General features: G+C 36.1%; 102 protein-coding genes, 1 riboswitch and 1 other annotated feature (1 of these 104 running past the window's edge). Of the genes, 80 read left to right on the top strand and 22 right to left on the bottom strand.

Translation table 11 applies throughout. The features are described from left to right. The 8 genes from SM124_RS17915 to SM124_RS17955 form a co-directional block, all read left to right on the top strand. Positions 1-226, top strand: a 226-nt coding sequence (locus tag SM124_RS17915; RefSeq protein ID WP_322447899.1) for a hypothetical protein, incomplete at its 5' end; no start/stop codon positions are given. A gap of 284 nt (positions 227-510) precedes the next feature. Further along, positions 511-1,794: an isocitrate lyase gene (gene aceA / locus SM124_RS17920; protein ID WP_322447900.1), complete on the top strand. Its 1,284-nt coding sequence runs from the start codon at positions 511-513 to the stop codon at positions 1,792-1,794. A gap of 203 nt (positions 1,795-1,997) precedes the next feature. Further along, positions 1,998-2,435, top strand: a complete 438-nt coding sequence (locus SM124_RS17925; protein WP_322447901.1) for a YueI family protein — start codon at positions 1,998-2,000, stop codon at positions 2,433-2,435. Positions 2,436-2,621: 186 nt separating this feature from the next. Then, positions 2,622-3,173 carry a GNAT family N-acetyltransferase gene (locus SM124_RS17930; protein WP_322447902.1) on the top strand — a complete coding sequence of 184 codons (552 nt, stop codon included), beginning with the start codon at positions 2,622-2,624 and terminating at the stop codon, positions 3,171-3,173. A gap of 173 nt (positions 3,174-3,346) precedes the next feature. After that, positions 3,347-3,637, top strand: coding sequence for an Asp-tRNA(Asn)/Glu-tRNA(Gln) amidotransferase subunit GatC (gatC, locus tag SM124_RS17935; RefSeq protein ID WP_322447903.1), 291 nt, complete (start codon positions 3,347-3,349; stop codon positions 3,635-3,637). Between the two features lie 12 nt (positions 3,638-3,649). Next, on the top strand, positions 3,650-5,107 hold the full coding sequence (gene gatA / locus SM124_RS17940) for an Asp-tRNA(Asn)/Glu-tRNA(Gln) amidotransferase subunit GatA (protein ID WP_322447904.1): 1,458 nt from the start codon (positions 3,650-3,652) through the stop codon (positions 5,105-5,107). A 12-nt stretch (positions 5,108-5,119) separates the two neighbouring features. Then, positions 5,120-6,547 (top strand): Asp-tRNA(Asn)/Glu-tRNA(Gln) amidotransferase subunit GatB, encoded by a 1,428-nt coding sequence (gatB, locus tag SM124_RS17945; RefSeq protein ID WP_322447905.1) that lies wholly within the window; start codon positions 5,120-5,122, stop codon positions 6,545-6,547. Positions 6,548-7,262: 715 nt separating this feature from the next. Then, entirely contained in the window at positions 7,263-7,844 is a 582-nt protein-coding gene (locus SM124_RS17955; RefSeq protein ID WP_322447906.1) for a hypothetical protein, read from the top strand. 30 nt (positions 7,845-7,874) lie between these two features. On the opposite strand, the gene putP is transcribed toward SM124_RS17955, so the two are convergent. Next, positions 7,875-9,350, bottom strand: coding sequence for a sodium/proline symporter PutP (gene putP, locus SM124_RS17960; RefSeq protein WP_322447907.1), 1,476 nt, complete (start codon positions 9,348-9,350; stop codon positions 7,875-7,877). 364 nt (positions 9,351-9,714) lie between these two features. Here putP and SM124_RS17965 point away from each other — a divergent pair, with 364 nt between their 5' ends. After that, complete coding sequence (locus SM124_RS17965; RefSeq protein ID WP_322447908.1) at positions 9,715-10,278, top strand: thioredoxin family protein; 564 nt, start codon at positions 9,715-9,717, stop codon at positions 10,276-10,278. Positions 10,279-10,289: 11 nt separating this feature from the next. Continuing rightward, positions 10,290-11,144, top strand: a complete 855-nt coding sequence (locus SM124_RS17970; protein WP_322447909.1) for a phosphotransferase family protein — start codon at positions 10,290-10,292, stop codon at positions 11,142-11,144. 57 nt (positions 11,145-11,201) lie between these two features. Here the strand turns inward: SM124_RS17970 and plsY are convergent, their stop codons facing one another. Beyond that, positions 11,202-11,807, bottom strand: coding sequence for a glycerol-3-phosphate 1-O-acyltransferase PlsY (gene plsY, locus SM124_RS17975; protein ID WP_322447910.1), 606 nt, complete (start codon positions 11,805-11,807; stop codon positions 11,202-11,204). A 249-nt stretch (positions 11,808-12,056) separates the two neighbouring features. On the opposite strand from plsY, the gene SM124_RS17980 reads away from it, so the two are divergent. After that, positions 12,057-12,854, top strand: a complete 798-nt coding sequence (locus tag SM124_RS17980; protein ID WP_322447911.1) for a class I SAM-dependent methyltransferase — start codon at positions 12,057-12,059, stop codon at positions 12,852-12,854. Between the two features lie 239 nt (positions 12,855-13,093). On the opposite strand, the gene SM124_RS17985 is transcribed toward SM124_RS17980, so the two are convergent. Next, on the bottom strand, positions 13,094-13,537 hold the full coding sequence (locus SM124_RS17985; RefSeq protein WP_322447912.1) for an Lrp/AsnC family transcriptional regulator: 444 nt from the start codon (positions 13,535-13,537) through the stop codon (positions 13,094-13,096). A 125-nt stretch (positions 13,538-13,662) separates the two neighbouring features. On the opposite strand from SM124_RS17985, the gene SM124_RS17990 reads away from it, so the two are divergent. From SM124_RS17990 to SM124_RS18060, 15 genes are all read left to right on the top strand, one after another. Beyond that, positions 13,663-14,130 (top strand): carboxymuconolactone decarboxylase family protein, encoded by a 468-nt coding sequence (locus SM124_RS17990; protein WP_322447913.1) that lies wholly within the window; start codon positions 13,663-13,665, stop codon positions 14,128-14,130. A gap of 15 nt (positions 14,131-14,145) precedes the next feature. Continuing rightward, complete coding sequence (locus SM124_RS17995; RefSeq protein ID WP_322447914.1) at positions 14,146-14,700, top strand: cysteine hydrolase family protein; 555 nt, start codon at positions 14,146-14,148, stop codon at positions 14,698-14,700. Between the two features lie 176 nt (positions 14,701-14,876). Further along, positions 14,877-15,422 carry a sigma-70 family RNA polymerase sigma factor gene (locus SM124_RS18000; RefSeq protein WP_322448004.1) on the top strand — a complete coding sequence of 182 codons (546 nt, stop codon included), beginning with the start codon at positions 14,877-14,879 and terminating at the stop codon, positions 15,420-15,422. Then, positions 15,419-15,886: an anti-sigma factor gene (locus SM124_RS18005; protein WP_322447915.1), complete on the top strand. Its 468-nt coding sequence runs from the start codon at positions 15,419-15,421 to the stop codon at positions 15,884-15,886. Before SM124_RS18000 ends, SM124_RS18005 begins: the two co-directional genes overlap by 4 nt. Beyond that, positions 15,886-16,956 carry a hypothetical protein gene (locus SM124_RS18010; protein ID WP_322447916.1) on the top strand — a complete coding sequence of 357 codons (1,071 nt, stop codon included), beginning with the start codon at positions 15,886-15,888 and terminating at the stop codon, positions 16,954-16,956. The genes SM124_RS18005 and SM124_RS18010 overlap by 1 nt, the downstream gene beginning before the upstream one ends. Before the next feature lie 34 nt (positions 16,957-16,990). Beyond that, positions 16,991-17,935 carry a LiaI-LiaF-like domain-containing protein gene (locus tag SM124_RS18015; RefSeq protein ID WP_322447917.1) on the top strand — a complete coding sequence of 315 codons (945 nt, stop codon included), beginning with the start codon at positions 16,991-16,993 and terminating at the stop codon, positions 17,933-17,935. 252 nt (positions 17,936-18,187) lie between these two features. Beyond that, positions 18,188-19,138 carry a diacylglycerol kinase gene (locus SM124_RS18020; protein WP_322447918.1) on the top strand — a complete coding sequence of 317 codons (951 nt, stop codon included), beginning with the start codon at positions 18,188-18,190 and terminating at the stop codon, positions 19,136-19,138. Positions 19,139-19,292: 154 nt separating this feature from the next. Further along, the gene (gene rlmD, locus SM124_RS18025; protein ID WP_322447919.1) at positions 19,293-20,663 is read left to right on the top strand and encodes a 23S rRNA (uracil(1939)-C(5))-methyltransferase RlmD; all 1,371 of its coding nucleotides are present in this window, start codon (positions 19,293-19,295) and stop codon (positions 20,661-20,663) included. A 119-nt stretch (positions 20,664-20,782) separates the two neighbouring features. Next, positions 20,783-21,019 carry a spore coat associated protein CotJA gene (locus tag SM124_RS18030; RefSeq protein WP_407691421.1) on the top strand — a complete coding sequence of 79 codons (237 nt, stop codon included), beginning with the start codon at positions 20,783-20,785 and terminating at the stop codon, positions 21,017-21,019. Positions 21,020-21,060: 41 nt separating this feature from the next. After that, positions 21,061-21,285, top strand: a complete 225-nt coding sequence (locus SM124_RS18035; protein ID WP_322448006.1) for a spore coat protein CotJB — start codon at positions 21,061-21,063, stop codon at positions 21,283-21,285. 22 nt (positions 21,286-21,307) lie between these two features. After that, entirely contained in the window at positions 21,308-21,877 is a 570-nt protein-coding gene (gene cotJC, locus SM124_RS18040; RefSeq protein WP_322447920.1) for a spore coat protein CotJC, read from the top strand. A gap of 190 nt (positions 21,878-22,067) precedes the next feature. Then, on the top strand, positions 22,068-22,775 hold the full coding sequence (locus SM124_RS18045; protein ID WP_322447921.1) for a M48 family metallopeptidase: 708 nt from the start codon (positions 22,068-22,070) through the stop codon (positions 22,773-22,775). Positions 22,776-23,314: 539 nt separating this feature from the next. Beyond that, positions 23,315-25,231 carry a ribosomal protection-like ABC-F family protein gene (gene abc-f / locus SM124_RS18050; protein WP_322447922.1) on the top strand — a complete coding sequence of 639 codons (1,917 nt, stop codon included), beginning with the start codon at positions 23,315-23,317 and terminating at the stop codon, positions 25,229-25,231. A 155-nt stretch (positions 25,232-25,386) separates the two neighbouring features. Continuing rightward, positions 25,387-27,444 carry a catalase gene (locus SM124_RS18055; RefSeq protein WP_322447923.1) on the top strand — a complete coding sequence of 686 codons (2,058 nt, stop codon included), beginning with the start codon at positions 25,387-25,389 and terminating at the stop codon, positions 27,442-27,444. Between the two features lie 161 nt (positions 27,445-27,605). After that, the gene (locus tag SM124_RS18060; protein WP_322447924.1) at positions 27,606-28,901 is read left to right on the top strand and encodes an NCS2 family permease; all 1,296 of its coding nucleotides are present in this window, start codon (positions 27,606-27,608) and stop codon (positions 28,899-28,901) included. A gap of 111 nt (positions 28,902-29,012) precedes the next feature. Here SM124_RS18060 and SM124_RS18065 read toward each other — a convergent pair whose 3' ends face one another. After that, positions 29,013-30,488: a methyl-accepting chemotaxis protein gene (locus tag SM124_RS18065; protein WP_322447925.1), complete on the bottom strand. Its 1,476-nt coding sequence runs from the start codon at positions 30,486-30,488 to the stop codon at positions 29,013-29,015. 503 nt (positions 30,489-30,991) lie between these two features. Between SM124_RS18065 and SM124_RS18070 the strand changes: the two genes are divergently transcribed. The 12 genes from SM124_RS18070 (at position 30,992) to SM124_RS18125 (ending at position 48,367) form a co-directional block, all read left to right on the top strand. Further along, entirely contained in the window at positions 30,992-33,049 is a 2,058-nt protein-coding gene (locus tag SM124_RS18070) for an efflux RND transporter permease subunit (RefSeq protein ID WP_322447926.1), read from the top strand. Between the two features lie 2 nt (positions 33,050-33,051). Continuing rightward, a complete protein-coding gene (locus SM124_RS18075; protein ID WP_322447927.1) occupies positions 33,052-34,860 on the top strand; it encodes a YhgE/Pip domain-containing protein in 1,809 nt (602 codons plus the stop codon). A 518-nt stretch (positions 34,861-35,378) separates the two neighbouring features. After that, positions 35,379-36,458, top strand: a complete 1,080-nt coding sequence (locus SM124_RS18080) for a sugar ABC transporter substrate-binding protein (protein WP_407691423.1) — start codon at positions 35,379-35,381, stop codon at positions 36,456-36,458. 86 nt (positions 36,459-36,544) lie between these two features. After that, entirely contained in the window at positions 36,545-38,065 is a 1,521-nt protein-coding gene (locus tag SM124_RS18085; protein WP_322447929.1) for an ATP-binding cassette domain-containing protein, read from the top strand. Between the two features lie 12 nt (positions 38,066-38,077). Then, entirely contained in the window at positions 38,078-39,253 is a 1,176-nt protein-coding gene (locus SM124_RS18090; RefSeq protein WP_322447930.1) for a sugar ABC transporter permease, read from the top strand. A gap of 166 nt (positions 39,254-39,419) precedes the next feature. Continuing rightward, positions 39,420-40,394, top strand: a complete 975-nt coding sequence (locus SM124_RS18095) for a sugar ABC transporter substrate-binding protein (protein WP_322447931.1) — start codon at positions 39,420-39,422, stop codon at positions 40,392-40,394. After that, complete coding sequence (locus SM124_RS18100; protein WP_322447932.1) at positions 40,391-41,848, top strand: sensor histidine kinase; 1,458 nt, start codon at positions 40,391-40,393, stop codon at positions 41,846-41,848. Before SM124_RS18095 ends, SM124_RS18100 begins: the two co-directional genes overlap by 4 nt. Further along, complete coding sequence (locus tag SM124_RS18105) at positions 41,823-43,367, top strand: response regulator (protein WP_322447933.1); 1,545 nt, start codon at positions 41,823-41,825, stop codon at positions 43,365-43,367. The genes SM124_RS18100 and SM124_RS18105 overlap by 26 nt, the downstream gene beginning before the upstream one ends. Positions 43,368-43,397: 30 nt before the next feature. Beyond that, positions 43,398-44,477, top strand: coding sequence for a D-xylose ABC transporter substrate-binding protein (gene xylF / locus SM124_RS18110; protein ID WP_322447934.1), 1,080 nt, complete (start codon positions 43,398-43,400; stop codon positions 44,475-44,477). Between the two features lie 57 nt (positions 44,478-44,534). Continuing rightward, entirely contained in the window at positions 44,535-45,551 is a 1,017-nt protein-coding gene (locus tag SM124_RS18115) for a Gfo/Idh/MocA family protein (protein WP_322447935.1), read from the top strand. A gap of 110 nt (positions 45,552-45,661) precedes the next feature. After that, positions 45,662-46,588: a DMT family transporter gene (locus tag SM124_RS18120; protein ID WP_322447936.1), complete on the top strand. Its 927-nt coding sequence runs from the start codon at positions 45,662-45,664 to the stop codon at positions 46,586-46,588. 231 nt (positions 46,589-46,819) lie between these two features. After that, positions 46,820-48,367 carry a histidine kinase N-terminal 7TM domain-containing diguanylate cyclase gene (locus SM124_RS18125; RefSeq protein WP_322447937.1) on the top strand — a complete coding sequence of 516 codons (1,548 nt, stop codon included), beginning with the start codon at positions 46,820-46,822 and terminating at the stop codon, positions 48,365-48,367. An 85-nt stretch (positions 48,368-48,452) separates the two neighbouring features. Here the strand turns inward: SM124_RS18125 and brnQ are convergent, their stop codons facing one another. Next, entirely contained in the window at positions 48,453-49,778 is a 1,326-nt protein-coding gene (gene brnQ / locus SM124_RS18130) for a branched-chain amino acid transport system II carrier protein (RefSeq protein ID WP_322447938.1), read from the bottom strand. Positions 49,779-49,830: 52 nt separating this feature from the next. Beyond that, positions 49,831-50,075 (bottom strand) — a binding site (T-box leader). Positions 50,076-50,213: 138 nt separating this feature from the next. After that, a complete protein-coding gene (locus tag SM124_RS18135; RefSeq protein WP_322447939.1) occupies positions 50,214-50,507 on the bottom strand; it encodes a hypothetical protein in 294 nt (97 codons plus the stop codon). 163 nt (positions 50,508-50,670) lie between these two features. Next, positions 50,671-50,772, top strand: a riboswitch (purine riboswitch). Positions 50,773-50,857: 85 nt separating this feature from the next. Between SM124_RS18135 and SM124_RS18140 the strand changes: the two genes are divergently transcribed. From SM124_RS18140 to SM124_RS18150, 3 genes are all read left to right on the top strand, one after another. Then, positions 50,858-52,153 (top strand): NCS2 family permease, encoded by a 1,296-nt coding sequence (locus SM124_RS18140; RefSeq protein ID WP_322447940.1) that lies wholly within the window; start codon positions 50,858-50,860, stop codon positions 52,151-52,153. A 294-nt stretch (positions 52,154-52,447) separates the two neighbouring features. After that, complete coding sequence (locus SM124_RS18145) at positions 52,448-53,275, top strand: alpha/beta fold hydrolase (protein WP_322447941.1); 828 nt, start codon at positions 52,448-52,450, stop codon at positions 53,273-53,275. After that, the gene (locus SM124_RS18150) at positions 53,276-54,475 is read left to right on the top strand and encodes a SpoIIE family protein phosphatase (RefSeq protein WP_322447942.1); all 1,200 of its coding nucleotides are present in this window, start codon (positions 53,276-53,278) and stop codon (positions 54,473-54,475) included. A 119-nt stretch (positions 54,476-54,594) separates the two neighbouring features. Here SM124_RS18150 and SM124_RS18155 read toward each other — a convergent pair whose 3' ends face one another. Continuing rightward, complete coding sequence (locus SM124_RS18155; protein ID WP_322447943.1) at positions 54,595-54,900, bottom strand: hypothetical protein; 306 nt, start codon at positions 54,898-54,900, stop codon at positions 54,595-54,597. A gap of 228 nt (positions 54,901-55,128) precedes the next feature. Here SM124_RS18155 and SM124_RS18160 point away from each other — a divergent pair, with 228 nt between their 5' ends. From SM124_RS18160 to SM124_RS18170, 3 genes are all read left to right on the top strand, one after another. Further along, a complete protein-coding gene (locus SM124_RS18160; RefSeq protein ID WP_407691422.1) occupies positions 55,129-56,586 on the top strand; it encodes a protein adenylyltransferase SelO in 1,458 nt (485 codons plus the stop codon). A 224-nt stretch (positions 56,587-56,810) separates the two neighbouring features. Next, positions 56,811-57,119, top strand: coding sequence for a hypothetical protein (locus SM124_RS18165; protein WP_322447944.1), 309 nt, complete (start codon positions 56,811-56,813; stop codon positions 57,117-57,119). Positions 57,120-57,181: 62 nt separating this feature from the next. Further along, complete coding sequence (locus SM124_RS18170; RefSeq protein ID WP_322447945.1) at positions 57,182-58,225, top strand: sensor histidine kinase; 1,044 nt, start codon at positions 57,182-57,184, stop codon at positions 58,223-58,225. Positions 58,226-58,298: 73 nt separating this feature from the next. Here SM124_RS18170 and SM124_RS18175 read toward each other — a convergent pair whose 3' ends face one another. Both SM124_RS18175 and SM124_RS18180 read right to left on the bottom strand, forming a co-directional pair. After that, positions 58,299-59,864 carry a sodium/solute symporter gene (locus SM124_RS18175; protein WP_322447946.1) on the bottom strand — a complete coding sequence of 522 codons (1,566 nt, stop codon included), beginning with the start codon at positions 59,862-59,864 and terminating at the stop codon, positions 58,299-58,301. Next, positions 59,864-60,229, bottom strand: a complete 366-nt coding sequence (locus tag SM124_RS18180; protein WP_322447947.1) for a hypothetical protein — start codon at positions 60,227-60,229, stop codon at positions 59,864-59,866. The genes SM124_RS18175 and SM124_RS18180 overlap by 1 nt, the downstream gene beginning before the upstream one ends. 230 nt (positions 60,230-60,459) lie before the next feature. Here SM124_RS18180 and SM124_RS18185 point away from each other — a divergent pair, with 230 nt between their 5' ends. Continuing rightward, positions 60,460-61,704, top strand: coding sequence for a helix-turn-helix domain-containing protein (locus SM124_RS18185; RefSeq protein WP_322447948.1), 1,245 nt, complete (start codon positions 60,460-60,462; stop codon positions 61,702-61,704). Positions 61,705-62,239: 535 nt separating this feature from the next. Here the strand turns inward: SM124_RS18185 and SM124_RS18190 are convergent. Then, a complete protein-coding gene (locus tag SM124_RS18190; protein WP_322447949.1) occupies positions 62,240-63,217 on the bottom strand; it encodes a sensor histidine kinase in 978 nt (325 codons plus the stop codon). A gap of 14 nt (positions 63,218-63,231) precedes the next feature. Then, positions 63,232-63,930, bottom strand: coding sequence for a LytR/AlgR family response regulator transcription factor (locus tag SM124_RS18195; RefSeq protein WP_322447950.1), 699 nt, complete (start codon positions 63,928-63,930; stop codon positions 63,232-63,234). Positions 63,931-64,110: 180 nt separating this feature from the next. On the opposite strand from SM124_RS18195, the gene SM124_RS18200 reads away from it, so the two are divergent. The 3 genes from SM124_RS18200 to SM124_RS18210 all read left to right on the top strand — a co-directional run bounded on the left by SM124_RS18200 (position 64,111) and on the right by SM124_RS18210 (position 67,195). Next, the gene (locus tag SM124_RS18200; RefSeq protein ID WP_322447951.1) at positions 64,111-64,863 is read left to right on the top strand and encodes an ABC transporter ATP-binding protein; all 753 of its coding nucleotides are present in this window, start codon (positions 64,111-64,113) and stop codon (positions 64,861-64,863) included. Next, entirely contained in the window at positions 64,853-66,010 is a 1,158-nt protein-coding gene (locus SM124_RS18205; RefSeq protein WP_322447952.1) for an ABC transporter permease, read from the top strand. The genes SM124_RS18200 and SM124_RS18205 overlap by 11 nt, the downstream gene beginning before the upstream one ends. Before the next feature lie 201 nt (positions 66,011-66,211). Then, positions 66,212-67,195, top strand: coding sequence for an NHL repeat-containing protein (locus SM124_RS18210; RefSeq protein WP_322447953.1), 984 nt, complete (start codon positions 66,212-66,214; stop codon positions 67,193-67,195). 74 nt (positions 67,196-67,269) lie between these two features. On the opposite strand, the gene SM124_RS18215 is transcribed toward SM124_RS18210, so the two are convergent. Beyond that, the gene (locus tag SM124_RS18215) at positions 67,270-68,157 is read right to left on the bottom strand and encodes a TetR/AcrR family transcriptional regulator (protein ID WP_322447954.1); all 888 of its coding nucleotides are present in this window, start codon (positions 68,155-68,157) and stop codon (positions 67,270-67,272) included. A gap of 188 nt (positions 68,158-68,345) precedes the next feature. On the opposite strand from SM124_RS18215, the gene SM124_RS18220 reads away from it, so the two are divergent. The 3 genes from SM124_RS18220 to SM124_RS18230 all read left to right on the top strand — a co-directional run bounded on the left by SM124_RS18220 (position 68,346) and on the right by SM124_RS18230 (position 71,758). Next, positions 68,346-69,875: a DHA2 family efflux MFS transporter permease subunit gene (locus tag SM124_RS18220; protein ID WP_322447955.1), complete on the top strand. Its 1,530-nt coding sequence runs from the start codon at positions 68,346-68,348 to the stop codon at positions 69,873-69,875. 255 nt (positions 69,876-70,130) lie between these two features. Further along, positions 70,131-70,748, top strand: coding sequence for a DUF47 domain-containing protein (locus tag SM124_RS18225; protein WP_322447956.1), 618 nt, complete (start codon positions 70,131-70,133; stop codon positions 70,746-70,748). Between the two features lie 11 nt (positions 70,749-70,759). After that, a complete protein-coding gene (locus SM124_RS18230; RefSeq protein WP_322447957.1) occupies positions 70,760-71,758 on the top strand; it encodes an inorganic phosphate transporter in 999 nt (332 codons plus the stop codon). 48 nt (positions 71,759-71,806) lie between these two features. Here SM124_RS18230 and SM124_RS18235 read toward each other — a convergent pair whose 3' ends face one another. Then, positions 71,807-72,340 carry a GNAT family N-acetyltransferase gene (locus tag SM124_RS18235; protein ID WP_322447958.1) on the bottom strand — a complete coding sequence of 178 codons (534 nt, stop codon included), beginning with the start codon at positions 72,338-72,340 and terminating at the stop codon, positions 71,807-71,809. Positions 72,341-72,540: 200 nt separating this feature from the next. On the opposite strand from SM124_RS18235, the gene SM124_RS18240 reads away from it, so the two are divergent. Together SM124_RS18240 and SM124_RS18245 are read left to right on the top strand one after the other, a co-directional pair. Then, complete coding sequence (locus SM124_RS18240) at positions 72,541-74,460, top strand: DUF2334 domain-containing protein (RefSeq protein ID WP_322447959.1); 1,920 nt, start codon at positions 72,541-72,543, stop codon at positions 74,458-74,460. Positions 74,461-74,462: 2 nt separating this feature from the next. Beyond that, positions 74,463-75,704, top strand: coding sequence for a glycosyltransferase family 2 protein (locus SM124_RS18245; RefSeq protein ID WP_322447960.1), 1,242 nt, complete (start codon positions 74,463-74,465; stop codon positions 75,702-75,704). A gap of 55 nt (positions 75,705-75,759) precedes the next feature. On the opposite strand, the gene SM124_RS18250 is transcribed toward SM124_RS18245, so the two are convergent. Then, positions 75,760-76,620, bottom strand: coding sequence for a DMT family transporter (locus tag SM124_RS18250; protein ID WP_322447961.1), 861 nt, complete (start codon positions 76,618-76,620; stop codon positions 75,760-75,762). 561 nt (positions 76,621-77,181) lie between these two features. On the opposite strand from SM124_RS18250, the gene SM124_RS18255 reads away from it, so the two are divergent. Beyond that, positions 77,182-77,799 (top strand): DUF3298 and DUF4163 domain-containing protein, encoded by a 618-nt coding sequence (locus SM124_RS18255; RefSeq protein ID WP_322447962.1) that lies wholly within the window; start codon positions 77,182-77,184, stop codon positions 77,797-77,799. A 124-nt stretch (positions 77,800-77,923) separates the two neighbouring features. Beyond that, on the top strand, positions 77,924-78,385 hold the full coding sequence (locus SM124_RS18260) for an SRPBCC family protein (RefSeq protein ID WP_322447963.1): 462 nt from the start codon (positions 77,924-77,926) through the stop codon (positions 78,383-78,385). 56 nt (positions 78,386-78,441) lie between these two features. On the opposite strand, the gene SM124_RS18265 is transcribed toward SM124_RS18260, so the two are convergent. Then, the gene (locus tag SM124_RS18265) at positions 78,442-78,981 is read right to left on the bottom strand and encodes a helix-turn-helix domain-containing protein (RefSeq protein WP_322447964.1); all 540 of its coding nucleotides are present in this window, start codon (positions 78,979-78,981) and stop codon (positions 78,442-78,444) included. A 204-nt stretch (positions 78,982-79,185) separates the two neighbouring features. On the opposite strand from SM124_RS18265, the gene SM124_RS18270 reads away from it, so the two are divergent. The 3 genes from SM124_RS18270 (at position 79,186) to ribD (ending at position 81,882) form a co-directional block, all read left to right on the top strand. Next, positions 79,186-79,974, top strand: a complete 789-nt coding sequence (locus tag SM124_RS18270; protein WP_322447965.1) for a DODA-type extradiol aromatic ring-opening family dioxygenase — start codon at positions 79,186-79,188, stop codon at positions 79,972-79,974. Between the two features lie 68 nt (positions 79,975-80,042). Then, positions 80,043-80,798 (top strand): GTP cyclohydrolase II, encoded by a 756-nt coding sequence (locus tag SM124_RS18275; protein ID WP_322447966.1) that lies wholly within the window; start codon positions 80,043-80,045, stop codon positions 80,796-80,798. After that, on the top strand, positions 80,791-81,882 hold the full coding sequence (ribD, locus tag SM124_RS18280) for a bifunctional diaminohydroxyphosphoribosylaminopyrimidine deaminase/5-amino-6-(5-phosphoribosylamino)uracil reductase RibD (protein WP_322447967.1): 1,092 nt from the start codon (positions 80,791-80,793) through the stop codon (positions 81,880-81,882). The genes SM124_RS18275 and ribD overlap by 8 nt, the downstream gene beginning before the upstream one ends. Positions 81,883-82,287: 405 nt before the next feature. On the opposite strand, the gene SM124_RS18285 is transcribed toward ribD, so the two are convergent. Both SM124_RS18285 and SM124_RS18290 read right to left on the bottom strand, forming a co-directional pair. Beyond that, positions 82,288-83,553 carry a hypothetical protein gene (locus SM124_RS18285; protein WP_322447968.1) on the bottom strand — a complete coding sequence of 422 codons (1,266 nt, stop codon included), beginning with the start codon at positions 83,551-83,553 and terminating at the stop codon, positions 82,288-82,290. Then, on the bottom strand, positions 83,550-84,614 hold the full coding sequence (locus SM124_RS18290; RefSeq protein ID WP_322447969.1) for a glycosyltransferase: 1,065 nt from the start codon (positions 84,612-84,614) through the stop codon (positions 83,550-83,552). The genes SM124_RS18285 and SM124_RS18290 overlap by 4 nt, the downstream gene beginning before the upstream one ends. 345 nt (positions 84,615-84,959) lie before the next feature. Between SM124_RS18290 and SM124_RS18295 the strand changes: the two genes are divergently transcribed. The 7 genes from SM124_RS18295 (at position 84,960) to SM124_RS18325 (ending at position 93,608) form a co-directional block, all read left to right on the top strand. After that, positions 84,960-87,209 (top strand): MASE3 domain-containing protein, encoded by a 2,250-nt coding sequence (locus tag SM124_RS18295; RefSeq protein WP_322447970.1) that lies wholly within the window; start codon positions 84,960-84,962, stop codon positions 87,207-87,209. A gap of 293 nt (positions 87,210-87,502) precedes the next feature. After that, complete coding sequence (locus SM124_RS18300; protein ID WP_322447971.1) at positions 87,503-88,786, top strand: ATP-binding protein; 1,284 nt, start codon at positions 87,503-87,505, stop codon at positions 88,784-88,786. A gap of 295 nt (positions 88,787-89,081) precedes the next feature. Next, the gene (locus SM124_RS18305; protein WP_322447972.1) at positions 89,082-89,780 is read left to right on the top strand and encodes a Na-translocating system protein MpsC family protein; all 699 of its coding nucleotides are present in this window, start codon (positions 89,082-89,084) and stop codon (positions 89,778-89,780) included. A gap of 329 nt (positions 89,781-90,109) precedes the next feature. Then, positions 90,110-90,793, top strand: coding sequence for a Na-translocating system protein MpsC family protein (locus tag SM124_RS18310; protein ID WP_322447973.1), 684 nt, complete (start codon positions 90,110-90,112; stop codon positions 90,791-90,793). Between the two features lie 46 nt (positions 90,794-90,839). Continuing rightward, on the top strand, positions 90,840-91,265 hold the full coding sequence (locus SM124_RS18315) for an ASCH domain-containing protein (RefSeq protein ID WP_322447974.1): 426 nt from the start codon (positions 90,840-90,842) through the stop codon (positions 91,263-91,265). A gap of 94 nt (positions 91,266-91,359) precedes the next feature. Further along, positions 91,360-91,977: an acetate uptake transporter gene (locus SM124_RS18320; protein ID WP_322447975.1), complete on the top strand. Its 618-nt coding sequence runs from the start codon at positions 91,360-91,362 to the stop codon at positions 91,975-91,977. A gap of 152 nt (positions 91,978-92,129) precedes the next feature. After that, complete coding sequence (locus SM124_RS18325) at positions 92,130-93,608, top strand: phytoene desaturase family protein (protein WP_322447976.1); 1,479 nt, start codon at positions 92,130-92,132, stop codon at positions 93,606-93,608. A 121-nt stretch (positions 93,609-93,729) separates the two neighbouring features. Here the strand turns inward: SM124_RS18325 and SM124_RS18330 are convergent, their stop codons facing one another. Continuing rightward, positions 93,730-94,518, bottom strand: coding sequence for a YheC/YheD family protein (locus tag SM124_RS18330; protein ID WP_322447977.1), 789 nt, complete (start codon positions 94,516-94,518; stop codon positions 93,730-93,732). Positions 94,519-94,731: 213 nt separating this feature from the next. Here SM124_RS18330 and SM124_RS18335 point away from each other — a divergent pair, with 213 nt between their 5' ends. Continuing rightward, complete coding sequence (locus tag SM124_RS18335) at positions 94,732-95,721, top strand: DUF3231 family protein (protein ID WP_322447978.1); 990 nt, start codon at positions 94,732-94,734, stop codon at positions 95,719-95,721. Between the two features lie 53 nt (positions 95,722-95,774). Here the strand turns inward: SM124_RS18335 and SM124_RS18340 are convergent, their stop codons facing one another. After that, positions 95,775-96,692, bottom strand: coding sequence for a YncE family protein (locus tag SM124_RS18340; protein WP_322447979.1), 918 nt, complete (start codon positions 96,690-96,692; stop codon positions 95,775-95,777). A 159-nt stretch (positions 96,693-96,851) separates the two neighbouring features. On the opposite strand from SM124_RS18340, the gene SM124_RS18345 reads away from it, so the two are divergent. The 3 genes from SM124_RS18345 to SM124_RS18355 all read left to right on the top strand — a co-directional run bounded on the left by SM124_RS18345 (position 96,852) and on the right by SM124_RS18355 (position 99,566). Next, on the top strand, positions 96,852-97,196 hold the full coding sequence (locus SM124_RS18345) for a rhodanese-like domain-containing protein (protein WP_322447980.1): 345 nt from the start codon (positions 96,852-96,854) through the stop codon (positions 97,194-97,196). A gap of 219 nt (positions 97,197-97,415) precedes the next feature. Next, a complete protein-coding gene (cyoE, locus tag SM124_RS18350; RefSeq protein ID WP_322447981.1) occupies positions 97,416-98,348 on the top strand; it encodes a heme o synthase in 933 nt (310 codons plus the stop codon). A gap of 156 nt (positions 98,349-98,504) precedes the next feature. Continuing rightward, positions 98,505-99,566, top strand: a complete 1,062-nt coding sequence (locus tag SM124_RS18355; protein ID WP_322447982.1) for a M42 family metallopeptidase — start codon at positions 98,505-98,507, stop codon at positions 99,564-99,566. A 51-nt stretch (positions 99,567-99,617) separates the two neighbouring features. Here SM124_RS18355 and SM124_RS18360 read toward each other — a convergent pair whose 3' ends face one another. The 3 genes from SM124_RS18360 to SM124_RS18370 all read right to left on the bottom strand — a co-directional run bounded on the left by SM124_RS18360 (position 99,618) and on the right by SM124_RS18370 (position 103,231). After that, complete coding sequence (locus SM124_RS18360) at positions 99,618-101,204, bottom strand: glycosyltransferase family 4 protein (protein ID WP_322447983.1); 1,587 nt, start codon at positions 101,202-101,204, stop codon at positions 99,618-99,620. 2 nt (positions 101,205-101,206) lie between these two features. Further along, positions 101,207-102,304, bottom strand: coding sequence for a CotS family spore coat protein (locus tag SM124_RS18365; RefSeq protein WP_322447984.1), 1,098 nt, complete (start codon positions 102,302-102,304; stop codon positions 101,207-101,209). A gap of 102 nt (positions 102,305-102,406) precedes the next feature. Continuing rightward, complete coding sequence (locus SM124_RS18370) at positions 102,407-103,231, bottom strand: UTP--glucose-1-phosphate uridylyltransferase (protein WP_322447985.1); 825 nt, start codon at positions 103,229-103,231, stop codon at positions 102,407-102,409. A gap of 187 nt (positions 103,232-103,418) precedes the next feature. On the opposite strand from SM124_RS18370, the gene SM124_RS18375 reads away from it, so the two are divergent. From SM124_RS18375 to SM124_RS18425, 11 genes are all read left to right on the top strand, one after another. Further along, positions 103,419-104,708, top strand: a complete 1,290-nt coding sequence (locus SM124_RS18375) for a UDP-glucose dehydrogenase family protein (protein WP_322447986.1) — start codon at positions 103,419-103,421, stop codon at positions 104,706-104,708. Continuing rightward, positions 104,705-105,655: an NAD-dependent epimerase/dehydratase family protein gene (locus SM124_RS18380; protein ID WP_322447987.1), complete on the top strand. Its 951-nt coding sequence runs from the start codon at positions 104,705-104,707 to the stop codon at positions 105,653-105,655. Before SM124_RS18375 ends, SM124_RS18380 begins: the two co-directional genes overlap by 4 nt. Positions 105,656-105,875: 220 nt before the next feature. Further along, positions 105,876-106,973, top strand: coding sequence for a GGDEF domain-containing protein (locus SM124_RS18385; RefSeq protein ID WP_322447988.1), 1,098 nt, complete (start codon positions 105,876-105,878; stop codon positions 106,971-106,973). 169 nt (positions 106,974-107,142) lie between these two features. Then, on the top strand, positions 107,143-107,547 hold the full coding sequence (locus tag SM124_RS18390) for a hypothetical protein (RefSeq protein ID WP_322447989.1): 405 nt from the start codon (positions 107,143-107,145) through the stop codon (positions 107,545-107,547). 162 nt (positions 107,548-107,709) lie between these two features. Further along, positions 107,710-108,687 carry an N-acetylglucosamine kinase gene (locus SM124_RS18395; RefSeq protein WP_322447990.1) on the top strand — a complete coding sequence of 326 codons (978 nt, stop codon included), beginning with the start codon at positions 107,710-107,712 and terminating at the stop codon, positions 108,685-108,687. A gap of 129 nt (positions 108,688-108,816) precedes the next feature. Next, positions 108,817-109,761 carry a GNAT family N-acetyltransferase gene (locus tag SM124_RS18400; protein ID WP_322447991.1) on the top strand — a complete coding sequence of 315 codons (945 nt, stop codon included), beginning with the start codon at positions 108,817-108,819 and terminating at the stop codon, positions 109,759-109,761. A gap of 39 nt (positions 109,762-109,800) precedes the next feature. After that, a complete protein-coding gene (gene murQ, locus SM124_RS18405; RefSeq protein WP_322447992.1) occupies positions 109,801-110,730 on the top strand; it encodes an N-acetylmuramic acid 6-phosphate etherase in 930 nt (309 codons plus the stop codon). After that, positions 110,720-111,769: a serine hydrolase domain-containing protein gene (locus tag SM124_RS18410; protein WP_322447993.1), complete on the top strand. Its 1,050-nt coding sequence runs from the start codon at positions 110,720-110,722 to the stop codon at positions 111,767-111,769. The genes murQ and SM124_RS18410 overlap by 11 nt, the downstream gene beginning before the upstream one ends. Before the next feature lie 24 nt (positions 111,770-111,793). Next, a complete protein-coding gene (locus SM124_RS18415; protein WP_322447994.1) occupies positions 111,794-112,507 on the top strand; it encodes a PIG-L deacetylase family protein in 714 nt (237 codons plus the stop codon). Positions 112,508-112,550: 43 nt separating this feature from the next. After that, the gene (nagZ, locus tag SM124_RS18420; RefSeq protein WP_322447995.1) at positions 112,551-114,152 is read left to right on the top strand and encodes a beta-N-acetylhexosaminidase; all 1,602 of its coding nucleotides are present in this window, start codon (positions 112,551-112,553) and stop codon (positions 114,150-114,152) included. 31 nt (positions 114,153-114,183) lie between these two features. Continuing rightward, positions 114,184-115,343, top strand: partial view of an anhydro-N-acetylmuramic acid kinase gene (locus SM124_RS18425; RefSeq protein ID WP_322447996.1) — the 5' portion only. 1 nt of this gene lie beyond the right edge of the window; the window shows 1,160 of its 1,161 coding nt (coding positions 1-1,160); the start codon lies at positions 114,184-114,186; the stop codon is cut by the window's right edge — 2 of its three bases fall inside, at positions 115,342-115,343.

The raw sequence follows: 115,343 nt of genomic DNA on the forward strand, positions 1-115,343 counted from the left end.
ACAAAAAAAGGGAACAAATATCAATCTTATTTGTAGATTGTCTTTTTTGCTCCCACAGCAAAATATAGATGTAAAATTTTTACTTAAATTCAAATTGATTTACAACTTTGCAAAGCCAGTGGGTCTCGCCTGTCCCGCTGCTCCCGCAGGAGTCTTCGCGCCTTCCACTCCAATCATCAGAGTGCTCAATATAAAGATGGAACTTTCAAGGTTTATTTTTAAATAAGGATACGGACTTATCGGACAGCTCCATTTTTTGTCTGTTATATAACTGTTTTACAGACTTGCACATATAAAAGTAATTGGTGCATGTCTGTAATAGTTGGATTTCATTTTAGAAAGCTTGATATTAAGCCGTTTTTTAAGTTTAAAGAATTTTGTCGAATGAATTTTCTAAAAATTTTTAAAAAACAGGTTACATTATCCAGTTTTCTGTTATATAATACACTACATAGAAAGTTTGTTGTATTATAACAAGTAAATTTTGAGAGGTCGAAGGGAGAATACAAAATGACAAATGAAAGAGTAGAAAAATTAAAAGAGAGCTGGGAAATGGATGCACGTTGGAATGGTATTACAAGACCGTATACAGCGGAGGATGTAATTAAATTACGTGGATCTATTGATATCGAATATACATTAGCTAGACGTGGGGCAGAAAAACTCTGGAAGCTAGTTAATGAAGAAGACTTTGTCAATGCATTAGGTGCATTAACTGGTAACCAAGCGGTACAGCAAGTTAAAGCTGGATTGAAAGCTATATACTTAAGTGGTTGGCAAGTAGCAGCAGATGCAAACCTTTCTGGAAATATGTATCCTGACCAAAGTTTGTATCCTGCAAATAGTGTTCCAAATGTGGTTGAACGTATTAATCAAGCTTTACAACGTGCAGATCAAATTGCCCATCTAGAAGGGGATGATTCAATTGACTATTTCGCACCAATTGTTGCAGATGCGGAAGCTGGATTTGGTGGACAATTAAATGTATTCGAACTAATGAAAGGTATGATTAAATCTGGTGCAGCAGGTGTACACTTTGAAGACCAATTATCTTCTGAGAAAAAATGTGGACACTTAGGTGGAAAAGTTCTTCTACCAACACAAGTAGCGGTTAAGAATTTAATTTCAGCTCGCCTAGCTGCTGACGTGATGGGGGTACCAACTTTAGTTATTGCTCGTACGGATGCAGATGCTGCTGACCTAATTACTAGTGATGTTGATCCAGAAGATCACAAGTTTATTACGGGTGAACGTACACCTGAAGGCTTCTTCCGTACTCGTGCGGGTCTTGATCAAGCGATCGCTCGAGGCTTAGCTTATGCGCCATATGCAGATTTAGTTTGGTGTGAAACATCTGAGCCGAACTTAGAGGAAGCTCGTCGCTTTGCGGAAGCAATCCATGAGAAGTTCCCTGGTAAATTACTTGCTTATAACTGTTCTCCTTCATTCAACTGGAAAGCAAAATTAGATGATGAAACAATCGAGAAGTTCCAAGTGGAGCTTGGTAAAATGGGTTACAAGTTCCAGTTCGTCACACTTGCTGGATTCCATTCATTAAACTACAGCATGTTTACACTTGCTAAAGGATATAAATCTCGTGGTATGGGAGCTTACTCTGAGCTTCAACAAGCTGAGTTTGATGCTGAAAAAGATGGCTACACAGCTACTAGACACCAAAGAGAAGTAGGTACAGGTTACTTTGACCAAGTTTCTATGGTTATCACTGGTGGTACATCTTCTACAACAGCTTTAAAAGGCTCTACAGAAGAAGAGCAGTTTACTTCTTCTAAGTAGAAGATTTCACATATCGTGCCTAATGTGCACAATGAATTGTAATTTTTTCACCATATTTCTCCTTATTGTCCTTCTCTTCTTATGAAGAGGAGGAAATTTTTTGGACTGTACGTAAGCGATAAGGTCATAATATTAGAAAGGGTATTGCACCTTTTGATATAAACGTACATACATAATAGTAGCTAATAGAAGGAGGGTTATACATGTCCTATCCAGATATAGATGATTATTTGCAACAAGGGATTCATGGTCAAAAGGAGACAAAACCAGATGAGCGGCGGAAGTTTCTTGGGACGATTCGTGAAAGAGTGGTCATTGCACTGACTCAACCTCAGGTTAGAAAAGAGGGAGTATTTAAGGAAGTAGAAGAGGCACTTAAAGCGAATCCAAAAGCTCACCTATACTTAAACGGAAACATTAGTTATGAGTACTTATCAAAATATACAAAGCTTTGTAATCAATATGGAGTAGAGTACACTTTGGTAACCAATAAAGACTATAACTCTGAACTGGGTCTCGTTCTTGCACATGATTATGCCATAGATAAAGAGGATATCTATATATCAACGAACAAACCTCCTAAAATAGAGACAAAGCAAACAGAAAAGAAAGGTTTTTTTGCAAAGTTATTTAATAAATAGTCATTGGAAAACCAATAAGTAAACGGAGTGGCAGAATGTTGTCGCTCTTTTTTTGTGGATTTCCTATTGTTGGATTTTTATAAAAGATTTAAAATATATCTAACTAAGGGGGATGAGCCATTGCGTACGGATATTAGTGTTTTAGAGGAATATAAAAAACTACTAATATAATAGAGGAGATTTAACATGACTACCATTAATAAAAAACTTTTTCACGGTGATAAGGTAAAATTAACAGGAATTAGAGAAGAAGACGCATCAATCATGGTGAAATGGGGAGAAGATGCAGAATATCTTCGCAATGTTGATACAGATATGGCACTTCCTAAAAGTAAGGAAGACTTTGAGGGCGAAGGAAAGCCTAGTCATAATTCAGTTTATTTTCGAATGAGAACGATTGAAGAGGATGAGTTAATCGGTTTTGCGGCCATCCATGGTATAGAGTGGAACAATCGTACCGGAAATTTAGCTATTGGGATAGGAGAAGCATCTAATCGCAATAAAGGCTATGGTTCTGATGCCTTAAAGGTAATTCTTCGCTATGCATTCCATGAGTTAAATTTAGATCGAGTCAGCTTAGATGTGATCGATTATAACAAAGGTGGAATTAGGGCTTACGAGAAAGTTGGATTCCAGCTAGAGGGTAGAAAAAGATCCTTTGTGTACCGAGATGGAAAAAGATACGATTTAATTATCATGGGTATATTAAGACATGAATGGGAAGAATTAAATCAGTAAAATAAATGAAAAGAAATAGAGCTATCTGAAAAAGGTAGTTCTATTTTTATTTTTAGAAAAGGAAATGGCTTGAGTTAAAGTAGAAATTGTGAAGAAGATTGCTTTAAAGCGGTAAATTTTGATATGATTATCCTTATTATTGTGTGATTGTTCGAACTTTTGGAGGTGACGTTATGTCAAGGATTTCAATTGAAGAAGTGAAGCATGTTGCTCACTTGGCTAGACTTGGTATTACAGAAGAAGAGGCAGAGAAGTTTCAAAAACAGTTAGATGCTATTATCACATTCGTTGAACAACTAAATGAGCTAGATACGGATAACGTAGAGCCTATGTCCCATGTATTGGAAATTAAAAATGTACTACGTGATGATATTCCGCAAAAAGGATTACCTAAAGAAGATGTTCTTAAAAATGCACCAGAACATCAAGATGGACAAATAAAAGTTCCATCTATTATTGAGTAAGGAGGGGAAGAAATGAGTTTATTTGAGCATAAGTTATCAGACATTCATTTACTTTTACATAAAAAAGAATTAACCGTTTCGGACTTAGTAGAAGAATCATATAAGCGTATAAGTGAAGTAGAAGATCAAGTACAAGCTTTTTTAACATTAGATGAAGAAAGAGCTCGTAGCACAGCAAAAAAATTAGACGAAAAATTAGGTACAGATGAGTCTAAAGGATTGCTGTTTGGTATGCCTATCGGGGTTAAGGACAATATCGTTACAAAAAATCTTCGAACAACGGCAGCTAGTAAAATTCTAGGAAACTTTGATCCTATTTATGACGCAACTGTCGTTCAAAAATTACATAATGCGGAAACCATAACGATCGGAAAGTTAAATATGGACGAGTTTGCAATGGGATCCTCTACAGAAAATTCAGGGTTCGTAAAAACAAAAAATCCTTGGAATCTTGATACGGTACCTGGTGGATCTTCAGGTGGATCCGCTGCATCTGTTGCTGCTGGAGAAGTACCATTCTCTCTTGGTTCAGATACAGGTGGATCTATCCGTCAACCAGCTAGCTTTTGTGGAGTAGTTGGATTAAAGCCAACATATGGACGTGTTTCTCGCTTTGGATTAATTGCTTTTGCTTCATCTTTAGATCAAATTGGACCGATTACTCGAAATGTAGAGGATAATGCTTACCTACTTCAAGCCATTTCAGGACTAGATCCAATGGATTCAACTTCTGCAAATGTGGCCGTGCCTAATTTTGCTGAGGCATTAACCGGTGATGTTAAAGGTTTAAAAATTGCTGTACCAAAGGAATATTTAGGCGAAGGAATTAACGAAGAAGTTCGTCAATCGGTTTTAGATGCGCTAAAAATTCTAGAAAAATTAGGTGCATCTTGGGAAGAGGTTTCTTTACCTCATTCTAAATATGCCTTACCAACTTATTATATTTTATCTTCATCTGAAGCTTCAGCTAACCTAGCCCGTTTCGATGGAATTAGATACGGATACCGCACACCGAATGCTAATAATTTACTTGAGCTATATAAAAAGACGAGAGAAGAAGGTTTCGGTGAAGAAGTAAAACGACGTATTATGCTAGGGACATTCGCGTTAAGTTCGGGATATTATGATGCTCATTATAAAAAAGCACAGAGAGCTCGTACTTTAATCAAAAAAGACTTTGATGATGTATTTGAAAAATATGATGTTATCATTGGGCCGACGAGTCCTACTCCTGCTTTCAAGTTAGGGGAGAAGACAAGCGATCCATTAACGATGTATGCAAATGACTTATTAACGATTCCCGTTAACTTAGCTGGTGTACCTGCTATTTCCATTCCTTGTGGATTTGATAATGGTTTACCACTTGGCTTACAAATTATCGGTAAACATTATGATGAAAGTACAATCTATCGTGTAGCACATGCTTTCGAACAAGCTACAGATTTCCATAAACAAAGACCACAACTGTAAGGGGTGAGAAGAATGAACTTTGAAACGATTATTGGGCTTGAAGTCCACGTAGAATTAAAAACGGATTCTAAAATATTCTCGGCGAGTCCAAACCATTTTGGTGCTGAGCCTAATTCAAATACAAGTGTTATCGACCTAGGTTACCCAGGAGTTTTACCTGTTCTAAACAAAAAAGTGGTTGAGTACGGAATGAAAGCTTGTATGGCATTGAACTGTGAAGTAGCAACAGATACAAAGTTTGATCGAAAAAACTATTTTTATCCGGACAATCCAAAGGCCTATCAGATTTCCCAGTTTGACAAGCCTATTGGAGAAAATGGCTGGATTGAGATTGAAGTGGATGGTTATAAAAAGAGAATCGGAATTACACGTATCCATCTTGAAGAAGACGCTGGGAAATTAAATCATGAGAAGGGCTACTCATTATGTGATTATAACCGTCAAGGAACTCCATTAATTGAGATTGTTTCTGAACCAGATATTCGTACGGCTAACGAGGCTTATGCTTATTTAGAGAAATTAAAATCGATTATTCAGTATACAGGTGTTTCTGATTGTAAAATGGAAGAAGGTTCATTACGTTGTGATGCTAATATCTCTATCCGTCCAATCGGCCAAGAGGAATTCGGAACAAAAACAGAATTAAAAAACTTAAACTCATTTAACTTTGTTCGTAAGGGTATTGAGTTTGAAGAAAAGCGCCAAGAGAAAGTACTATTATCTGGTGGAAAGATTGAGCAAGAAACTAGACGATATGATGAAGCAACGAATACGACCGTTCTGATGCGTGTAAAAGAAGGTTCGGATGATTATCGTTATTTCCCAGAACCAGACCTTCCTGATTTATATATTGATGATGAGTGGAAGGCTAGAATACGTGCTGAGATTCCTGAGCTTCCGGATTCTAGAAAAAAACGCTATGTTGAAGAATTAGGCTTACCTCCATATGATGCAGCTGTATTAACTGTAACGAAAGAAACAGCAGATTTCTTTGAAGCGGTAGTAACTGCTGGTGGAGAGGCAAAGCAAGCTTCAAACTGGATCATGGGAGAAGTGTCTGCATACTTAAATGCTGAACAAAAAGAGTTACATGAAGTAGCGTTAACACCAGAAGGTCTTGCTGGTATGATTAAGTTAATCGAAAACGGAACCATCTCATCTAAGATTGCTAAAAAAGTATTTAAAGAATTAATCGAAAACGGCGGAGAAGCGGAAAAGATTGTAAAAGAAAAAGGTCTTGTTCAAATCTCTGATGAGGGTACTTTATTAAAGGTCATTGCAGAGATACTAGATGCTAATCCACAATCAATAGAGGATTTTAAAGCTGGAAAAGACAAAGCAATTGGCTTCCTTGTTGGGCAAATTATGAAAGCAACAAAAGGACAGGCTAACCCACCAATGGTGAATAAATTATTGCAGCAGGAAATTCAGAAGCGATAATGTAGATAAGCAAATCGAGCCTATCAACTCTTTTTAGTTGATAGGCTCTTATTTTTTGAAACAGTGTAGGTTTTTGTCGAAAAAATGATATTTCCGGATTTTCGATGGTATATGTAACGAAAGCGATGATATCTTAGCCGAATTCGATGATATCTGTGTTCAAATCGATGATATTTGCTTGGGAATGGATGACGGGTGAAGTATGAACTAATTAGAAAGAACAAAAAACCAGCCTCCGAAAGGAAACTGGTTTGGCATTAAAATATTAGAGCCGCCTTTGCCGTATTTGAGAGATAGAAAAGTTTTAAACCACCACTCCTCAAAGTGGGTGTTCGCAAAAGCTGTCCTGCATGTCCTCCTTGTCGTATAGACGAAGGCCTGTCATTCTTGCTTTGATTTAAAACTCCCTATTACAGTTTAAAGGTTAAAACTTTCTATGACTACGAACAACGCAGCTTGTATTAGTATATTACTACATATATTCGAATGAATCAAATGTGTATTTTTTCCAAAACCAAGCATAACTTCGACAATCTCCCCAAACATTTCCCAGGAAAAGATAGTAATAATCAGCATTATACATTTTCTTTTTGTCGAATACGCAAAAAGGAAAGGAAATGGTCAGAAAAAAGTATATACAAAAAATGTAATCCACGAAACTTTTAGAAAAACTCACTCGTATATTTGGTAAATAATGTACTATGGGGGAGTTATTATGGCTGTTATAAAGAGAGAATTTGAGCAAAGTCTAAAAGCAAAAATTTTTAGTTTGTTTCTAATTTATCTACTAGGTGGAGTTCCCTTAAGTATTGTGATTGTCAATGTAGTGCAGCTTTTTTATTTCCAACCGAATTATTTTATTCTCTTTAGTACCTCTAGAATTGCCATTTTTGTTTTTATGCTTGGACTCTTTGGACTCTTTTTAATATTTGCCTGTATACTTTATATGTTGAGTAAAGGAAAGAAAGTGGTGATAGGTTTCCTCTCTATTCCGCTTTTAGGTTTGTCAGGGTTAATGTTATTTTTTTCATTTGATAATTATCAATACGTTGATCAGAACGGGCTTCATGTTAACCCTACTTTTTCTATAAATAGAACTGTAAGTTATTCTTGGGGAGACATGAAGGAGGTTGTACAGGTTAATAAGGGTGGGTCACCAGTTGGTTTGGAATTTATTTTAAAAGAGGGGCAATCCTTTCAGTTTCCTTTAAGCGGTGGTGACTGGGTTACTAAAAGAAGACCGTTTTATGAAACATTAAGCGATCATAATGTTCCGCTGTCTGCTAGAGAAAAATAGCCTCCTAATAGTAGGAGGCTGTTCATCTTATTATTGCTTTAATAATTTCAAGCTTTCATCAAATTCTTTCTCAATTTGCTCGTTACGTCTGTAAGTGATGATACTAACTAGGACTGCAATAATGAAGTTAATAGCAAAACCAGGTACGATTTCGTATAAAGTAGCGCCTAGGCCAACGTTTTTCCAAATGATAACGGTAAGTGCACCAGAAATCATTCCAGTTACAGCTCCCCAAGTAGTCATTTTTCGCCAGAATAAGCTCAGGATAATGACGGGGCCAAATGATGCTCCGAACCCTGCCCATGCATATGCCACAAGGCTTAAAATTGTATTGTCTTGGTCGAATGCTAATGCGCCTGCAAGAACAGCAACAGCTAATACAGCCATACGACCTAAGAATACATATTCCTTATCTGTGCCGTCTTTACGGAAAACAACTTTATATAAGTCTTCAATAAGAGCACTTGAAGTTACGATTAATTGTGATGAAATCGTGCTCATAATCGCAGCAAGTACAGCAGCAAGTAAGAAGCCGGCTACGATTGGGTGGAATAAGATTTGTCCTAATTGTAAAAAGATAGCTTCAGGATTATTTAACGTATACTGAGTATTTTGTTGGAAGAAAGCAATCCCAATTAAAGCTGTAAAAATAGTACCAAGTAGTGTGAAAATCATCCAGCCCATCCCAATGCGACGTGCACTTTTAATTTCTTTTACAGAAGTAATGGCCATAAAACGAACAATGATGTGAGGCTGACCGAAGTAACCAAGTCCCCAAGCCATAGCTGATACAATCCCTACAAATGTAGTTCCTTTAAAGAAGTCTAATAAATTTGGATCCACCATACGAATCGTTTCAAACGTTTCTGCAGGACCACCAGTTTTAAAAATAGCAATAGCAGGAACAAGTAATAGTGCGATGAACATCATTAGACCTTGGATAAAGTCTGTGTAACTAACCGCTAAGAATCCTCCAAATAATGTATAAGCAACAACAACAGCAGCTACAATTAGTAGGCCAGTACGGTAGTCTACATCGAAAGAGTTTTCAAAGAATACAGCACCAGAAACCATCCCAGATGATACGTAAAAAGTAAAGAATACTAGAATAACAATACCTGAAACAATACGGATTAGTTTGGTGTTGTCTTTAAAACGATTCTCTAGATAACTTGGAATTGTGATGGAGTCATTTGCTACTTGAGTGTATGAACGTAAACGTGGAGCAACAAAGATCCAGTTTAAATAGGCACCAATCGTTAAACCGATTGCGATCCAAGCATCTGCTAAACCGCTTACATATATACCCCCAGGTAATCCCATTAGTAGCCAACCACTCATGTCTGATGCTCCAGCACTTAGCGCAGTAACGGCAGGACCTAGAGAACGCCCACCAAGCATATAGTCTGTTAGATTGGTTGTTTTTCTATAGGAGTACCAGCCGATAAATAACATTACGGCCATATATATGCCTATAGCAATTAGTTGATAAACATCGTTTGACATAAATTTCCCCCTCTGTCCGAAGTAATGTAAGACAGCTGTATCTTTTATTATTATTTATGCGATATTTTGAGTTTTTATTAGTTTGAACTAATCGCATAGTATAATATTAGAATAAGTACAGCAATAATATATTAGTATTTTATCATCTATTTTGACAAGACACGACAAAAAGTTTTCGCAAATTTTAAAATATTTAATTACCTTTTTTAGTATCAAAATAGTATTATCTTATCTTTAACATGTGTTTTATGTATAAATATTACTTTGTATTAAGATAGTCTAAATAGAATCAGTTAAAAAATTTTAACAAACTTTATAGTTGAGATAAAATAGTGAATATATAGTAGATGAGGAGTGAGAGAACATGACTTTACTAAATTGGTTTGATAAAGGGTTAACAATTGAAGAATATAGCAATGGCATGCAAGTTAATCAAAAGGAAATGAACACCATTTATGATCGTTTTGAATTACATTCGTCGGAGTTAGAGCAACTTGAGGGGTTGAAAAGTAAAAATTATAAAGTGATTGCGTTAACGGAAGATTGGTGCGGAGATGCCATGGTTAACAATCCTATATTATTGAAAATTGCTGAAGCTTGTAATTTTGATGTGCGCTTTTTACTTAGAGATCAAAATTTAGAGTTGATGGATCAATATCTAACAAATGGTACATCTAGAGCGATCCCAATTTATATTTTTCTAGACAATGAAGGAAAAGAAAAGGCTGTTTGGGGACCGAGAGCGGATAAGATTCAACAATTGGTACAATCATTAAGATCCGAACTCCCTGAAGCGGATGCTCCTGAATTCAAGGAACAACAAATGGCCATGTATAAAAAGCTAACAACAGCCTTCCAAGAAGACGAAAGCTTATGGCATGAAGTGGCCGTTAGTATTATTAATAAGTTGACAACTACAAATAACTAAGGTGTATGATTTTGAATCCATTAATTATTAAAGAATTAACAAGTAGGTATGGAAGTTTTACATCTGTTCGACTAACTGGGGGATATACGAACGAAACTTTTCTTTTGGAAGGGATAGAGCCTCTTCGTGTTGCGAAGGTGGTTTCTAAAAATAATTCTGATTTCACAAATGAAACACGATGCCTTCAAAGATTGGAGGACACTAATATAACACCAAAGTTTTATGATTTGATTGAATGTAGTAATGAATGTATTAGTGTCATGCAATATAGAAAAGGGACGAATGGGCAAGTTTTACTTGATCAAGGTGAAGTAGAGTTAGTAACAAATTTATATCAAACATTAGGAGAAGTGTTAGCTGGTGACATCCATACGATTAAGTATTCCGGGGGATTAGGTATTAAGGAAAGCAACGAACAGAGCCTAAATCTAAATTTAAACTTTGTGCCAGCTGAGCTAATAGAACAATCCCAAAAGATTTTATCAAAAATCTATGACGACAAAAACGAGTGGGTTCTTACTCATGGAGATTTTGGAATACATAATGTGTTATTTTCAAAAGAGGACGGATTAACCGTCTTAGATTGGGAATGGGCTGAGTGGGGAAATCCATTGAATGATATTAGTTGGGTATTCTGGTTTACTCATTTACACTATCCAGACCATGCCCCTGAGTTATGTGAAGTATTTTTAAAGCATTACTTGGAGGTTAGTACTATTTCGTTAGATTTAAGTTTATTAAGAGCTTATAGTGTGTATAAGGTTTGGAAAGTACTTCAAAAGGTGGAGAGTGCTCCTTTTGAAGTACAAAATGAATGGGTAAGAAGATTAGAATGGACGTTAAAATCGAAAATATTTAAGCGCTAAAAAGCTGCATCCTCCTAGAAGGATGCAGCTTTTAGTATGCTATTACGTTAATATTGACTAAAAATTAATCCGGTCATTTTTTAAATTCTTATCATTAATCTTTGGCTCTATTTCTAAAATGAAATTTCGTATGTTCGAACGATGAAGAAAGAGTAAAAACAATATAAAGATCGAAAAGATCATTTCTTCTTCTTTCCCTGAACGGAAAAGGGAATAAATTAATAATGAAACACCAACAGAAATGGATCCAAAGAATACATATTTGGATATGAATATGACAAGAAAAAAAGTGATATAAGCTATTAAAAACATCGATGGATTGGCTACTAGTAAAACTCCTGCAGTAGTAGCAATGGCCTTACCACCTCTAAAGTTTGCGAAAATAGGGAAACAATGACCGATAACGGCTAATAAACCAATATAAAGCGGATTAACATCTATGTTTAAAAAGTAAGGTAGGGAAGAAGCTAATGCTCCTTTACCTACGTCGAAAATCAAGACGACTATAGCGGCTTTTTTCCCGAGTACACGTAAAGTGTTAGTAGCTCCCGGATTCTGACTGCCGTGATCTCGAATGTCTATTCTAAATACTAATTTCCCGACGATGAGAGCAGTCGGAAAAGAGCCAATTAAATAAGAAGCAATTAAGAGCAACCAAACCATTGTATCATCCTTTATCAGAGAATCTTTTGTTCTATTATATGTGCAAATAGAATAATTACGACAAACAAAATGGACAACTTACATAAAATCTATAATAAATAATAAAGTGACAGATGAAAATGGAAAGAAACGATTTAGTAGTTTATTAGAGTAGTATATCCACATTTGTCATCATGATAATTTTACCATATAATAGTGTTGGTTGGGTTCTGTATTCCTAATATTTTGATAATTTGGATGTGAGATGTAATGTTGAAATCTGATTTTGGGAAAGTGGCAGAAAACTATGCAAGGTCACGAGACGATATTCCGGCTATCCTTTTTGAGAGCTTACAAATAAGGAATGTTTCATTTGAAGGAAAAAAGGTAGCGGATTTAGCATGTGGGACAGGTGCACTTACTAGGAAGTTGAAACTTCGAAAGGCCGAAGTGGTTGGAGTAGAGCCATCCCAAGAACTGTTAGAGGAAGCAAAAAAAATAAATGAACGTAAATTCTTATCCGTCCCTTATCAATTAGGAACTGCAGAGAACACTCAATTACCATCTAATGAGTTTGACATGGTTACTGTTATGAGGGCGTGGCATTGGTTTATACGCCAGGAAAGCATAACTGAGATTAAAAGAATTCTGAAAGATAAAGGGAGATTAATAGTAGCCGATTCAGGTTTTGTGCCTGATCATGAAGTGGTATCTACAACGTTTAGTGTTATAAAGCAGTATGTTAGCGAAATAAAGCCTGCTGGGTCAAAAGCAGATTCGAAACAAAGAATGAATGGTTTCCCGGTTGAATGGTTTGAAGAATGGTCTATGAACGGTTTCGACCTTCAAGATTTCTATAAATTAGACTACGAGGTATCTTTTACAAATGAACAATGGGTAGATCGTGTGGCATCACTTTCTTTTATAGCAAGTATGGATGTATCGAAACGAAACCTATTGCTAGCTGAGCTAAGTACCGTGTTGAATAGTCAATATAGTCCACATCACATACATGTCATTCCGCATCTTTGTACTATCGTAATATTAAATATGCAGGTGAAAAAGTAAAACGGCAGTCGATCCTGCCGTTTTTTGTGCTTTAGGAAACTATATAATTTTCGTATTGTGGAAAACTATTACAGTTTATTTTGTCCACGTCTAGCTCCAGCGCCCAGCGACTAGTGGACTTCGCTCCTCTCCCTACGATAAGTCAACATCGAATCGCTCACGCTCTTCGTGTTTCCTTTATCTCAGTCGAGGCGCTCCAGTCCATACGTCGCTAACCGTGGCGCTTGCGCTTTTGTTCCTTACTCTATGTCTATGAAAATACTATTAGTCTTAATCTCCGAAAGGGCAATATGTGTGACGGTTCCAGCGTACGAAGTAATTTCATTAATAAAGCCTTCAATTTGTTGGAAGTTCTTCAATCGGAGCTTTACAATGTAACATGCTTGTCCAGCTATTCGGTAGCAAAATTCAGCGTGAGGGTGATCCGCAATTTTTTTTCGGAACTTTTCATATTCTCCTTGTCTTAAAGTTACTTCTACGAAACACTCAATTCCTAATCCAAGCTTACCGTAGTCAATTTCAACGGAGTATCCTTTTATCACACCCTCACTTTCTAGTTTACGAACTCGTTCTGTGACCGATGGAGCTGAAAGGTTCACTTTTTTAGCTAATTCTCTCATAGATTGTCTTCCATCTTGAATCAATTCCTTCAATATACTCTTATCAATTTCATCAATTATCAAATGAAAACCCTCCTTATAAAAATAAATTTCAAATGAAATGTGAATATGCTTATTTTAGTTTCAAATATCATTCAGTTGTTGGAATGTACATTCTATTATTATATATAGAAAGAGGAGGGAAGAAAATGGCAAGAATTCAATTAACGACAGAGGGAACCACAAATTTTGAAAAGGCCCTCAACTATAATCCCATACTAAAAAAGTATTACGATGAGTTGTATGAACACCTTTGGAATAACACGAGTATTTGTAAGGAAGAAAAAGAGAAAGTTCGTTTATACTTAGCAAATAAAAATGGATGTGCGACTTGCATGAGCCTATCTTACATTGAAAATAGTGAGCTTAATGAAAAAATCACACATTCCATGAAAATGGGGGACTTTACCCTATTTTCAAAGAAGGAACAGCTTTTATTTGCGTTTATTGATAAGTATAAGCATTCTCCCCGTGAGGTGAATTCTCTGGATATTGAAGCATTGAATCAATATTACGATGAAAAGGAATTGGTTGAACTGTTAGCGATAATTAATTTATTTGACGGATTTCAAAAAATAATAGTTAGTCTAGATTTATATGATTTTTGTAGTTTATAAGGAGGACTAAAGAAGATGAAACCAGCCATTATTTTAGTAGATATACAAAAAGCGTTTGAAGATTCTTCTTGGGGTAATAGAAATAACTTGGAGGCTGAGTTGCAAGCGAAGAGATTAATAGAAGTTTGGCGTTTAGCTAAATGGCCCATTATTCATATTCAACACACCTCCTCAAATCCCAACTCTCTATTTTATAAAGGAAGCTACGGTCATGCTTTTAAAGAAGGTTTAGAGCCTATTGAGGATGAGGTAGTTTTTCAAAAAAGTGTAAACAGTTCATTTATTGGAACGTCTTTGAAAGAGTATTTGGATGATAAAGGAATTCACGAGCTGGTCATCATGGGACTCACCACTCAGCATTGTGTTTCAACAACAACGAGAATGGCGGGCAACTATGGTTATGATGTAAAGTTAGTGGCAGATGCTACAGCTGCTTTTGAAACTAAAGGGTTAAATGGGAAAGTGTTCAGTGCACAAGAAGTTCATGATCTAGAATTAGCCTTACTGAACAAAGAATTTGCGACCGTGATAAATGCAGAAGATGTATTAAAATTATATGAATTAGTATGAGAACTCAGTTATTATAGCTGAGTTTTTTGTTTTATTACTAATTTAATATAAGAAAAAATCTACATTAAAGACATCTAAAAAAAATATTTTTTTTAAAATTTTTCAGAAGTGTGTAGGGGTTTTGATGTTGAGTTACGTCTATTAAGTTGAAATCAGAAAGAAAGGGGGAGAGAGTGATTAGTGATCAAGCGTTGATAGAGAAAGTTTTGAGCGGAAATGATCACGCGTTTAGGCTTTTGGTTGAGAAGTATCGCAATGACTTGTTCCGGACCATTTTTGCGGTATTGAGAGATCAAAAGGATGCGGAGGATGCCACTCAGGAAGTGTTTTTAAAGATTTATCACTCTCTCCCTCAGTATGAAAATCAAGGCTTAAAGACTTGGATGACCCGAATTGCGGTTAATCATGCAATTGATATAAAGAGAAAGAAAGACAGACGACAGGAAGATGTGGTAGAAAAGATAGAGTATGATAATTTTATGATGGAGCGAGAAACAGTAGTTTCAGAAGTTTTAACGAAAGAAAGAAGAGCTCTTGTAAGAAACAGGTTAAGGGAGCTTCCTGATCATTATCGCGATGTAATATATGATTTTTACATAGCGGAAAAAAGCTATCAGCAAATTGCTAATGAACAACATGTTCAAGTAAAGACGGTTGAAACAAAACTATATCGGGCAAGAAACTGGATGAAAAAGCATTGGAAGGAGGACGATTTTTCATGAGTCATTATCAATTGGAACAGTGGAAAGCATACGTAAACGATGATTTAGATGAAAAAGTCCGCGAGGTGTATGAAGAGCATTTATACAGTTGTGACCAATGCTTGGACCTATATTTTCAAGTAGTGGCTGAACAAGAGGAATTTCTACCTGTACTTTCTAATGAAGCTGATTTTACAAACACAATTATGGCCCGAATAGAAGAAAGTAATAAATCCGAGAAACTACACCCAAATGTTAAAAAAGTTCCTTTCCACCAAAGGGCCATTTTTCACTATACATTAGCTGCAGCAATGACCATCTTATTAATGATAACAGGTGTGTTCCAATCGATTACAAGTTATGTTGGAACCATACAAAATCCAGTTGCTATAGAAGAAAAAAATTCCGTTACAAAAGGAATTGTAGATAAAACGTTTGCTTGGATGGATACATTCGACACAATGAATAAGGAGGCGGGTAAGTAATGCAGAAAAATCCAATAATAGCCTTTCTATTAGGATTTATTCCTGGGATAGGATTACTTTATTTAAGAAAAACGTTGCGTGGAGTTATATATTTAGGTGCAGAAATAGGATTGGTTTTGCTATCCCTTTTATTAGCAGCAAATTGGGAGCATGATTTAGCATTTTTATGTGTGTTTATAGGAATCCTTTTATATATTGTCAACTTAGTTGATACAGCTATAACAGCCTCTAAGTTGTATGGAGGCCCAGATAAAGAAAATTTACAGCCAAAAAATCCATCTGAAGAATCGGAGCGATTTTTTACGATTATCCTTTCATTCATTCCGGGGGTGGGCCATTTTCAGCTTGGGTTAATGAATAGAGGGATGACCATTTTAGCTTCTTTTTTAGGATTAGGAGTCATGGTTTTCTTTGTGGCTGTTTTAACTCATAGAGAAGAATTCTTAATTTTCCTAGCCATTTTACCGGTAATTTGGTTTTACGGTTTCTTTGACGCCATGCAACAGTTAAATAAAAAGTCGCGTGGAGAAGTGTTAGTGGATCGGAGTTTGCTAGAAGACTTTGAAATGAGAAGAGAAGATGGAAAGAAAAGTAAGTCTATAGCCACTTTTCTATCTATGTTCCCTGGCGCTGGGCATCTTTATTTAGGGTACCAACGACGTGGAATTCAACTTATGGCAGCATTTCTATTTTCTATCTATATTCTAGATATATTACGACTTGGGATTTTCTTATTTCTGATTCCAATTATTTGGTTCTACAGCTTTTTTGATGGGTTACAACGGGCGACTAAGCACGGCGAAGAGTCAATGGAAGACAAACCCATTATTGAGTATCTGATTAATCAACAAAAATGGGTGGGGATTGGCCTTATTTTACTGGGCTTGTATTACATGACAACAAACATCATTATTCCTGCAGTCTCTCCGATGCTATATACAATGATAGATATAGATTTAAGATATTGGTTTGACCGTTATTTCCAAACGGCAATCGTGTCCATATTATTTATTGCAGGTGGGATTAAATTATTAAAAGGGAAGAAAGAGAAGAAAGTTGAACAAGTTTAAAATGACTTAATAGAAATAGAGAGGTGGGAGAGTCATGAGGACATGGCGTGTTGGTACGATTTCCATGGGTGCTTCACTATTATTACTTGGGGTATTTCTTTTATTATCTCAGATGTTCGGTTTAAATCCATTTCACATTATGATGTCTTGGTGGCCAGCGATATTAATTGTTTTAGGTATTGAAATACTAGTTTTCTTGTTTCTATCTAAAGATGAAAAACCTTTTTTGAAATATGACTTTTTAAGTATTATATTTGTAGGAATTTTAGGGACGGCTGGAATTGGTTTTGCTATCCTGAGCTCAATCGGAGTAATGGACCAGGTAAAAACAATGCTAAATCAAGAGGAGCGTACATTTGAACTCCCTGAAATGACTGAAGCCATTAACAAAGATGTAAAGCGATTGGTTTTAAATACGGACCGCTATCCTATTACAATAGAAGGTACAAGCGGGAATGAGGTGTCAATGTTTGGAACATATCGTACACAATCGGTTGGAAAAAAAGGTTTGATAGAAAATACAACTGATTATGTTTCTACTCAAAAAAAGGGAGATACGTTATATGTAAGTGTGAAAGGTTTACCTACAAACGTGGGTCCCTTTAATCACTACACAACGATGTCAGCGACGATTTTAGTTCCTTCAAATTTAAAGGTGGAAGTTATAGGGAACGATAATGCAATCACGATGAAGCCTAGAACATTAATGAGTGACTGGAGCTTAGATCAAGCTTCAAATGTATCTCTTATTTTAGAAAAAGAGAGCCATGTGAACGTTACTGTTAATCGTGTCCAAGAGTTAGTGGGTCAGCAAGATGACTGGAAGGTAACAGAAGAAAAGAATTCTGTTGCTAGTGAAGAAGAGGGCTATGTAGAACACCAATCGGGATTTAAAAAAGCAAGTCTAAAAATGGGAAAAGGGATTCATTATATAAATATTGGGAATGCTTATACAGTTAGTCTAAATAAACTTAATTAAACAAGATAGAAAATTCTTAGTATAAGATGACTAAGAATTTTCGTTGTTTTTATAATTGGAAAAAACAAGGGTATTTACGATATAAAATTGCCAGTTCGCCTCATTTTAATATATGATGTTAAATGATGGTATAGAGATATTATTTTTGGAAAAAGCAAGTTAGATTTTTAATTAATTGTGGTATAGATATTCGAAGTTACCGCATTGATACATAGAATAGAAAAAAGTAATTAATAAAGTAGGATGAGGGATATGAAAAGAGCTAGGATTATTTATAACCCAACTTCCGGTCGTGAAATTTTTAAGAAACATTTGCCGGAAGTATTACAGAAATTAGAGTTGGCAGGCTTTGAAACTTCTTGTCATGCAACTACAGGTGCAGGAGATGCTATTAATGCTGCCCGTATCGCGGTAGAAAGAAGATATGACCTAGTGGTAGCTGCAGGTGGAGATGGAACCATTAATGAAGTGGTCAACGGACTAGCGGAGCAAGAATATCGTCCAAAGCTTGGTGTAATTCCAGTAGGTACAACGAATGACTTTGCAAGAGCCCTTCATATACCAAGAGATATTGAAGCTGCCGCAGATATAATTGTTAAGGGAGATACAATCCCGGTTGATATTGGACGCATAAATGATAAATACTTCATTAATATAGCTGGTGGAGGACGATTAACCGAGTTAACGTATGAGGTGCCTAGTAAGTTAAAGACCATGCTTGGCCAACTTGCATACTATCTAAAAGGGATGGAAATGCTGCCTTCTATTCGTGCAACAGAAGTTAGCATTGAGTACGATGGGAAGCTTTTTGAAGGGGAAGTCATGCTCTTTCTAGTTGGGTTAACTAACTCAGTAGGCGGGTTTGAAAAACTTGCTCCGGATTCTTCCATTAACGATGGTTTATTCTCGTTATTAATTTTGAAAAAGACTAACTTGGCTGAGTTTATTCGTATAGCGACACTTGCTGTTCGAGGAGAACATATTAATGATCCACATTTAATATATACAAAAGCAAATCGTATTAAAGTTCAGTCTAAAGAAAAGGTACAGCTGAATTTAGATGGAGAGTTCGGAGGTTTACTTCCTGCAGAATTCGTTAACCTCTACCATCATCTTGAAGTATTTGTGCCTATTGATGAAATTAGAGATGAAGATCGTCCACCAGATGGATGGAGTCATTCAAAGCAACAAATGGAAAGCTAGAAATTATGGGGTCAGTTCCTTTTAAGTTAATTAAAGAGGAACTGACCCCATAATAATTTAACATTAAATGCCCATTTCGTAATTGCCCAGGAAGTATGATACAATCTTGCTAGTTAAAAAGCTTACGGAATTCTAGAGGAAAAGGAAGAAATAAATGAACAGAACATTACCTGTACAAAAAAATGATTACATAGATGTAGTTTTTGAAGATTTAACTCATGATGGAGCGGGTGTAGCAAAAGTAGAAGGATATCCTATTTTTGTTCCAAATGGATTACCGGGAGAAAAAGCAAAAATTAAGGTCATCAAAGCTAATAAAGGTTATGGCTTTGGGCGCTTAATGGAGTTATATGAAAAGAGCCCAGACAGAGTCGAAGCCAAATGTCCGATTTACAAGGAATGTGGAGGCTGTCAGCTTCAGCATTTAAGCTATGAGGGTCAGTTGAAGGCTAAGGAAAAACAAGTACGTGAAGTGTTAACAAGGATTGGAAAGCTTGAAAAGGTAAAAGTCCATCCTGTACTTGGAATGGATAATCCTTGGCGCTACCGAAATAAAGCTCAAGTTCCTGTGGCTGACCGAGAAGGTGGATTAGTTGCTGGATTCTATCAAAAACGCAGCCATGAAATCATTGATATGAAAGAGTGTTTAATACAACAAGAAATTAATGACCAAGTAGTTCAAACGGTTAGAGAGATTTGTGAACGCTACGGGATCTCAGCTTACAATGAGGAGCGTCATAAAGGGGTCATTAGGCATATTATGGCTCGTCATGGAATGGTAACAGGTGAAGTGATGGTCGTGATCGTAACAAGGACCAATGATCTTCCTCATGAAGAGAAATTAGTTGAAGAGATTTATAACCGCATTCCAGGTGTAAAGTCAATTATACAAAACGTGAATTCGAAAAAGACCAATGTCATCCTAGGAGACGTTACAAAGGTTCTTTGGGGTGAAGAAGTCATCTATGACCTAATTGGGAATGTAAAATTTGCGATTTCATCTCGTTCATTTTACCAAGTGAATCCTGAGCAGACGAAAGTATTGTACGATACAGCATTAGAATACGCGGAATTGACGGGGGAAGAATCGGTAATCGACGCTTATTGCGGAATTGGAACCATTTCGCTATTTTTAGCTCAGAAAGCGAAAAAAGTGTACGGTGTAGAAATAGTACCTGAAGCCATTGAGGATGCGAAAAGAAATGCGGAATTAAACGATATTAACAATGTTGAATTCGAAGTGGGAGAAGCTGAAACGGTTATTCCTAACTGGTATAAACAAGGAATTACGGCTGATGTGTTAGTAGTGGATCCACCTCGTAAAGGCTGTGATGAAGCACTGCTCAATACCATTATTGATATGAAGCCAAAGAAAGTAGTTTATGTTTCATGCAATCCAGCGACACTGGCACGAGACTTGCGAATTTTAGAAGATGGGGGATATCGCACGGTTGAAGTGCAACCGGTTGATATGTTTCCACATACGACGCATTGTGAGGCAGTTGCTAAATTGGAATGGAGATAATCGGGACAGGTACCTTGTCCCGGTTTTTTTATGTATTTAAACATGTCCCTTTATCCTTATGGAATTAGTAAGAATCTATTACATATAATTTAATGATGAAAGTGAGGTGTTAATAACGTATGAATAATATTTCAAAAACTTTTACGAAGATGAAGTCATACAAGCCATTTCACAGCCCGTTTGACCCATGTCCACCGATTGGAAGAAAATATTACAGTACTCCTCCTCATTTATATTTAGGATTTCAACCACCAAATCTCCAGCAATTTACTCCCCGTGAGGCTTTAAAAAGAGGAACTTTATGGCCTGCTTTATATGACTATTATGAAAATCCTTACAAGAAGAAAAGGGGGTAAAAATTGTGTCAAAAACCTTACCTCAAGAATACTACCAATTGATGGAAGAGATACAGACTGTTGATTTTGTATTGGTGGAGTTAACGCTCTATCTTGATACACATCCCAATGATCAACAAGCGATTTATCAATATAATCAATTTGCTCAATATAGCAAACAAGTCAAGCAAAAATTTGAAGAGAAATTTGGACCGCTTCAGCAAGGGAGTCTAAATAATTCAAATCAATGGAGTTGGAATAGTACCCCTTGGCCATGGCAAGTATAACAACAGGAAGGAGTTTGCAAAAATGTGGGTTTATGAAAAGAAACTACAATATCCTGTAAAGGTTAGCACTTGTAATCCTATGTTAGCCAAGTATTTAATTGAACAGTATGGAGGAGCTGACGGGGAATTAGCTGCAGCTCTAAGGTATTTGAATCAGCGTTATACGATACCTGACAAGGTAGTAGGACTGCTAACTGATATTGGTACAGAAGAATTTGCTCATCTTGAGATGATTGCAACGATGATTTATAAACTCACAAAGGATGCCACTCCAGAACAATTAGAAAAAGCAGGTCTCGGAGACCATTATGTTAATCACGACGGTGCATTATTTTATCACAATGCAGCAGGAGCTCCCTTTACAGCTACATATATTCAGGCAAAAGGGGACCCAATTGCTGATTTATATGAGGATATTGCTGCTGAAGAAAAAGCTCGGGCAACATATCAATGGTTAATTGACATTTCGGATGATCCAGATTTAAATGACTCCTTAAGATTTTTAAGAGAAAGAGAGGTCGTTCATTCCCAGCGTTTTAGAGAAGCAGTCGAGTTGTTAAAAGAGGAAAGAGACCGTAAGAAATTCTTTTAGCCAAATGGATAGCGGGATATTTAGACCATTTTATAAAAGTGGTCTTTTTCCTATTCTTAAGGTGGTTTTAGCAATTTAGAAATAGGCTAAACAATATTGGATTTATTGCTTAACTTCTTAGTACCCATTATAATGCTTGGAGATATTATTTAATTTTAGAAAACAATTTGTGATTAAAACAGGTGATTAGATGTTACATTCATACTTAGGTGAAACGATACATTTTGAGATTAGGTATAATAATCGAACCTCAATTAGTATTAAAATAGATGGTTATGGAAATGTTGAAGTTCAGGCTCCTAAAGGGACAACCGAGGGAAAAGTGATTCAATTATTAGAGGAGAAATGGGATCTCATTCTAGAAAAGATAAAGGAACAGAAAGATAGAATGCTCGGGCCGCAGGAAAAGGTTTATGATCATGGCGAGAGCTTCCTTTATCTTGGAAGAGCTTACCCTATAAAAATTCAAGCAGACTCAAGTATTACTCAAGATCGTGTAGTGTTTGAAGGGGACCAGTTACGTATATATGTGAAGCAGTTAGATGATGAAAAAATAAAACAGGCTTTGAAGAGATTTTATTATCAGCAGTGTAAAGGTCTAGTAGAAAAGAGAATTCAAATCTATCAAGGGTACTTTAAAGTTAAGCCACGTTCGATTCGTATAACAGATAATCAAAGTACGTGGGGTACATGCGATTCAAAACAGCAGCTGACCTTCAATTGGAGGCTCGCCATGGCACCGCTTAAAGTTATTGATTATGTGGTTGTTCATGAGATGTGCCACTTAGTACATCTTAATCATGATCGATCTTTCTGGCGCCTAGTTGGAAAAATCATGCCCGATTATAAGGAGCAGGAGGATTGGTTAGCCTTATCTAGCTGGAAAATGACTGTATAGTAGTTGAAATATAAATTTCACCAATTAATATTTACAAAAAAATGAAAAGATGAGATAATAAAGAAAATTTCGAAGGGGGAAAGTAAGTTTATGGAACCAACTAATTGCTAATATATTAATTTATTTAAAAATTAATATGAATTTTGTAATGAGTAATCATTTGCCTATAGATTGTAGGTTTATTTGTTATGCTCTTTATGGAATGATGGCAATTTAGAAGGTAACTTACTTTACTAATATCCTAAGATTATAATTTATATTTTTCACCCAAAAGGTGGGTGATCTATGTATAACTATGTGCTTTTTTAAATTTGCACATTTTTACATAGTTTATCTTATTAAATTATATTCAATGACTATTTAGACTGTAAGAAGAAAACATCTTCTTATGGTCTTTTTTATTTTAAAATTTAATAGTTATAAGCTGTTTCGTACATGAAGTCATATATTAACTCTGCGAAACACATAGTAATGAAGGTCTTCTTTGCCCTGTCCATAAAAAGTGTAACATTCAATTATGGATGAAAGAAGGAATCGTAATGTTAGAACTAAAGTTAAATGGCATTAAAAAATTCATGGAAGCTACCCTGGTGGTTAAAAATATATCTTTTGAAGCTTATGAAGGGGAGAAGGTAGGAATTGTTGGCGCAAACGGAAGTGGAAAGAGTACCGTTCTTAAGTTAATTGCTGGAATTGAACCAATGCATTATTATCCGGGGTATCCGCAAACTTCAAGCTACGGATATGACGAAGGTCTTATTCATTTACCGAGAGGCGCATCGAAGGCATATTTGGAACAAACGCCTGTCTATCCAGAAGGTCTCAAAGTAGTGGATGTTCTCAACCTGGCTTTTGAAGATGTTGATCATATTGAAAATCAAATGCGTGAATTAGAAGAAAAGATGAAAATATTAGAAGATACAGCTCTGGAGAAGGCTTTAAATAAATACAGTGACTTAGTTCAGTTATTTGAAGTAAAAGGTGGATACGAACGTGAAGAGAAACTAAGCAAGGTTTGCACAGGGCTTAATTTTTCAGAGAGTTTTTTAGACAAGGACTTTGATCTACTAAGTGGCGGTGAAAAAACTACAGTTGTCCTTGGAAAACTATTAATTCATAACCCGGACATTCTATTACTAGATGAGCCTACCAACCATTTAGACATGGATGCTATCGAGTGGCTAGAAGGTTACCTAAAAAGTTATAAGGGAATTGTTATAATCGTTTCCCATGACCGTTATTTTCTCGATAAAGTAGTTACTAAGATTGTAGAAATAGAGGATATGGAATCGATTTCTTATAAAGGCAACTATTCAGCATTTGTTAGCCAAAAAGAAGAAAATATGCGCATTCAATTTGAACATTTTCGAGAGCAACAGAAAAAGATAAAAGGTATGGAAGGCACCGTTAAAGAACTGAGAGATTGGGCAATGAGAGCGGACAATAATAAGTTCTTTAAGAGAGCTGCAAGTATACAAAAGAAACTCGAGAAAATGGACCGTATTGATAAGCCGATTTTTGAACGTCGAAATATGAGATTAGAATTAAAAGTAGCAGAACGATCCGGAAAGGAAACAATTAAAGCAATTGGACTATCAAAAAGTTTTAACGATAAGACCATCTTGAAAAATGCTGATTTAATTGTTCAGTATGGGGAGAGAGTGGGACTGATTGGTCCTAACGGCAGTGGAAAGACTACCTTCCTAAAAATGCTTTTAGGTGAGGAAAAGCCAGATAAAGGTGTAGTAGAACTAGGCGCAAATGTAATGGCGGCCTATTTACCACAGAAAATTTTCTTCAAAGATGAGGAATTTACGGTGCTGGAAACATTTAGGGAGGATATTTCCATAGTAGAAGGTAAGGCTCGTGAGTATCTCTCCAAATTCATGTTTTATAAAAGTAGTGTTTTCAAAAAGGTAAAGCATCTGTCAGGGGGAGAGAGAATTAGGTTAAAGCTTGCCATGCTGTTATATCAGGATATTAATTTATTAATTCTCGATGAGCCAACAAACCATCTGGATATTGATTCAATTGAAACTCTGGAGGCAGCATTAGAAGACTTTCAAGGTACGATATTCTTTATTTCACACGATAGATATTTTATCAATAAAGTTGGAGAGCGATTGATTGCACTAGAGGATCATAAGTTGAAAAGCTATCTTGGAAACTATGATTATTATAAAGGGGAAAAAGAGAAGTTAATTCAACAGATAGAGAAAGTACCTGCCCAGAAAGTTGAAAAAGTGAAGAAGCAAAGAAGTGATTCTGAGGAGAAAGAAGCTGCCAAGACACTATCCAAAATTGAAAGGCTAGAAGAAGAAATAGAAAAAATCGATAGGTCAATGGCTTCCGACCAAACAGATTATGAAGAGCTTGATAAATTATATAAAAGGAAACTAGTTTTAACCAATGAACTTGAGTTAGTTACAGATTATTGGTTAAGTTTAAGTAATTAGTTTGAAAATCAACTATAGCTTGTAAGGCCATTTCTGAGGAAGTGGTCTTTTTCTATTATGTAGTGCCTGGCCACATTTAGTGCTCATTTCATAATAAGCGTTCAAGTTACATATATATGAGTGGGTTAAACATAAACGTCAGGGTAGGTGATTACATGGATCAATCATCGAGAGATAAAGGAAAAGATATTAAAAATAAAAAAACGGAGCAGCTAGATCAGTTTCGTGTAAAAAACACTGGCAAGAAATTAACTACTAATGAAGGGTTAAAGGTTGGAAATGCCGAGAATACATTAAAGGCTGGAGATCGTGGTCCTGTATTAATGGAGGACTTTCATTTCTTTCAGAAACAGATGCATTTTGACACGGAACGGATACCGGAAAGGGTTGTTCATGCAAGAGGTTTTGGAGTGCATGGCGTATTTGAGACCTATAAATCCATGGAAAATTATACGAGAGCAGGTTTTCTACAAAACTCTGGAACCCAAACTCCTGTATTTGTTCGTTTTTCTACCGTTCAGGGAGGAAAAGGTTCAATGGATACGGCGAGAGATATACGTGGGTTTGCAGTTAAATTCTATACAGAAGAAGGGAATTACGATTTATTAGGACTTCAATTTCCTATATTCGTGATCCATGATGCCTTCAAGTTTGTTGATTCACAGCATGCACTTAAACCAGAACCCCACAATGATATGCCAACAGCCTCTGCAGCACACGATAATTTTTGGGACTTCGTTGCGAATAACCAAGAGTCCGCTCATTTTGTTATGTGGGCTATGTCAGACAGAGCAGTACCTAGAAGTTGGCGAATGATGGAAGGGTTTGCTATTAACACATTCCGGTTTGTCAATGAACAAGGGAAGTCACACTTTGTAAAGTTTCATTGGAAGCCGGTTCTTGGAGTTCATTCGTTATTAAATGAGGAAGCGTTAATGATTGGTGGATTAGACCCGGATTATCACAGGCGCGATTTACGGGATGCTATTGAGCGTGGGGCTTACCCGGTATTTGAATTAGGTGTACAGATGATACCTGAAGAAAACGAATTTGCCTATGATTTTGATGTTTTAGATCCCACAAAGCTTTGGCCGGAGGAATTAATACCGGTTGAGAAGATTGGAAAAATGACACTGAATAAAAATGTAGATAATTTCTTTGCGGAAACAGAGCAAGTTGCTTTTGATGTAACCAATCTGGTACCGGGAATTAACTTCAGCAATGACCCTATATTGCAAGGTAGGACTTTCACCTATAAAATCACGCAACAGCACCGTCTAGGTGGATCAAACTATCCAGATTTACCAATCAACAGATCTCTTTGTCCTTTTCATAATAATCAACGAGATAGCTTTATGAGATATCGAATCGATGTGGATCAAGTCAATTATTTTAAGAACTCTATAGCCAATAATACTCCTGGACCTACTCGACCCGAGGAAGGTGGCTTTGTCCATTATCCAGAGAAAGTAGAGGGGCGTAAGGTTAAGGCAAGTAGTGAGTCTTTTAAAGATGTCTTTTCACATGCACGGTTATTTTGGAATAGCATGTCCCCAGTTGAGAAACAGCATATTATTGAAGCTTTTACCTTTGAACTAGCAAAAGTAAAAGATGAATCCGTTCGTCAACAAGTGGTTGATATGTATGTAAATGTGGATAAAGAAATGGCGACTACAATTGCCGAAAATGTTGGGGTCAATCCTCCAACTGGAAACCATGTTCCCGTAATGGCTTTCTCCCCGGCCGTCAGTCAAGCAAATACACCACATTATCCACATACCTTAAAAGTAGGAGTTCTCATCGGAAATGATTTTAACGGTTCGGAGGTTAAATTAGTTTTAGACACCCTACAACAAAATGGGGTCTTCGTTGAACTTGTTAGCGAGAAGCTAGGCACTGTTATAGGTAACGATGGTACAAAACTCAAAATTGATCAAACGTTTACCTCTACTCATAATGTCCTTTATGATTCCCTATATGTAGTGGGGGGACGGACGAAGAATCAAGAAGTTTTTGATGCATATGTAGCTGATTTTATCAGTGGAGCATATAAGCATTATAAGCCAATTGGTGTTGCCTCAAATGCTCAGTCTTATATTCAAGCATCTGAGAATAATAATCTAGCTGGGGTGGTGTTTGCTACAAACAATCCAAGCTTCGGAAATGATTTTGTTGCTGCCATAACTACTCGACGTTTTTGGAATCGAACGTAAATAATTACATACGGCTAGTGTTGTCGCGTTAGTCGTTTATATATTAATGTAAACGGAATAGTGTTTTTTTGTTTACCTTTTTCAGTTCCGCATTTATAATACTAGTTTGTGGGTCCTTTGAGGCCGGGTGGGAGAGGGAAACTGAATAAAGGTTTGTTACGATGATTCAATGGCTAAAGGGTTATTTTGATTTATCAGGACATGAGACGACTTTCAAACGAGAGTTGCTTGCTGGACTGATTTCTTTCTTTACCATTGTGTACATTATTGCTGTTAATGCAACGATTCTTGCAGAAGCAGGTATTCCATTAGAAGCAGGTATTATTGGAACAATTATTACATGTATGATCGGCTGTTGGTTGATGGGGATTTGGGCAAATGCACCTATCATTCTCGTTCCCGGTATGGGAATTAACGCGATGTTTACTTATACACTTGTTCATTCAATGGGATTAACCTGGCAAGAAGCATTAGGGGTTGTAGTAGTATCGGGGATTATTGTTACGGCAGTTTCCTTCACGCGTATTTCTCAAATACTACTAGAAGTAATACCTGAGTCTTTAAAGCATGCGATAACAGTAGGGTTAGGGTTGTTTTTAACTCTAATTGGATTGGAAAAAGGCGGGCTTATTATAAAGGGAGAGAACTCACTACTTGCTTTAGGTGATGTTACGAATCCTTTTGTTATAGCCACCATTGTTTCCATCTTACTGGCTGTTTTCTTATTTATGCGTAATGTACCTGCTAATTTCTTAATTAGCATCATGGCTGGTACGCTAATAGCTGCTTTATTAGGTGTTATTAGTTTTCAAGATATGGGAACAAGTTCTCTTTCTCTTGATAGCTATGCTTCTTTATTCGGTGCTATTTCTTTCGAGAGGATTGGCAGCTTTACGTTTTTAGTTGCCGTCTTTTCTTTAACCATGGTTCTTTTATTTGAGAACATTGGATTAATTAATGGTCACCTGAATATGATGAATCGCCCTGAAAAGTTCAAACGTTCCTTCCAAGCCAATGGACTATCCATTTTGACGAGCGGCTTTTTCGGATCTAGTCCGACGGTATCAACTGTTGAAAGTACAGCTGGTATTGCTGCTGGAGGACGTACTGGACTAACAGCAATTGTCACAGGAAGCTTATTTATGCTTTCCATTTTTGCGATTCCTTTCGTGAAAATTATACCTGGAAGTGCGATTGCTCCAATCTTAATTATTATTGGAGTACTCATGCTACAAAGCGTGAAACAAATTGATTTCCAAGATCTTTCCGAAGGTTTTCCAGCTTTCTTAGTGATTGTCATGATTCCGTTTTCGTATAGCATTGCACACGGCATTGCATTCGGATTCATTTTCTACCCGCTAGTAAAGCTTGCATTAGGTAAAGCAAAAGAAGTATCTGTCCCATTATATATAATCGCGGCACTATTCCTGCTCACATTTATAGCAGAGGTACACTAGGGACAGGTACCTTGTCCCAGACTATTTGTTTAACCAGAAAGAACGAGGTGGGGGTTAGCTCCATCTCGTTCTATTGTTTAATAGTATATTAGCTTACTTGTCTATCTTCATTTAATTAGAATGGATTAAATTGTTTAAGCTTTTTGATAATGAGTCAAGTTTAGAAAAGTTTTCTACAATGTGTTCAATTCTACTGTCTTGCTCCTCAATACCTGAAAGAATTTCAACAATAGAAGAATTTGTATTTTCTAAATTGGTTGTAATAAAAGTTATTCCCTCAACTACACGACTAGACGAACTCTTAAGCTTATTACTAGTATTTTCAACTTCATTTGTTTGCTGCTGGATTCTATAGACATTATCTGTAATTTTGATAATGGAATGCTCTACATTTTTTGAGGAAGTAGCACTTCTCGTAACTGCGTCTTTCCCTAAATATACTTTAGAGGTTAATTGGTTAGTCTTCTGTTGAATCGTATTCAATACATTTTCGATTTGTTTAGTTGACTGAAGTGAATTTTCTGCTAAGCTTCTAATTTCTTGCGCTACGACTGAAAAGCTTTTACCATGTTCGCCAGCTCTAGCAGCCTCGATAGCTGCATTTAAAGCTAATAAATTAGTTTGAGTAGAAATATCATTGATTGTCGTTAAAATAAGACCAATTTGTTCCGTTTGCTTTTGAAGTTCATCCATCATAGTAACTGTCTGATCAATTGCAGTGGTTACTTCAGTCATGTCACTTGTCAGTGTGTTTATTCCATTTTTAGCAAAATCGATATTCTCCGTTGTTTCGTTAGAGATTGACTTCATTTTGACTACGGACTCTGTCGAAGAACTAATAATATCGTTAATATCAAGAATTGCTCCATTCATTTCTTTTACATGAGTTGTTTGACCTTCAAAGCCCATTGCAATTTCAGAAAAGGATGTGGTTATCTCTTTTGAAATGGTTCTAGTAGCGGCAACATTTGTTTGTAATGTTGATCCAAACATACCTAGGGTACCCACACTATCTTTAATACTTGGGTACATTTCTTCGAGTTTATTCTTTATTTCTAAAACTTCTCCATGTGCAGAAATCATTTCTTTTCGTTGACGTTCACTGAAAACACTTTGAACAATTAATAAGGTGGAAATCAATATATAGTAAAGATTTAAGTTTACTAAGTTATTTACTTCCATTCCAGTAAAGATTGTTTCATGAAAAATAAAAAAGAATGCATTTGTATATATGAGTCCGATAAGAGCTGAAGCTAGTAAAGGGCGATAGTTTTGATAGAGCGAAGCATAAGCTAAACTTAAAAAGACCATTAAGTAGGTTGTAATAGAAGTTCCGTTCATAAAAAATAAAAATGATAATATCGCCATCTGTAATACAACTAAGTACATAATGCCTCTAGTAAATTTCTTTTTTAATGTCAAAAATGTTACCACAATACATAGTGAAGAACCTGTAACTAACATAATCATTATGGTTTTAAGCGTTTCTTGATTCATTAGGCATACAGCTAGCCCTAGAATGAATGTAAACCATAGAAGTTTGACTAATAGGCGATTTCTTGAATGTAACAACTCAATGTCAGACATTTCTTATCCTCCAGTTAATAGATATTAAAAATATACTTATTTTCTGATGAGCTTTTCTTACGTTCTTGCTGGGTAAAATACGTTTTTAAATCTCCCCACTTTCAGAAAATTCTTATTAACACACAGGACTATTTTACCATCAATTAGCAATTAACAACATGGTAATGTTGAAAATAACAGCAGGAATTGTTGTTTTATAGGGAATTTTGTAAGGAAGGCATGTGTAGCTTAGTCTGTTATGTCATTAAAGAGAGACGAGGAAAGGTTTTAAGCCCTACCTAAATGTAAATTAAGTCGAAAAAAACGAGTTAACTGAAGGTTCTTGCGTTATTCTCTCTATATATTTGTAAAATTTGATAGACTGTTTATTATAAAGCGACTCATTATGGGATGATGTACCTATCCCTTTGACCCGTGTCTAAAAAATGGTAAAGTAAAAATGTATTTAAACAAATTTTGGGCCAATGAACCTGTCCCTGTGTCCCTAAGAGAGAGGATGAAAAATGATCAGCATTGCAGCACGTATATTAAAACATAAAAAAGCTGTTGTCATTGCGTTTGTTTTGTTTACGGTAATCTCAGCAGTGGCACAGTTCTTTGTGTCGGTTAATTATAATATGGTAGATTATTTGCCCGAAGATGCTAGTTCCACTAAAGCGATGAAGATTATGGAAAGTGAATTTACAGCTTCTGTTCCAGATACAAGGGTCATGGTTCAAGACGTATCTCTACAGGAAGCGCTTCATTACAAAGAAAAACTTTCATCAATAGACGGTGTTTCAGATGTCATTTGGTTAGATGATGTAGTCGATTTGAAAACTCCTTTGGAAATGGCTGATGAGGAGACCGTAGAAGCTTATTACAAGGAAGGAAATGCGCTTTTTTCCATTAGTGTACGTTCAGGTGATGAGGTGAAAATAACCGATGCCATTTATGAACTTATTGGTGAGAAAGGTGCCATTGCAGGTGAAGCTATAAATACAGCTTCCTCCCAAAAAATGGCCGGGACTGAGTCCTTATATGCAGCGATATTGTTAGTTCCCATCATTATTTTTATTCTTGTAATCTCGACCAATTCGTGGGTGGAACCGTTGTTTTTCTTAACGGCTATTGGAGTTTCTGTACTGATTAACTTAGGAACGAACATTTTTATAGGGGAAGTCTCGTTTGTTACCCAGTCGGTTGCTCCGATACTACAATTAGCCGTTTCCCTTGATTATGCCGTTTTTCTACTACACAGTTTCTCTGATTATCGTAAGAAAACTAATGATCCGGAAGAAGCCATGCAACTAGCGATGAAAAAATCATTTCCTGCAATTACGGCAAGTGCAGCAACTACTTTCTTTGGATTCATTGCTCTGACGTTTATGAATTTTGAAATTGGCTCTGACCTTGGAATAAATTTAGTTAAAGGAATTGTCCTTAGTTTTATTAGTGTAATGGTATTTTTACCGGCATTAACCTTGTATTTTTATAAATGGATGGATAAAACACAGCACAAAAGTTTTGTCCCAAGTTTTGCTGGGATAGGAAATTTTGTGGTAAAACTAAGATTTCCATCTTTATTGATTGTTCTAGCTCTGCTCTTTCCTAGCTTTTTGGCACAAAGTAATACGGCGTTTACATATGGTCTTGGGGTACAACCGGAAACGACCCGTGCCGGAAGTGATTTTATCTTAATAGAAGAGGCATTTGGAGAAACGACACCTATTGTACTTTTAGTTCCTAAAGGAAATGTAGCAAAAGAGGTAGAACTCGTCCAAGAATTAGAAGACCTTGACTATGTTACAAGCGTTATTGCTTATGTCAATATGGTGGGCTCCGTCATTCCACCTGACTATTTAGATGAATCGATTACGAATGAGTTTTATTCCAAAAACTATAGTCGAATTGTTATTAATACGAATCAAGGTACGGAAGGGGATTTACCTTTTTCCATCGTACAAAGGGTAGATGAAGCGGCTGCAAAGTTTTATGGAGATAAGGCTCTTAGTTTGGGAGAAAGTGTTACTTTGTACGATATTAAAAATACGGTTACAAGGGATAACATAGTTGTTAATGTTTTAACAATCGTGACCATTGCAATTGTGCTACTGGTAACTTTTAAATCTATCTCTATTCCGCTAGTCTTACTCATTACCATTCAATCTTCTGTCTGGATCAATCTATCGATTCCTTATTTTACAAATACTCCCTTAGTATTTGTTGGATATTTAATCATTAGTACCGTACAGCTGGCGGCAACAGTGGATTATGCCATATTGTTCACTGAGGCTTATCAACATCATCGTAAAGACATGTCTCCCTTAAAAGCTATAATAATAACATTGGATGAAAAAACATTCTCCATTTCGATATCTGCAGCGATTTTATCGAGTGTAGGGTTTATTTTATGGATTACATCTTCTAATCCAATCGTTTCATCTATAGGGCTTCTGTTAGGAAGAGGTGCTTTGCTGGCATTTATCATGGTTGTATTTTTACTTCCAGCCATGCTGTTGGTGTTCGATAAACTTATTAAAAAAACAACCTATCAATCAAAATTTTATGAGGGGAAATGATGATGAGGAAAAAACAAATACTCCTAATTGTGTTGTGTATGACAGTAATCTTGCCTTCATTTCTCGTTACTGCTGACACAACAAACCTTGTGGAAGCTCAAAAGGTAGAAGGAAAAGTTACTTCAAAGGATGAAGTGGTGTATGCGACGTTAAAAGCAAACGGTGGCATCGATAAGATTCATGTTGTAAATACGTTAGATGTTAGGCTGGCTGGAGAAATCCTCGATTATGGAGATTACAGTACTATTAAAAATTTATCTGATATGTCTGCACTGGAATTAGACGGGCAAACTGTTCGAATGGATATCCCAGAAGGCAAATTTTATTATCAAGGAAACTTGAAAGAAGACTCTGAACTGCCGTGGGAATTTGCCGTTTCCTATTCACTAGACGGGCGAGAAGTTGACCCATCAGCCCTTGCGGGAAAAACAGGTCATGTTGAAATCAACATTGAAACTTCAGCTAATAAAAATATGGATACAGTATTTTATGAAAACTACCTATTGCAAGTTTCTCTTTTACTTCCGAATAGTTACAGCAACATTGAAGCACCAGGTGGCATGGTTGCGAACGCGGGTAAGGATAAACAAATTACATTTACTGCACTACCTGGGCAAGAAGAGAAGTTCAGTGTAGAGGCAGATGTTGACGACTTTGAATTTCGAGGAATTGAAATAGCTGCTGTTCCTTCAACTCTTCCCATTGATACTTCAGAAATGGATAGTATGACGGAAGATATGTCGACTTTATCAGATGCAATCGGAGAGTTAAATAATGGCGTTGCGGACTTAAAAGACGGTGTAATCAAGTTAAATAATGGTGTCTTGTCTTTAAAAGATGGTTCAGCTCAATATAAAAGCGGAATAAACCAGCTTGATGGTGCATCGGCCGAAATCGTTAGTGCCTCCCGTACTATTGGTGATGCACTTGTAACCATCAATGATTCTTTATCTAGTAATTCTACAGAAATGGAACTAACAGGCTTAAATGAACTACCAAAAGGGCTAACCCAATTAGCGAATGGTCTTACAGAAACAGCTAATGGTCTATCAGCTTTAAGAGAGAATTACTCACTTGCTTATCGTGCACTAGACGAGGCAATAAAAGAAATCCCTACCGCTCAACTTACAGAGGAACAAATATCTGATTTGTATAAGAGCGGTGCTAACTCCACTGTCCTAGATAAACTAGTAGAGTCTTATGCAGCAGCCCAAAAAGTGAAGGGGACTTTTTTAAGTACAAAACCAGCCTTTGACGCAGTAGAGCCTTCTCTAAAGCAAGCTAGTGAAGCAGTTAAAATCATGAGTGGCACACTTACTTCTATTTCAAAAGATCTTTCGGAATCACTAGAGGGAATGGATATGAGTGGGCTTGGTGAATTGCAAAAAGGGATAGCGGAATTAGCTTCTAATTACAGTAAATTCCACTCTGTCTTAGTAAGTTACACAAAAGGGGTTAGCCAATTATCCTCCTCTTATAATCAACTCCATTCTGGAATTGTTGGATTGTCAGATGGAACAGGTGAATTGGACAAAGGAGTAGGCGAACTTCGTAATGGAACGAATGAGTTATATGAAGAAACCAAGGACTTACCAGAACAAATGCAACAAGAAATAAATGAGATGATTCAGGAATATGATAAATCAGACTTCGAACCAGTATCTTTTGTTTCCTCTAAAAACGAAAAAGTTTCTTCTGTTCAATTTGTCATAAAAACGGAAAGTATTCAAATAGAAGAGAAAGAAACAAAGAAAGAGAAACCTGAAAAGGAAAAAGGATTTTGGCAACTCTTTTTAGATTTGTTTAAGTAATTAGCCATCCAGTAATAATTATGTTAAACACAAGGGCTGTCTAATAACTAGCTAAGAAAAGGAAGAAGAGAAAAATGAATTTCTTTCTCCACTTCCTTTTCTATTTAGTATAAAGCACTGAGGTGATTGGAGGGGAAGGCACTTGACTCCAGCGGGATGCAGAGGAAAGGTCGAGACCCCACAGACGGCACGGCGAGGAGGCTCGACTTTCTCCCCGCGGAAAGCAAGTGCCTGGACCGGAAATCAACGGACGAAATTATTAGAACAATTCAATTATCAATAGCCTAATAAAACGAGGGCTGTTCAATAAATCATTTTAATAATGACTTATTGGACAGCCCTTTTTTTTTGCGAATTTTCCAGTAAGGATAAAAAAGTACACTTAATATTAAAAGATTACTATATGTTAGCGCTTTCAAAAGGTATGAAACGCTATAAGATGGAACTGTAGCAAATATTTAATATATTCAAAGGGGGAAACTTTAGTGAAAAAGGTATGGAGATTATTTTCCGTTTTAATGGTAGCGACAGTTTTAGTTGGTATGCTAGCAGCTTGTAGCGGTACAACTGGTGGTAGTAGCAGTAAAGTTAGTGTAGGTATTGTATTACCGACAAAAGATGAGCCTAGATGGGTACAAGATGAAAAACGTTTTATAGATGCATTATCAGACTCAGACTATACAACAGAAATTTTGTTTAGCCAAGGTTCATCTGCAAAGGAAAAAGAAAACGTAGAAACTCTACTTAACAAAGGAATTGAAGTATTAATCATTGCTCCTCATGATGGTGCGGCAGCTGGTTCTGCAGTAGAAGCAGCTAAGAAAGAAGGAGTAACAGTTATCTCATATGACCGATTAATTACAGAAACAGATGCTATAGATTATTATGTAACGTTTGACAGTGTGGCTGTAGGTGCTGCTCAAGGTCAATATTTAATTGACAACGCAAAAGGTACAAATGTTCCTCTATACCTATACGCAGGAGCTTCTTCTGATAACAATGCATTCTTATTCTTCGAAGGTGCTTGGAAAGTACTTCAACCGAAAATCGCAGATGGTACTTTTGTAATCGCTAACTCTAGTGAAGCAGTAGCGTTAAAGGATAAGCAAGAACTAACTCGTGATGAGCTAGGGAAAATTTTAGGTCAGGTAACAACAAACTGGGATCCAAACGAAGCAATCAATAAAGCTCAAACACACTTAACAGCAGCAGCTGATAATTTAAAAGGTGACGTTGCCATTTTAGCACCAAATGATGGAACAGCTCGTTCAATTGCGGATGTTTTCGGATCGGATTCAGATATTTCAAGCTTTATTGTAACAGGGCAAGACGCTGAAAAAGCATCTATCCAATATATCATTGACGGTAAACAATCAATGACAGTATTCAAAGACGTTCGTACATTAGTTTCGGATGCAATTGGTATGGCAATTGATGTTCTCGATGGAAAAACACCTGCTACTACTGGTTCTTACAATAATGGAAAAGTTGATGTAAAAGCAAAACAAACAAATGTAATTGTTGTAGATGACGAGAATGTGAAGAAAGAATTAATCGATTCTGGTTACTATGAAGCTAGTGAGTTCACTGGACTATAAAAATAAAAAATAAACATGCGTGATAGTAATGATACTTGGTTACTATCACGCCATTATTATAGCTGTTTTGTTTGGAGGGAATCGGAATGAGCGAATATATTTTGGAGATGAACCAGATATCAAAAGAGTTTACTGGAGTCAAAGCGCTCGACAATGTCAATTTTAAAGTAAAAAAGGGTGAAATTCACTGTTTAGTAGGGGAGAATGGGGCAGGAAAATCCACATTAATGAAAGTACTTAGCGGTGTATATCCTTATGGAACTTATGAAGGAGATATTGTTTACGAAGGTAGAGTACAACAATTTAATAAGATTAGTGACAGCGTGAATACTGGTATTGTTATTATTTACCAAGAGTTAGCTTTGTTCCCGGATCTCACCGTTTATGAAAATATATTCGCTGGCAATGAAATTAAGCAGGGAGGAGTAATTAACTGGAACGAAACAATCGTCGAAGCAAAAAAGCTACTAGCAAAAGTAAACCTCGATGTAAACCCAGAGACACTCGTGAAAGATTTGGGTGTTGGGAAGCGCCAGTTGATTGAAATTGCTAAAGCTTTAAGTAAAGATGTAAAGCTTCTCATTCTCGATGAACCGACTGCAGCATTAAATGAGGACGACAGTGAAAATTTATTAAGATTACTTGATGGACTCAGAAAACAAGGAATTACCTGTATTATGATTTCTCATAAATTGAAGGAAGTTATATCGATAGCCGATAGTGCAACCGTTATAAGGGACGGGCAAACCATTGGAACATTAGATGCTTCTAAAGGAGAAATAACGGAAAACACGATCATAAAAAATATGGTTGGGCGCGAAATTCAAGATATTTATCCAAAACGGACAAAGAAAGCATTTGGAGATAAGGTGCTAGAGTTAAAGAATTGGTCCGCTTATGATCATAAGCTTGGCAGACATGTTGTGAAGAATGCCAATCTAAACGTTAGAAAAGGTGAAATCATTGGTTTGGCAGGCTTAATGGGCTCTGGCCGAACGGAACTGGCTCTTAGTATCTTCGGTAATGCGAAATCTTATAAATTGCAGGGTGACTTGTTATTGGATGAAGTCCCAAAAGCATGGAAACATCCAAGCGATGCAATTAAGGATGGAATTGCGTACGTTACGGAAGATCGAAAAGGGGATGGGTTGTTTTTATTGCAAGACATTAAAAGCAATATATCCGCCGCAAATTTACATGGGATTGCTTCTAAGGGAGTCATAAATGATAACGAAGAAATTAAAGTAGCTAACGGCTTTAAAACATCGTTACACATTAAAGCGGCCTCTTTGGAACAGCTTGTAGGAAAATTAAGCGGTGGAAACCAACAAAAGGTTTCGTTAGGTAAGTGGCTGTTTGTTGGCCCTAAACTCCTAATACTAGATGAACCTACTCGCGGTATTGATGTAGGGGCAAAATTTGAGATTTATACGGTGATGAACAAGCTGATTGAAGAAGGAATGAGTATCATCATGATCTCGTCTGAGCTTGGAGAAATATTGGGAATGAGTGACCGGGTGTATGTCATGGCCGAAGGAGAAATTAAAGGCGAATTACCAATAGCTGAAGCCGATCAAGAAAAAATTATGCAACTTGCTACACAATAGGAGGCTAAACCAATGACTTTAATAAATGACGTTAAAACGTTGATAAGCAAAAATATTCGTGATTACGGAATGTACATTGCCTTATTTGTCATATTTTTAATCTTTACTATCTTAACAGATGGCTTATTTATTTCCTCTCGAAATATTAGTAACTTACTAGATTCTGCTGGATATATTGCGGTTTTAGCTGTAGGTGTAATGCTAGTTATTGTCATTCGACATATTGACTTATCCATTGGATTCTTAGCAGGATTCCTTGGGGCCATTGCAGCCATTTTACTTATGCAGTATGGTTTACCTGTTTATATCGTTATTCCAATCATTTTAATTCTTGGAACGATTGCAGGTCTATTTACAGGTTTTCTTGTTGCAAAAGTAGGAATCCCAGCCTTTGTTGCCACATTAGCTGGTTGGTTAATTTATCGCGGTGCAATCATTCAAGTAACAGAAAAATCGGGTACGATTATTGTGCAAAATGATGCGTTCAATGCGATTGGGAATGGATATATTCCTTCTTTTATGCAAATAGGTGGATTACATTTATTATCTTTATTAATTGGTGCAATAGGAATTGTATTCTACATTTATAGTTCAATTTCTAATCGTCGCAATAAAATAAAGTACAATTTTGAAGTCGTTTCAAAGCAGATTTTTATGCTGCAGCTTTTGTTTGTATCACTCATCATCGCAGCTATCACATGGATTTTAGCAGGTTATAATGGTTTCTCTTGGACAGTTATCATCATTTTATTAGTTGTCCTAGTCTATCATTTCTTTACAACAAAGACTGTACTTGGAAGACACGTTTATGCAGTAGGAAGTAATCCTGAAGCGGCACATTTAAGTGGTATTAATGTTAATAAGATTACGTATATTGTTTTTGGATCAATGGGACTACTTTCTGCATTATCAGGTATTCTATTTACATCTCGCTTACAAGCAGCAACTACAACGGCAGGAACATTATTTGAGCTAGATGCTATTGCAGCAGCTTATGTAGGTGGTGTATCGGCAGCAGGTGGAGTAGGAAAAGTAACAGGTGCCATCATCGGAGCTATCGTAATGGCATCCTTAACAAGTGGTATGAACCTACTCGGAGTAGGAATTTCGTATCAATATATGATTAAAGGTGGCGTATTAGCCTTAGCCGTTATCTTCGACGTAATGACGAGAAGAAAAGGAAACTAACTATTACTTCATTTATCTATAGCAGCAAGAAGGCTTTCACCATCAAGAATTGGGAAGGCCTTTTTGCTTAATTTCCTATATTAATATAATGCAGTTTTATAGCTAGGCTGATAGAATCAAATTAACTATTAATGAAGTAATAAAGAGAGAAAGGAGAGATACTAACATGCAAAAATATATGTATATTGTACTTGGAATAGTCTTTGTCTCTCTTTGTTATCTGATTTTTGTCACCGCTAACATTGTATTTAGTAATGATTTAGAGTTGCCTAAAGCAAAAAAGGTAACTGACACTGGGTATCGATTAGTTTTTATTACAAGAGATATGGATACAACGTTTTGGAATAAAGTAAGTAAAGGGGCAGCTGAACAAGCAGAAAAAGAGGGAGCAAGCCTTGAAATTTGGGGAAGTTACAGTAATAATCCAGAGGAATTTTTGAAAAAGTTGGAGCTTGCTATTCATTCAAAAATGGATGGGATTATTATTCAAGGGTTTGATACAAATGAATTTAAAGAACTTACGAAAGTGAAAGCTGCGTTTTACGGAATCCCGATTGTAACTGTAGCCAATGATGTGCCAATGAAAGAGAGTCTGAGAAGAACATACGTAGGTTCTAATCAATTCCAAGCTGGAAACTTAATTGCGTCGCAGCTTTTACATGATATGGGAGTAAAAGGGAACGTGGTACTCGTTTATGATAGTCAGCAAGAATATTACCAGCAAGAAAGATTAAATGGTATTAAACATGCTTTGAGTAAGTATCCAGGTATTAAGATGTTACATGCTAAAACATCCGAATCAAGAGATCAAGTCATTGCTACTATGAGAGGCGTATTAAATGAAATGCCAGATGTGGATGCTTTTATTGCTTTAAACGCAAATATGATCGGTCCAATGGTGCAAGAGATAAGCAAACGATCTCAAGTTGATCCTTATTTTATTTATACATTTGATGATGGTCCAGATTCACTACCTCTTTTAGCTGAAGGGAAAATTGACGGTGTCCTTAAGCAGGATCCGGAAAAGATGGGTGAAATTAGTGTACAGCAACTGATTAAGTGGTTAAATGGGGAGACAGTTCCCCTTGATATTAATGGTTACTTCACTAATATTCAAATATTGAAGGACGAAAAGAAATGATTAGTATTCGAAAGAAAATATTAATACTAACAACCGTTGTCATTGTCATTATGTCTATCATTTGGATTACATTAACGTTCTACAATTATAAAACACAAGTAAAATATAATGAAATATTAAACCGTTACTTAATATTGAATGATGTTTCGAGATCTAGTAATCAAGTGATTACAGATTTAAATAACTACATGATTCATCCTACAATAGATAACTTAGAGAAATTAGAGCTTAGCAAAAAAGTATTGGGTTCCGCAAAATATGAGGTATTTAAAGTAAGAAATGTAGAGAACCATTTTACTTTAACGAACTATATTAATCTAATGGATAGTTTAATTGAAACAACCGATAGGCTAATAGGGCTTGAACGAGAATCCGAGGCCGCGGTAAAGGATCTCGCAGAAACAACCCGCATTGGCAATTATATTTCCGAGATGACACTCACGCTAATTGATATGGAGCTAAAAACACATGAGCCTTTTTATCGTGGCATTATGGAGCATTCAATTGAATTAGTGAAGCTTGGTATATGGATGATTCTTTTAACCTCCTTATTACTATTACTGGTTACTTATTGGTTTTCTTTGAGTATCACGAGACCGGTTCAGCAACTAACAGAGGCTGCTAGTGAGTTATCGAAAGGTAGATTTGATAAAGGGATTACGGTTAAGACGAATGATGAAATTGCCTTTCTAGCTAAGACATTTGATCATATGCGTTCAAATATTAATAATTTAATTCAACAGATTAAGGAAACGGCAAAGCTGGAGTACGAGCTGCAGCAGAATAAAATTTTATTACAGGAGAGTCATTTTCGTAGTTTGCAAAGTCAGATTAATCCACACTTTTTGTTCAATACTCTAAACACGCTTTCTAAGAAAGCATATTTAGAAGGGTCGGAAGAAATTAGCGACTTACTTGTTAGTGTCGCAGACCTGTTGCGATACAATTTAAAGCAAATTGACCGGTCTGTTACATTGCGGGATGAATTAATGATTGTAAAGCAATATATGGAAATTCAAAAAGCGAGATTTACGGACCGTCTTCAACTTAAGTTAGAAATTGATTACTCATGTATAGACGTGGAAATTCCCGCTTTGACCCTCCAGCCAATTATCGAGAATGCTGTCATTTATGCAGTGGAGCCAAGAGTGGATGGCGGTGTTATTACTATCCGAGTTAAAAATGAGTCACACTTTGTAATAGTGGAAATTGCAGATGACGGAATAGGCATGCAAGAAGAAAAAATTACGCAAATTTTGAATGAACGTCAGGTGCAATCTGAAGGACACTCAACAGGAATAGGATTTAGTAATGTAGTGAAGCGGTTGCGTCTATTCTATGAAAGGGATGACGTCATTGCCATTGAAAGTGCGCTAGAAATCGGTACAACGGTTCTTTTAAAAATACCTAAAAAAAGAGGTGAGAAATATGATAAAGCTCTTAATAGTGGATGATGAACAAATAGAACGTGAAGGAATGAAGGCTATTCTAAATAGGTCATTTCCGGAACTTATCATTGAACAAGCCAATAATGGGAATAAAGCGGTAGAAATGGCAGCAAGTTTTAGACCAGATTTAGTATTAATGGATATTCAGATGCCTGGTATGAATGGACTGGAAGCGGTTGAGAAAATTCTTGAGGACTTTCCTCGAATGAAATTCATTATGGTAACAGCGTTTGATACGTTTAATTATGTTCAATCTGCTTTAAAACTGGGAGCTAAGGATTATATTTTGAAGCCAAGTAAGGTTAGTGAAATTAGAACTACGGTCGGTAAAGTTCTTAAAGAAATAGAAGACGAGAGGGAACTTTTATTAGAAAGCAACATGCAAAGGGAAATGCTTCAAAAGACGTTAGCACTTGCCGAAACGGATGTTGTAACTCAATTGCTTTTTGATCATGTACATGAAGTGCACCTCAATATGTTGATGGAGATGCTAGATAAACATTCAACTAGTGAAGTGTTTGTCATGAATGTGATTGTACCGGATGGATTGGAGTATCTTTACTCTCAAATTAAAGAGAAAGTGAGAAAAACAAGAAGTGGATGGATGGGTGCCCTTTACGATGGACAGGTACCAATCATCATTTTTCGAGGAGAGGGACATTCCTACCGAACTCAAGCAGTTTCTTTAGCAAGAGAAATTTTATCAGTGGGGAAGTCTGAACAAAAATCTGGTTGGTTTGTCGGAATAGGAAATGTATGTAATTCATTAGAGCAAATTCGACCATCTTATCAAGAAGCGATTATTGCATCCAGTAATACGACACTTTCTGTAAAATATCGTTTTTACCAAGATGTACCGGTATTAAACGAAAAGGACAGCCAACAATTGGCGAAGTTCCTAAAGAAAGATTTCTCTGAACAAGTGCGCCTTGGGCAGTGGGACCAAGTCAAATCGAACATCAGCCAAATTATTCAAGCCTACGAGATAGAAGGGCTTGATATGCAACACGCAGAGTCATTAGTGTTAAAAGGATTATGGACAATTTGGTCAATTTTGAGTGATATGGGGATTGAAACAGCCACTCCAATTTACACTTATAAAATCTCAAATTTCCGTCAGTTACGATCTGAGACAACAAATCTACTGAAAGTGATGAAACATTCTTATGATAAACATTATGAAAACTTGGAAGCGGATACAATACACCGAATTAAGCAATATATAATGGAAAACTCTCAACAAAATATTTCTCTTGAGACACTAAGTAATAAAGTAGGGCTAAGTCCTATTTACATTAGTAAAATGTTCAAAGAGAAACTTGGGATTAATTACATTGATTATCTAACTGTATGCCGTATAGATAAGGCAAAGAAAATGTTAGCAGACCCAGAAAAGAGTATTAAGGAAATTACCATTGAAGTAGGATATCACGAACCAAACTACTTTAGCAAAGTGTTTAAAAAAATGTGTAATGTCACACCGAGAGAGTATCGTAAAAAACTTCTTGGTTTAAAAGATACATAGAAGCTAGTAGACGAAGGGGGACAGAAGGCGGTGGCAAGAAAGCTCAGTAAATTAGGACTCCTACATGTTATTTTTATACTATTATTTTTGACAGCCTGTGAAGGGAAATTCGCCCCAAACCCTATAGAGAGTAGAGAACCCTTACAAGAAGAAGATACGGTGATAGAAGAGAAGATTAAAATTGGTTTTTCGATGGATACACTAGAAGAGGAGCGATGGCCAAAGGATCGAGATTTATTTAAACAGGCGGTGGAGGATTTAGGGACAGAAGTGGTGATACGGGAAGCAAAGGGAGACGATGCACTCCAAATTGTTCAAGCTGAAACGTTAATAAGTGAAGGAATTGACCTTCTTGTTATCGTTCCACATAACGCTGAGGCTGTAGCTACCATTGTTAAAAAGGCTCACTCTGCTGGCATTAAAGTTATTTCTTATGATCGTCTAGTTAAAAACTCTTCTATAGATTTATATATTTCCTTTGACAATGAATTAGTTGGGGAACTGCAAGCAAAGGCCATTACAAAACTAGTGCCTAAAGGGAAGTATGCGTATATTGGTGGGGCAAATACAGACAATAATGCACATCTAATTAAAAAAGGAGTCTTTAACGTTCTTCAGCCATTAATAGATAAGGGGGACATACAAGTTGTCTATGACCAATGGACTGAAAATTGGAGTCCCGAAAACGCACGACTAAATATGGAAGCTGCATTAAAGATTAATAACAATGAAATAGATGCTATTATTGCTGCAAACGATAGTACAGCCGGTGGTGTTATAGAAGCTCTTGCTGCCCAAGGGCTTGCTGGAAAAATTCCAGTTGCAGGCCAAGATGCAGACTTAGCCGCAGCTCAACGGATTGTAGAAGGTATTCAAACATTGACAATCTACAAACCTATTAGAACATTGGCCTATGAAGCAGCAACAGCAGCGGTTCAAATGGCTAAAGGAGAAGTTATTGTAACGGATCGAAAAATAAATAACGGGAAACTGGATATTCCATCTCTCCTCCTTCCACCAATTGCAGTCGATAAGAACAACATGGATGAAACAATTATAGCTGATGGCTTTCATTCTAGGCAGGATGTTTATAAAAATATAGAAAAGTGATAAAGAAATATTGTATTACATTGAATGGGAAGAGTTAATAATAAGGAGGTTTTTTTTGTGATAAAAACAGTACTTGTTGGGTTTGGTTTTGCAGCAAAAGTGTTTCATTTACCTCATTTAGTTCAGTCTACTAAATATGAAGTTGTGGGAATAGTTTCTAGTTCAGGAGCGTCAAAGGAACATCAAGATGTTAGAAATGTACCAGTATATTCAACATTAGATGAGGCACTTTCGCAAAGTAATGCAACCTTATATATTATTACAACTCCATCTGATATGCATTTTAATATGCTAAAACAGTGCATTCAGGCCGGAAAAGATGTACTTGTGGAAAAGCCAGCGTTTTTAACAGTGGAAGAAGGGGGAGAGTTAATAACACTCCTGAAGAATAGCAGATCTGTCGTGTCTGTACATCAAAACCGTCGATGGGATGGTGATTTTTTAACTATCCAAAAACTTTTAAAGGAAAAAACGCTAGGAGATTGGAAGGTTCTTGAATCACGTTTTGATCGTTTCCGACCAGTTATTCGTGATCGTTGGAGAGAGCAACCAGGGCCAGGTTCCGGTGTCCTATACGATTTAGGTTCCCACCTAATTGACCAAGCACTGAATTTATTCGGTGAACCAGATTCATTATATGCTGAAGTATTGACACAACGAGAGAATGCTCAAACAGATGATGGCTTTTTAATCGTGTTCCATTATGGTGAAAAGCGTGTATATTTACGTTCCAGTTCATTCATCAATTCCACATATCCAAGGTTTGAATTACATGGTACCAAAGGCAGTTTTGTAAAGTATGGATTAGATAACCAAGAAGCCCAACTAATAGACGGTACTTTCTATAAAGGAAAAGTAAAAGAGGTTGGAACACTACACATAGAAGAAGCGAAAGAGATTACAATACAGGCTGGAGGATATGACGATTTCTTCTCATTACTTGCCGAAGGATTATCAGCTAGTGAGCCTGTTGTTTCTTTAGAAGAAGCTCTTAAAGTGACTCGAATGATTGAATTGGTACGAACTTCTTCTGAGGAAGGTAGAAGAATAAAAAGGGAAGAGTGGACAGAATAGGATCTTTTTATATATAACTTTAATTATTTAGAGGATTGCAGTATCCCTTGTTTTGAATTAATCTTGATGAGAGAGAGGTAGATACGTACTTTACGAAAGAAGGGTTATGTTTGGGAAAAGGATTATTATACAGCTTGTTAGTATTTCTTATGATGGTATGGGGATTCAATGTTACAGCTATAAAGATTTTGGTCATGAATTTTCCCCCAGTTTTTATACAGGGTATACGTGTTTTGCTAGCAGGTGTAGTAGTGTTAATCCTACTTTTTAAGTTAAAAAAAATGGAACGAGTTTCTCGAAAAAATATAATAGGAATCTTCGTAACTGCTTTATTTGGTGTTTTGGGCCATCACCTTTGTTTAGCAGTCGGTTTAACGACCACAACGGCTTCGAATGCGGGATTAATATTAGGTTTAATTCCGTTGTCTACTTCCATTTTTGCGATGATTTTTCTAAAGGAAGCTTTAACGATTTTGAAGTCTGTAGGGATTTTAATTGCTTTAAGCGGGGTTTATTTTGTTATTTTAAATGGAAATGGACCTGTTTCTGGTTTTTCTATCGGTGACCTATATATATTTGGTGCTGTTATTACACAAGCTATTAGCTTTATTTTAATAAAAAAGCTAACCAATAACCTTGATTCTAGACAAATGACTGGAATCATGTTGATTTTTGGTTCATTAATGATGATAGGAGTAAGTTTCTGGATTGACCCAGTGGAGTCCTATAAATTAAATCAGCCATTTTATGTGTGGATAATCTTATTAGTTTCGGCTATTTTTGCTACTGGGCTAGGGCATATGTTATATAATTACGCAATACAACAATTAGGTGCTGGCTCAACAGCCATTTTTATTAATCTCTCAACGTTTTTCTCCTTGCTCGGATCAGCCTTGTTCCTTGGAGAAATGATTGTGGTTGAACAGTTAATTGGCTTTATACTTATTGTGATTGGGGTTATATTTGGAACAGGGATGTTTGATGAGTTCATCCGAAATCGAACACGCCGAAATACGACTCAATCGATGGATGTTTAGATAATATGTGTATAAAAATGTGGATAAACCCTTTGTTTTAAGGTTATCCACATTTTTTATTTTTTTTATATTTGAAAACTATGCACCTTTCTGTGGAAAAGTGCATAAGTTTCTAATTTGTAACAAATAAAGAAATGTCTATTCAAAAATGATAGCAGTCTATTTAACAACATAATATAATGATAGCAATCAAAGATGCTTTTTATATGACAGGGTTTAAAGGGGCCATAGATGAACACATTTATTTTTAACTATATTGTATTAGTTTCGGTTTCTGGTGTATTAAGTACATTATTAGCGATTTTAGTATTTTTCAACAAACATAGTTTTTCGGGAAGAAAAACCTTCATATGGATTAATATTACCTCCGCTTTTTATATTTTTGGCTACGCTTTTTGTTTATCTAGTACTTCGCTAGAGGAAATTGAATGGATGACAAGAATTCAATACGTAGGACTTCCTTTTATAGGACCACTATACATAGTACTAGTTATGCAATTTACAGGTCTGGATCGCTTTTTTACAAAGAAGTTGCTGACTGGTCTTTTTATTATTCCAGTACTAACTGTTTTAGTTGTTTGGACAAATCAGTTGCATCATCTATTTTATAAGTCTTTAACTGTTAAAGTGGTGGAAGGTTACCTACTTACTGAGTTTTCTATTGGTTTTTTTTATATTATCCATGGAGGATACACTTTTGGTAGTCTATTAGCGGCTTTGGTGCTTCTCATCTGGCATGGTAGGAGAATCCATCGTTCTTATAAGCTTCATGTGATCGCTATGTTTACAGCTTTATTAATCCCTATGACTTCATCTTTTCTTTATTTAATGGGAACGACTCCTCATAATATGGACCCTGTGCCTGTTATTATGTGTATAACATCGACCATCTATTTAATTGCTATTTACAAATCAAAAATGTTTAAAGTTGCACCTATTGCTAAAGATTTAGTATTTAGTCATATGAGGGACCCGGTTATTGTTTTAAATGCGCATGACCAAATAGTAGATTTCAACCTTGCAGCTGAAGGGATATTTCCAAACTTGAATAAAACCTTTATCGGTAAGGACATTCATACATCCTGGAAAGAAGAGTTTAATGATTTTCCACTGCCCGAGTGGAGTGAGGATCGTACCGAAGTTATTGAACAGGAAATTCAGTGGGTATATAAAGGTCGGGCAATTTATGGATTGTTTAGGGTATTTCCCATTCTGAAAAAGGACCATTTAATTGATGGACGAGCTTTGGTCTTTACAGATTTAACTAAGGAAATGATTTTAAGAGAAGAATTAAAGGAACGTGCTAGCAAGGACGGTTTAACTAATGTACTTAATCGTTCTGCTTTTATGGATAAATGCAGTCAATTTGCCGACGAACATAAATCTCTAGCCATCATTCTGTTTGATATCGACCATTTTAAAAAGATAAATGATACCTATGGTCATTTAGTAGGTGATCAGGCTTTAATTCATATTGTTGGTGTATGTAAAAGTTATATGAAAGAGGAATATATTTTTGCTAGATATGGTGGGGAAGAGTTTGTCATTGCTATGCCTGAGAGTTCAATAGAAGAGGCTAGTGAGTATGCTAAAGTACTCTGTGAGGAAATAGCAACTTCTAGGATGAAGCTGGGTGAACAGCCTTTACATATTACCGCTAGCTTTGGGGTAGCAGTCCATCAGAATGTAAAGTTAGGGGATTTATTAAACGAAGCAGACCAGGCACTGTATCAAGCAAAAAGAAACGGAAGAAATAATGTTCAAGTGTTCGGAGTGTAGAAAAAGGCATGGATTAACTATCCATTGCCTTTTTCTGTATAGGAACAAGTGTTATTTATCCTAAAAGATATTGCAAGATTAATAGTTATGACGCTTTTTTTGCTACTAATTCTGCAGTAGATTTTGGTGCTTTAAAGGAGCCTAGCAACATTCCAAGTCCCGTTCCAAATAAGGCGGGGATAACCCACTCAAGACCATAAGAAGCAAGTGGTAAGTATTCTCTTAATCCTTGAATAGGTCCTAAATCTAGACCGAATGTGTTCAGACCACTAATTACAGCAAATATACCTGTAAAAAGAATTGCACTTCCGTAAACAGGACGAGTGTTTTTGAAGAAGCGACTGAACAAAGTCAAAACGGTTAAAACAATGGTTAATGGATAGGCGGTTACTAAGAAAGGTACTGAAACTTTTAAAATCTGAGCCAACCCCATGTTTGACAAAGTAAAACCGATTAAAGTAACTACAGTAACTACTAATTTATAGCTCATATTAGGAAGAAGCTTCGAGAAGTATTGACCACAAGCTACTGTTAAACCAACAACAGTTGTAAAACATGCCAAGGTGAAAATTAATCCAAGTAAAACTTTTCCGCTAGATCCGAGGATTAGAGTAGAAGCTGCAGTTAGAAGGTCAGTTCCGCTCTCATATGAAACACTACTAGCCATTTTGCCGCCGATTAATCCTAAGCTAACATAAACAAGAGATAATAACACACCTGCGACTAGGCTCGCTTTTAGCGTGTAATTTATTAACTGTTTTTTATTAGTAACCCCGCGCTGCTTGATGGCAGAAAGGATAACAATGCCAAATGCAAGAGCAGCAAGTGCATCCATAGTATTATAGCCTTCAATAAAGCCTGTTGAAAACGAACTGGATTGGTATGACTCCACTGGAGGTTGAAGTTTTCCATCTAATTTTGTAAAGCCGATGGTACATAGAATTACCATAGCTACTAACAATACAGGAGAAATCCATCTACCCATATATTTTTCCATTTGAGAAGGGTTTAAGCTTACTAGGAAAACTAGGGAAAAAAATACAACTGAAAATAAAAGCAATGTGAAAGTTGATGACCCTAGGAAGGGTTTAACTCCCATCTCAAAAGCAACATTTGCATTCCTTGGAATGGCTAGGAAAGGACCAATTGATAAATAAACCACTACCATAAACACAGTGCTAAAAACTGGATGAACACGGTTGCCGATGGTTTGTGCACCATCTTTTACGAGTGAGACAGCGAGTAAAACGGCAAATGGAAGCCCCACACCAGTTAGAATAAATCCCGCCATTCCACTCCAAAAAGAAGTTCCTGCTTGTGTACCTAAAACAGGAGGGAAAATTAAGTTTCCCGCTCCAAAAAACATTGAAAATAACATAAGGCCCATTAATAAAACGTCTAACTTCTTCATTCTTATCACTCCAGTATTCTATTTTAGAAAAACAAAAAAGCCCGTCCCTATAAAAAGGGACGAGCTTGAACTCGCGTTACCACCCTAATTCCGCAGTAAATTAAAATTTAACTACGGCACTCAGTCAACGTACCATCATACGTGATCCTTGTAACGGCGGAAACCCGGCAAAGCTTACTATTTTCAGCTTTGCACCTCAGAGATGATTTTCAAATAAGACTTGAACACCGGCTCTCACCATTACCGATTCTCTTTAGAACAAGACTCTTAGTCTACTCTTCTCGTCATTGATTTTCTAATATGATTAACAATTTAACATCATGAAAATATTATGTCAATATATTTTGATTATTTATATTTTTTAGAATTAAATGAAAACGTTTTCTGTTTTTGAGAGTTCATAAACAAGGAGTTGGAAATATATGGAGAAATTTTTTAGTCTCCTCCGCCACCACCACAGTCGCCACCACCATCAAAGCTTGAATCAGAAGAACCACTCCACCAAGAAGAACTATAATCAGGAGAATGATGGGACCTTTTATTCCTTCTAGGAAGTTTACCATTTTTTCTAACCTGTTTCTGTTCCGGAGATAGTCTAATCCTAATCCATTTCTTCATATTTTTAGTTTGTCTGAAAATCTGTAAAGGTAAAAGAATTATTAGGAAATAACCTATAGTTATGATAACGATAAACCCAAGAACATATCCAATCATTTCAGCTACATACATATAATCAGACCTCCTTTTATTTGGTATCTATATATACTCTTTAGGTAGTGTATAGGTTTCAGAAAACTTAAATATTTGTATAAACTGTGTCCAAAAACTTAATAAACTGAAAATATCTTTTACCATTGACTCTATGCGTCATCCTTGTTAATATTCTCTTTATTATTTTAATAAAATATTACCTTGTATATGTTCAAGAATATGGCTTGAACGTTTCTACCAAGCTGCCGTAAATGGCTTGTCTACAGGGGGAATAGAAGGGGCTTTTTTAGCCTTTTTTACCCTTTGTAGATCCTCCGGTAGATACCGGGGGATCTTTTGCATTCAAATAGATTCGGAGGAACTCAAACATGAAAAATTTCTTTCAATTTTCCGAACGAAATACAACGTATAAACAGGAAAGCATTGCAGGAATCACAACGTTTTTATCAATGGCTTATATTCTAGTTGTAAACCCAATTATTCTAAGTCAAACGGGGATGGACAAGGAAGCGGTATTTACAGCAACGGCCTTGTCAGCCATTATTGGTTCCTTATTGATAGGACTTCTTGCAAATTACCCAATTGGAATTGCACCAAGCATGGGGATTAATGCCTTTTTCACCTTTACGGTATGTATCGGTATGAATATCCCTTGGGAAACAGCATTAGCCGGGGTATTTATTTCTGGTGTATTATTCATGATTTTAAGTTTACTTAAAATCAGGGAAAAGATTATTAACGTGATCCCACAGGATTTAAAGCATGCAATTGCAGCAGGGATAGGATTTTTCGTTGCATTTATCGGTTTAAAAAACGCCGGAATCGTTATTTCGAATGAGGCAACTTTTGTATCGATTGGAAATTTAAAGTCTGCCCCGACATTGCTTGCTGTAGCTGGATTTATCATTACTATTATTCTATTAAATAAAGGAATAAAGGGCGGTATCTTCTATGGTATGGTGGTATCAACCATCATTGGTATCATTTTTGGAATTATTGACACACCTAAAGCCATTGTAGGAAAAATTCCAAGCTTGGAGCCTACGTTTGGGGTAGTTTTTAGCCATTTGGATGATATCTTTACTCCTAAACTATTAGCGGTTATCTTTACCTTTTTATTTGTAGCCTTTTTCGATACAGCAGGTGCACTAATAGCTGTAGCTAGTCAGGCTGGTTTAATGAAAAATAACGAAATTCCAAATGCAGGGAAAGCACTCCTGGCAGACTCGATGTCAGCAGTAGCAGGGTCGGTTTTAGGAACGTCTACAACCGCTTCCTTTGTTGAATCTTCTGCAGGAATTGCGGTGGGGGGAAGGACAGGATTTACATCCATCGTCATTTCAGCTTGCTTTGCCATTTCTTTATTTTTCTCACCTGTACTAGCCATTGTTACACCGGAAGTGACAGCACCAGCACTCATTATTGTTGGAGCCTTAATGGCAACTGAAATTAGTCGAATTAATTGGAGCAATTTCGATATAGTCATCCCTAGTTTTGTCACTATTATTATGATGCCATTAACTTTTAGTGTAGCAACTGGAATTGCCCTAGGTTTTATATTATACCCAATTAGTATGATTGCCATGAAGAAGAGTAGAGAAGTACACCCAATCATGTATGTTCTTTGTTTTTCATTTGTCGGGTATTTTGTTTTTGTTATTTAGGAAGAAGTTTAAAAAAGCCTATCTCGTCAATGGAATGAGATAGGCTTTTTGTAGATAAATAAGGTAGCTTATTAAAAATAGACAAATACAAAAATATAATACTACATTTGTTTGTTTATAAAGCATATAATCATAATGGGAACTATTATCATTAAGCAGTCCCTGTTTTTCAATATCTTATAATTCCTCAACTTTAATAGTTTTTCATATATAGTTAAATCATATTTCATCAAGTGGTACAAGAACTCATTACAAAATCAACTGTGAACCAACAAAAAGGGGAATTAGCCTACTATGACTCAAAATATTATCTATCGAAATAATGTAAAAATTAGTGGGAACGGCAAACAGCCAATATTATTCGCGAATGGATTTGGCTGTGATCAAACGATGTGGAGATCAGTTGCAAAGGATTTTGAGGAAGATTATCAAGTAATCCTGTTTGATTATGTTGGTTCTGGAAAATCAGATATACAAGCCTATGACTCGAATAGATATAAAGATCTGTCAGGTTATGCACAGGATGTAATAGATATTTGTGAAGCACTAGACTTAAAGGATGTCATTTTTGTGGGGCACTCCGTAGGAAGCATGATAGGAGCACTTGCTTCTATAGTAGAGCCGGAACGTTTTGAACGTTTAATACTCGTTGGACCGTCTCCTTGTTATTTAAATGATCCACCTAATTATATTGGGGGCTTCACTCGGGAGGAATTATTAGGGTTAATTGATATGATGGAAAGAAATTATATCGGTTGGGCAAAGTTTTTTGCTCCTACGGTTATGAATAACTCAGACCGTCCAGAACTAACGGAAGAGCTAGAAGAGAGCTTCTGTTCAACTGATCCTATTATTGCTCGCCAATTTGCTCTAGCTACCTTTTTTGCTGATAATAGAGGCGACCTTTCAAAAGTTTCTGTACCATCGCTCATTTTACAGTGCTCTCAAGATGTTATTGCTTCCTATGAAGTTGGGCAGTACGTGCATCAGCAGCTGCATAATAGTATATTCACACTCATGAAAGCAACCGGTCACTGCCCTCATTTAAGCCATCCAGACGAAACGATTAGTCATATCCGACAATTCTTGAACAATAAGACCATACCTACTGGTGCGGACTAAATGGATTCTATACTAAATCATGCACCTTGTGGCTTTCTATCAGTAGATGATGAGGGAGTCATACTTGCTATCAATCAGACCTTATTAAACATACTAGGATATGAGCTTAAGGAGTTAAAGGGGAAAAATATTAATACGGTTTTAGCAGTTCCAGCAAAGGCTTTCTACCAATTCTACTTCTTTCCTTTAATTAAACTGGAAAAGAAAGTAGAGGAAATGTATTTATCCCTTCTAACAAGGGAAGGAAATGAGATACCAGTTCTACTCAATGCAACTAGAAGAGAAAATATTAATGACTGTGTTTTTATACCGATGTATAAGCGAAATGAATATGAGATAGAAATCCTTAAATCAAAAAAGATGGCAGAAGAAGCCTTGGATGCAAAAGACAAGGCGAATGATGAATTGAGAAAGGTCCTTCACACACTTGAGGCTAAGCAGAAAGAATTAGTAGAATTAAATTTTAAAAATCAGGAATACCAAGATAGACTTTCAAAGGAACTAAAATTAGCAAAGAATATACAGGAAAAGTCTTTGCCCACTCCTTTAAGAAATGAACATATTAATTTTACATCTTTCTATAAATCATCTACAGAACTTTCTGGAGACATATATGGACTATACCAGATTGATAAGCATCGGTACGGTGTCATCATTTTAGATGTAATGGGTCATGGTATTTCGTCTGCACTGGTCACTATGTCCCTCCAGTCAATCTTTCAAAAATTAATTTCTGTAGGAGTGCCTGTTGATGTTGTAATGCATGAGCTAGATGAGCATTTACTTCTATTATTTCAAAATGACAACCTAATCTCACACTACTGTACGGTCATTTATATGATGATAGATACAGAAAAGGAAGAAATTGAATATATCAATGCCGGGCACCCCTCCGCTATCTGGCTAGATCAAGAAGGAGAAATGCTGGAATTCCGTTCTACTACCACACCCCTTGGCTTGTTAGAAGGAATGGAGTTTGAGAAGCATGTCTTTTCCTATAAGAAGGGCGGTAGGCTATTTCTATATACAGATGGTGTAACAGATACAGTGGAGTTAAAAGTACTAAAGGAGATTTTACAAGAAAGTCGCTCGAAATCAGTGGAGGATGTGCGAAAACTTATCATAAAAGCATTAAAATGTGAAGAAAAACACATAGAAAACATTGATGATCAATGTTTTATATTAGTAGATATCAAATGATGTATATATCTAGACAACTGTCCCGTTATGAATGGAGGGGCAGTTTTTTTAGTATAAGTAATTTTCTAGTAAATAATCAATATAAACTAAAGAAAAAGGGACAATGTCCCTGTGTCCCGTTAGCTTAAGTATGAAAAATTGATTCTTGGTTCTGAGTTGATGATTAATTGACCGTTTTCTTCTACAAGGCCGACTCTAAATGTGTTTGGATTACCGGGTATGGTGATGTCGACAGCTGCCGGCTTTTGTGTGTCTTTATCTATTTGAACTTTATATTGAACATATGTGTGTGTACCAAAGCTAAAACGACGTAGAATTTTTTTATGTTTTGCTTCACAGAACAATGCTTCATGAAGGTTCTGGCTTGTCAGTTCTTTTCCTATCATAGAGCCTAATCTTTCTATTACATCTGCTTTACTAATCATGTAATCCGATCCTTTCAACATATCTAATGCAATTTTACAGTTTTGATTTATGTATTTATTTTAAACGGAAACATAAAAGATGCAACTATGTTTAAATAAATTCATTGATTCAATAGGAGCAGTGTTATTAAGTTGGTCGAAAGTAGAAATGGTATAATCAATTGACATCAGTAGAAACTAACACTGTTTAACAGAAATATTACATAGAAAACGAATGAAAAGGGGGATATGATGACAAAAGCCGGGTGGAATTTTGACAATAGTTACAATCGCTTACCAGAAATATTTTTTACTAATGTAGAACCAACTCCTGTTCAATCACCAGAGTTAATTATACTTAATGAGCAGTTGGCGACATCACTTGGGTTGCAGGCAAACGAGCTAATAAGTGATGAAGCAGTTGCTATGTTTGCAGGAAATGAGTTACCTGAAGGTGCCTCTCCACTTGCCCAAGCCTATGCTGGACATCAATTTGGGCACTTTACTAAATTAGGAGACGGAAGGGCAATTTTAATTGGGGAGCAGATAACACCTAAAGGTGAGCGAGTTGATATTCAGTTAAAGGGACCTGGTCAAACTCCTTACTCAAGGCGAGGAGATGGGCGAGCAGCTCTTGGACCTATGTTGAGAGAATATATTATTAGTGAAGCGATGCACGCGCTAGGCATTCCCACTACACGTAGCTTAGCTGTGGTATCGACAGGAGAGAAAGTTTACCGGGAGACCATATTACCAGGAGCCATCTTAACTCGTGTGGCGGCTAGCCATCTTCGTGTTGGAACCTTCCAATACGCAGCAAATTGGGGTTCGGTTGAAGAGCTAAAAGCACTAGCTGATTACGCTATACAACGTCATTACCCTGACATTCATTCTGCCGAACACCGATATTTATCCTTGCTTAAGGAAGTCATTAAACGCCAAGCCTTACTCATTTCCAAGTGGCAACTCGTTGGGTTTATCCACGGTGTTATGAATACAGATAACATGACTATTAGCGGTGAAACGATTGATTATGGTCCGTGCGCTTTCATGGATGAGTATAACCCGGAAACGGTATTCAGCTCAATCGATGTACAGGGGCGTTATGCATATGGAAATCAACCTCCGATTGGTGGATGGAACCTTGCGCGCTTTGCAGAATCTATATTACCTTTGCTTCATGAGGACCAGGATAAAGCTGTAGATATAGCACAAGAACAAATTTCGAAGTACCCGGATTTATTTAAGTCCAATTGGCTTGTAGGCATGAGGGCAAAACTAGGTTTATTTAATGAAGAAAAAGAAGATCAATCTCTAATTGAAAACCTTCTTGATATGATGCACAAAAACAAAGCAGATTTTACGAATACATTCCGTGCGCTAACATTGAACAGATATGAAGGAATGGAATGGTTTGAAACATCAGACTTCAAACAGTGGCAAGAGAAGTGGTATGCAAGGCTTGGTAGACAGCAAGAGTCTAAAGAATCTTCTCAACAGCTAATGAAAAGACATAATCCAGGAGTTATTCCTCGAAATCATCGCGTGGAAGAAGCATTGGAAGCAGCAGTCCAAGGAGACTTTGAAGTAATGAAAAGGCTTTTAAAAGTTTTATCAGATCCTTATTCTTATTCTCCAGAACAAGCGGCTTATTGCACATTACCTACCGAGAAGAATCAGCCTTACCAAACTTTTTGTGGGACGTAAATTAAACAGTTAGAATGCTATCTTAAACAAGGTAGCATTTTTAAATCTTGATAAATAATTCGTTAACTTAAAGCCAAGATTATGCTTGGCTTTTTTTCTATGTATAAATGTCAAGGTTTGTAGTAAAATAGTCCTTGTTGTTAGTGGAAATATACGTTTTACATAGTGGACAAATTGCATTAATCTTATAGAGAACTTTAGAAATCGGTGGAGTGAACATCTTAATGATAATAGGAATACTAATTTGTACTATTGGGATTATTCCCATGGTTTTAGCTGCAAGTACTAGCAAAATGTTCAAAGGGTCAGAGCTGTCAACCGCCCTTTTCATTTACATGGTTTTAATCGGTTTATGGCAAGTCATGATAGGGATATTATATTTTAAAGAGTTAATGGATGAAAAATGGATTTTATTCATTTTTAAACTTTTAAGATTTGCTCCAACTTATTCAGTTCTAGTTGTATTCTTACTAACCTATACAATTATTAAGAATAATCCATTGATTTCAGAAAAAAGTATATTTCTAAAATAGTCTCTAAAGTTTTCACTAAAATCAATCTTTTCCTTTTATTGATTTGGACCACGATTATTTATATGATCAACTGGACTGAAATTGGTATAAAGGGGATTAGCATTAAATATATTGATTGGGCTGAAACATCTTACTATTTCCCTGTGTATGGACCATTTAACTTAATTTATACACTCCATATTGCGAGTTTATTATTTTGCTTAATTGTCATTTTTCTATTATCAAAGACAACCCAAAATAAGTATACAAAAGATTTTTTTAGGAATTTTGCTCTTTATTCCATCCTTTTCTTAATCTCAGGATTTATAAATTTCTTTCCGGGTACAGGAGCAATCTTAAGTAGTCTAGCAGTTGTCCTATTTTCAGTTATGATTACTACTTCTTTCTTAAAAATGAATCTCCATATTACTCTGAAGTATAAGGAACTATCCGAGAGACAAAAGAAATTGGATTTTACCGGTAATTTGGTTGGAAGCTTAGTTCATGAGGTTCATAATAACACTCAGGTAATTAAAGGGTTTAACCAATTGTTAAACAGTTCAACAACCATGAATCAGTCTGATAGAGAAAAAGTAGAGTATATCCATAAAGCTGTAAATCAGATGGAAGAGTTGACCAATAACTATAAAGAATATATTAAATCTTCAAGCATCGGGTTTAAAAAGGAAAATTTGAATCAGATTATTCAGGATTCAATTGATTTTTCCAAAACCTTGGTTAACCAAGATAATCTAAATATTGTATTTTCTACCAAATATCCAATCTTGCTAGCGTATGTGAATCGATCCTATATACAGCAAGTGTTTATCAATTTAATTAAAAATAGTGCCGAAGCTCAAAGTCGGGAGATTTCAATTGAAACGGATATCGAAAAGGAAAGTCTCTTTGTCCATATAAAGGATACGGGACATGGGATTCCCGTAAGTGACTGGCAAAACATTTTTGATCCTTTTGTATCAACGAAAGGTTCCGGAATGGGTATGGGTCTCCCTTTTGTGAAAAAGATATTGTTTGAGCATAGAGGGGATATTAAGATCATGAACAGCTCAATAAATGGCACTCATTTTCGGATAGAATTACCGCAGAATGATCTAATTGATTTATAAAAATATGCGCCAAAAAGGGAGAACACGCTGAAGTGTTCTCCCTTTAATCATTCTGTTACACTTTTCTTACCAATTATGCCGCCTCTGACTCTTTAGAGTGAACCTTCTTCATAAACTCATTTACGTCAGAAGGAACTTTGCGGTCAAGTTTAGATACAATGTATACAGATAAGAATCCGATTGGTACTGTAATTAAGCCTGGTACATTAAACTGTAAGAACTCAGGTAAAGTTGTTTTGAAGAAAATCATGTACATAGAAGCTAGAAGTCCGATAACAAGACCTGCAATTGCTCCTTTTTCTGTCATACCTCTCCACCAAATACCTAAGATAAATACTGGAGTAAACGTACTTGCTGCTACAGTGAATGCTAGTGCAACTAAGTGTCCGATAGAAGCTTCTTTTACCATAAGACCTAGGGCACCGTATAAAATTCCAAGGAAGATGATAGAAACTTTCCCTGCAATTACGCGTTCTTTTTCAGTAATGTTTTTACGGAAGAAAGAAGCATATAAATCATGTGCTAGTGCACCAGAACTTGCAATGAATAATCCAGAAAGGTTTGAGAATACTGCTGCGAATGCACCAGCTATAACTAGTCCAAGTAACCATTCTCCACCAAGAGCTTGTGCAGTAGATGGAATAACCATGTTATTACCACCAGCAATTAAATCTTTCATTACTGCTGGATCTGCATCACCGCTTAAGAAGATAGAACGTCCAACTACTCCAAGATAAACGGCGAAGAAGAAGAACACACTTGCAATACCGATAGCCATAAGAGCAGATTTACGAGCAGCTTTTGCACTTGGATTAGTATAGAAGCGAAGCAAGATGTGAGGAAGACCAATAGTTCCAAGTGAAAGTCCGATTGTCATAGAGATTGTTTGCCAGAAAGATGGGAAGTAGTTTCCTGTACCAGTCCAAATAGAGCCGTCGAACGGAATATCTTTTCCGTCAGCAGTGAAGTCTGCCGTGCCAGTGATACTACCTTTGAATTCATTGATAGCTGCTAAAATTTCTTGATAGTGAAGTCCGCCGTAGATCGCTGCTCCTACCATAAGTAAGAAAGCTCCAAGACGAATCCATAACTCAAGTGCTTGGTTAAGAGTAGTACCTTTCATTCCACCTACACCAACATAGAAAATCATAACAGAACAAGTAAAGATGATCCCAAATTCATAACTTGTTCCAAAGAACATACTTAAAATTTGCGCGGCACCTAGTAATTGAGGAGCTGCATAGAAGCCGGAAATGGCTAAAACGACCGCAACTGCTGCTAGACGTGCACGTTTACTGTGAAAGCGGTAAGCTAAAAAGTCAGCTACAGTATAAGCACCAAATCGGCGAAGTGGCCCTGCCACAAATATAGCTAGAAGTGTAAGACCAATAGAGAAACAGAATGCATAGTAAGCGCCATCGTAACCAAGCTGATAAGTTAGACCAGCAATACCAAGGAAGGTAGCAGCACTTAAATAATCTCCTCCGATGGCTGAACCATTTGTAAACCATCCGAAGCTTCTTCCGCCAACAAAGTAATCAGAAGCTGTTGCATTTCTTTTGGTTAGATAGGTAATATATACGATTGTTCCCATAAGGATACAGGTTAAAAGAAATTTAGGTTCAAGTAAAGTGGCCATTACATGATTCTCCTTTCTTCAGAAGAGGTAGTTGATTGGCCTGAGTCGTGGTTCTTTTGTAAACGTTTCTCATAAAGACTAGTATGAATATAGGCAATAATGAAGGCCATTGCCATCGCTACAACACTGGTGAAAAACCAACTGTATGTCATACCGCCCCACATACGGGAAAACATAAATTCACTTGCAAACCAATTTAGTATAGGAATAGAGAGAATAAAAATATAATAAAAGACCGTAAGTTTAATTCCAGTACCAAATTCACCTTTCATAATCCTTCTTGTTTCTGGATCAAGTGGTTCGAGTTCACTAACGTCTATTGTACCTGCCTCTACATAATCGTACTCAGTATACTCCCCAGCCATATGAATACTTCCCCCTTTAAAGTGTTATGACTATAGCCGCTTCCTATTTCCCTCCTTAAGCACGGCCAAAATTATTATAAAATTGATTGTACGCCAAAATGGTAGCGTTTACCTTACAATAAAATATCAGAAAAATACAAATATTTAATATTATCTAATTTTTATTCTATAATTTGTATAAGGATAACTTTGTAATTTACCACATCAAAGGGAGTCAGGAGGGAAAAGAGATGTATTCAATTAGTCTAGCAGTAGAAGACCGAATAGAGTATGAAACATTGGCACAATGGATTACAGAAGAATTTAAAGAAGATTGTGTAATAGTAGAAACAGAATTGAATCATCTTCATGTACATATTGCGGTTGTTGAAGTTAGCAAATGGCTCGACTGGGTAAAAATACATAGATTTCGTAAAAAGAATAAAGAATGTAGGATAATTCCACTACTTGATCCAACTCTACTATATACGTCACCATTAGCTGTTGAGTTTAAACTAAACCATTTGTTAGTGAAATCGGTAAAAAAACATATTTTTCTTCGTACAATAAAAAGAGCGATTCAAGAGCTTACCAATGTTAGTGATAGATTAATGGAAGAGGATGAACTTTTTAAGCAGATTCATCATGAACAACCTACAGACCGCAACACTCAACCTTTTCAAGAAGCATTTTTACGTAGATTAATGTCAGGGGATGTAACAACGGAAGAAGAGTTAATAGAATCACGATCTTTTCTTCCAGGAAAAGCGGTGCCTAATGTGGTTTGTTTTATTCAAGGGTTTGTTAATAATCCTACAAGAAGAGAGAAGGAAGGCTGGCATGCCTCTTCCATCATTCAAGATTTTCTTAGAAAACGATTTCAAGGGCATCAATTATCTTTCCTCCCTTATCGAAAACATTTAATCATGTTGATTCAAGTGCCTAATGAATACGTATCCTTAAGGTACTGGAAAGCAGGAGAGGATAAAATGCTTGATACTATTCAAGCGTTGGAAAAAGAATATGGAATTTACCTATATATAGGGGTAGGTTCGATCTATCGGGAACCACTTCTATTACATCATTCATATAAAGAAGCATGTAAGGCTAGGCGTACCTCTCCTTATGATAGAATATCGCTACGTTATTTTGAAGAGATTACAACGGACGTGCAAATCAAGAAATGTACAGACTACATTGCACGTTATTGTACGGAGGATCTATCCATTAAACGAGTAGCAGATCAAATTAACCTTAGCGTTCCTTACTTCAGTCGTATTTTTAAACAGGAAACAGGTCGGAATTTTGTGGAGTACGTCACCTTTGTCCGTATGCAGCGTGCTGTGTGGCTCTTGCGCCATACCAATCACACAATTGAATGGATTGCTGAGGAGTTAGGCTTCAATACACCGAACTATTTTAGTGGTACCTTTAAGAAGTATGTTGGTTTGTCCCCAAGGGAATATCGAGCGACAGAGGAGATTGTTTTTGTTTAAGTTTGTTACTATGCAAGATTTATAGAGACTTGAGATTATTGAGGACCATTGTAAACAAGCTCCCTATACAATTGGAACGAAGCATTATATAGTAAAATATACATATATTGTATTAGTGGATAAGAGTTCCGAGAGGGGAAGTATATGAAGGTATTTTTGATTGTAAGCCAATTTATTTATGCTTTATGTTTATTACCATGGTATGTGATTTGGGGTTTGTCTTTTATGAGTTTTGATGCTGGGTTTCATATAGCCAATATTACTTTTGTTTCAGTAATAACTGTATTTCCTTTAGCAGTGATCATTTGCGCGATTTTAGCCTGGATTCTTCGCGTACGGAGGAGAAAGGCTGCAATAATTATTAATTTGATCCCAATGCTTTGGATATTGGGGTTCATGTTGATGTTTGTTATTTTTTAATAATTAGTATTTAATAGGTTAATCAAACGTTTGATTAATGGAAAAGGGACTTCAAAATAGAAGTCCCTTTTTCTGTAAATATGCCAGTTTAGTCTAATTGATGTAGGAATAGCCTTTAACGAATAGCAGGTATTTTTATTTTAATAGTGAATTCTTCGTCTTTATAAACAAAGTCTATGAAACCTTGATAACGTTTAACAATATCATGAATTTGCTTTGTGCCTAGTCCTTCATGACCGTCAGATTTCGTTGTTAATCCATATTGTTCAAACAAGTGATCAAGTACTTCTGACGATATGGGCAGACATTGATTCGTTATTGTTAGTAAGTATAAACCGCCTCTTTTGTAAAATTGTAGTGTGATTAAGCCTTGTTTTTTATGATGATTTTGCCATTCCTCACAAGCTTCAATACTATTTAAAAGCAGATTCCCCAGAAATCCAACAAATTCCTTGTTAGTGAAAGGCAAAGTTGATATAGGTAAATCCAAATCATAAACAACAGAAATGTTAGAAGCTTTGGCACGCCTATACATTTGATTTAACATTCCCGCAACAATTCCAGATTCCCCTTTTATGGATAAGTTCGTTTCCTCATAGCTTTCAACCAAGTCATCCAAATAAACTTTGGCTTCTTTATCTTTTCCTTCCTCTAAGAGAAAGTGGAGTGCGGAAATATGTTTTAAAAAATCATGACGTTCACTTCGTACAATTAGGAATGTTTCGTTAAAATGCACAATCTGCTCTTCAAATTGCTTTAGCTGGGAAGTATATGAACCTAGTCGTCTACCTAAATCTAGACGGATCCATTCAAATCCAATAAAGAATAAATTAAATAATATATATAAATAAGAAGGATCTGAAATATAAAAGAGTAAAAGGATTAACTGCAATATAAAAATTAAACTATTCCTCTTTAATCCAAGGCTTGAAATTTGAAGTAGAATCCTTTTATAAAAGTAGTAGTTAATTGCTATTACTAGAATACTAGTTAAGTAGATAGGAATTTTCCATGGGAGTAGGGTAAGCAAAGATTGGAGGTGTATTATTCCAAGTGCTGTTATCATTCCCCAATATGTAAGAGCTTGCTTCAAGTTTTTCTCCCCTTTTAAAAATAATTATGTTGAAGAAACTCAACTTTTTCCTTCGTAATCATCGCTTGTTCATCCATTCCTTCAAAGGTGACAATATAAGAATTTTTTGCATAGAGCGAGAAGTTCTTAACGTGATGAATGTTGATAATAAATGATCGATGGGAACGGATAAAATCTCTTTCTCTTAATTCTCCTTCTAATTCACTAAGCGTTTGATAGGTTTTAATCGGTCCTGACTTCGTATAAATGGTTGTAGACCTACCAGAGCGTTCAATAAATACAATATCTTTCTTTTGAATAATATGGATGTCATTTTTTTGTTTTAAGTAAAGCCTACCTGCAATTTCAGTAGACTTTGTTTTTTCTTTAAATCTCTCTATGGATTTAATTAAACGTTCTTTAGGATAGGGTTTCATAATATAGTCATGAACATTTAGTTCAAATGCATGAACGGCATAGCCACTGTTTCCTGTAACAAATATGACTGCAATATTTAAAGCGTGAGAGTGAATGATATCTGCAAGTTCGTATCCAGATAAATTGGGCATTTCAATGTCTGCAATTAATAAGTCAATCTCTTCTTTTTTTATATGCTCATAAGCTTCTTCAGCTGACAATGTAGAAAAAACAATCTCTATATCCGGAATACCTGAAATGATTCCGTTTAATTTATCCAAGTCTATAAATCGATCATCCACAAGTCCAACCTTCATAAATAATCGCCTCATTTTCAAAACATATCTTGGTGACCTTATCCTATTTTACCATCTATTTGGTTAAATTTGACCTTTTCACGACATTAAATGGAATATTCGCGACATAAGTGCAGATTCTCCTTGAAATTGTTTGTATGATTAAACCAAGAAACAACATTAAGTTGAGGTGGGGAAAAAATGATAGAAATTCACGAACTAACGAAGCGATTTCAAGATAAAAAAATATCGATAACGGCCCTTAAGCACGTTTCATTCTCTGTTAGAGAAGGTCAAGTAGTCGGTTTACTTGGTGAAAATGGCGCGGGAAAAACGACACTACTACGAACCATTGCTACACTTTTGACACCAACAGATGGAAATGTATTGGTAGCGGGATACGACACGGTTAAAAATCCTGATCAAGTGAAGAAAAGAATCGGTGTTTTGTTTGGAGGGGAAACAGGATTGTATGACCGTTTAACAGCCCGTGAAAACTTAGAGTATTTTGCTACTCTTTATGGATTAAGTAAACACGAAACAAAAGTGAGAATAGATGAATTGGCAAAGATGTTTGGGATGAGGGATTACTTAAACAGAAAAGTGGGGGGCTTCTCAAAAGGGATGCGTCAGAAAGTAGCCATTGCTCGGGCTATCATTCATAACCCTGAGATCATACTATTCGATGAGCCGACAACAGGACTAGATATTACCTCTTCCAATGTATTCCGCCAGCTTGTTCATCAGCTGAAACGAGAAGGGAAAACGATTATTTTTTCCAGTCACATTATGGAGGAAGTTTCAATGCTATGTGACTCCGTAGCTATGATGCATAAGGGAGAGCTTGTTTATCAAGGTAACCTTGAAGCACTGTATAAAGAGGAAGGTAGTCGAGACCTTAATTATATTTTCATGAGTAAACTTGTAAGGGGGAGTGAAACTTATGCTTCTTAATATCTATATGAAGGAAATGAAAGACTGTTTTCGTGATCGTAGAACATTATTATTAACAGTGTTCCTACCTATTATAATGATGACTGGATTAATACTTTTCTATGAAAAAAACGTTTCGGATGGAGAAGGAGAAATTTATAAACTGGCGGTAGATAAATCTCTGACTAAAGAGGAAGTAAACATTTTTTCTGGCTTTAACAATATTGAGTTAGTCAAGGTATCTGATCCTGAGGAAGCATTTAAAGAAGGGGAAGCTCAAGCCGCCCTTGTACTAGATACGGATTTTATTAATACTATTGAGGATGGTGGAAAAGCATCTGTTACAATCATTGGTGATTCCTTTAGTCAAAATTCAGCTAATTTAATGAACTTTGTTACGAATGCTCTTGCTATTTTAGAGAAAAACATTATTTCTGAGAGGTTACAAAAGGAAGGAACAAACCCTGACTTAATCCAGCCTTTTACCATTAATCAGAAAGAGGTTTCTGAGGAAAATCCTAATATTGGTCTAATTGCTATGTTAGTCCCGATGATTCTAGCATTAGCCATTAGTGTTGGTGCCGGCCCAGCTGCTTCGGACTTATTTGCTGGGGAAAAAGAGAAGAAGACAATGGAAGCATTATTAATGACACCAGTCAATCGAAGCACCTTACTTTTCTCTAAATGGCTGACCATTACGACAATTGGAGCTATTACGGGAATGGTTACTCTAGTGGTAGTCGCCTTCGAAATTCAATATTTAACGGAACATTTAAAAAAGGCCGTGTCATTTGGTGATCAAACTTACTTAATAATTGGTTTAGCTGTTCTCATTTCGATTGTTTATGCCATGTTTATTGCTTCGTTATTAATGTTAACGAGCATAATAGGTAAAACAGTAAAAGAATCACAAAGTTATAGTACTCCTATTATGATGGTGGCGATGTTCCCTGTTATGATTATTGCCAGCACAGGAATCAACGAGTTATCATTCAGTCACTTTGCTATTCCGATTCTAAATCTATTCAGTCTATTAAAGGAATTATTGTTTGGGGTAATAAACTACGAGCATATTCTTATTGCAATTGGTAGTAATTTAATTTGTATGCTGATTGTATTCGTGATTGGAAGGATTTTATTCTTGAAGGATAAGTGGGTAATGAATTAAGTCATGAGAAATTAATTATTAAGACTCGCTTTTGAGAACAAGTGAAGAAATACAGATTGAAAGTAAAATTATACTTCTACTATTATTAAAAAATGTGTGAATTTATCAAAGAGTTTGTCCATACCGAAATGCTCCCTTTACCATAGATTAAATTAAGTAGAATTATCTTACTTAAATTTAATATAGAAGGGAGATTTTTTTATGGGCTTTGCAAGAGAGTTTCTTTACATTGGCGATGGCAGTGATAATACAGTAAAGCGTTTTGATGCAAGAACAGGTCAGTATTTTGGTAGTTTTGTTCCTTCTGGAAGCGGTGGCTTGAATGGCCCCCGAGGAATTTTGTTTAATTTAGCAGGAAATCTTTTTGTTTCCAATCAGAATGTAGGTACAGATGAAAATGGAAACGTGTTAGAGTTTAGCGGTCAAACAGGTGAATTTCTTAACGAGCTAGTTAGTTCAGAGGGGGAAGGAGCTCCGTTTGCACCTAGGGGTATTATACTTACAGATAACAACGTCCTGTATGTAGCTGATTTTATTGATGCAAATGACCAGCCAGGTGAAATACGTAGATATAATGGTGTAACAGGGGAATTTCTAGGAGTACTCGATAAATCTGGGTTTAGTGAAAACTTTTATCCTAGAGGAGTGGTTATAGGGCCAGATGGTAATGTATTTGTTTCTGGTTTTAATATAGTTGATCCTTTAAGTGGTTGGGTACTTCGTTTTAACCGAGATACAGGGGAGTTTCTAGGGGTATTTATTGAAAGTGACCTTCAAAATAATCTTCATCGCCCTGAAGGCTTGGTGTTCGGACCTGATGGTAATCTTTATATTACTAGCTTTCGTGCGGATGAAAATGACACGGATAAAATACTAATTTTTAATGGTATTACTGGGGAATACATTGATAAGATTGACCTTTACGAGGTTGGAGAGCCACGTGCCTTTGCACAGGCACTATTATTCGGACCGGAAGCAAAACTTTATGTTCCTATTACAGGACCATTTACTGAAACAGGGGCTCCTGATGGACCTAATACGGGGGCTGTCCGACTTTATGATATAGGGACAAAAATGTTTGATGTTTTAGTACCTCCAGCTATTGAAGGTGGACCTTTAGGACAGCCATGGTATTTGACCTTTAATAGTACAGATCCAGAAACACTTGCATATTTTGGAATATAGTTTGTCTGCATTTTGATAGGTTAAGGTTGCTAAAAAAGATCCTAATCATTGACGATTAGGATCTTTTCTTATTCCTATATTACAGAAAAAAATTCAGAAACTAACTTGCCAAGTTTCTCAGTAGACTTGTTTTCGTTTAGTAACTTACTTTCTCCTAATGAAGCAAGTGCACTCTCTATCACAAACCTCCGTGGGGGCTTAGAGTGTAAAAGTTCGTTTTGAATAAAATCTAATAATTCTATATACTTTGCCTGATCTTCATGTGTGTTAATAGTCTTCTTCAATATTAATACAGTATGGAAAATTTCTTGCTGTAACAAATGGTCAGGGTTCGTGCAATCCGGAAACCAAGTGTCTAATAATTCTGGCTCAATTAACTGTTCTTCAGCTTCAGAAACCTCCTGAACTACTTTCACAATCCGACCTACACTATAGCGTACGATTTCTTTAATATTAGAATTTGGTCCATGAGCCATTGAATAATATTTTAGATTATGGTGTAAAATTCCTAAGAACATAATGGCGCAATCCAATAAGTAAGGTCTCTTAGTTTCTCCAAAAAGGTCAACAAATCGTTCGTATAACCAACGAAGTGTTCTCAATTGCCCTTTTTTAATATATTGCTTCAATTCATCATCATTTGAGACAAGTACTTCTTCGAAAAGGGTAAGTAATTTATTTGTTCTATTTGCCATCAAATGCAAGTTAATTTGCTCGATGAAGATATGAATATCAGAAGGGTCTTGCCCAATTAGTAACTCATTACGTTCTTTTTCAAGCTTTTTATAAATCATTCTAAAAAGAGCAATAAGTAACTCATTTTTTGATGAAAAGTAGTTATAAAAAGTTCCTTTTGAAATGCCACTATAGTCCAATATGTCTTGAATGGACGTGGCTTGGAAGCCTTTGTCGATAAATAATTGATGTGCCATTTTTATGACATGTTGTTTTCTATTGTTCATTATTATCACCTACAACTTAATTAGACTATGTGTATAAAAGTCATAGTACAGTATATTTTGTGATTATACAAACCCTTTTGCAAATGGGATATTTTTTAATTGCAATACTTATACTCATGGTATAATATAATGTCTATGTGAAATGAAAGTACAAAAAATTGTACTTAATGTATAAGGGGGGTAACAAAATGGATCAAACGATGAAACAATCCAATCGTCCACCGTATGGTATTATTGGTATTCTAATGATTGGGGCTTTTATTGCATTTTTAAATAATACTTTATTAAATATAGCTCTACCTTCCATTATGGCTGACCTAAATATTGAAGCAACGACTGTACAGTGGTTGACTACCGGTTTTATGCTTGTTAATGGAATATTAATTCCAACTACTGCGTTTTTAATTCAAAAGTACTCAGTCCGCCGTCTATTTATAGTGGCGATGTCCTTGTTTACAATCGGGACATTAATTGCAGGGGTTGCACATGTTTTCCCTATTCTTTTAACAGGACGCATGCTGCAGGCTTCTGGTTCAGCGATCATGATGCCTTTATTAATGAACGTTATGTTAGTAAGTTTTCCGATAGAAAAACGTGGTACAGCAATGGGGATTTTTGGATTAATCTTAATGGCTGCACCTGCAATTGGTCCAACGTTATCTGGTTGGATTATTGAACACTATGATTGGAGAATGCTGTTCCATTTCGTTACTCCAATTTCCGTAGTTGTGCTATTAATTGGCTTTTTCCTACTTAAGGATAAAAAAGAAAAAGTAGATATTAGTCTAGACTTATTATCCTTAATACTATCGAGTGTGGGTTTTGGTGGAATTCTTTATGGTTTCAGTTCAGCAGGAAATAAAGGATGGGATAGTCCTTTAGTGTATGGAACTATTATTGTGGGGATTATCTCATTAGTAACATTTATCGTTCGTCAATCTAAAATTGAAAGACCAATGCTAAACTTTAGCATCTATAAATATCCTATGTTCGCCTTATCATCAGCTATTACAATGGTTCTTAATATGGCGATGTTCTCGGGAATGCTTCTAATTCCTATTTACGTTCAAACCATTCGAGGGATATCTCCATTTGATGCAGGACTTATGATGCTTCCTGGGGCTCTTGCGATGGCTTTAATGTCTCCTGTGACAGGTAAATTATTTGATAAGTATGGTGGTCGTATTCTAGCTCTTATTGGGTTAGCCATAATGACAGTGACGACATATATGTTTAGTCAGTTAACATTTGAAACCAGTTATACGCACTTAATGGTTTTACATGCCATTCGAATGTTCGGTATGTCCATGGTTATGATGCCGGTGTCAACAAATGGTTTAAATCAGTTACCACCTCGCTTCTATCCACATGGTACAGCCATGAATAACACACTTAACCAAGTTTCTGGTGCGATTGGTACAGCCTTATTAGTAACAATCATGTCTAATCGAACAGAATCAGAGGCGAAAACATTAGGTGAAGAAGCTATGAAAAATTTAACTGGTCAACCGACGGAAGCTGCATTAGCTCAATTGAAACAAGAAATAGCTATGAAAGCAATGTTAGAGGGAATTAATTATTCATTCCTAGTTGCTACTTTTATTGCAGCAGTTGCATTTGTTCTTGCATTCTTTATTAAACGAGTAAAGCAAGCGGAAGATAAAACAGTTGAAAAACCAGTTCCTGAAAAACTAGAACCAAAGTTAGCAGAAAATTAAGGTGAGAGAGTTAACCAGCACTGTTTATGTGCTGGTTAATTTCTGTGAAGAAAATAGAAACTTTATAAAAAATGCTTATGATGGTTTTGGGTAATTTTATTATATTTCGTAAAAAATATTAATAAGTAAAGGTGATTTTTGTTAAGTTATTGTAAATATTTTGTGAAGATACTTTTAAGATTCGACATTTTTTGATATTATTATCTAGTTTTCTTGGTTTTATATTTCTTGGAAAAAATGTGGGGGTTATTGGAAATGGTTTTCAATAAAAAGGACAAGTTCTCGGTACATTTAAGTAATATTTCAGCAAACTTGAAGGAAGCAGCTAATTTCTTTGCTGATTACAAATTAAATAATGTTAATGACCTGAAAATCTTTTATGAGAAGATGAAAGATTATGAAACAAAAGGAGATAAATTAGTTCATACGGTTATCCAAGATTTAAATAATGCTTTTATTACTCCGCTTGAGCGTGAAGATATTTTATCCCTTGCTATGAGTATGGATGACGTATTAGATGGTTTAGAGCATACAGCGGCTTTATTCGATATGTACTCTATTACTAAAGCAGATGACTATATGCTGAAGTTTGTAGATGCGATTCGTAGTTGCGCAGCTGAAATTGATTTAGCTATTGAATTATTATCTAGTAAAAAATTACTTCAAATGCGTGAACATGCAATTAAAATCAAAGATTATGAATCAAAATGTGATGGGGTACTCCGTCAATCCATTAAAAATCTATTCCATGTAGAAAAAGATGCAATCCGAATTATTCAGTATAAAGAGATTTATGAGGAACTTGAAAAGATTGCTGATTATTGCCAAAATGTTGCGAACACATTTGAAACAATCATCATGAAGAACGCCTAAGGAGTAAGACGATGGATACCATATTAATATTAACCGTTCTCATTGTTATTGGTGCTCTGGCGTTTGACTTTATAAATGGGTTTCACGACACAGCCAATGCAATTGCAACATCCGTTTCAACAAAGGCTCTAAAACCAAGACATGCTATTATTTTAGCAGCCGTCATGAACTTCGTAGGGGCAATGTCATTTACAGGTGTAGCTAAAACCATTACAAAAGATATTGTGGACCCTTTTACTTTGGGCAACGGATCACTTGTTATCCTTGCAGCTTTACTTGCAGCGATAGCTTGGAACTTAATTACTTGGTATTACGGTATTCCAAGTAGTTCTTCACATGCCTTGATTGGTTCCATTGCAGGTGCTGCCATTGCTGCGGCTGGTTTTAATGCATTAAATTATGGTGGATTCTTAAAAATTCTCCAAGCATTAATTTTCTCACCAATACTAGCTTTAGTATTAGGTTATATCGTATATAGTATTTTCAAGGTCGTATTTAAAAACAATAATCTTACAAAAACAAACCGGAATTTTCGTAAGCTTCAAATTGCTACAGCAGCATTACAATCGTATACACATGGTACAAATGATGCTCAAAAAGCAATGGGGATTATTACAATGGCTCTAATTGTTAATAATTATCAAACATCTGATGATATCCAGACATGGGTACAAGTGTCTTGTGCTCTTGCTATGGGGATAGGTACATCAGTAGGTGGTTGGAGAATTATTAAGACCGTTGGCGGTAAGATCATGAAAATTAGACCTGTAAATGGAGTTGCTGCTGATTTAACAGGTGCAGGAATTATCTTTGGAGCTACCTTTATTCACTTACCAGTAAGTACAACACACGTTATTTCTTCCTCTATCATGGGGGTTGGTGCAGCACATCGTGTCAAAGGGGTTAAGTGGGGAACAGCAAAAACGATGTTGATCACATGGGTAATCACTTTACCGATTTCGGCAGCATTAGCGGCACTGTTTTATTTTATTCTAAATTTATTCTTTTAATAGATTAATTTATCACAAAAGGCGCTTTCAGTTGAAGGCGCCTTTTATCTATTTTCCACTTCGTAAAACAGTTATAAAACCATTTAAAATAGCATGACTTACTGTAAATCCTTTACGCTTGTAAAATTCCAAAGCATCATAATTACCATTTGAGACAAAAATAAAATAATCTTCTATATCCTTAAATTGTTTTAACCACTCCATGGACATATTGAATAGAGTAGAACCTATACCGTATTGTCTGTATTCTTTTTTAATGTAAAATTGGGAAAGACACCCTACATTTGCCCCGTTTACTGATGAAGGATCAAAAAAAGTTGCAAATTCATTTGAGTATGTCTCTTTGTGAGAAATATTGGAGTATACATATCCTACAATTCTATCTTCATCTTTTACTACCACTATGTAATTATGTATGGCCTTTTGGACGGAAGGCACCATGCGAGTTTCAAAATTCATGGAATCAAACAACTCTGGTGTTATGTGGGCTTTTGACTTTTGAAAAGCCATTAATTCATTACAGGCATCTCTACATTGTTCTATCTCTTCTTCAGATAAGACTTCGTAAACTAGATTCATCATTCATGTTTCCTCCAATATATAATCTTACAAAATTATTATAATAGGAAATAAAAAATTAACTAAGTTATTTATCTTAAAAACTATCATAGTAACGGTTAACTGTTAAATGATATAATTTCCAATAGACTTAATTTTAGTTAAATAAGACTAGTCGTATAAATCAACAATTGATATTAATAAGGGAAAATGGAGGACTAAAGTTGAAGAAAAGATTGTGGAAACGACTAGGGTTGATTGTGAGCACAGCAATCATTGGTGCTGTCGTTTACATACTTCAATTAACGTATATAGGAGAAAATACCTTTCCAAACCTAAATAAGCATCATGCCATAATTCGTTTAGAGGATGTTGGACCAGGTGGTGACTATGCTAGTCAAGAGGATTTGGGCAAACTCCGCGCGGTTGTCCGATACATAGAATCAGAACGGATTCCGTTTCACATAACCGTTATTCCTAGGATGAAGAAGTTAGAATCAGATGGTACCTGGCAAGAAAGAGGGATAGACGACCCTAGTCCAGATCCCCTTGTAACAGCTTTTATTAATATCTTAAAAGAAGCTGCACAAAAAGGTGGAGTATTGGGTATGCATGGATATACCCATCAATACGGGGATACCGTTAGGGAAGACGAAAGTCACCATTCGGGAATTGGAAACGAATTTCATGTGAAAGGAGTACCAGAAACGAAAAAAACCTCATATGCAGCAGAAAGGATTAGTCTTAGTCTTGCGGCTTTTGAGAAGAATGGTTTGCAACCAGCATTTTGGGAATCACCACATTATAGGAATACTCGTGAACAGGAAAAGGTATTCAGGTCCTACATTGGAATTTTATATCAGCCTGATATGTATTCCCTCCGTTCATTAAAAGATATGAATGTCTATGACACTATCAATACATACGGTCAAAATAGTCTAGGTTCAATCTATGTACCTGCACCATTTAAATATGTTACTGATAGTAAATCTGTTAATCAGATTTTATCGAAAGCTGAAAAGGAAGATGGCTTAGCCTCTTTATATTATCATCCATTTTTAGAATTCCCTTTCCTTGAACCGGTGTTAGAACCGGACGGGAAAATGCAAGTTAAGGATGGTCTGCCAGTCTATAAGTATAAAGAAGATGGAACTAAGTCGTATCTTCACCAATTAGTACATGGATTTTTAGAAGAAGGGTACCGCTGGATGTCCATACACGATATCGTCCCGTTTACTCCAGCTCACCGTATTAAAGTGCCGACAAGTGTAACACAACAATTATTAATTGGTGACGTATTTGGGAAAGGGCATGAAGATGTGGTTGTACGAGAGGAGCATCGTATCCTGGTGATACCTGGAACCTATAAATGGCCTCGAAATCGCCCACAGAATGAAGCGGAAATTTGGCTTAAGGAATCCTTTGTAGATGAGGAACAGCTTCTACTTGCTGATCTTAATCAAGATGGAAAGGCAGACCTAGTAGCCTACAATAAGAACTCAGGGGACCTTCGTGTGAGTTGGGCCAATACATCGCATTTCATGGAGCCTGTCTTATTAGGTAAGCTTCCAGTTAATCTTAGTTCCCTGAATCCTTTTCAATATGAGGGGGGTACAGGGTTGTTGGCCCAGAACAAGGAAAGAATTCAGGTAATTCGTATTGTTAATAATCAACTTTCTATTAATGTAGATACGTATTTACCAGAGGAATCTACTCTTTACATTGGGAGGTTCCAAGACAAGGGTTTTGATGGCATCCTTTGCGTATCAGCTAAAAATCGATCCTTCTCTATTCTTCATTATAAGGGGGATGGTAAATTTACAAATCCACATCTAATTAAAGGTATTGACGTTACTCCTAAGGAACAGCTGTTGGTAGGTGATCCAAATGGAGATGGTAAAAGTGACTTAATCCTCTATACGCCAAAGACAGGAGTTTGGCAAGTTTATGAAAATGAGGGGAATCAACAGTTCAAGCTTATAGAAAATGATTTTGGTCCTTGGGCTGGGGGAAAAGGTAGGGTCGGAGTTGTTGCTGATTTTGACGGCAATGGGAAGACTGATATTGGATCATATGATGAAACAAGATATGTTCTAGACATTGCCCTTTCTTTTAGAGAAGATAGACCGTCGAGAGGAAAGTAAACATGCAGCAGTTTTTTATTATTGTAGCAAATGTATTTCAAGTTATTATTTTTTCAGTCAGTATTTACCAGTTAATCATAAGTTTTGCCGGTTTTAAAAAGAAAAAAATTGAACATCTCGAGGAACATAACCCAAATAAATCATTTGCTATCCTTGTTGCAGCACATAACGAAGAAAAAGTGATTTCTCCGCTCCTTGAGAATCTTAATAATTTAGATTATCCAAAAGAGTTGTATGAAGTATTTGTGATATGTGATAACTGCACGGACAATACTGCTCTAATTGCAAAATCACATAATGTTCATGCTATGGAGAGGTATGATGAGATTAATCGAGGTAAAGGGTTCGCTATGGAGTGGATGTTAGAAAAGTTATGGAGAAGAGAAAGACAATTTGATGCTGTAGTTGTTTTTGATGCAGACAATTTGATCAGCAGAAACTTCCTAATAGAAATGAACAATAAGCTTATGGACGGTCATCAAGTCATTCAAAGCTATGTAGATACGAAGAATCCATATGACTCTTGGGTTTCTCTCTCTTATGCGATTACTTATTGGTTTATCAACCGTATGTGGCAACAGGCCAGACATAATTGGGGAATGGCTAGTACCCTTTCCGGAACAGGAATGTGTTTTGAGATGAAACTCCTAAAGGAAATGGGATGGAATGCAACTTCACTCACAGAAGATGTAGAATTTACTGCTCGATGTATCGCTAATGATATTTATCCTACTTGGGCAAATCAGGCTATTGTCTACGATGAAAAACCAATTTCACTTATTAGCTCCATTAGACAGCGTATACGTTGGATGAGAGGGCATACTGATTGTGCTAGAAGATATATGAAGCCACTTTTAATCAAAGCTATTCAAACACGTAAGTTTGCACAGTTTGATGCTGCCATGTACTTGTTTCAGCCGATTCGATTTCTATTTATTGCTGCTGTTTGGGTTATGTCATACTTGCAGTTAGCAACTCCACTATATACCCAGTTTGAATTGTTAAAAATGATTCCTGATTGGGGATGGATTGTGCTTAATTTAGCCTTGTTTTTACAGTTTCCACTTGTAATGCTTGTTGAGAGAAGGCCATGGAAGGCATATCTAGGATTATTTCTGTTTCCAGTCTTTCAATTCACTTGGTTTCCGATTACGCTAATTGGGTTATTTACAAGTAAAAATAAAACATGGAACCACACAATCCATACCCGATCTATCAGAATTGAAGATGTGTCTGGTTCTTGATTTTCTCGACTTACTTAATTATTTTTATTTAAATTAGTTTATTAAGCTTTCCGCTTTAACTTTTAGTCTTTCTATAACCTATTGAAAGTGTAAGTACTGTCACAAAAACTAACAAAGCCCCAAAAGAGTTTAGTATATTTAATTGTTGGGGAAAGTAACTCCAAGAAAATAGTGCAATCATGATTGGTTGTAATGCGTTTAAAGAATTGGTTAGAACAAAGGGGATTTTTTGAATTGCTTTATAATAAAATAACTGACCCAGGAATCCACCACATAGTGCTGTAATAGCAAGAAGGATTAGACCTTCAACTTTAATGCTAGTTGTGATTTTTTCTTGTGTAAAAGAGTAAATTAAAAGAAAAAAAACAGTATAAAGAAGATTGCCAAATAAAATATTCTTTTCATTATGTTGTGTCGTTAACTTTTTAATAAGTGTGTTACAAATGGCAAAGAAAGAGATATAAAGAATGCATAAAGCTATACCTACAAGATTAATTTGGGAAGAATCAGGATTGTACATAAAAAGCACATTTCCTAATGCCATGCTTACAATGAGTAAAAACTGTTTAAATGAGATGATCTCTTTTAATAATATGGCAGAAAAGATAATAGTTGCTGGTAGGTAGAGTTGTCCAATCATTCCTACTAATATGGGGCCAATCAGGTTAAGGGATTCAAAAAGTGCAATTAACCCTAATGAGTTAGAGAGACCAACAAAAAATAAAGTTTTTTGTTTAAGGATGGATATAGAAAAGTCTCTCCAATTCATTAAAATCATACAGAAGATAAGGGAAAACAAAGATGTAATCAAAGCACTCTTAATAGGTGACATGTGGTTTAATGAAAACTTCAGGATTAATGGATTCAACGAGACTAATGTAACTGATATTAAGCTATAAATAATACCTCTTTTCATTGTTTAACATCTCCTTAAAAAATAAAAGAGCCGGTTTACTATACTCTTAAGAGAGTATGAAAACCGGCTCATTTAACTGAGAGCAGATAAGTACCTGCAGTTTAACAGTTATATATTATATAATAGAAAAATTTTACAATAGTTGTATCAAAATGTCAATTACATCAATGTTGTTCATAACATTGATCGTTCATTAAAACATAGACAATTAGGGATATGGTATCAAAAGAGAGTGAAAGGAACTATATTGTTTAACTGTTTAAAATTACCACAAGCTAGAATGGTTATAACAGGACTTTACTTTTTCTTTTCTTAATTCTTCTAGTAAAACATCAATGGATATTCTTGTTTTTTTAACTTCTTATAAAGGATCTCTCCATCCTTAACAATGTGGATAGGAGATTGATTAATTAGTTTTCTAGCAGATAGCGACATTAGAATAATATAAATGCTTCCAAGATACAAAGTTACTAATACCATGGTTGTAATGACAGATTGACTATGTACCTATCCCTCATCGAATGAATACGATACGTTAAAACCTAAAAAAGGATGGTTCAAGTGTCTGTGAATTTTCCAGTTAGTATAGAAACATTAAAGGTTAGTAGCGGGCAGAATAAATACATTTATTTTCCTCGTGTAATGAGAATGCAGAATCAGCCTGTACAGCACTTTATTAATCAAACCATTATCAACCAAGTGCAACAACTTATTAATGAACAAGTAGGAGCGGTGGATTCCACCGTTGTCGATATGATTGGATATTATGAAGTAAAGAATAATCAGCGAGAAGTGCTAAGCTTGTCACTATCCAACTATACTTATCACTACCATGCTGCTCACGGACTAACTATTATTAAGTCTTTAACGTTTGACCTTAATAAAGGGGAACTCTATAAACTCAAAGATTTATTTAAACCAGGTAGCGATTATGTGAGAAGACTGTCAGATATTATCTCGAAACAAATTAAACAAAGAGAAATTCCACTGCTTGTCGAGTTCAAAGATATTAGACCGAATCAGGAATTCTATATTGCAGACAAGTCCATCATTGTCTATTTTCAGCTTTATGAAATCACCCCATATGCTTATGGATTTCCAATGTTCCCGATTTCTGTATATGATTTGCAGGATATTATTGATGAGGACGGTCCACTTGGGCGGATGGTCGCTAATTAAAACTTAAATTCAAAGGGTATCTTAATAATGCTTTTAACAGGATTATTGATCTTACTCCTATTTCGAATGTTATACTTATGGGGAATTTTAGAATTTATAAAAAATCAGTTAGTCGGAGGTAGGCATGGTAGATGTTTTGACAGAAATAAAAATTCGGAGTTCTCTAAACAAGGTTTCTGAGTATGCAGCAAATCCCGATCACGCACCTAAGTGGTATGTAAATATTAAATCAGTCGAATGGAAGACCCCGAAACCATTAAAATTAGGTTCACAAATTGCATTTAAAGCCAATTTTTTAGGGCGAACACTTGCTTATGTCTATGAAGTAGTAGAGTTTGTACCTGGTAAAAAGCTCGTTATGAGAACGGCAAACGGACCATTTCCTATGGAAACAATATATACATGGGAAGTGATTGAAGATAATCTGACACGTATGACTCTTAGGAACAAGGGAAATCCAACTGGCTTCTCTAGGTTTTTTACTCCTTTTATGTCTCAAATGATGAAAAGAGCCAATAATAAAGATTTGAAAAAAATTAAAGACATCCTTGAAAAAGAAAGTCTAGAAGAAAGTGAACAAAATTGATTTAAAAGAACATAGGGACGTAGGAGGAGAATTCTATCCTAAGTCCCTTTTTGATTTTATAGCACATCATTTAATCCTGTATCCGAATAGACTGAAATCAGAATTTTAGCTGTACCATCTCCAATATTTTTTGCATAGTGAGGAACACTCGCATTCCAACTAAATGAGTCTCCTTCTTCAAGTATGAAAGAGTCTTCTCCTTGCTCCGCAAGGATTTTACCCTCAAGTACTAAATGACATTCTTCTCCCTCGTGTGAATGAGGTTCTCCTATTGATTCTCCAGCTGGAAGATCTACAATCATCATTCTCATACCACCTTTAGAGGACAAATGCTCAATTTTCAAGTTGTTAAAAGTAGAATAGGTTCTCTCAGTTTTTCGTACTACTCGCATATGCTGTTCTTTCTCTAACAACAAATATGGCAGAGGGACTCCTAAATACTTTGCGATCGTTGCTAGCGTATTAATGGAAGGAGAAGTATTATTATTCTCTACATTACTAATAAAGCCTTTTGAAAGACCCGTTGCATCACACATTTGGGCTATAGTAATTTTTTTTCTATTTCTAATTGCGCGTATTTTCGTACCTATGTCCATGTAATCACCTTTGGTTTCCTAATAAAAAACATATGTATATATTAGCATAAAAAATTGACATTCTATAGTGCGAGTTGTTATCTTATAGGTAATTAATTTTCATATTAGGAAACACAGGGGCTTTTCTTTTATTAAGTTGGTTTTTAGTAAACAAAGTTATTTAAATAAAAGTAAGAAATATAGGAATATAAAGGAGAGGATGAAATGCTACCATCTTTTTTTATCGCACATGGAGCTCCTCTATTAGCTATAGAGAATAACGAATATACTAGATTTTTAGAATCTTTAGGCACAAAACTCCCAAAACCCAAAGCTATCGTTTTGTTTTCTGCTCACTGGGAATCAGATGTTCAAAAAATAAGTAACGTATCAGAATTTGATACCATATATGATTTCGGTGGTTTCCCAGAAGAATTGTACCAAATTAAATACCCAGCTAAAGGTGACTCAAAAGTTAGTACAGAAATTGAAGATTTACTAGCTACAGAAGGCATCCCTTGTGAAACCAATACATCACGTGGTTTAGATCATGGTGCTTGGGTTGTTCTTCGAAGGATTTATTCAAAAGCAGATATCCCAGTTATTTCAATGTCGGTAAACCCTTCACTCAGCCCAGCAGAGCAATATAAGATAGGTAAATCTTTAGCTCATTTAAGAGAAAAAAACATTCTAATCATTGCAAGTGGGGGGACAGTCCACAATCTTAGAGCTGTACGAATGGATGGAAGAACAGAAGTTGACCAATGGGCACTTGATTTTGATCAATGGTTAGAAGAAAAACTAAGTAGCTGGGACCTTGAATCCTTATTTAACTATGAAACCTTGGCACCTGCAGCACAACATGCTGTTCCACCGTTTGGGAAGGAACACTTTATTCCTATTTATTATGCAATGGGAGCAGCAGACCAAGAAAAAACCTCAATTCTTCTACATCGTAGTTACCGATACGGGAATTTGAGTCACAGTGTGTGGCAGTTTGGAGAATTAAAGTAAGACACAAATGTAATGTAGAAGATTAACTCATACTATAAAGAAAACAGCGTAGAAAAAGGGGCATATACATGACGCAAACAAAGTTCAATTCGAAGGTTCTTTCGGTACTAGAGGATAAAATTCAACTGATTAAAACGAATAAAGGGGCAATTTATTTAGTTGGTCCAATTAAATTACCTGTAAATCTGTACGGAGAAACAGTTAATTTTAAGTGGTACTGCTGGTTAAACTGTGACGAGGTAACAGAAGACTTTGAACGGATTATTGAGAAATTATCGTCAGCTAATTTAGCTGAATTGCAGCAATCAAGCGTGTTAGCTTATGGAGATTTCTCTTATGCAGATGAAGCGATTATCAGAATGCACTCAATCTGCCATACTGGAGATATCTTTGGCAGTAAAAGATGTGATTGCGGATACCAATTAAAACAATCGATGAAAATGATTGTTGAGCACGGAACGGGTGCTTTATTTTATCTGGCCAACCATGAGGGGAGAGGGATCGGACTTTTTAGTAAGGCTATGGCATATGTCCTTCAGGAAAATGGTTATGATACCGTTGACGCAAATGAAAGTCTTGGCTTTGTAGATGATTCAAGAAATTATGAGGATGCGATAGAGGTTCTTAAAGCATTAAGAACAAAACCAGTGACTTTAATGACGAATAATCCTAAGAAATTAGAAGCGTTGAAGAAATCTGGTTTGAAGGTTTCAGAGCGAAAGCCGTTGTGGGGAGATGTGTCTGAATACAATGAGAATTATCTTCAGACAAAAATTAAGCGCTCAGGTCACTTAGAGGAAGAGGGAAATTGTCCAAATGACTAATCATGAATTCTATATGGATTTAGCACTACAAAATGCTATAGCGATGAAAGGGCAGACGGATCCAAACCCGTTAGTGGGTTCTGTTATTGTTAACGATAATCGCATAGTAGGTGTAGGGGCACATATGAAGGCTGGGGAGCCACATGCCGAAATCCATGCTCTTCGAATGGCCGGTGATTTAGCAAAAGGCGGGACCATCTATGTTACGCTAGAACCATGTTCTCATTATGGTAGGACGGGACCATGCGCGGTTGCTATCGTTGAGGCTGGAATTAAGAAGGTGGTCATTGCAACGCTAGACCCAAACCCAGTTGTGTCTGGTAATGGGGTAAAGATTCTTAAAGATGCTGGGATTGAAGTCATTGTCGGCATAAAGGAGAAAGAATCTCAGCAAATGAACGAGGTCTTTAATAAGTTTATCGTTGAGAAATTGCCCTTTGTAACACTAAAATCGGGGACTACGTTAGATGGAAAAATTGCTACACATACTTCTGATAGCAAGTGGATCACTTCCGAAAAGGCACGAGAAGATGTTCATCTACTGAGAAATCAAAATATGGCCATTCTAGTTGGAGTCAATACAGTAATAGCAGACAATCCTTCATTAACAACTAGAATTCCGAACGGTAGAAATCCAATTCGAGTGGTGATGGATTCATCTTTACGAATCCCTTTAGATTCAAAGCTAGTGACAGACCAGGAGGCTGAAACTTGGATTTTTACTGGCGAGAACTACGATAAAGACAAGAAAAGGCAATTAGAATCAATGGGTGTCAACATATTTCATACATCTGGTAAGCGAGTTAATCCTTGTGAAGTAGTAAAGCTTTTAGGTGAAAAACAAATCTCAAGCCTATTAATTGAAGGTGGTGGCGGAATAAACGCTGCTTTTTTAGAAAATCAATTAATCGATAAAGTGATTCTATACATGGCTCCAAAACTAATTGGTGGCCAGCATTCTCCAACATTTTTAGAGGGCACAGGGGTTGAAATGATGCGGAATGCTGTTGAGTTAATAGATGTAACAGTTGAAAGTATAGGAAAAGACTTCAAATTTGTCGGTTATCCTGACTATAAAATGTAAGATAGTTAGATGAACTTTAGTTAATGTGGGATAGGTTATTAAAGCAATGGGGTTGTCTAATATGTTTCTAAAAAAAAGGAAGTAGAGAAAACTTTTTTCTCCACTTCCTTTTTTATTTAGTATAAAGCACTGAGTTGATTGGAGGGGAAGGTACTTGACTCCTGCGGGATGCAGAGGAAAGGTCGAGACCCCACAGACGGTACGGCGGAGGCTCGACTTCCTCCCGATGAAGAATTCGCTCTTTTGAAAAAATCGGCCTTTGGATTTTTTCATTAATTCTTCTTGCGGAAAGCAAGTGCCTGGACCGGAAATCAACGGACAAAGTTACTAGAATAATTCATTTATCAGTAGCCTTTTTTAAACTTAGGCAACGATTAAAACCCATTTTACGAATGTGAACCTTGTTTACTCTCTAATTAATATTTCTTTAACAATTTGCTCAGGTGTTTTAATTTTCTTATTTAACTCGTCCTTGATATGTGGACCAGTATACGTTTGTTTCTTGACTAATTCATTAAGTGGGATAGGCGTCTTTGTCCATTCCCGGTACGTTTTTTCATCTAGTACCTTGACTTGTTCTAAGAATGAATCGAGAAAGTTTAGTAAGTGTAAATCTTTAAACATTTCTAGAGGACGATCCTGTTCACGTGTAAATGAGTAAACGTGGTCAATTAGCTTTAATCCATCAACAGTTAAAATGGTATGTCGAAGTGGGGAATCTACTTGTTTAAAGCCATGTGCTTTCATCGTCTTCAACAACTTAAGAAGGTGTCTTGTTATATATTCAGGCATCGAGCGTTGTTTTTTTAGAAATGAGTTTAAGTCAGGCCCCAGTAAATATTCCATTAAAATATAGTTTGAGCTCGTTTCATAAACTTTTGGGATAAAAGGTAGGTGCTGACAGGATAAAAGTACCTTTTTTTCCTGATTGGCATGCTCCTCCTTAGAATAAATCTTTACACATTTATCCTCAGAAACTCGGTAAACAGCCCCTTGATGCCCTTGACCAATTAAAGGAAGCGGAAGTGCGCTATCTACGTTTACTGCATTACCTTGACCCCCAGATGATACAGAGATTTTTCTAAAGTCTATATCCTTTTCATCAAAGAATTTTTCCCATTCTTTGTACATCTTAGGTTCTAATCTTTCTACATGCATTAAAAACGAGTCTTTTAAAAGAATTAATTTTAGTTCTCTTAGGAGTTTTATAGGGGCAGGGTGTTGTCGTTTAAAAGAGTTTACATGATCGATTACTTTTAAATCTCCATTTTCTAAAACGAAAATATGTCTTAATGGAGCATCTAGCATACTAAAACCGGCTTTCTTTAACTCCTTTAAAATATTTATAAGTTTGATTGCAATGGCCTCGGGCATATACATACTGTTTTTTAGATATTCCTTCAAAGTAGGGGCATTGAAGTATTCCATAATAATATAATTGGAACGAGCCTTATATAGCTTAGGCATAAAGGATAAATGTTGCCCCGCCTTTAGGGCTCTTTCCTCCATCTTGGCTTGCTCTCTATTCGTATAAATTTTAACGCAGCGGTCTTCAGAGAGCTTAAACACAGCCCCTTGTGCCCCGTGTCCAATCAGAGGATAATTAGTAGGATTTATGATCTCAAAGGAATTCTCACCTTTAATTACCTTTATTTTTTTAAAATCTTTCATTTCAATCCTCCTAACAATTCATCATAAAATTGGGCTTGTTGCTGTAACTGCTTCGTTTGGTCAAATTTTAATTCAACCTTTTTCCTTGCCTCAGATGTAAATCCTTCCCATTTCTCTCTGTTTTCTAGCATAAATTCAAGAGCTTCTGCTAATTGTTTAACATTGTTTTCTTCGACTAAAATTCCTTCTTTATTATGGGTTACTAATTCAGGAATTCCCGCATGGGTGGTTGAAATGACCGGTATACCTGTTGCCATAGCCTCCTTAATGGTGTTAGGAATCCCCTCAACATTCCCATCAGATGCTTCTAAACTCGCCGCACAAAATAGGTCTGCTTTTGACATTTCTTTATGAACTTGGTCTTTAGGAAGATGACTTAATAGTCGGAAGGAGTCACCTAAATTAAGTTGCGTGGCTAGAACTTTCAGAGGTTCTTGAAGAACTCCACTACCAATAATGGTTAATGTAGCTTTAGGGTATTTATCTTTTATCTTTTTAAAGGCTTGCATGAGTATGTGATGTCCCTTTTTCTCTACTAGCCTTCCAACCGAGAGGATGTTTTGGGATTCACCTAGAATAGGAGGATTATAAGTGAATTGATTAAGGTCAACTCCACCATATAACACTCTCATTTTTTCTGTAGGACATCCCCACGAATTCATTCTGTCAGCAAGATAGTTACAAACGGGAAAGAATCGTTCTCCTTTTTCGAAAAGGGTTTTCATATTTTCTTTATAACCAACCCTTCCTTCAGCAAGAGTAGCATCAACCCCGCGAATGCTGGTAACCAGGGGAAGTTTTGTTTTCATTTTAAATGGAAGTAATAATACTGCCAGTTGGCCATGATGGGCATGCAGTAAAGAAATGTCATTTTTTTTCACATATTCTTCGGGGGAGAAAATTTCATTTAGAAAATACACTTTCTCATTAAATAGTGAGGGATCTATCAGGTACTTTGGTTGTCGAATCAGGTGGATATAATCGTAACCCGGAACATTTCTAATTTGTGGGATGTATTGAGTAGGATCCACCCTTAAGTTTAAATGCATTACTGTAGACATATTTGCTTCTCCTTTCAAGTGTAAGATACAGGCAAATTTCTTACTTTATACTTACTTATGCGGATAGAAGCTTTTGGTATAGACAAATGGGTAATAAGAGCAAATTGTTTAGTTAAATTCCACGTTTATAACGCTCAGGAATGTTTATGTAGTTAATCAGAAAGGCGACTAAACTAGAAACTTTATACACAACGGGGAAACTGTCCAATTTTAAGTTGAAATACATGGTGTTTTTTGGAATGTAGTTTGCTACACTTTAATAGGGTTAATAAACAATTTCAAAAATTATTTAACTCATTATAGATTCATTAGTCATTTATAAAATTTACCCATAGGTAGGTATGTATGTTTAATTTGATAAAACAAAATAAATTTGCTTTCTCTCTCTTATTTATATCAGTATTATTAATGGGTTTAGGCTACATATATAAAGAATTAATGGATCAGCTTTACAATAGGAATAATCATGTTTTCGTCCACACCATTTTGGAGCTTTTTAGTGTAGTTCTTTGTTTTGCTATTAGCTTATATGGTTGGAAAGCATATGAAGATGCAAAGAGTAAAACGTTTCTTTATCTGCCCTTTATCTTTCTGGGGATCGGAATTCTAGATTTATTTCATTTTATGACTTATCCTGGTATGCCTTTTTTCATAACCGAGGGTTCATTGGAAAAAACAGGATGGTTCTGGATTTTAGCAAGAGGAACAGCCTCTATTGGGTTATTCTATTTAACCATTCCAAAGAAGAGCCCAATAATCATAACAAATAGAAAATGGGTTTTCACTTTTACCATCTTAATGTTATCCATAATGATAAGCATGGTATATCGTTTTGAAAAAGAATTACCGGTTCTCATCATCAATGATTTTGGCCCTACTATCTTAAAAAATATTTTAGAGTATCTACTTAGCCTTCTCCTTTTACTAGCACTCTTGAATACTCTTATAAAATACAGAAAAACAAAGCGTACCTCAGACCTTGAATTAGTATTTGCCTTTTCTTTACTATTCTTTAGTGAAATTACTTTAACGATTTATCACAATATTTCAGATCTCTATGTGGTAATAGGCCATTTGATTAAAGCTTTTGGTTACTCTTTTATTTTAAAGGCATTTTTCTTTTCGAGGCTTCAATTAACTTTCCAACAAAAATTAGAGACTGAAAAAGACTTAAAAACAACACAAGTTTTATTGCAATCATTTTTTTATCACACTCCAGATAGTATTACCATTATGGATAACCAAGGAAAAATATTGAAAACTAATCAAGGATTTGAAAGAGTATATGGTTGGAAAGAGGAAGAAGTAATTGGTCAGTACTTTCCAGATATTATGCCGGATTTGCGAGAAAATATTGACTACGTGTTGGCTGAAGTCTCCTCTGGTAAAAACCTTATTGCCTATGAAACTACTAGACATCGTAAAGATGGTTCCAGAATATTAATAAATATGACCATATCTCCTATAAAAAATGATCAAGGTGAGGTTATTCAAATTGCGGCTATTTCTAGAGATATCACTTTACAAAAACAAGCGGAAAGAAAACTACTAGAAATGGAGAGAGAATTAAAAGAAACGATTCGAAGGCAGCAAGGAGTAACTTTCAAGTTTATCAAGAGAGAAGGACAATTTATCCATACGATTTGTGATGGGGAATTATTATATAAACTAGGTCTAAGACCAGAGCTAATAGTCGGGAAGAGTCTTGATGAACATCCAGTGAAGGAGATTGCGGTTGCTCTAAAGAATTATTATGAACAAGCCTGGTTCGGTCAAGAGGTTACGTTCGAATTGACTTTATTCCAAAGAGTATGTGTAATCACGTTAAAGCCCATTATGGTAGAAGATGAAGTAATCGAGGTAATCGGTTCTTGTATCGATATTACTCAATTAAAAAGAACAGAGGAATTACTTCAAAAATCTGAAAAGCTTGCAGTTGTTGGAGAGTTAGCAGCTGGATTGGCACATGAAATTAGAAATCCACTCACCACACTAAAAGGGTTTACACAGTTAATCGAATATGAACAAGGGCGAGCCAACAGAGAATATATTCGGTTAATGCTTTCTGAATTAGACCGAATCGAGATGATTACGAATGAGTTCATGGCTGTGGCTAAGCCTCAAGCTGTAAAATATCAGGAAGAAGACTTGATTTCATTAGTCAAACAAACGGTGAATTTTTATATTCCTCAAACACTCTTGAAAAACATTCATATTAATGAAGATTATAATACTAAATATTCTCGAATTATTTGTGATGGTAATCAGCTTAAACAAGTATTTATTAATCTGATTAAAAATGCGATAGAGGCTATGCCAAAGGGAGGGTCTCTTTATATTAGTGTCCAAAATACTGAAACTAACTATTTGCAGGTGAAAATAAGAGATACAGGCGTTGGGGTATCGAAAGAAATTTTACCTCGATTAGGAGAACCATTTTACACCTTGAAAGAAAAGGGAACAGGACTCGGTTTGATGGTTAGCTATCGGATAATAGAATCCCACCAAGGAACAATCCAATTTGAAAGTGTAGAGAATGAAGGAACAACAGTAATTATTACTTTACCAATACTAAAGCCTATGTTGGTTAAGTAAAGTTGTTATTATAAAAAATGATCATTCTCGATTTGCTAGTAGAGTTGAACCTTTCAGTTAAATAAGTTAATATAAACAAAGGATAGGGGAAAAAATGCCCTAATCTATTTAAAGTTTCCTTTTGCATACGATGAAAATAATATAAGTTGGATATGAATGTCTAGATAAGATGCTAGAATTTAAAGCCAAAATAAGTAGTAGATGAATCTACACTTGTTTTGGCTTTTTTTTGTACGTAAAAAGTTCTCAGCTAATTTCTGTATACAATTATTTTTTTAGGATGGATGGTAGATATGCTTGATACCCTTAAGGATTTAGTTCTCAACCTATTCTTTATCTTTATCTGTTTTTCTGTCTTAATTGCGTTTGAATATAGAAAGAATAAACTAAAACAGCTTAATCAGATTCCCTTAGTGATATTAGCTTCTATTGCTGTCGTTTTATGTATAACGTTTCCTATTCAATTAGATAAACATTTTATGTTTGACTTAAGGTTAGTACCTATTGTGGTAGCTGGGTTATATGGTGGCTGGCCAGTAGTAATCATGTTATTGCTAGTTAACATTGGGTACCGGAGTATATGGGGAGGGTATGGTGTGTACGTGACTATAATAGTCGCTTCTATACATGCACTTCTAATTTGTGTAGTATCACCCATATATCAAAGACTATCTCTCAAAAAACGTATTTTTAGTAGCATATTAATGGGCTTTTTCTCTTCATTAAGTATATTAATTGTAAATGATGTTTTCTTTAATAACCCCCTACCAATTAATTTAAGTATAATTATATTAATCCTTCAGACATCAGGGATATTCTTTTTTGTTTGGTTTTTTGAATTGATTAACCACTTAAGAAGACTCCAAGAACGAATGATTCGAACTGAAAAGATGGAGATCGTAAGCCACTTAGCTTCAAGCTTTACACATGAGGTTAGAAATCCTATGACAACAGTGAGGGGGTTTCTGCAGTTAATCAGTGGCATGGACATGGAAAAAGAAAAACTAACTAACTATATATCTATTGCTATTAGCGAAATCGATCGGGCAGAATCGATCATAACGGAGTATTTATCATTTACAAAACCAACCTCTGGAGAGTTACATATATTAGAGGGGGAGGAAGTATTACATTATTCAGTTGAGGTTATACGTCCACTTGCTAATGCTAATTGTGTGGACTTATACTACAAACCTTCATCCTTTTACTTAAAGGGTAATAAACAGAGATTACAGCAGGCTTTTATAAATTTATTTAAAAATGCTATTGAAGCTATGCCTAGCGGAGGGTCCTTATCAATATCGGTTGAGTTAAAACAAAAATTGGTGATGATTACGATTGCTGATACGGGAATTGGTATGACAGAAGAACAATTAAATCATTTAGGGGAACCTTATTTTTCCTCAAAGGGCGAAAATGGGACAGGCCTTGGTATGACTGTTGTCTATAATATAGTAGAATCGGTTGGAGGAACGATAAAGGTAAAGAGTCAAATAGGGCAAGGAACCCAATTCATCCTCACCTTTCCACAACGTCATATCAATGAATTTAATCAACAGAATGAAGAAGTGGTTTAAAAGGTTTTACTTGCTACTGTGCATTAAGTGAGCTGATAATTTTATTGCTACATAGGAGAAATGATGGTAAACTATTATAGACTAATGTCTTGCAGTCATTAGTTTTGCTAGCAACAATTGAACTTGAATTTGAATTATTTAATCTAATCTTTATATAAATCTAAATTTGGTAAATGGAAGAAACTATTTAAAATAGCTCGTCTTTCCGTGGCCTAACTTCTTGTTAATTGAGAAGTTAGGCTTTTTTTGTTTAATAACCCTAATCAAAATCAATATTACAGGAGGACAACAAGAAATGAACAATAGGTATAGCAGTTATCATGAAGACCTCCTACTATTAAGTAGTACTTTGAGTAAAATGTTAAAGAGAAGTTTTGGTAAAGGTCCTGAAACTTGTTTTGTTACATTACATTCTAATCAACTAACCGTGTATTTAAGAAATTATATTACTCCAGCTGAGGAAGTTCTACTAGAGGCCGGTCAGTCAAGTTTAGCACTGGATTTTCGTTCCAAGGTAATGGAAAGTGTGTTTCTAGAGTTTGCTAAAGAAGCTATCGATGCGTTAGGCATTAACTTAGACCACTTCTATAGTGATTGGGATTATGATAAAAACACAGGAATTTTGTTATTAGAAGAAGAGAGTACTATTCGAGAATTAGAATCAAAATCGGATTCTCTTTTAAAGGAAAGACTGTTTGAGCGTATTAGTCAGGTAAGCACTCAAGTACATAAAATGCCTAACCAGTTAGAATTGGTTAGAATTAATCAAAATTTAATACTTATTGAGTGCCAAGGGTTCATGCTCCAAATTGAAAAATTGTTATTTGAAAAAGGTCATTTAGACATTTTACAGGAAAGATCCAAGGAAATTAAGGACTTATACTTAAGTAATCAGAGTTTGTTTGAAAATATATTAGGTAGGAACGTGATTGGTTTATTTATGTTGTGGGACTATCATAAGGACCGGTTCTTTATCTATTTTGATTTACAATAGTTTATTTGTAATCTATGTTTGTTTAAATCTATCAATTAATAAAGAGTTTAAATTAACTTTAATTTATACAAGGAAGCAAATGGCCCAATATAAGCCAAATTAGCAAGAAGACCATTAGGTTCGTTTGCTACTTGGCTTTTTTGTATGAGGATTATTTCTAAAGAAAGAGAAGAACATTCAAAACAAATATAGTTAAAAACAAATTAGTGGTACATACTACCAATAAAAAATATGGATGAATAAGAGCCCTTAAATAGATAAGCGGGTGGATATCAAAAAAGCAAGATAGAAAAGATTTGTTCCTTTATTAGGATAGAAAGGAGAGTCAAGTGTTGGAACAAGAAAAACTGAATACCATTAGCAGTTTCACTAGTAAAATTCTAAGGAAAAATTTTGGAAAAGGTCCGCAATCTTGTCAATCAGCCCTCTGTAATAAACATCTTGTCATTTACATTAAGGGGTTTATATCTCCAATGGAGGATGTGCTGATGCAGCAAGGACAAAACACCCAAGTTGAGAAGGCTAGATCGACCATTATAAACATTATTTTAGAAGAGCTAAAGGGAGTTATAGAAGTAACTTTAGATTGTGATATTGAAGAACAATATCATGATTGGAATTTCCCTAATAACTCGGGTGTTATCATGTTTGTACTTAATCATGAGGACCAGCGAAATGGTGGGCAACCATTAATTAATATGACAATGTTAGAAAATGAAGTTGCTCGAATTAGCGTATTAGTACAGAAATTGCCTGATGAGATTAAAATTCACCCCATATCTGCAACCATTTATTTAGTTGAAAGAAAAGGAATATTAGTCCCAATAGAGAAAGCTCTAATATCTAAAGGTTTCGAGGAAGAGTTGAGAATAACAAAAGATGAGTTAGAAAAAGAACATTTTCACAGAAATGGGCGGTTTAATGACATTTTTCAGAAAAATGTAAGTGACATTTTTATTGACTGGAATATGAGAGAAGATAAGGCATTAATGGCATTTGTTTTGTCTACCTAAAGTGTAATCTTCTTCACGATCATCTTTCACAGTTGGGGGCTTATAAATGAAGGTGTTATCAATGATTCAGCCTTGGGCCAGTCTGTTTGTTCATGGTGAGGCTAAGTATGAAACAAGAACTTGGAAGACGCCTTATCGTGGTCCCCTAGCTATTCATACGAGTAAAAAAATAGATAAGGCTGTTTGTAATCATGTGGCTATCAGAGCTCTGTTATCTAAACATGGATTGACAGTGGATAACCTTCCAACAGGTCAAATCATTTCTACATGTAATCTTCTAGATTGTATAAGAGTAATCGAAAACAACCAAACATGGGCAGTCTTAGAAGACGGGCGAGAGGTATCAGGGAATGAGTTCTTCTTAGGTGACTATAGAGTGGGTTGTTATGCATGGATTGTAGAGGATAAGACGCTTCTGAATTCTTTTATTCAAGCAAAAGGTAGGCTAGGGCTATGGGAATACGAGTTATAAGAAAAAATTAAATATTACATAATTATGTTTTATTGGAGGGACTCTTTTTGTAACGAGATTCAACAAAAAGTTGATTATTATTCAGGAGGAATAAATGGATACTCAGAACCAAACACATATTAAAATTACAACAGCAGATCCGTCAGCTTTAGGGTTATTCGGTTTAGCGATGGTTACATTTGTCGCCTCATCACAAAAACTTGGCTTAACAGAAGGACTTTCTCTTATTTTACCGTGGGCATTCTTTTTAGGTGGAATCGCCCAGTTATTTGCAGCGGTACTTGATGCTAAGCATGACAATATTTTCGGTACCACCGCGTTTGGAGCCTTTGGATTATTCTGGTTCGGCGTAGGAATGACGTGGCTTATTCAGTTAGGTGCTTTTGGTGAAACTCTTGCTGCAAATGCAGATTCTAGGCAGTTAGGTGTTGCTTTTGTCGGTTATTTAATTTTTAGTCTCTATATGACGGTTGGGGCAATGGAAACACATAAGGTATTATTCTTCATTTTTGTCTTTATCGATTTATTATTTATTGGTTTATCTTTAAGTTCTTTTGATATCATGCACGGTGCATCTCACATGTTAGCGGCTGTTGCTGAAATGTGTATCGCATTATTATCCTTCTACGGTTCAGCAGCTGTTGTACTAAATAAGCACTTTGGACAAGTCGTTCTTCCAATTGGTAAGCCATTTGGTATCTTTAAGAAATAAGTAGAAGAAGGTGAAAGGTGAGTACCTTGATAAAGGGGGACTCATCTTTTTTTACCTAAGTCTTGGAGCATATTAAGACCATACTAATTGTTGACGGTAGATAAGTAACATTTGTATAACTGATCTATTAATGTGTAGGGAAGGGGATACAGATGTCAAAATCGGTCTGTGTAATAGGTGCTGGAATTGGTGGACTAACTGCGGGAGCTTACTTAGCTAATAAAGGCTACACCGTAACAGTGTTAGAGAAGGCAACTACCGTGGGGGGTTCTGCAGGATGGTATGTACGGAAAGGGAGGATGTTTCCCACAGGAGCAACAATTGCATTTGGGCTAGAACCGGGTGGTTTATTAAGAGAGTTGTTGAATGAGGTAGGAGCCGAGATACAGGCAGATGAGCTTAGGCATCCAATGGACGTGATTTTGCCGGATCAAAAGGTATCCATTTATAAAAATACGAAAGATTGGGAAAATGAACTCAAGCTAGCATTTCCCTCTAAAAGTGCTGATGTTTTAAGGTTTTGGCGAGACCTTCATCAATTAGGCCAAGATGTTTTAGCAGTAACAAACTGTAAGGTATCTCTTCCTATCCAAAAATTCTATGATCTTGGAGAGTTACCGAAATATGCAATAAAACATCCTAAATCAATTGCGCGCCTTGCTCGCTATGCACGGTGGACGGTACAGGACTTTTTGAAAAAATATGACCTTCAGAATTATGAACCTCTTTGTCAGCTATTAAATGCTCAACTACTAGATGCGGTACAAATTGATATAACCGAAGCTTCCTTACTCCCTTCGAGTTTAGCTCTGACAATTTATAGAAATGGTAGCTTTTTCGTCCATGGAGGGATGGGGCAGTTGTGCAGAGTGTTTGCAGAACGAATAGAAGAACAAGGTGGAAAAGTAGTGTTAGCTTCACTTGTAAAAGGGTTGGACTATGATAAAGAGAGTGGTAAGTGGACTGTAGAGAGTAGAAAAGGTACATCTGCCTTTGATATAGTGATTAACAATTCAGGTGTCTCTTTTGGTCATCATACAAGCTATGCAGATTCAAAAGAACTTTCATGGGGAGCATTTAGGGTAGATGCAGTTCTTTCAGAAAGAGTTCGAAGGGATATTTTGAATGGGAGGAATCTACCATTTGCCTATCAAATCGTTCCTAATCTGGAGTGTTATCAGTTATCTAAAGTTACTCATGGACCGGTGTATGTGACATTTCAGGATTCAATAGATGTTAACGGGGATTGCGTAAACGATGAAGTCATAATGACTATTTCCGTTCATACAGACTACAATAACTGGCTTTCTTTAACAAAGAAAGAGTACAAAAATATGAAGAATCAATTAAAGAATGAATTAATCCAAGAAGCAAATCGAGTCATACCAATAAAAGAAGAAATATTGTTTGAGGAAGCTGGTACTCCTCTTACTTATAAGAAGTTTATTGGGAAAGCTGGAGTCGGAGGATTTCCTTTAACTGTGGCAAGTGCCATTATGAAACCTAAAAGCGTACGTTCTTCACTACCACATTTCTATATTGTTGGGGAACAAGTTTTCCCTGGTCCAGGTACGTTATCTTCAGCATTAAGTGGTTACTATGCTGCTAGGGCTATTATGAAGGGAAAGTAGGATGGAATGGGGGTCATTATTATGAGAACATGGGCATTTATGAAAAGGAGGTACAATAAAGAATGACTCTGTTGTTGTACCTCCCTTTTCATATATAAGATACCTATTTACAAAGCATTAATTATTTATTTTTTCTTAACCTTTTAAGGCTTTTTTTAATTCTTCTATTTCTAAAGATACCCCTAGCCATCGTTTTGTCAGGTAGTTGGTAGAAAAAAGCAATACTTGGATTTGAATTGACTTCAAATATCCATGGTTGTCCATCTTGACTTAAGCCAATATCAATTCCACATTCATCTAACCATGGGTAATGCTCAGCAAACAGCTGACTTGCTTTAATAGAAATAGTGGTTATTTCATTCTCAATTTGAATGGCTTTATTAACGTCCATTCCAGCATAGTCGGTTAGGAGTTCTCTAATCGGTATAGCCCATGCACCTCTGTTCCGATTAACAATACCATCCTCAGAATTAACCATTTTACCAAGAATGCCGCTTCTAACCCAATTATTCTTCAATTTTTGGGTATGAACCCTGATGCCTAGAGGTTGTCCATTCTGTGATAGACTGTTAATTCCTTGTTGTATTACATATTTTCTATGCTTTTCGAAGAATGCATTAGGTTGGATAACTTCCTTAATTGCTCTAAGGTTACTAGCCTTTATAGATAAATCTTTACCTGTAGGTGTATATCCTTTCAAACTATACATTCCGTTTTCTTCTTTAGATACACGGATGATTCCCCTACCTTGACCCCCACCATCTGGCTTAAGATAAACAGAATCATACCGACTCATGAAATCTTGTAACGCCTCCGTACTAAACTCTATGGATTCTGGAAAATACTTTGAAACCATTGGATCGCTCATAAGAATCTCTGCTTGTTTCTTTTTCCTTATATTTTTTATCATATTTCACCCCAGTAAAATGACTTTGTACTAGTTTATTCATGGAAGGTAGGGGGTGATTGTGTATTTATCCAAGCTTTATATTGGAAAAGTTTTACTATTAAAATGTCCTATCATGATTTAGAAAAATGTCGGTAATAAAGTGTGTTTTATTTTGGTTTAAAAATAAATATCCCGTAAATAATAACAAAAAATGTACGAAGAGGAGCAACCGTTATGCCAGAGCAACCTTACTTAGCATCTTCTGAAATAGGTGTTTTATGGATGACCTATCAGCAGAAAACAATGCTTTTGCAAATGTTAGAATATTTTATTGAGAAAGCAGATGACCAAGAAGCTAGAGAAATCATGACAAGTCTTTATGGGGAGATACGTACATATCCAGACAAAATTAGAGAGCTTTTTGAATTTGAAGGCGTAAGTGTTCCTGTGGGTTTTACCCCACAAGATGTCGATAAGCATGTTCCAAAGTTATATGATAATGGGTTTGACATCATATTTATTAGAATGATTAAGGAAATCAGTATGGGAATGCATACTTTGAATATTACTATGGCTTATCGGAAAGATATAATCATGTTATTTAGGGAGCTAACAGCTCTTACGCAAAAATATTATGATAAATGCACACAATACTTGCTAGAAAAAGGATTAATGACAAGGTCTCCATATGTGACTACTCAAAAAGGTATAGAGTTTGTTGATAATAAAAGCTATTTAGGTGGTTTTAACCCAATAAGTGGAAAGAGACCTCTGAACACGGTTGAATTGGCTCATATATACCATGCTATCGAATCCAATATTACGGGAATGCAAATGATTTTTGGATACGCTCAGGTTGCGAAAACAAGAGAAGTAAGAGAGTATTTTGAAAAAGGTGGAGAGATTGCGAAGAATATTATTGCTGAGTTAACAGAAATTCTTCTTGAAAATGATCTTCAGGTACCTGGAACACCAGGAGGTAATTTGACCACTTCCAAAGAATCCCCATTCTCAGATAAGATCATGATGTATTGTGTAAGCTTATTCTGCAGTTTTTCTCTAGGTGGAAATTCTTTAGGGACATCATTCAGTTTAAGAAATGATTTACCAGCAAAATTTTCTGTATTTATGAAAGACATCTTCCAATTTGCTCATGAAGGAGCCAAAATCATGATCAGACACGGATGGATGGAGGAACCACCACAAACAGAGTTGAAGAAGTAAATGATGAGGTCAGTCCCCCTTTAGTTAACTAAAGGGGGACTGACCCCATATTTTTATTTCTTTAAATAAGCAATGCCATCAGGATGAATTCCTACATCAATACGGCCTTCTTCTTTTAATGAGCTTAGATTAATAATGGACAGATCGTTTGTCTTATTGTTAGCAACATAGGCATAAGTACCATCTTCATTTAAAACAATACCTCCCGCCCAGATACCAACTGGGATACGCTTGATTTCCCAAGGACGGACTTGTCCGTTCAATTTTTGCTCTGTTAGTATGACAGATACATCACCAGAATCACGGTTAGCCGTCAATGCATATTTGCCATCTGGAGTAAAGATGAGACGAACAGGTACACTTCCAATCTTGCGTTTATAAAGTACTTCATAAGTTGTAGTATCCATGACAAATAAGGTATTATCCTCTTGATTTGCTACGTATAAATGCTGACCGTTTGGATGAACAGCAACACCTTCAGGGCCAGGGCCAACTGGTATATGGTTAATTATTTCCTCTGTTTGAACATCAATAACTGTAAGATTATGACTGCCAATGTTAGGGACATAAACGGTATTTCCATCCGGTGAAAAAGAGATCATGTGAGAGTACTTTTGATAAGTTGGAATAACTTTCTCAATTTCATCTGTTTCTGTGTTAATAATAAATACTTTTTCGCTATAGGTAGATGCTAGATAAAGCTTTTTACCATCCTTAGTTAAACCAAGCCCATGTGGAAAATTAAAATCAGGATGTTCTAATCGCTTAACAATTTCAAATGTTTCGTTATCGATAATATCCACTTTGTTACCTAACGAACACGCCACATACGTTTTCTTACCATCAGCAGTAACAATGACTTCATGCGGATTATGATCCGTTTCAATCGTTTTTATTACTTGCTTTGTATGTAGGTTAACAATAGAAATCGTGTCTTCATCCTTATTTAATACAATAAGAAATTCCGTCATTATAAATCCTCCTCATAAAAAACAATATACTGAATTTTACCATAATTATTTCGGTAGTAGAAATAATTTCTTTTCGCTTTCTAAGGCCTTATACTATCCACTTTGTTTCTATTCCGATATGATGTAAATTAGAAGAAGTAATGTAAGGGAGTTGTTTTTTTGACGATTCGAAAAGTCTCACCAAAGGATTTATTTGCTAGACTTCAAAAGGAGGAAAAGGTGTTCCTTCTAGATGTAAGAGCTGAAGAAAAATACAATGAATTTCACATAGAAGACCTTCATTTAGAGGCGTTAAATATTCCGAAAAATCGTATATTTGATGCAGAAGAAAAAGGGGAGACAATAGATTTTATCCCAAAGGAAAGGAATTTCATCGTTACATGTACAACGGGAAATTCTGCCGCCAAATGTGCAGCTATCCTTAATAACAAAGAGTTTGATGTTGCGGTGCTAGAGGGCGGATTAACTGCCTGGAAGGAATTTTTAAAGACACTAGAAAACTAATTTATCACGAATTTTGTCGGTTGGTATTAAAATTTTCTGTTGCTGAAAGGTAAATTGTTTTATAATATATTAAGCTTGGAGTCCTTTTTTTAGGAAAAGGACTTTCTTTATGTAATTTTTGTAACCGTTATTGTTCCAGTAAGGGAATGATACGTAGTAGAGTTACTTTAGCAGTATCATATTTAAAATTATTTAAATAAGGTAAAAAGGGTGTGAACCATGAGTAATAATAATAGTAACCAAACAGAAGCACCCCAAATGATGCAAAAAAAGACTTTGTCTAATATACTAGGCCAAACGGTCAAAACAGGGATTATTAAATCCAATTTAATTCCCATGGTTGCCGGTTTAACATTGGCTTTATACACATATGATATTAGTATTTATGATAAAACGTGGGAAATCATTTTTGCATTAATTGGTACCATTCTCGTTATCGGTGCAGCCGGAACATTTAATAATTTGTATGACCGTGATATAGATTCTATCATGGAAAGGACAAAAAATAGACCAACTGTAACAGGGGAAATTAATCCTAAAGTAGCTTTATGGCTAGGGATCTTGATGGCAATCGTTGGACTAGTAGCATTATCATATGCTACCCCTTTGGCAGGATTACTAGGCTTTCTCGGTTTATTCTTCTATGTCGTCCCATATACGATGTGGAGTAAGAGAAGAACTATTTATAACACGGAGATAGGAAGTATCTCGGGTGCGATGCCGCCACTTATTGGGTGGGCCGCAATTTATCCAGATATCATGCATCCGGCAATACTAGGTCTTTTCTTTATAGCGGTCATTTGGCAAATGCCTCATTTCTACGCAATCGCTATTCGTAAACACGATGAATATAGAGCAGCAGGAGTGCCAATGCTTCCAGTTGTTAAGGGGATAAGAAGAACGTATATTCAAACAAACGTATATCTTGTTATCTTAATAGCGGCCAGTTTGTTACTAGGAACACTGAGTATTGGTTTAATGCTAGTAGCACTCATTCTTAGTGTTTTATGGCTCATTATGAGTATTAATGGATATAAAAATAAAGACCAGAAAAAGTGGGCAACCTCATTGTTTGTTTTTTCGCTGTTTCATATGACGATATTATTTACAACGGTTATCATTTACTCTTTAGTAGGAATTTTCTTTTTATAGATTCTAAAACAGTATCCCTTTAAGTTCTCTGGGCAGACCCCTTATGACTTAAAGGGTTTTTTTAATACGTTAAAGAGTCAAATTTCTTGTTTGAATCCTAAAAGGGGAGTAAAATAAAAAATATTCAAAATTATTTTACTATAGGAGTGAATGACAGTGGAACAACTTTTAAAAGATTTATCTTCTATTCATGGTCCTTGTGGTTTCGAAGAGGCTGTAGCTCAATATATTGCAAAGCGTTTAAAAGATAAAGTAGATTCAATGGAAGTCGATGGAGTTGGTAATTTAATTGTAAGTAAAAAAGGAAACACGCCAGGTCCTAAAGTCGTTGTTGCTGCCCATATGGATGAAGTTGGTTTTATCGTGAAAAAGATTGAAGAAAATGGGCTAATTCGATTTGAAAAGCTGGGAGGACATGATGATCGTATTTTACTGTCCCAACGAGTTCAAATAAATACAAGCAAAGGGTTGCGTAGCGGGGTAATTGGTACCATTTCAGCTCACATGATGAAGTATGATGACCCGAAAAAGGTCCGAGCTCATCAACAGTTATACATAGATGCTGGTGCTAGATCGAAGCAAGAAGTATTGGAGGCTGGAATTAAAGTAGGAGACCCGGTAACTTGGTATCCGCACTTTGACCATTTATCTGAGAATAGAGTAGTAGGAAAAGCTTTTGATGACCGTGCGGGGTGTGCTGTACTCGTTCAAGCACTAGAGGAGTTAGAAGCTAGTGATTTTGCAGGTGAATTTGTAGGTGTGTTTACAGTACAAGAGGAAGTGGGTTTAAGAGGGGCAAGAGTAGCAGGACAACAACATAATGCAGACGTTGCTATTGCCTTAGACACCACTGCAGTAAGTGATACACCAGAAGAAATGATGGATCGTTCTTTAGCTTTAGGAGCTGGAACAGGAATTAAGGTACTAGATTTTAGCTTGATTTCTAATAAAAAAGTTCGTGAACATCTAATCGAATTGGCAGAGGAAAATAACATTCCCTATCAATTAGAAATTTTCCCTGGTATTGGTACGGATGCTGGAGAGCTAAGCTTGTCTCACCAAGGTATCCCAACAGGAGTGTTATCCATCCCGTCTAGGTATGCACATTCTTCAATTGAAGTAATTGATATGCAAGATCTTGAGGCAACAAAAGACTTGTTAGTTGCTTTTGTCACTAACATGAAGCTAAAAGAAAATTATAAGTTTACAATTGAATAGTATATGATAACTATTTAGGTCCCTAGTATTTATTTGCTAGGGACCTGCAATTTATTCATTTATTTTTTTATTTTGATTAATAGTCATATTGATGTCTTTTATTAAATCTAGCAGTTTTGAATCCTTTTTATTTCGCTTATCTGGTTTGGTCTTTAAATAGTTACGGTTTCTTTTATTCGATGGTTGAATGAGATTTGGAGATGATTGTTTGATAGCCTTATTTCCAAGTATCTGATTAAGAGAATCAGATAGACTGTTTGCAGTGTTTTCTTTGGATATACTAGGAGTTAGCTCTTTTAAAGTAGTTAATAAATGAAGTAACCTTTGTCTTTTGTCACTCTGTCCAATAATAGATTGTCTTCGATTAGTAAGAAGCGGATCGTCGGAGCTTTCTTCAAAGTGGTCCCACTTACCGAAACTCTCCATATCGTTCAATTCAATGTTAACATTTGAAACTGGATTAAGTGTATTTGTTACGGACTCTTCTATTAGACCCTCATTTACAGAATTCCACACATTGAGTACATCTTCTGCCACACGCTTCCATGTATAATTTTTAAGAGCTAAATCTCTTCCTGTAGATCCCATTTTGGTCATAAGTGCAGAATTGCTTAATACTTTAGCGATAGTTACTGCAAAGCTATTGGGGTCCTCTGGATTATCTACGACGACTCCATTCTCCATTGGTAAAATCACTTCAGGATTTCCACCTCTTGCGGTTGTGACTATAGGTAGGCCTGATGCCATTGCTTCATAATGAACACGAGCTAGAGGTTCTTGCCAGACAGAAGTACAGACAAATAAATCAGCGGCACCAAACCACTCATGAATTTTATCAGGAGAGATGAAACCGGTTGTGATAATTGGAACAGGACTTCTTTTTGCCAAAGCACGAACATATGCTACATAATCAGTGACTTTATTTTCACTAAACCAATTTCCACCCATAATGACTAATGCTAGATTCTTGAATTCCTTTGAAAGAGGAGCCATGGCTCTTACTAGCTTATCAACCCCTTTGTTTCTAGACAGACGGCCAGCAAACAAAATTACCTTTTTGTCTTCAAGACCGTGAGCTCTTAGGAGGGAGTTTCTTGTCTTTACCATTTCTGGGTGGTTCTTTGGTAAAAATCGATCAATATCGACACCTGAGTAGATGGTTTTAATTTTTGTTGCGGATTCTGGAAATAAATTTTTTATTACATTGCCAATATAATCACTTACAGTTACAATTTTAGAAGTTTCTTTAATGGCCATTTCCGCTTCTTCTGGATCCATTTTTTCTGGAAAAAACATATCGTTATGCATGCTTAATGTTATTTTTGTTTGAGGTGCATTTTGCCTAACCGGTAAAATCAGTCTAGGGCGATTGAAGATGTGGATAAGGTCAAATGAATTTGCTGCTACAAATCTTGAAACTCCTTCTTTGTAAACCTCAAATAATTTTCCGGGAATACGAGCATAACGAACTCCATCAATTATTTCATCTTCTGGAAGAGTATGGTGGTTGGTACCAAGGACGGTAATTTGATGTTTCTTACTTAAATAGGGAAGAATTCCTGCAATGTAGGTTTGAATAGCTCCTCCAAGGACAGGGGGGACTGGAAGTTTTTCAGTACATATCATTAAAATGTTCATTTTTATTTTTCCCCCTTCCAATCTTGTTCGATTTCTTTTAACACTTTCCACTTAGAATCTTCTAATTGTACGATTGATTCGACGATCGATTTAAGATCTTCATCTAAGAAGAGCTCAGGATCATAAATCATATGTTTAATATTTTTGTAGAATTCATTTGGCAGTGACAAATCAATCATTAATACTTCATAAAGTTCAGGGGGAATTGGGCGAGCTTCGTGATAGGATTGAATCATTTCTCGCACCCAAGTTGAATCCCATTGTGCTAGGCCTGACATGGCTCCTGTTATTAACTTCGATAAATCTCGAATAGGGAGATCATAACTAACCCCATCTAAATCAATGACCCACATACCATTAGGTCCCATTTGAGCATTAGACCATCCATAGTCTTGGTGGGCCAATCCCCAATAAACATTCCCTTTCTTAACTAGTTCAGAATAAGGGGAGTTGTTTAATCTCTCTAAGCTATTTTTTGCTTGTTTTTCGTAAAAATCTAGATGGCTCATAATAATGTTACTAGCAGGCAATTCAGTGTAAAGAGTAAGGATTTGCCGAAACCAATCTAGTTTTTCAATGACTTTTTGATAATTTTTTGGCCATTTATATAGTCTAGAAGAGATTTCTGCTTGCTTTGGTGGTTTATATCCACTTGTTAAATAATGGAATTCACCTAGGGCATGGCATAGAAGTTTTGCTCCTTCTAAATTGTCATTTACTGGCTCTAGTGGCACAATCCATTCAGCAACAAACCAAAGCTTTCCACCCCTTTCTACAAAGTTACTACCACTCTTTGACTGAACAATAGATGGGACACGTGCCTTTTTTACCTCAACTAAATATTCTTGTGCAGCTAAACTAAATAAACTCCTGCTCGGCCTGCGGTGAAGTAACTTTAAACTCTTTGGACCTTTGGTAGTCTCAAGCTTCCAAATTGCGCCTCCTTTGAAAGGCTTCGTTGCCATTACTTGCATATCTCTAACGGCAAAATCGTAACTTTTTACAACTTCATAAGCAAGTTCTGTAATATATTCGGGGACATATAATTCATCATGCAAGGTCAAATCTATTCCCCAAGGTTCGATAAGTTTATCATCCACTTTTAAATTCCTCCTACTAATTAAAACTTTATAAAAGAATAGTAGTCGGTAAAGAATTTCGATCAACTATAACCAAGAACCACCACATTATCCGATTTCACATTAAACAGATTCATTATTTAATTCATAGACTTTATTAATTAGCTTAATATAATCGGATTCAATACCAATATCGTAGCGATCCCCTGAAATAATCCTTCCATAACAATTCTCCTTGTCTAACAAGTCTTTAATCCCATCGGTCAACTGTATTTCTCCACCTGCACCTGGAGTAAGAATGTCTAAAAACTTCATGATGGTAGGTGTAAATACATAACGCCCAATGACTGCTAAATTGGAAGGGGGATTATGTTGTGGTTTTTCTACAATGTCTGTAATCTTATAGACTTTCTCAGCTATTTCAGGTACTTTTGCCCCTTTAATGACACCGTATTTTTTCAAATGTTCTGTAGCGATTTCTTTTAAACCAATAACACTACTATTCGTACTTTCATAAGTAGCAATTAATTCTTTTATTCCTCTTCCTTTTTTCAGAATAATATCATCAGGAAGTAAAACCGCAAACGGATCTTCCCCTACAAAATTTTTTCCAAGTCGAATGGCATCTCCTAGACCATTGGCGTAAGCTTGGCGGGTGTATAGGATTTCAACTTTAGGTACTGTAATTTTATCTAATAATTCTAGTTTGTTTTTCTTCTTCAAATGATTTTCCAACTCAAAAGAGGGGTCAAAATAATCAATGATTAACTGTTTGGATCGGGAAACGACAATTAGTATTTGCTCAATGCCAGCATCAACAGCTTCTTCAATAACATATTCAATCGCTGGCTTGAGTCCAACGGGGAACATCTCTTTTGGAACTGTTTTAGAGATTGGTAGATTACGGGTTCCGAAACCTGCGGCAGGAATAATGGCTTTTTTTATCAAAATATCTGCCTCCTTTCTTGTCCTTATGACATTTATATTCGTTAGAGATTGATAAGGCACTTTTTATATAGAAAACAGGCAATTAACTAAGTACATTTTGCTTAATTTGGGTATATGATAGATTCCGGTTATCCTACATGACTCATACGATAAACATATATTAGATTGTTAAAGGAGAATGTAGACAGTGAATATATGTGTGATAGGGGCTGGTTATGTTGGATTAACAACAGCAGCCGTCCTTGCAAAACTCGGACATCAAGTATACTGTGTTGATATCAATGAGGAACGAATTGAAAAACTACAAAGATGTGAAGTACCCATATACGAGCCAGGCTTACAGGAGTTACTGGAAGACTACAAAGCTCGTTTGATCTTTAGCACAGATGTGGCTGGTCACATCTCCCAATCAGAAGTTATTCTAATTGCTGTTGGTACGCCTTCTCTTCCTGATGGAAGAACAAATCTATCCTTTATCTATTCAGTTGTTGATACAATTAGTCAATCCATTACCTCCTATAAAACCATTATTACAAAGAGTACAGTCCCACCTGGTACGAATGAATCTATTCATCACTATTTACTGGAAAAGGGGGTCTCTCCTCATCTATTTGATGTCGTATCTAATCCAGAATTCTTAAGGGAAGGTTCAGCCATTTATGACATGGAAAACCCTGATAGACTAGTGGTTGGCATAAAGCCTACCGATAAAAAGTCTCGAAAAATCATGGAGAAATTATATGTAGGATTAAATTCGCCGATGATTGTTACAAGCTTGAACGGAGCAGAGATGATCAAGTACGCCTCAAATGCATTTTTAGCTACAAAGATTTCTTTTATTAATGAAATAGCGATGATTTGTGATCAATATGACGTAAATATTGAAGACGTATCTAAAGGAATAGGAACAGATTCGAGAATTGGGCCGCACTTCTTGAAGGCAGGTATAGGATACGGGGGTTCCTGTTTTCCAAAGGATGTAAAGTCTCTTATTCAAAGTGCTCTCAGTAAAAATGTTTGTCCAAAAATTTTATCCACAGTCGAAGAAGTAAACGGTAGCTTAGTAGATCTTTATATGAAAAAACTATTAAAAGAAATGAAAGATTTATCAGGTAGAAGGATTGCTGTATTAGGGGTTTCTTTTAAACCAAATACCGATGATATTAGAGAATCACCAGCGGTAAAACTAATTGAAAAGCTCAGCCAGCAACCTTGTATGGTAACGGTATATGACCCAAAAGCTAAGCTACCTGATTGGAAGAAGGATAATATCAGTATTGTGGAAAGTGTTGAAAAAGCTGTTTTGAATTCCGATTGTATCATTGTTGCGACAGATTGGGATGAATTTGTAAAAATGGATTTAGAAAAAATGAGAACTTTGTCTAGAGGGAAAATCCTTTTAGATGCAAGGAACTGCTTAAATCCAAAAAAGGTAAGTCAAAGTGGCTTTCGATATATAGGGGTGGCGCGAACATGAAAATCTTAGTGACTGGAGCGGCAGGATTTATTGGTGTCCATCTGTGTGAGGAACTTCTATCTCAAGAAGGCTATGAGGTGCTTGGGGTTGATACATTTATTGGGCCTACACCGAAAAATATGAAGTTAACTAACTTGCAGAAGTTAACGAACCATCCTCGTTTTACTTTTAAGGAAATAAACTTAATGAATGCAGATTTGGAAGGATTGATGAAGGGAATAGATGTTATTTATCATTTGGCAGGCATGCCCGGGGTTAGATCTAGCTGGGGAAATGACTTTGATGAGTATGTAACTAACAACATCTTGCTAACACAAAGATTGCTTGAAAGTGTGAAGGGATTTCCCATTAAGAAATTTATCTATGCCTCTACCTCCTCTATCTATGGTGAAAAAAGTGGGATGGTAAAGGAAAGCGATTATCCCTTACCGTTATCACCTTATGGAATAACTAAGTTATCAGGAGAACATCTTTGTAATGTGTACCAACACAGCTACCAAGTTCCAATCGTAACTGTGAGATTTTTTACGGTGTATGGCCCTGGTCAGCGTCCAGACATGGCCTTTCACCGTTTCATTAAACAAATACTATCAGATGAGCCTTTAACCATATTTGGTGATGGGACACAGTCAAGGGATTTTACTTATGTAAAGGATTGTGTTGAGGGGATCTCTAAAATTGTTAGCAATAAACAAGCGATTGGGAAATGCTTTAACATAGGGGGGAAAGAGCGAGCTAGTGTTAATGAAGTGGTTGAAATCATAGAAAACTTAACAGGAAAAAAAGCAAAGTTAACGTATTTACCAAAGGTGACTGGCGAACCGATGCATACATGGGCTGACATCTCTCAAGCCCAGTCCATTCTTGGATACGATCCGAAAATAACTTTAAGAGAAGGAATAGCAAAAGAGATTGAATATATAAGTGAGATATACGGACTAAAGTAGGTCGAGGATGCCCTCGGCCTATTAATTTACGGAGGAATTTGTTTGTAAATATTGTGACAATAGTAGTAAAAATATGACTAAAAAAGCACATTATATCTTGAATATAGTATAATTATACCATAATCTGGTTTAAGTGATATAATATGCAAGTGAAAGCATAAACAATCATAGTCGATATAGAGGTTTATGCCCGAAACGAATAGAAATAGGGGTTCGTCTAATGAATGAGGTCTTTCAATCTATATTATCTAATATTGCTATCATTTTTTTAATGCATTTATGTATTGACTTAATTTTTAAGAAAAAAGGAAACCATCCAAGTTATTTTTGGCCAATTGGTATTGTATTGCTAGTTTCAACAGCGATTATTATCATTTTCTATCTGCCAATTAGATTTTGGGGGTTTCAATTTGACTTAAGATTAATCCCTTTAGTCTTTTTAGCATTTAAATGGGGGTATAAGTGTGCTCTTCCAGCTTTACTGATTACGAGCTCTTGGAGACTTGGAATGGGTGGGGAGGGGGCCTTACCTGGTGTTATTTTTGGAATGGTATTACCAGTTCTATATGCTTTAGTTCTAGGTAAAGTAAAAAAGTCTGTTCTGAAGCCCCTGACTTTAGTTAGTTTAATTAGCGTCTCGTGGCTTATATCTGACCTTCCTATCATTTTCTTAGTCCCAGAAGGTTGGAATGTATTTAAAGAAATATCTATTTTACGCTTTGGTTCCTTTACTTTAACAGCCTTTACCTTATATTTTTTTATTAACAGTACGGAAAAGGATGTACATTTAAGAGAACAGCTTCAATATTTTGCTGAACGTGACCCGTTAACCGGTTTGTATAATATTCGTACCTTTGAGTCAAAAATTAAGTCAAAACCTATTGAAAATAATAACAGATATATTGTTATGATAGACATTGATCACTTCAAATCGATTAATGATAAATACGGTCATTTAAATGGAGATTTAATTTTAAAAAGTGTGGCAAAAGTGATTGAATATAAGGTCTCCCAGTTTAAAAGCGAAAACGTCTTAGTCGGGAGATATGGGGGCGAAGAGTTCATTCTATATATTTCGGGTCCAACTTTTCAAGAAATGATTCAGATGGCCGAAACCATTCGTAAGGAAATTGAAAATACTACTTTTTATACAGAAAGTAAGGTTTCTATTAAAAACCTAACCGTTTCGATTGGAATTTCTGAAATTAATCATAATAAAGACTTATTTAAAGCCATTGAGCAAGCCGACGAATGTCTATATGTATCAAAAAATAATGGTCGTAACCAAGTAAACTCTACGGGGTTAGGGGCTATATAAATAGAAATGATAAGCCGGAAATTCAACGTGATTGGTTGGTTTTCGGTTTTTTATTTTATAGACTAGTAAGTTGTTCATCTTCTGTTCATATTGGTATGGTATAACATAGTTATAGCTTAGGATTTGGAATCCATGATAAAATGAGTACACAATCAAAAGGAGTATCAAAATGAATAGAACAAAAATTTTACTGCGTTTTTCTGCATTATATGCTGTTATTGGTGCATTTATGGGATCCCATATGGCGGGTTCCGGATCTTATATGTTTAGGGCGATACATGCCCATATTCTAGTTGTTGGATGGCTTTCTTTATTTTCGTTTGCCATTTTTTATGCCGTTTTTGCTATACCAAAACATTCTAAGCTAGCAATCTTCCATGTTTGGACAGCTATCATTGGTAGTTTTGGATTAACGACGGGGATGTGGATGTACAATTTGAAGGTGGACTTTGCACCTGAAACATTTTCGATGGTTTTTTATATTGTAGGTGGCTCCACTTTATTAATTAGTTTTATTGTTTTTGGTCTTATGGCAGTAGTATTTGGAAAGCATTTCGTAGATAAACAATCGTAAATAATTGAAATCAAACCTGATAATTAAGGATGACTAATTATCAGGTTTTTTAATATGCATTTTTGAAATATATTTTTATATAATATTATAGTTTATTGAAATATTATTTCAATTATTTTATACTAATTTATATGATCCTGTTATTAAAAAGGGGAATGAACTATGTATGTTCTTGGAATAGATGGTGGTGGAACGAAAACGATTGGTGTTATTGCTGATGAATCCGGGACAGTGGTGGCTATTTCCATCGTTGGTGCAACTAATCAAAATGGAGTAGATTTAGAACGAGTTAAACAGGAGTTTCAGTTATTATTTCAAGATTTGAAAAATCAGAATCAAGAAGTCTTTGACTCAATCACTCACGTATTTGCTGGAATGTCAGGAGTAGACAGGGAAAGTGCAAAAGCAAATATAAACGAGATGATCTCATTTTTTGTACCTAATAATGTAAGCGTATTCATAGACAATGATGGAGTAAATGCACTTTTCGCAGGCACACTAGGTGATTTGGGGATTGTTCAAATAGGAGGTACCGGTTCGATTTCTTTTGGGATGAACGAGACAGGTATACACAGTAGAGTGGGTGGTTGGGGTTACCTCATAGATGACGAGATAAGTGGCTTTGCACTTGGGAAAGAAGCATTGAGGGCTGCATTTGCTGAAAGCGATCAACGAGGGGGAAAAACTCTCCTTACTCCATTCATATTAAAACATTTTCAAACTGAATCTATATCAGAAGTAATTCCCTATATTTATCAATTAGGGATGTCAAGAGACGTTATAGCTCCTTTAGGTAAACTGGTGATAGAAGCAGCTGATGAAGGAGATTCAGTAGCTAAAACGATCATTTACGAACTAAGTATGAGAACCGCTTTTTCCATAAGTACTTTAATAAAAAGATTATTTCCTAATCAAGATAGAAGGATTCCTGTTGTTTTAGCGGGAGGTATTTATAAGAGGGCCGAGTGGTTTAGTCCTATCATCCTTGAAGGATTGGCACAACAAGATATAAGTGCAGACTTAATAGAACCGCTTTTACCTCCTGTAGGCGGTGCTGTAATAGCTGCTTTAAAGCAGGCAGGAGCCGATATTAATCAAACGTTTGTTCAAACATTTATAGAAACAAATAAATATTTTTAAAATATAAATACAAGATATACTAAAATATGTTGAATTTTTATTTTACAATGACATATAATTACATTGTAAAGTTAAAATTTCAAACTATTTAGAATCTTTGAGTCAACCCGCTTTGATTGGAGGGATAACATGCAGTATATTTCTTGGGATATTAGTAGAGTGAAAGAGTTAGTGGAATTATGGAATAAAGAATGCAGTCTAGATTTTCCTATGAGAGAAGAGCTATTTATTCAAAATAGCTTTCAAGACTTGAATATTAACCAGGAAGGTTCTGTTATCTGTTTGAATGATCAAAACGTAGTGGTGGGCTTTGTTATAGCAAAAAGCTGGCTAGAAGAAATAGACGTTAAAATGCCAGATCATATAGGTTGGATCCAAGTACTTCTCGTTGATTCTGATTACAGAAGAATGGGAATAGGCTCTACTCTTCTATCAAAGGCAGAGGCAGCCTTACAATCAACAAATATTTCAAAAATCTTGCTAGGGCGAGATCCGTGGCATTACTTCCCGGGTATTCCAGAACTTTATGAATCTGTTCAAAATTGGTTTGAAAATAGAGGTTATACGAGAGAAGGAAAAGAGGCTGACCTTATTTGTAAGACTGCTTATCAAGAGGAAGTAAAGTTGGAGAATGTCACGTTCAATGTTTTGCAATTAGATGATAGAGAACGATTCCTCTCCTTTTTAAATCGTTGCTTTCCTGGTAGATGGGAGTACGAAGCGGTTAAGTATTTTGAAATGGGTGGAACCGGCAGAGAGTTTGTTACTCTAATCAAAAATGGTGACATCATCGGTTTTTGCAGAATAAATGATGATCAGTCCCCTTATATTGCTCAAAACGTCTATTGGGCACCACTCTTGGATGAACGGATAGGGGGAATTGGTCCTCTTGGAATCGACCGAAATGAACGTAAGAACGGATATGGGTTAGCGATTGTTCAGGAGGCTATACATCAGCTAAACAAACGAAATATTCATACGATTGTAATTGACTGGACAGGGCTAGTTAACTTTTATGGAAAACTTCATTTCAACATCTGGAAAGAATACAGACAATACAGCAAATACTTCTAGTTCCTTCTAAGATAAGAAGGAAGAGAAAGGCGTGTAAATATGAAGGTAAATCTTTCAACACTAACAACAGAACAATCGAATGACCGATCAACATTCATAGATCAGCTTTCCACAATGGAAATTATTAAGCTTATGAATGAAGAAGATCGCACGGTTGCGGATTCGGTAAAAGAGGTCCTGCCACAAATAGAAGCAGCCATTGACGCCATATACAATTCTTTAAAAAATGGGGGACGACTCATTTATATTGGTGCAGGTACAAGTGGCAGAATAGGTGTGTTAGACGCATCTGAGTGCCCACCAACTTTCTGTACACCTCCAGAAATGGTTCAAGCATTAATAGCAGGTGGAGAAAAAGCAATCTTAACAGCAGTTGAAGGAGCCGAAGATGGTTTTGAAGTTGCTGCAGAAGACTTAAAAGGGAAAAATGTTAATCATTTGGACGTAGTGGTAGGCATTGCGGCAAGTGGAAGAACGCCATATGTAAAGGGAGGCCTTTACTATGCTGAGAGCATGGGGGCGACGACCATCTCATTAGCATGTAATAAAGATGCGGAAATCAGCCAATATGCAAAACATAAAATTGAAGTGGTCGTAGGTCCAGAAATCTTGACTGGCTCAACAAGGCTCAAAGCCGCAACAGCACAAAAAATGGTTTTAAATATGTTGACTACAACGACCATGATTAAGCTTGGAAAGGTGTACGGTAATTTAATGGTGGACCTTCAAGCTAGTAATATGAAATTGATTGAAAGAGCTAAAAGCATTGTCACAAATATTACAGGGGTTTCCTATGAAGAAGCTGAAGCAACACTTAATCAGACGAATCAGAGAGTCAAACCAGCCATTGTGATGATTCGAGCGGGAGTAAAGCTTGAAACAGCGATGGACTCTATTAATCAAGCAAATGGTTTTGTACGTGAAGCAATCGAGCTCGCAAAAAAGAGGAGTCAAAACGATGCGGGATAAGGTTCTATCGTTTCTGCAAAATGAAATCGATTTAGAGCATATTCCGGGGGCTGTCATCCAAATATCCCATCAATCTCGAACCATTTTACAAGAGGCAATTGGAAGCCGAGTGGTATATCCAGAAAAGGCTCCGATGAACATAAATACAGTTTTTGATTTGGCATCTCTTACTAAAATTGTTGCTACTTTACCTACCATTTTAAAGTTAATGGAGGAAGGAGCTATACGTTTAGATGACACGATTACGAGTTTCTTTCCTGAGTTTGGTGTAAACGGGAAAGATGAAATTAGAGTTGTTCACCTTTTAACCTATACATCAGGGCTTCGTGCACATAAACCCTATTTCCTAGAGGCTCTAAAAGCAGAACAGGTTTTCAAAGCGATTGTAGAGGATCAACTAGTTGCCCCAGTTGGAGAAAAAGTAATCTATAGTGATCTAGGCTTTATCATTCTATATAAATTAATTGAAAAATTAACCGATCAACCTTTCGAAGATTTTGTTAGAAAAAACATATTTGATCCACTAGAGATGAAGGAGACTAGTTTTAATCCGACATTCCCTAGAGAGAGATATGCTGCAACTGAATTTAATGAAGCTTTAAAAGATTATAAACACGGAATTGTTCATGATGATAATACGGAATTTATGGGTGGCATTAGCGGTCATGCGGGTCTCTTCTCCACAATAGATGACCTAGCAAACTATTTTTCTATGATAGAACAAGATGGCGTCTATAACGGAAAGCAACTATTATCAAAAGTCTCTACTCAATTAGCAAGAGAAAATTTTACTCCATTTGATAAAACCGAGTACAGAGGACTTGGGTGGATTTTAAAAGGCCCACGCAATTCATCTTGTGGAGATTTTTTCTCTCCTAAATCTTATGGTCATACAGGATTTACTGGAACAAGTGTCTGGTTTGATCCTGAAGCTGAACTGCGTGTCATTTTACTAACCAACCGTGTTCATTATGGAAGAAAAGATCCGATTATTCGTTTGCGTCCTAGATTACATAATGTCATTCGTGCTTACTTGTAAGGGATCATTAATGGAGGGATTAGGATGTCTAAATTTCATTTAATGATTATCGGTGCCCACTGTGGTGACGGAGAAATTCAAGCAGGAGCCATTGCACACAAATATGCTAAAGCAGGTCATGAAGTAACCTTTCTTCACTTAACAGCAGGTGAAAAAGGAACACCAGCTGGTCAAACAGTGGAGGATTACAGGTTGCAGAAAATCGAAGAAGCGAAAAGAGCTGCCGCTATTTTAGGAGCAAAAAGTTTAACATTAGATTATAAAGATGCAGAGCTTAAAGAAGATGATGAAACGGTATCGAGAGTGGCAACGATTTTTAGGAAGTTAAAGCCTAATGTAGTCGTTACTCACTGGGAAAAGAGTATTCATCCTGACCATGCCCTAGTTCCTAAAATTGTACAGTCTGCATGGTTGAAGGCAGCGTTACCAGGTTTTGATTTAGAAGGATTACCGCCACATTCGCTGACTCGAGTGTTCCATAGTGAGAACTGGGAGGATATGGAGGACTATGTCCCTGATGTCTTTGTCGATGTTTCAGATGAATTTGATGCTTACTTGGAGGCACTATCTCAATATTGGTTTATTATGAACTCTACATCTTTCAGATATTATGATTACTATAAAGCTTTAGGTACGGTACGAGGTTGTGTAGCGAGAAGTAAATATGCACAAACCCTTAAATATCCAGTAGGTTCTAACGTTCGAAAAGGAGCGTCTATTCCAGGATTTGAATTGTAAGCGCTATATTTAAAAACGAAGTAGTGGGAAAGGAGAGGAAAACATGGTTTCTCCGGAATTAAAAAACAAAGTAGGTCAGTTAATGGTTTTTGGTTTCAAAGGAAAGACGGCTTCACCTGAAATTAAAAAGCTTATTCGTGACCACCATGTAGGCGGTATTATTTTATTCGGTCGAAATATAGGGACCCCTGAAGAAGTGCTTGCATTAACTACGGAATTACAACGAGAAGCTAAAAAAGCAGGGCATGAAAAGCCACTTTTGATTTGTTTAGATCAAGAAAATGGAGTGGTTAGAAGATTAGGTGAAGGAACTACGGTCTTCCCAGGTGCGATGTTATTAGGTGCAACGAAGAGTCCGGAAAATGCTTATGCTATTTCTGCTGCTACAGCAAAAGAGTTAAAAGCATTAGGGCTAAATTGGAACTTAGCACCCGTTGTTGATGTGAATAACAACCCGGAAAATCCAGTTATCGGGGTAAGATCATTTGGGGAATCTCCAGAGCAGGTTTCACTGTTTGGGCAAAATGCCATGCAAGGGATGCAAGATGTTGGTGTCATCACCACATTAAAACACTTTCCGGGTCACGGAGATACAAATGTGGACTCACATTTAGATTTACCTGTTATCACACATGAAATGGACCGTTTAGAAGAAATCGAGTTGAAACCGTTTAAAGACTGTATTGATAAAGGCGCAGATGTCATTATGACGGCACATGTATACTTTCCAGCGATAGAAGATCGAGAAAATGTTCCAGCAACCTTATCACATAAAGTAATTAATGGGTTATTACGTGAAAAACTTGGATTTAACGGAGTGGTCACAACGGATTGTATGGAGATGAATGCCATTGCTGACAACATAGGGACGGCACAAGGGGGAGTAGAAGCTATTAAAGCAGGAGTCGATCTTATTATGGTTTCCCATTTACATACTAGACATTTTGAAACCATTAATGAAATTTTAAAAGCGGTAAACCGTGGTGAGATTGACGAGAAGACCATTGATGCAGCGTACGGGCGAGTGATGAAGTTAAAAGAAAAATATTTAAGCTGGGAAGATATTCAGCTTGAAGGGGAACTTGAAGTTTCAGAGACCGTTGGCTGTAAACAACATGAATTTGAAGCAGCGGAGGTTTACCGTCAAGGGGTGACAATAGTTAAAAATGAAAAAGAATTAATTCCTTTATCGTTAGACAAGGAGGAAAGGATTCTAGTTGTTTACCCTGAAAATAATTTAATCATGCAAGTTGAAGATAGAAGATATTCTTCTTTCTCTTTAGAAGAATCGATTCGAGAGTTTCATGAACATACAGATGTAATGAAGTTCTCCAATCCACCGACTGAGGAGGAAGTTACCCATATTCTTGAAGCCGCTAAACATTACTCGACGGTCATTGTAGGAACCTTAACTGCACTTCCTGGTAGCCAACAGGTTCGTTTAGTGGAAGTGTTAAATAAATTAACGAAAAACCTTATTGTGATAGCAACAAGAAGTCCTTATGACTTAACGTATTTTCCTGGTATATCAACTTATATATGTACGTATGAGTTCACTTATCCAGCGTTAAGAACAGCGGCTTCGGCGATTTTCGGTAAAAAGAAGGTGTCGGGAGAATTACCGGTTACCATTCCGAATCTTTAATCGAGGCCTAGTGGTAAGGAGGGCTAATAGGATGAAAAAAGAGTACCATGTGGTTGGGTTAATGTCTGGTACTTCACTAGATGGCATTGATGCGGCTTTAGTTAGGATAACAGAAGAGGAAGAACTTCATTTAGACACTATTTTCTTTAACTCCTATCCCTTTTCAAAAGAGGTTAAGGAAGCCATTTTAGATATATGTAATCCCGAAACAGCAAGAATCGAAAATATCTCTTCAATGAATTTCCTTTTAGGTGAGCTGTTTGCAGAAGCTTCTTTAAAAGTAATTACAGAAGCCGGATTTAATAAGAGTGATATTGACTTGATTAGTTCCCATGGACAAACGATTTATCATCAACCTACAAAGATCAATCTAGCGGGTTATCAAGTAGCTTCTACTTTTCAGATTGGTGATATAAGTGTAATTGCTGAGCGAACAGGTATAACAACAGTCGGTGATTTTCGAACAAGAGATATGGCAGCAGGTGGTCAAGGGGCACCATTAGTCCCTTTTGCTGACTACATCCTTTTTAAAAATAAAGAATTTGGCCGTGTGCTATTGAACATTGGTGGAATCGCCAATCTAACAGTGTTGCCAAAAAACAGTACAGAAGTAGATTGTGTAGCGTATGACACAGGTCCAGGAAATATGATTATCGATGCTTTTATGAAATGGGCTACTAACGGTGAAAAATCGTATGACGCTGGTGGAGAGTTTGCAGCCAAGGGAATGGTCAATAAGGGGTGGTTAGCAAAGCTTTTAAACCATTCATATTACCAAGTAGAGATTCCAAAAAGTACTGGAAGGGAAATGTTTGGAATCCAGTATGCTGAGAAACTTTGGCTTGAAGCAGAGGACTTAAAGTTATCATTGGAAGATCGCTTAGCAACCGTAACCGCCTTAACTGCTTATACGATTGCAGGTGAAATCAAAAAACATATCGAGCCAGCACAGTTAAAAGAAGTGTTAGTGAGCGGTGGAGGCTATCATAATCAAACTCTATTAAAAGAACTCTCGAACCAACTACCGGAGTTGGAGATTCAAGGTACCAATCATCTTGGTGTTTCACCAGATGCGAAAGAAGCCATGATTTTTGCTTTACTTGGCTATAAATGTTTGAAGCAACAAACCAATAATCTTCCCTCAGCAACAGGAGCAACAAAGCCGGTAATTATGGGGAAAATCTCATGGTA

Origin of the sequence: Robertmurraya mangrovi, assembly GCF_034427655.1 — a bacterium.
GTDB classification, from domain to species: domain Bacteria; phylum Bacillota; class Bacilli; order Bacillales; family Cytobacillaceae; genus Robertmurraya_A; species Robertmurraya_A mangrovi.

What these genes read in the sequence shown, in the direction of transcription:
- aceA (WP_322447900.1), top strand. Translation starts at nt 511, where the DNA reads ATGACAAATGAAAGAGTAGAAAAATTAAAAGAGAGCTGGGAAATGGAT.
- SM124_RS17925 (WP_322447901.1), top strand. Translation starts at nt 1,998, where the DNA reads ATGTCCTATCCAGATATAGATGATTATTTGCAACAAGGGATTCATGGT.
- SM124_RS17930 (WP_322447902.1), top strand. Translation starts at nt 2,622, where the DNA reads ATGACTACCATTAATAAAAAACTTTTTCACGGTGATAAGGTAAAATTA.
- gatC (WP_322447903.1), top strand. Translation starts at nt 3,347, where the DNA reads ATGTCAAGGATTTCAATTGAAGAAGTGAAGCATGTTGCTCACTTGGCT.
- gatA (WP_322447904.1), top strand. Translation starts at nt 3,650, where the DNA reads ATGAGTTTATTTGAGCATAAGTTATCAGACATTCATTTACTTTTACAT.
- gatB (WP_322447905.1), top strand. Translation starts at nt 5,120, where the DNA reads ATGAACTTTGAAACGATTATTGGGCTTGAAGTCCACGTAGAATTAAAA.
- SM124_RS17955 (WP_322447906.1), top strand. Translation starts at nt 7,263, where the DNA reads ATGGCTGTTATAAAGAGAGAATTTGAGCAAAGTCTAAAAGCAAAAATT.
- putP (WP_322447907.1), bottom strand. Translation starts at nt 9,350, where the DNA reads ATGTCAAACGATGTTTATCAACTAATTGCTATAGGCATATATATGGCC.
- SM124_RS17965 (WP_322447908.1), top strand. Translation starts at nt 9,715, where the DNA reads ATGACTTTACTAAATTGGTTTGATAAAGGGTTAACAATTGAAGAATAT.
- plsY (WP_322447910.1), bottom strand. Translation starts at nt 11,807, where the DNA reads ATGGTTTGGTTGCTCTTAATTGCTTCTTATTTAATTGGCTCTTTTCCG.
- SM124_RS17980 (WP_322447911.1), top strand. Translation starts at nt 12,057, where the DNA reads ATGTTGAAATCTGATTTTGGGAAAGTGGCAGAAAACTATGCAAGGTCA.
- SM124_RS17990 (WP_322447913.1), top strand. Translation starts at nt 13,663, where the DNA reads ATGGCAAGAATTCAATTAACGACAGAGGGAACCACAAATTTTGAAAAG.
- SM124_RS17995 (WP_322447914.1), top strand. Translation starts at nt 14,146, where the DNA reads ATGAAACCAGCCATTATTTTAGTAGATATACAAAAAGCGTTTGAAGAT.
- SM124_RS18005 (WP_322447915.1), top strand. Translation starts at nt 15,419, where the DNA reads ATGAGTCATTATCAATTGGAACAGTGGAAAGCATACGTAAACGATGAT.
- SM124_RS18010 (WP_322447916.1), top strand. Translation starts at nt 15,886, where the DNA reads ATGCAGAAAAATCCAATAATAGCCTTTCTATTAGGATTTATTCCTGGG.
- SM124_RS18015 (WP_322447917.1), top strand. Translation starts at nt 16,991, where the DNA reads ATGAGGACATGGCGTGTTGGTACGATTTCCATGGGTGCTTCACTATTA.
- SM124_RS18020 (WP_322447918.1), top strand. Translation starts at nt 18,188, where the DNA reads ATGAAAAGAGCTAGGATTATTTATAACCCAACTTCCGGTCGTGAAATT.
- rlmD (WP_322447919.1), top strand. Translation starts at nt 19,293, where the DNA reads ATGAACAGAACATTACCTGTACAAAAAAATGATTACATAGATGTAGTT.
- SM124_RS18030 (WP_407691421.1), top strand. Translation starts at nt 20,783, where the DNA reads ATGAATAATATTTCAAAAACTTTTACGAAGATGAAGTCATACAAGCCA.
- SM124_RS18035 (WP_322448006.1), top strand. Translation starts at nt 21,061, where the DNA reads ATGGAAGAGATACAGACTGTTGATTTTGTATTGGTGGAGTTAACGCTC.
- cotJC (WP_322447920.1), top strand. Translation starts at nt 21,308, where the DNA reads ATGTGGGTTTATGAAAAGAAACTACAATATCCTGTAAAGGTTAGCACT.
- SM124_RS18045 (WP_322447921.1), top strand. Translation starts at nt 22,068, where the DNA reads ATGTTACATTCATACTTAGGTGAAACGATACATTTTGAGATTAGGTAT.
- abc-f (WP_322447922.1), top strand. Translation starts at nt 23,315, where the DNA reads ATGTTAGAACTAAAGTTAAATGGCATTAAAAAATTCATGGAAGCTACC.
- SM124_RS18055 (WP_322447923.1), top strand. Translation starts at nt 25,387, where the DNA reads ATGGATCAATCATCGAGAGATAAAGGAAAAGATATTAAAAATAAAAAA.
- SM124_RS18060 (WP_322447924.1), top strand. Translation starts at nt 27,606, where the DNA reads ATGATTCAATGGCTAAAGGGTTATTTTGATTTATCAGGACATGAGACG.
- SM124_RS18065 (WP_322447925.1), bottom strand. Translation starts at nt 30,488, where the DNA reads ATGTCTGACATTGAGTTGTTACATTCAAGAAATCGCCTATTAGTCAAA.
- SM124_RS18070 (WP_322447926.1), top strand. Translation starts at nt 30,992, where the DNA reads ATGATCAGCATTGCAGCACGTATATTAAAACATAAAAAAGCTGTTGTC.
- SM124_RS18075 (WP_322447927.1), top strand. Translation starts at nt 33,052, where the DNA reads ATGAGGAAAAAACAAATACTCCTAATTGTGTTGTGTATGACAGTAATC.
- SM124_RS18080 (WP_407691423.1), top strand. Translation starts at nt 35,379, where the DNA reads ATGGTAGCGACAGTTTTAGTTGGTATGCTAGCAGCTTGTAGCGGTACA.
- SM124_RS18085 (WP_322447929.1), top strand. Translation starts at nt 36,545, where the DNA reads ATGAGCGAATATATTTTGGAGATGAACCAGATATCAAAAGAGTTTACT.
- SM124_RS18090 (WP_322447930.1), top strand. Translation starts at nt 38,078, where the DNA reads ATGACTTTAATAAATGACGTTAAAACGTTGATAAGCAAAAATATTCGT.
- SM124_RS18095 (WP_322447931.1), top strand. Translation starts at nt 39,420, where the DNA reads ATGCAAAAATATATGTATATTGTACTTGGAATAGTCTTTGTCTCTCTT.
- SM124_RS18100 (WP_322447932.1), top strand. Translation starts at nt 40,391, where the DNA reads ATGATTAGTATTCGAAAGAAAATATTAATACTAACAACCGTTGTCATT.
- SM124_RS18105 (WP_322447933.1), top strand. Translation starts at nt 41,823, where the DNA reads ATGATAAAGCTCTTAATAGTGGATGATGAACAAATAGAACGTGAAGGA.
- SM124_RS18125 (WP_322447937.1), top strand. Translation starts at nt 46,820, where the DNA reads ATGAACACATTTATTTTTAACTATATTGTATTAGTTTCGGTTTCTGGT.
- brnQ (WP_322447938.1), bottom strand. Translation starts at nt 49,778, where the DNA reads ATGAAGAAGTTAGACGTTTTATTAATGGGCCTTATGTTATTTTCAATG.
- SM124_RS18135 (WP_322447939.1), bottom strand. Translation starts at nt 50,507, where the DNA reads ATGTATGTAGCTGAAATGATTGGATATGTTCTTGGGTTTATCGTTATC.
- SM124_RS18140 (WP_322447940.1), top strand. Translation starts at nt 50,858, where the DNA reads ATGAAAAATTTCTTTCAATTTTCCGAACGAAATACAACGTATAAACAG.
- SM124_RS18145 (WP_322447941.1), top strand. Translation starts at nt 52,448, where the DNA reads ATGACTCAAAATATTATCTATCGAAATAATGTAAAAATTAGTGGGAAC.
- SM124_RS18150 (WP_322447942.1), top strand. Translation starts at nt 53,276, where the DNA reads ATGGATTCTATACTAAATCATGCACCTTGTGGCTTTCTATCAGTAGAT.
- SM124_RS18155 (WP_322447943.1), bottom strand. Translation starts at nt 54,900, where the DNA reads ATGATTAGTAAAGCAGATGTAATAGAAAGATTAGGCTCTATGATAGGA.
- SM124_RS18160 (WP_407691422.1), top strand. Translation starts at nt 55,129, where the DNA reads ATGATGACAAAAGCCGGGTGGAATTTTGACAATAGTTACAATCGCTTA.
- SM124_RS18165 (WP_322447944.1), top strand. Translation starts at nt 56,811, where the DNA reads ATGATAATAGGAATACTAATTTGTACTATTGGGATTATTCCCATGGTT.
- SM124_RS18170 (WP_322447945.1), top strand. Translation starts at nt 57,182, where the DNA reads ATGATCAACTGGACTGAAATTGGTATAAAGGGGATTAGCATTAAATAT.
- SM124_RS18175 (WP_322447946.1), bottom strand. Translation starts at nt 59,864, where the DNA reads ATGGCCACTTTACTTGAACCTAAATTTCTTTTAACCTGTATCCTTATG.
- SM124_RS18180 (WP_322447947.1), bottom strand. Translation starts at nt 60,229, where the DNA reads ATGGCTGGGGAGTATACTGAGTACGATTATGTAGAGGCAGGTACAATA.
- SM124_RS18185 (WP_322447948.1), top strand. Translation starts at nt 60,460, where the DNA reads ATGTATTCAATTAGTCTAGCAGTAGAAGACCGAATAGAGTATGAAACA.
- SM124_RS18195 (WP_322447950.1), bottom strand. Translation starts at nt 63,930, where the DNA reads ATGAAGGTTGGACTTGTGGATGATCGATTTATAGACTTGGATAAATTA.
- SM124_RS18200 (WP_322447951.1), top strand. Translation starts at nt 64,111, where the DNA reads ATGATAGAAATTCACGAACTAACGAAGCGATTTCAAGATAAAAAAATA.
- SM124_RS18205 (WP_322447952.1), top strand. Translation starts at nt 64,853, where the DNA reads ATGCTTCTTAATATCTATATGAAGGAAATGAAAGACTGTTTTCGTGAT.
- SM124_RS18210 (WP_322447953.1), top strand. Translation starts at nt 66,212, where the DNA reads ATGGGCTTTGCAAGAGAGTTTCTTTACATTGGCGATGGCAGTGATAAT.
- SM124_RS18215 (WP_322447954.1), bottom strand. Translation starts at nt 68,157, where the DNA reads ATGAACAATAGAAAACAACATGTCATAAAAATGGCACATCAATTATTT.
- SM124_RS18220 (WP_322447955.1), top strand. Translation starts at nt 68,346, where the DNA reads ATGGATCAAACGATGAAACAATCCAATCGTCCACCGTATGGTATTATT.
- SM124_RS18225 (WP_322447956.1), top strand. Translation starts at nt 70,131, where the DNA reads ATGGTTTTCAATAAAAAGGACAAGTTCTCGGTACATTTAAGTAATATT.
- SM124_RS18230 (WP_322447957.1), top strand. Translation starts at nt 70,760, where the DNA reads ATGGATACCATATTAATATTAACCGTTCTCATTGTTATTGGTGCTCTG.
- SM124_RS18235 (WP_322447958.1), bottom strand. Translation starts at nt 72,340, where the DNA reads ATGATGAATCTAGTTTACGAAGTCTTATCTGAAGAAGAGATAGAACAA.
- SM124_RS18245 (WP_322447960.1), top strand. Translation starts at nt 74,463, where the DNA reads ATGCAGCAGTTTTTTATTATTGTAGCAAATGTATTTCAAGTTATTATT.
- SM124_RS18250 (WP_322447961.1), bottom strand. Translation starts at nt 76,620, where the DNA reads ATGAAAAGAGGTATTATTTATAGCTTAATATCAGTTACATTAGTCTCG.
- SM124_RS18260 (WP_322447963.1), top strand. Translation starts at nt 77,924, where the DNA reads ATGGTAGATGTTTTGACAGAAATAAAAATTCGGAGTTCTCTAAACAAG.
- SM124_RS18265 (WP_322447964.1), bottom strand. Translation starts at nt 78,981, where the DNA reads ATGGACATAGGTACGAAAATACGCGCAATTAGAAATAGAAAAAAAATT.
- SM124_RS18270 (WP_322447965.1), top strand. Translation starts at nt 79,186, where the DNA reads ATGCTACCATCTTTTTTTATCGCACATGGAGCTCCTCTATTAGCTATA.
- SM124_RS18275 (WP_322447966.1), top strand. Translation starts at nt 80,043, where the DNA reads ATGACGCAAACAAAGTTCAATTCGAAGGTTCTTTCGGTACTAGAGGAT.
- ribD (WP_322447967.1), top strand. Translation starts at nt 80,791, where the DNA reads ATGACTAATCATGAATTCTATATGGATTTAGCACTACAAAATGCTATA.
- SM124_RS18285 (WP_322447968.1), bottom strand. Translation starts at nt 83,553, where the DNA reads ATGAAAGATTTTAAAAAAATAAAGGTAATTAAAGGTGAGAATTCCTTT.
- SM124_RS18290 (WP_322447969.1), bottom strand. Translation starts at nt 84,614, where the DNA reads ATGTCTACAGTAATGCATTTAAACTTAAGGGTGGATCCTACTCAATAC.
- SM124_RS18295 (WP_322447970.1), top strand. Translation starts at nt 84,960, where the DNA reads ATGTTTAATTTGATAAAACAAAATAAATTTGCTTTCTCTCTCTTATTT.
- SM124_RS18300 (WP_322447971.1), top strand. Translation starts at nt 87,503, where the DNA reads ATGCTTGATACCCTTAAGGATTTAGTTCTCAACCTATTCTTTATCTTT.
- SM124_RS18305 (WP_322447972.1), top strand. Translation starts at nt 89,082, where the DNA reads ATGAACAATAGGTATAGCAGTTATCATGAAGACCTCCTACTATTAAGT.
- SM124_RS18315 (WP_322447974.1), top strand. Translation starts at nt 90,840, where the DNA reads ATGAAGGTGTTATCAATGATTCAGCCTTGGGCCAGTCTGTTTGTTCAT.
- SM124_RS18320 (WP_322447975.1), top strand. Translation starts at nt 91,360, where the DNA reads ATGGATACTCAGAACCAAACACATATTAAAATTACAACAGCAGATCCG.
- SM124_RS18325 (WP_322447976.1), top strand. Translation starts at nt 92,130, where the DNA reads ATGTCAAAATCGGTCTGTGTAATAGGTGCTGGAATTGGTGGACTAACT.
- SM124_RS18330 (WP_322447977.1), bottom strand. Translation starts at nt 94,518, where the DNA reads ATGATAAAAAATATAAGGAAAAAGAAACAAGCAGAGATTCTTATGAGC.
- SM124_RS18335 (WP_322447978.1), top strand. Translation starts at nt 94,732, where the DNA reads ATGCCAGAGCAACCTTACTTAGCATCTTCTGAAATAGGTGTTTTATGG.
- SM124_RS18340 (WP_322447979.1), bottom strand. Translation starts at nt 96,692, where the DNA reads ATGACGGAATTTCTTATTGTATTAAATAAGGATGAAGACACGATTTCT.
- cyoE (WP_322447981.1), top strand. Translation starts at nt 97,416, where the DNA reads ATGAGTAATAATAATAGTAACCAAACAGAAGCACCCCAAATGATGCAA.
- SM124_RS18360 (WP_322447983.1), bottom strand. Translation starts at nt 101,204, where the DNA reads ATGAACATTTTAATGATATGTACTGAAAAACTTCCAGTCCCCCCTGTC.
- SM124_RS18380 (WP_322447987.1), top strand. Translation starts at nt 104,705, where the DNA reads ATGAAAATCTTAGTGACTGGAGCGGCAGGATTTATTGGTGTCCATCTG.
- SM124_RS18385 (WP_322447988.1), top strand. Translation starts at nt 105,876, where the DNA reads ATGAATGAGGTCTTTCAATCTATATTATCTAATATTGCTATCATTTTT.
- SM124_RS18390 (WP_322447989.1), top strand. Translation starts at nt 107,143, where the DNA reads ATGAATAGAACAAAAATTTTACTGCGTTTTTCTGCATTATATGCTGTT.
- SM124_RS18395 (WP_322447990.1), top strand. Translation starts at nt 107,710, where the DNA reads ATGTATGTTCTTGGAATAGATGGTGGTGGAACGAAAACGATTGGTGTT.
- SM124_RS18400 (WP_322447991.1), top strand. Translation starts at nt 108,817, where the DNA reads ATGCAGTATATTTCTTGGGATATTAGTAGAGTGAAAGAGTTAGTGGAA.
- murQ (WP_322447992.1), top strand. Translation starts at nt 109,801, where the DNA reads ATGAAGGTAAATCTTTCAACACTAACAACAGAACAATCGAATGACCGA.
- SM124_RS18410 (WP_322447993.1), top strand. Translation starts at nt 110,720, where the DNA reads ATGCGGGATAAGGTTCTATCGTTTCTGCAAAATGAAATCGATTTAGAG.
- SM124_RS18415 (WP_322447994.1), top strand. Translation starts at nt 111,794, where the DNA reads ATGTCTAAATTTCATTTAATGATTATCGGTGCCCACTGTGGTGACGGA.
- nagZ (WP_322447995.1), top strand. Translation starts at nt 112,551, where the DNA reads ATGGTTTCTCCGGAATTAAAAAACAAAGTAGGTCAGTTAATGGTTTTT.